Source organism: Vibrio aestuarianus, assembly GCF_012395185.1.
Taxonomy (GTDB): Bacteria; Pseudomonadota; Gammaproteobacteria; order Enterobacterales; family Vibrionaceae; genus Vibrio; species Vibrio aestuarianus.
Window position 1 is genome coordinate 1 of the sequence record NZ_JAAZTU010000007.1, and the last position, 115,343, is coordinate 115,343.

Annotated in this window: 93 protein-coding genes, 1 other RNA gene and 1 other annotated feature (1 of these 95 running past the window's edge); of the genes, 28 read left to right on the forward strand and 66 right to left on the reverse strand. The window is 44.0% G+C overall.

The genetic code is table 11. The features are described from left to right. Positions 1–167: 167 nt before the first annotated feature. Positions 168–545, forward strand: a complete 378-nt coding sequence (grcA, locus tag HGG78_RS04465) for an autonomous glycyl radical cofactor GrcA (protein ID WP_053310811.1) — start codon at positions 168–170, stop codon at positions 543–545. Positions 546–682: 137 nt separating this feature from the next. Here the strand turns inward: grcA and thrC are convergent, their stop codons facing one another. From thrC to thrL, 4 genes are all read right to left on the reverse strand, one after another. Further along, positions 683–1,966 carry a threonine synthase gene (thrC, locus tag HGG78_RS04470; RefSeq protein ID WP_053310810.1) on the reverse strand — a complete coding sequence of 428 codons (1,284 nt, stop codon included), beginning with the start codon at positions 1,964–1,966 and terminating at the stop codon, positions 683–685. Further along, the gene (thrB, locus tag HGG78_RS18855; RefSeq protein ID WP_053310996.1) at positions 1,963–2,919 is read right to left on the reverse strand and encodes a homoserine kinase; all 957 of its coding nucleotides are present in this window, start codon (positions 2,917–2,919) and stop codon (positions 1,963–1,965) included. The genes thrC and thrB overlap by 4 nt, the downstream gene beginning before the upstream one ends. 18 nt (positions 2,920–2,937) lie before the next feature. Further along, positions 2,938–5,397, reverse strand: a complete 2,460-nt coding sequence (gene thrA, locus HGG78_RS04475; RefSeq protein WP_176244802.1) for a bifunctional aspartate kinase/homoserine dehydrogenase I — start codon at positions 5,395–5,397, stop codon at positions 2,938–2,940. Positions 5,398–5,426: 29 nt separating this feature from the next. Beyond that, positions 5,427–5,544, reverse strand: a sequence feature (Thr leader region). Further along, positions 5,482–5,559, reverse strand: a complete 78-nt coding sequence (gene thrL, locus HGG78_RS04480) for a thr operon leader peptide (protein ID WP_080996368.1) — start codon at positions 5,557–5,559, stop codon at positions 5,482–5,484. It overlaps the preceding feature by 63 nt. Positions 5,560–5,844: 285 nt before the next feature. On the opposite strand from thrL, the gene HGG78_RS04485 reads away from it, so the two are divergent. Continuing rightward, positions 5,845–6,309: a hypothetical protein gene (locus HGG78_RS04485; RefSeq protein ID WP_053310808.1), complete on the forward strand. Its 465-nt coding sequence runs from the start codon at positions 5,845–5,847 to the stop codon at positions 6,307–6,309. Here HGG78_RS04485 and HGG78_RS04490 read toward each other — a convergent pair. Beyond that, positions 6,306–6,791, reverse strand: a complete 486-nt coding sequence (locus tag HGG78_RS04490; RefSeq protein ID WP_172532247.1) for a putative 4-hydroxy-4-methyl-2-oxoglutarate aldolase — start codon at positions 6,789–6,791, stop codon at positions 6,306–6,308. The two genes, HGG78_RS04485 and HGG78_RS04490, sit on opposite strands and share 4 nt — an antisense overlap. Before the next feature lie 711 nt (positions 6,792–7,502). On the opposite strand from HGG78_RS04490, the gene arcA reads away from it, so the two are divergent. Continuing rightward, complete coding sequence (arcA, locus tag HGG78_RS04495) at positions 7,503–8,219, forward strand: two-component system response regulator ArcA (RefSeq protein WP_053310806.1); 717 nt, start codon at positions 7,503–7,505, stop codon at positions 8,217–8,219. Between the two features lie 69 nt (positions 8,220–8,288). Here arcA and HGG78_RS04500 read toward each other — a convergent pair whose 3' ends face one another. From HGG78_RS04500 to mnmL, 3 genes are all read right to left on the reverse strand, one after another. Next, the gene (locus HGG78_RS04500) at positions 8,289–8,744 is read right to left on the reverse strand and encodes a hypothetical protein (protein WP_053310805.1); all 456 of its coding nucleotides are present in this window, start codon (positions 8,742–8,744) and stop codon (positions 8,289–8,291) included. Positions 8,745–8,748: 4 nt separating this feature from the next. Further along, a complete protein-coding gene (arcB, locus tag HGG78_RS04505) occupies positions 8,749–11,088 on the reverse strand; it encodes an aerobic respiration two-component sensor histidine kinase ArcB (RefSeq protein ID WP_171979513.1) in 2,340 nt (779 codons plus the stop codon). A 97-nt stretch (positions 11,089–11,185) separates the two neighbouring features. After that, positions 11,186–12,121, reverse strand: coding sequence for a tRNA modification radical SAM protein MnmL/YtqA (gene mnmL, locus HGG78_RS04510; protein WP_171979514.1), 936 nt, complete (start codon positions 12,119–12,121; stop codon positions 11,186–11,188). A 539-nt stretch (positions 12,122–12,660) separates the two neighbouring features. Between mnmL and gltB (HGG78_RS04515) the strand changes: the two genes are divergently transcribed. From gltB (HGG78_RS04515) to HGG78_RS04560, 10 genes are all read left to right on the forward strand, one after another. After that, a complete protein-coding gene (gene gltB / locus HGG78_RS04515) occupies positions 12,661–17,208 on the forward strand; it encodes a glutamate synthase large subunit (RefSeq protein WP_053310802.1) in 4,548 nt (1,515 codons plus the stop codon). Continuing rightward, positions 17,208–18,677, forward strand: a complete 1,470-nt coding sequence (locus HGG78_RS04520; RefSeq protein ID WP_172532198.1) for a glutamate synthase subunit beta — start codon at positions 17,208–17,210, stop codon at positions 18,675–18,677. Before gltB (HGG78_RS04515) ends, HGG78_RS04520 begins: the two co-directional genes overlap by 1 nt. 408 nt (positions 18,678–19,085) lie before the next feature. Beyond that, complete coding sequence (gltB, locus tag HGG78_RS04525; RefSeq protein WP_172532199.1) at positions 19,086–23,549, forward strand: glutamate synthase large subunit; 4,464 nt, start codon at positions 19,086–19,088, stop codon at positions 23,547–23,549. Between the two features lie 18 nt (positions 23,550–23,567). Then, positions 23,568–24,980, forward strand: coding sequence for an FAD-dependent oxidoreductase (locus HGG78_RS04530; protein WP_053310799.1), 1,413 nt, complete (start codon positions 23,568–23,570; stop codon positions 24,978–24,980). A 128-nt stretch (positions 24,981–25,108) separates the two neighbouring features. Further along, positions 25,109–25,534 carry a DUF1499 domain-containing protein gene (locus HGG78_RS04535; RefSeq protein WP_080996360.1) on the forward strand — a complete coding sequence of 142 codons (426 nt, stop codon included), beginning with the start codon at positions 25,109–25,111 and terminating at the stop codon, positions 25,532–25,534. Positions 25,535–25,614: 80 nt separating this feature from the next. Then, positions 25,615–26,310 (forward strand): 5'-methylthioadenosine/S-adenosylhomocysteine nucleosidase, encoded by a 696-nt coding sequence (gene mtnN, locus HGG78_RS04540; RefSeq protein ID WP_172532200.1) that lies wholly within the window; start codon positions 25,615–25,617, stop codon positions 26,308–26,310. Positions 26,311–26,327: 17 nt separating this feature from the next. Then, positions 26,328–27,281 carry a cobalamin biosynthesis family protein gene (locus HGG78_RS04545; RefSeq protein ID WP_172532201.1) on the forward strand — a complete coding sequence of 318 codons (954 nt, stop codon included), beginning with the start codon at positions 26,328–26,330 and terminating at the stop codon, positions 27,279–27,281. Between the two features lies 1 nt (position 27,282). Then, positions 27,283–28,107 (forward strand): vitamin B12 ABC transporter substrate-binding protein BtuF, encoded by an 825-nt coding sequence (btuF, locus tag HGG78_RS04550; RefSeq protein ID WP_420911165.1) that lies wholly within the window; start codon positions 27,283–27,285, stop codon positions 28,105–28,107. A 73-nt stretch (positions 28,108–28,180) separates the two neighbouring features. Beyond that, positions 28,181–28,801, forward strand: a complete 621-nt coding sequence (locus tag HGG78_RS04555; protein ID WP_053310795.1) for a TRIC cation channel family protein — start codon at positions 28,181–28,183, stop codon at positions 28,799–28,801. A gap of 57 nt (positions 28,802–28,858) precedes the next feature. Continuing rightward, positions 28,859–29,725, forward strand: coding sequence for a LysR family transcriptional regulator (locus tag HGG78_RS04560; RefSeq protein ID WP_172532202.1), 867 nt, complete (start codon positions 28,859–28,861; stop codon positions 29,723–29,725). Here the strand turns inward: HGG78_RS04560 and HGG78_RS04565 are convergent. From HGG78_RS04565 to secA, 6 genes are all read right to left on the reverse strand, one after another. Beyond that, positions 29,655–30,434: a TSUP family transporter gene (locus HGG78_RS04565; protein WP_172532203.1), complete on the reverse strand. Its 780-nt coding sequence runs from the start codon at positions 30,432–30,434 to the stop codon at positions 29,655–29,657. The genes HGG78_RS04560 and HGG78_RS04565 overlap by 71 nt on opposite strands. 268 nt (positions 30,435–30,702) lie before the next feature. Next, positions 30,703–33,933, reverse strand: coding sequence for a carbamoyl-phosphate synthase large subunit (gene carB, locus HGG78_RS04570; RefSeq protein ID WP_053310792.1), 3,231 nt, complete (start codon positions 33,931–33,933; stop codon positions 30,703–30,705). Between the two features lie 17 nt (positions 33,934–33,950). Further along, complete coding sequence (gene carA / locus HGG78_RS04575) at positions 33,951–35,090, reverse strand: glutamine-hydrolyzing carbamoyl-phosphate synthase small subunit (RefSeq protein WP_172532204.1); 1,140 nt, start codon at positions 35,088–35,090, stop codon at positions 33,951–33,953. 483 nt (positions 35,091–35,573) lie between these two features. Next, a complete protein-coding gene (gene dapB, locus HGG78_RS04580) occupies positions 35,574–36,398 on the reverse strand; it encodes a 4-hydroxy-tetrahydrodipicolinate reductase (RefSeq protein WP_172532205.1) in 825 nt (274 codons plus the stop codon). Between the two features lie 124 nt (positions 36,399–36,522). Further along, entirely contained in the window at positions 36,523–36,921 is a 399-nt protein-coding gene (gene mutT / locus HGG78_RS04585) for an 8-oxo-dGTP diphosphatase MutT (RefSeq protein WP_172532206.1), read from the reverse strand. Between the two features lie 257 nt (positions 36,922–37,178). Next, positions 37,179–39,911: a preprotein translocase subunit SecA gene (gene secA / locus HGG78_RS04590; RefSeq protein WP_172532207.1), complete on the reverse strand. Its 2,733-nt coding sequence runs from the start codon at positions 39,909–39,911 to the stop codon at positions 37,179–37,181. Between the two features lie 324 nt (positions 39,912–40,235). Between secA and HGG78_RS04595 the strand changes: the two genes are divergently transcribed. Then, the gene (locus HGG78_RS04595) at positions 40,236–40,700 is read left to right on the forward strand and encodes a DUF721 domain-containing protein (protein ID WP_172532208.1); all 465 of its coding nucleotides are present in this window, start codon (positions 40,236–40,238) and stop codon (positions 40,698–40,700) included. A gap of 56 nt (positions 40,701–40,756) precedes the next feature. On the opposite strand, the gene lpxC is transcribed toward HGG78_RS04595, so the two are convergent. From lpxC to rsmI, 16 genes are all read right to left on the reverse strand, one after another. Beyond that, a complete protein-coding gene (gene lpxC, locus HGG78_RS04600; protein ID WP_053310786.1) occupies positions 40,757–41,674 on the reverse strand; it encodes a UDP-3-O-acyl-N-acetylglucosamine deacetylase in 918 nt (305 codons plus the stop codon). Positions 41,675–41,771: 97 nt separating this feature from the next. After that, on the reverse strand, positions 41,772–42,995 hold the full coding sequence (gene ftsZ / locus HGG78_RS04605) for a cell division protein FtsZ (protein WP_053310785.1): 1,224 nt from the start codon (positions 42,993–42,995) through the stop codon (positions 41,772–41,774). Positions 42,996–43,025: 30 nt separating this feature from the next. Beyond that, positions 43,026–44,288: a cell division protein FtsA gene (gene ftsA, locus HGG78_RS04610; RefSeq protein ID WP_053310784.1), complete on the reverse strand. Its 1,263-nt coding sequence runs from the start codon at positions 44,286–44,288 to the stop codon at positions 43,026–43,028. Then, positions 44,281–45,063 carry a cell division protein FtsQ/DivIB gene (locus HGG78_RS04615; protein ID WP_172532209.1) on the reverse strand — a complete coding sequence of 261 codons (783 nt, stop codon included), beginning with the start codon at positions 45,061–45,063 and terminating at the stop codon, positions 44,281–44,283. The genes ftsA and HGG78_RS04615 overlap by 8 nt, the downstream gene beginning before the upstream one ends. A gap of 183 nt (positions 45,064–45,246) precedes the next feature. Next, positions 45,247–46,707, reverse strand: a complete 1,461-nt coding sequence (murC, locus tag HGG78_RS04620) for a UDP-N-acetylmuramate--L-alanine ligase (RefSeq protein WP_053310782.1) — start codon at positions 46,705–46,707, stop codon at positions 45,247–45,249. 12 nt (positions 46,708–46,719) lie between these two features. Then, the gene (gene murG / locus HGG78_RS04625) at positions 46,720–47,781 is read right to left on the reverse strand and encodes an undecaprenyldiphospho-muramoylpentapeptide beta-N-acetylglucosaminyltransferase (RefSeq protein WP_053310781.1); all 1,062 of its coding nucleotides are present in this window, start codon (positions 47,779–47,781) and stop codon (positions 46,720–46,722) included. Further along, the gene (gene ftsW, locus HGG78_RS04630) at positions 47,768–48,952 is read right to left on the reverse strand and encodes a cell division protein FtsW (protein ID WP_053310994.1); all 1,185 of its coding nucleotides are present in this window, start codon (positions 48,950–48,952) and stop codon (positions 47,768–47,770) included. The genes murG and ftsW overlap by 14 nt, the downstream gene beginning before the upstream one ends. A 30-nt stretch (positions 48,953–48,982) precedes the next feature. After that, positions 48,983–50,314, reverse strand: a complete 1,332-nt coding sequence (gene murD / locus HGG78_RS04635) for a UDP-N-acetylmuramoyl-L-alanine--D-glutamate ligase (RefSeq protein ID WP_422108877.1) — start codon at positions 50,312–50,314, stop codon at positions 48,983–48,985. Between the two features lie 23 nt (positions 50,315–50,337). Then, a complete protein-coding gene (gene mraY / locus HGG78_RS04640) occupies positions 50,338–51,420 on the reverse strand; it encodes a phospho-N-acetylmuramoyl-pentapeptide-transferase (protein ID WP_172532211.1) in 1,083 nt (360 codons plus the stop codon). Then, entirely contained in the window at positions 51,417–52,778 is a 1,362-nt protein-coding gene (murF, locus tag HGG78_RS04645) for a UDP-N-acetylmuramoyl-tripeptide--D-alanyl-D-alanine ligase (protein ID WP_172532212.1), read from the reverse strand. The genes mraY and murF overlap by 4 nt, the downstream gene beginning before the upstream one ends. Then, entirely contained in the window at positions 52,775–54,262 is a 1,488-nt protein-coding gene (gene murE, locus HGG78_RS04650; RefSeq protein ID WP_172532213.1) for a UDP-N-acetylmuramoyl-L-alanyl-D-glutamate--2,6-diaminopimelate ligase, read from the reverse strand. The genes murF and murE overlap by 4 nt, the downstream gene beginning before the upstream one ends. Before the next feature lie 15 nt (positions 54,263–54,277). Beyond that, positions 54,278–56,008, reverse strand: coding sequence for a penicillin-binding transpeptidase domain-containing protein (locus tag HGG78_RS04655; RefSeq protein WP_172532214.1), 1,731 nt, complete (start codon positions 56,006–56,008; stop codon positions 54,278–54,280). Further along, entirely contained in the window at positions 56,005–56,322 is a 318-nt protein-coding gene (ftsL, locus tag HGG78_RS04660) for a cell division protein FtsL (RefSeq protein WP_172532215.1), read from the reverse strand. The genes HGG78_RS04655 and ftsL overlap by 4 nt, the downstream gene beginning before the upstream one ends. 3 nt (positions 56,323–56,325) lie before the next feature. Next, positions 56,326–57,276 carry a 16S rRNA (cytosine(1402)-N(4))-methyltransferase RsmH gene (gene rsmH / locus HGG78_RS04665; RefSeq protein ID WP_172532216.1) on the reverse strand — a complete coding sequence of 317 codons (951 nt, stop codon included), beginning with the start codon at positions 57,274–57,276 and terminating at the stop codon, positions 56,326–56,328. 251 nt (positions 57,277–57,527) lie between these two features. After that, an RNA gene (gene rnpB / locus HGG78_RS04670) (RNase P RNA component class A) lies at positions 57,528–57,931 on the reverse strand. A gap of 107 nt (positions 57,932–58,038) precedes the next feature. Continuing rightward, positions 58,039–58,905: a 16S rRNA (cytidine(1402)-2'-O)-methyltransferase gene (rsmI, locus tag HGG78_RS04675; protein WP_053310773.1), complete on the reverse strand. Its 867-nt coding sequence runs from the start codon at positions 58,903–58,905 to the stop codon at positions 58,039–58,041. Positions 58,906–58,974: 69 nt separating this feature from the next. Between rsmI and HGG78_RS04680 the strand changes: the two genes are divergently transcribed. The 4 genes from HGG78_RS04680 to HGG78_RS04695 are packed head-to-tail and all read left to right on the forward strand — an operon-like array spanning position 58,975 to position 62,302. Then, entirely contained in the window at positions 58,975–60,780 is a 1,806-nt protein-coding gene (locus tag HGG78_RS04680; protein ID WP_172532249.1) for a penicillin-binding protein activator, read from the forward strand. Continuing rightward, positions 60,725–61,135: a YraN family protein gene (locus tag HGG78_RS04685; protein WP_168521082.1), complete on the forward strand. Its 411-nt coding sequence runs from the start codon at positions 60,725–60,727 to the stop codon at positions 61,133–61,135. The genes HGG78_RS04680 and HGG78_RS04685 overlap by 56 nt, the downstream gene beginning before the upstream one ends. Before the next feature lie 3 nt (positions 61,136–61,138). Further along, positions 61,139–61,729: a phosphoheptose isomerase gene (locus HGG78_RS04690; RefSeq protein ID WP_053310771.1), complete on the forward strand. Its 591-nt coding sequence runs from the start codon at positions 61,139–61,141 to the stop codon at positions 61,727–61,729. Positions 61,730–61,732: 3 nt separating this feature from the next. Beyond that, positions 61,733–62,302, forward strand: a complete 570-nt coding sequence (locus tag HGG78_RS04695; protein ID WP_168786542.1) for a BON domain-containing protein — start codon at positions 61,733–61,735, stop codon at positions 62,300–62,302. An 80-nt stretch (positions 62,303–62,382) separates the two neighbouring features. On the opposite strand, the gene sspB is transcribed toward HGG78_RS04695, so the two are convergent. The 8 genes from sspB to zapE all read right to left on the reverse strand — a co-directional run bounded on the left by sspB (position 62,383) and on the right by zapE (position 68,705). After that, positions 62,383–62,856, reverse strand: coding sequence for a ClpXP protease specificity-enhancing factor (sspB, locus tag HGG78_RS04700; RefSeq protein WP_172532217.1), 474 nt, complete (start codon positions 62,854–62,856; stop codon positions 62,383–62,385). A 9-nt stretch (positions 62,857–62,865) separates the two neighbouring features. After that, entirely contained in the window at positions 62,866–63,501 is a 636-nt protein-coding gene (gene sspA / locus HGG78_RS04705) for a stringent starvation protein SspA (RefSeq protein ID WP_053310768.1), read from the reverse strand. A gap of 99 nt (positions 63,502–63,600) precedes the next feature. Then, entirely contained in the window at positions 63,601–64,338 is a 738-nt protein-coding gene (locus tag HGG78_RS04710; protein WP_053310767.1) for a cytochrome c1, read from the reverse strand. Then, a complete protein-coding gene (locus HGG78_RS04715) occupies positions 64,335–65,600 on the reverse strand; it encodes a cytochrome b (RefSeq protein WP_053310766.1) in 1,266 nt (421 codons plus the stop codon). The genes HGG78_RS04710 and HGG78_RS04715 overlap by 4 nt, the downstream gene beginning before the upstream one ends. 2 nt (positions 65,601–65,602) lie before the next feature. Then, positions 65,603–66,196, reverse strand: coding sequence for a ubiquinol-cytochrome c reductase iron-sulfur subunit (gene petA / locus HGG78_RS04720; RefSeq protein WP_053310765.1), 594 nt, complete (start codon positions 66,194–66,196; stop codon positions 65,603–65,605). A gap of 334 nt (positions 66,197–66,530) precedes the next feature. After that, positions 66,531–66,923, reverse strand: coding sequence for a 30S ribosomal protein S9 (rpsI, locus tag HGG78_RS04725; protein WP_010318040.1), 393 nt, complete (start codon positions 66,921–66,923; stop codon positions 66,531–66,533). Between the two features lie 15 nt (positions 66,924–66,938). Then, positions 66,939–67,367 carry a 50S ribosomal protein L13 gene (gene rplM, locus HGG78_RS04730; protein ID WP_053310764.1) on the reverse strand — a complete coding sequence of 143 codons (429 nt, stop codon included), beginning with the start codon at positions 67,365–67,367 and terminating at the stop codon, positions 66,939–66,941. 234 nt (positions 67,368–67,601) lie between these two features. Then, positions 67,602–68,705: a cell division protein ZapE gene (gene zapE, locus HGG78_RS04735; protein ID WP_168521076.1), complete on the reverse strand. Its 1,104-nt coding sequence runs from the start codon at positions 68,703–68,705 to the stop codon at positions 67,602–67,604. A 144-nt stretch (positions 68,706–68,849) separates the two neighbouring features. On the opposite strand from zapE, the gene zapG reads away from it, so the two are divergent. From zapG to degS, 3 genes are all read left to right on the forward strand, one after another. Further along, the gene (zapG, locus tag HGG78_RS04740; protein ID WP_053310762.1) at positions 68,850–69,293 is read left to right on the forward strand and encodes a Z-ring associated protein ZapG; all 444 of its coding nucleotides are present in this window, start codon (positions 68,850–68,852) and stop codon (positions 69,291–69,293) included. Positions 69,294–69,409: 116 nt separating this feature from the next. Further along, a complete protein-coding gene (locus HGG78_RS04745; protein ID WP_172532250.1) occupies positions 69,410–70,774 on the forward strand; it encodes a DegQ family serine endoprotease in 1,365 nt (454 codons plus the stop codon). Positions 70,775–70,915: 141 nt separating this feature from the next. Then, positions 70,916–71,980, forward strand: a complete 1,065-nt coding sequence (degS, locus tag HGG78_RS04750) for an outer membrane-stress sensor serine endopeptidase DegS (RefSeq protein WP_172532218.1) — start codon at positions 70,916–70,918, stop codon at positions 71,978–71,980. 94 nt (positions 71,981–72,074) lie between these two features. Here degS and parC read toward each other — a convergent pair whose 3' ends face one another. From parC to nudF, 6 genes are all read right to left on the reverse strand, one after another. Next, positions 72,075–74,351 (reverse strand): DNA topoisomerase IV subunit A, encoded by a 2,277-nt coding sequence (gene parC, locus HGG78_RS04755; protein ID WP_053310759.1) that lies wholly within the window; start codon positions 74,349–74,351, stop codon positions 72,075–72,077. A 3-nt stretch (positions 74,352–74,354) separates the two neighbouring features. Then, complete coding sequence (parE, locus tag HGG78_RS04760; RefSeq protein ID WP_053310758.1) at positions 74,355–76,235, reverse strand: DNA topoisomerase IV subunit B; 1,881 nt, start codon at positions 76,233–76,235, stop codon at positions 74,355–74,357. A gap of 212 nt (positions 76,236–76,447) precedes the next feature. Continuing rightward, on the reverse strand, positions 76,448–77,032 hold the full coding sequence (gene yqiA / locus HGG78_RS04765; protein ID WP_053310757.1) for an esterase YqiA: 585 nt from the start codon (positions 77,030–77,032) through the stop codon (positions 76,448–76,450). 1 nt (position 77,033) lies between these two features. Next, positions 77,034–77,855 (reverse strand): 3',5'-cyclic-AMP phosphodiesterase, encoded by an 822-nt coding sequence (cpdA, locus tag HGG78_RS04770; RefSeq protein WP_172532219.1) that lies wholly within the window; start codon positions 77,853–77,855, stop codon positions 77,034–77,036. Between the two features lie 70 nt (positions 77,856–77,925). Beyond that, a complete protein-coding gene (locus tag HGG78_RS04775; RefSeq protein WP_053310755.1) occupies positions 77,926–78,375 on the reverse strand; it encodes a DUF1249 family protein in 450 nt (149 codons plus the stop codon). Continuing rightward, positions 78,363–78,992, reverse strand: a complete 630-nt coding sequence (gene nudF / locus HGG78_RS04780; RefSeq protein ID WP_053310754.1) for an ADP-ribose diphosphatase — start codon at positions 78,990–78,992, stop codon at positions 78,363–78,365. Before nudF ends, HGG78_RS04775 begins: the two co-directional genes overlap by 13 nt. A gap of 235 nt (positions 78,993–79,227) precedes the next feature. Between nudF and tolC the strand changes: the two genes are divergently transcribed. After that, the gene (gene tolC, locus HGG78_RS04785) at positions 79,228–80,541 is read left to right on the forward strand and encodes an outer membrane channel protein TolC (RefSeq protein WP_172532220.1); all 1,314 of its coding nucleotides are present in this window, start codon (positions 79,228–79,230) and stop codon (positions 80,539–80,541) included. Between the two features lie 112 nt (positions 80,542–80,653). On the opposite strand, the gene hldE is transcribed toward tolC, so the two are convergent. From hldE to HGG78_RS04800, 3 genes are all read right to left on the reverse strand, one after another. Further along, positions 80,654–82,084, reverse strand: coding sequence for a bifunctional D-glycero-beta-D-manno-heptose-7-phosphate kinase/D-glycero-beta-D-manno-heptose 1-phosphate adenylyltransferase HldE (hldE, locus tag HGG78_RS04790; RefSeq protein ID WP_171979732.1), 1,431 nt, complete (start codon positions 82,082–82,084; stop codon positions 80,654–80,656). Positions 82,085–82,147: 63 nt separating this feature from the next. Further along, a complete protein-coding gene (glnE, locus tag HGG78_RS04795) occupies positions 82,148–85,027 on the reverse strand; it encodes a bifunctional [glutamate--ammonia ligase]-adenylyl-L-tyrosine phosphorylase/[glutamate--ammonia-ligase] adenylyltransferase (RefSeq protein WP_172532221.1) in 2,880 nt (959 codons plus the stop codon). A gap of 161 nt (positions 85,028–85,188) precedes the next feature. Then, a complete protein-coding gene (locus HGG78_RS04800; RefSeq protein WP_172532222.1) occupies positions 85,189–86,445 on the reverse strand; it encodes a methyl-accepting chemotaxis protein in 1,257 nt (418 codons plus the stop codon). Positions 86,446–86,534: 89 nt separating this feature from the next. Between HGG78_RS04800 and HGG78_RS04805 the strand changes: the two genes are divergently transcribed. Beyond that, positions 86,535–87,326: a potassium channel family protein gene (locus tag HGG78_RS04805; protein WP_172532223.1), complete on the forward strand. Its 792-nt coding sequence runs from the start codon at positions 86,535–86,537 to the stop codon at positions 87,324–87,326. A gap of 30 nt (positions 87,327–87,356) precedes the next feature. On the opposite strand, the gene HGG78_RS04810 is transcribed toward HGG78_RS04805, so the two are convergent. Beyond that, positions 87,357–88,880: a CYTH and CHAD domain-containing protein gene (locus HGG78_RS04810; protein WP_053310748.1), complete on the reverse strand. Its 1,524-nt coding sequence runs from the start codon at positions 88,878–88,880 to the stop codon at positions 87,357–87,359. Between the two features lie 204 nt (positions 88,881–89,084). On the opposite strand from HGG78_RS04810, the gene HGG78_RS04815 reads away from it, so the two are divergent. The 3 genes from HGG78_RS04815 to HGG78_RS04825 all read left to right on the forward strand — a co-directional run bounded on the left by HGG78_RS04815 (position 89,085) and on the right by HGG78_RS04825 (position 91,935). Further along, entirely contained in the window at positions 89,085–89,765 is a 681-nt protein-coding gene (locus HGG78_RS04815) for a TIGR00153 family protein (RefSeq protein WP_053310747.1), read from the forward strand. Positions 89,766–89,907: 142 nt separating this feature from the next. After that, a complete protein-coding gene (locus HGG78_RS04820; RefSeq protein ID WP_053310746.1) occupies positions 89,908–91,167 on the forward strand; it encodes an inorganic phosphate transporter in 1,260 nt (419 codons plus the stop codon). A gap of 159 nt (positions 91,168–91,326) precedes the next feature. After that, on the forward strand, positions 91,327–91,935 hold the full coding sequence (locus HGG78_RS04825; protein WP_053310745.1) for a TIGR04211 family SH3 domain-containing protein: 609 nt from the start codon (positions 91,327–91,329) through the stop codon (positions 91,933–91,935). A 41-nt stretch (positions 91,936–91,976) separates the two neighbouring features. Here HGG78_RS04825 and HGG78_RS04830 read toward each other — a convergent pair whose 3' ends face one another. Further along, positions 91,977–92,756 (reverse strand): general secretion pathway protein GspB, encoded by a 780-nt coding sequence (locus HGG78_RS04830; protein WP_172532224.1) that lies wholly within the window; start codon positions 92,754–92,756, stop codon positions 91,977–91,979. Further along, complete coding sequence (locus tag HGG78_RS04835) at positions 92,756–94,354, reverse strand: ExeA family protein (RefSeq protein ID WP_172532225.1); 1,599 nt, start codon at positions 94,352–94,354, stop codon at positions 92,756–92,758. Before HGG78_RS04835 ends, HGG78_RS04830 begins: the two co-directional genes overlap by 1 nt. Positions 94,355–94,442: 88 nt before the next feature. Between HGG78_RS04835 and HGG78_RS04840 the strand changes: the two genes are divergently transcribed. Then, positions 94,443–95,669, forward strand: a complete 1,227-nt coding sequence (locus HGG78_RS04840) for a multifunctional CCA addition/repair protein (RefSeq protein WP_172532226.1) — start codon at positions 94,443–94,445, stop codon at positions 95,667–95,669. A gap of 90 nt (positions 95,670–95,759) precedes the next feature. On the opposite strand, the gene eno is transcribed toward HGG78_RS04840, so the two are convergent. The 5 genes from eno to rlmD all read right to left on the reverse strand — a co-directional run bounded on the left by eno (position 95,760) and on the right by rlmD (position 103,491). Continuing rightward, on the reverse strand, positions 95,760–97,061 hold the full coding sequence (gene eno, locus HGG78_RS04845; protein ID WP_053310742.1) for a phosphopyruvate hydratase: 1,302 nt from the start codon (positions 97,059–97,061) through the stop codon (positions 95,760–95,762). Positions 97,062–97,140: 79 nt separating this feature from the next. Further along, positions 97,141–98,781: a CTP synthase gene (locus HGG78_RS04850; RefSeq protein ID WP_053310741.1), complete on the reverse strand. Its 1,641-nt coding sequence runs from the start codon at positions 98,779–98,781 to the stop codon at positions 97,141–97,143. A gap of 203 nt (positions 98,782–98,984) precedes the next feature. Further along, positions 98,985–99,794 carry a nucleoside triphosphate pyrophosphohydrolase gene (gene mazG, locus HGG78_RS04855; RefSeq protein ID WP_172532227.1) on the reverse strand — a complete coding sequence of 270 codons (810 nt, stop codon included), beginning with the start codon at positions 99,792–99,794 and terminating at the stop codon, positions 98,985–98,987. Positions 99,795–99,882: 88 nt separating this feature from the next. Further along, positions 99,883–102,105, reverse strand: a complete 2,223-nt coding sequence (gene relA / locus HGG78_RS04860) for a GTP diphosphokinase (protein ID WP_172532228.1) — start codon at positions 102,103–102,105, stop codon at positions 99,883–99,885. Positions 102,106–102,168: 63 nt separating this feature from the next. Beyond that, positions 102,169–103,491 (reverse strand): 23S rRNA (uracil(1939)-C(5))-methyltransferase RlmD, encoded by a 1,323-nt coding sequence (gene rlmD / locus HGG78_RS04865; protein ID WP_172532229.1) that lies wholly within the window; start codon positions 103,489–103,491, stop codon positions 102,169–102,171. 185 nt (positions 103,492–103,676) lie between these two features. Between rlmD and barA the strand changes: the two genes are divergently transcribed. After that, positions 103,677–106,454: a two-component sensor histidine kinase BarA gene (gene barA, locus HGG78_RS04870; protein ID WP_172532230.1), complete on the forward strand. Its 2,778-nt coding sequence runs from the start codon at positions 103,677–103,679 to the stop codon at positions 106,452–106,454. A 75-nt stretch (positions 106,455–106,529) separates the two neighbouring features. Here barA and acpS read toward each other — a convergent pair whose 3' ends face one another. From acpS to rpoE, 11 genes are all read right to left on the reverse strand, one after another. After that, positions 106,530–106,910, reverse strand: a complete 381-nt coding sequence (gene acpS, locus HGG78_RS04875; protein ID WP_171979743.1) for a holo-ACP synthase — start codon at positions 106,908–106,910, stop codon at positions 106,530–106,532. A gap of 9 nt (positions 106,911–106,919) precedes the next feature. After that, on the reverse strand, positions 106,920–107,651 hold the full coding sequence (gene pdxJ, locus HGG78_RS04880) for a pyridoxine 5'-phosphate synthase (protein WP_053310735.1): 732 nt from the start codon (positions 107,649–107,651) through the stop codon (positions 106,920–106,922). Beyond that, complete coding sequence (recO, locus tag HGG78_RS04885) at positions 107,648–108,376, reverse strand: DNA repair protein RecO (protein ID WP_053310734.1); 729 nt, start codon at positions 108,374–108,376, stop codon at positions 107,648–107,650. Before recO ends, pdxJ begins: the two co-directional genes overlap by 4 nt. Before the next feature lie 50 nt (positions 108,377–108,426). Further along, positions 108,427–109,398, reverse strand: coding sequence for a GTPase Era (gene era / locus HGG78_RS04890; protein ID WP_053310733.1), 972 nt, complete (start codon positions 109,396–109,398; stop codon positions 108,427–108,429). Next, positions 109,391–110,068 (reverse strand): ribonuclease III, encoded by a 678-nt coding sequence (gene rnc / locus HGG78_RS04895; protein WP_053310732.1) that lies wholly within the window; start codon positions 110,066–110,068, stop codon positions 109,391–109,393. Before rnc ends, era begins: the two co-directional genes overlap by 8 nt. A 36-nt stretch (positions 110,069–110,104) precedes the next feature. Further along, the gene (gene lepB / locus HGG78_RS04900; RefSeq protein WP_053310731.1) at positions 110,105–111,001 is read right to left on the reverse strand and encodes a signal peptidase I; all 897 of its coding nucleotides are present in this window, start codon (positions 110,999–111,001) and stop codon (positions 110,105–110,107) included. 92 nt (positions 111,002–111,093) lie between these two features. Further along, complete coding sequence (gene lepA / locus HGG78_RS04905; protein ID WP_053310991.1) at positions 111,094–112,887, reverse strand: translation elongation factor 4; 1,794 nt, start codon at positions 112,885–112,887, stop codon at positions 111,094–111,096. Between the two features lie 112 nt (positions 112,888–112,999). Next, positions 113,000–113,470: a SoxR reducing system RseC family protein gene (locus tag HGG78_RS04910; RefSeq protein WP_053310730.1), complete on the reverse strand. Its 471-nt coding sequence runs from the start codon at positions 113,468–113,470 to the stop codon at positions 113,000–113,002. Then, entirely contained in the window at positions 113,467–114,444 is a 978-nt protein-coding gene (gene rseB, locus HGG78_RS04915) for a sigma-E factor regulatory protein RseB (protein WP_053310729.1), read from the reverse strand. The genes HGG78_RS04910 and rseB overlap by 4 nt, the downstream gene beginning before the upstream one ends. Continuing rightward, positions 114,441–115,064 (reverse strand): sigma-E factor negative regulatory protein, encoded by a 624-nt coding sequence (locus HGG78_RS04920; RefSeq protein ID WP_172532231.1) that lies wholly within the window; start codon positions 115,062–115,064, stop codon positions 114,441–114,443. The genes rseB and HGG78_RS04920 overlap by 4 nt, the downstream gene beginning before the upstream one ends. Positions 115,065–115,098: 34 nt before the next feature. Beyond that, on the reverse strand, positions 115,099–115,343 hold the 3' portion of the coding sequence (rpoE, locus tag HGG78_RS04925; RefSeq protein WP_053310727.1) for an RNA polymerase sigma factor RpoE. It continues 328 nt past the right edge of the window; only the last 245 of its 573 coding nucleotides appear in the window; the start codon falls outside the window, past its right edge; it ends in the stop codon at positions 115,099–115,101.

Consider the following 115,343-nt stretch of genomic DNA (forward strand, 5'->3'; position numbering starts at 1 on the left):
ATATATTGATTAAAAGAAAAACATTAACCACCATAAATTTAATGTTTTTAGTTGTTTTTTGACCTAAATCAATATTAATATCATGGATATTGGCTATATAATACTGAGCTCAACAAAATTCGAAAGTTAACACCAATAACACCACTAAGGTGGACTAGGAGATAGTAATGATCCAAGGCATTCAAATTACAAAAGCAGCAAACGACAACCTACTTAATTCTATCTGGTTGCTTGATAACGAAAAGAACGAAGCTCGTTGTGTTGCAGCAAACGCAGGCTACGAAGCAAATCAAATTATCGCGGCAAGCGATCTTGGTGAATACGAAAGCCGTGAAGTGGCTATCGAAACTGCACCTCGCATCGAAGGTGGCCAACACCTGAACGTGAACGTTCTTAAGCGTGAAACGCTAGAAGATGCTGTTGCACACCCAGAAAAGTACCCACAGCTAACTATCCGTGTATCGGGTTACGCGGTACGTTTCAACTCATTAACGACTGAACAGCAACGTGATGTGATTGCTCGTACGTTTACTGAGACTCTATAATCAATAAAAAATTGATTCGTTAGATGCAAAAATGGCGCTCTATGAGCGCCATTTTTATTACTTACATCAGAGAAAAAATACAGCTAATGAATGGAACCTGATTTCCTGATTTTTACATCAGAAAATCAAGTATTGCCTTAAGGCTGGACTTTTCGGAGTACCGCTTTCAATGCATCAAAGTCGTTATCTAATTCTTCCGACAACAACTCCATTACAGCATGTTTAGCTAACGGCGCTGGTAGTTCAATATCTGTTGCTAATACCTCATCAACGACTTCTTTGAACTTGGCTGGATGCGCAGTACACAAGAACAGACCAGTTTCACCTTCTTGCAACTGTTGATCTAATAGTCGATAAGCAATTGCACCATGTGGTTCACAAAGGTAATTCAACGCATAAAGTTCGCGCACTGACTCTGCACTTTGCTCATCAGATACCGCACCTTTTCCAAGAGTATCTAACCCCCAGCCTTTGAGTCGACATAGCTCCTCAATACGCGGCCAGTTGTTTGGTTGACTAACATCCATCGCATTTGAAGTCGTTGCCACTGTTGGTTTCGGATCCCACTCGCCTGTTTCTAGGTAGCGAGGGACAGTATCATTAGCATTGGTTGCAGCGATAAAGCGTTTAATTGGCAAGCCTAATGCCTTAGCTAATAAGCCAGCCGTTAAGTTACCAAAGTTGCCACTTGGTACTGAAATAACCAAGTTTTCACGCTCTGACTTACTCATCTGCGCTGCCGCTTCAAAGTAGTAACAAATCTGTGCCATTAAGCGACTGATATTAATTGAATTAGCGGAATTAAGACCTATCTCTTGGCGCAGCTTCGCATCATCAAATGCTTGCTTCACTAGTGCCTGACAGGCATCAAAGTCACCGTTAATGGCAACAGTGTGGATATTGTTACCAAGTGTACAAAACAGTTTTTCTTGTAGCGGGCTGATCTTCCCTTTCGGATAAAGAATAACCACATTAATATCTTCCATGCCATAGAATGCATGTGCCACAGCCGCACCTGTATCGCCAGATGTAGCAGTTAAAATCGTAATTTTTCCGCCGTTAGATACTGCTGCTAAAGATTGCGCCATAAAACGGCCACCAAAATCTTTAAATGCCAGTGTTGGGCCATGGAAAAGCTCTAACGCATAAATACCATCTTTCACTGATTTGATTGGCGCTGGAAATTGGAAAGCAGCATCAACCATTGCATTTACTTGCTCTGCTGGTAACTCATCACCAATCATTGCAGATAAAATTTTAGTGCTACGAGAAACAAAATCTTCCGCTAAAAGCGCATCAATATCATCAAACTTTGGTAATTCCGATGGAAAAAACAGTCCCTGATTACGACCTAAACCTTGGCGAACAGCTTGACCAAAAGAGACTTTTTCATCATTTTCTTTTATGTTGTAGAGCTTCATAGAGAACTTCCTGTAACGGTCGAACCATTTTTGTCTAAACGACAAATATGGACGAATCCTTCTTCATTTTGTACGTAATTTTGTTCCAGCCAGCGAGCGACACGCTGCGCGACATCTTTTTCTTTGCAAATACTAAATAACGTTGGGCCACTACCAGAGATACCCGTAGCCAATGCGCCTGCCGATATCGCATATTTGCGAGCATCAGCAAAACCAGGAAGCAGTTTCTCACGATATGGTTCGGCGATCACGTCTTTGATCATTTTCGCTGCAAGTTCTGGCTGTCCAGAATGACAAGCATGGATAAACCCAGCTAAATGACGACCATGAGCAATAATGTCTTGTCGACGATATTGAGAAGGTAAAATAGCTCGTGCTTCGGCAGTAGATACTTTAATCCCCGGGTAAGCCATGACCCAATACCAATCATCAAAACAAGGCACTTCTTGGCTGATAATACCAAGTTCTTCGAGCATTAATTGCACACCACCAAGATAACACGGCGCAACATTATCATAATGCACACCACCGGAAATTTGGCCTTCCATCTCACCCATCAACGCGAGAAGCTCAGTTTCATTCAAAGGTAAATCATGAAAACGATTGAGTGCATCGAGCGCAGCCACAATTGAACATGCGCTCGATCCTAGCCCTGAACCAATCGGCATGTTTTTTTCTAGCGTCATTTCGAGTGGCTTAAGTGCAATACCTTTCTTTTCAAGCTCTCGAGCAAACACGACCCAACAATCGTACACAATATTTTCTTTTGGGTTTTCTGGCAATTTGGCGACGAAGCTACCCGCAGTTTTCAATACAAAAGGTTCGCTTCCCGCTTTGATCTGAACGCGGTCACCAAGCAAGCTTCCATCAATCGGTGACACAGCAGCACCTAACACATCAAAGCCTACACTGACATTACCGATAGAAGCCGGAGCGTAAACCACCACTCCCATATCACTTGAACTCATTGACTAAACTCCTAATTTCCAACCCAGTGTACGCATCACATCTGAAAAGACGCCTGCTGCTGTCACTTCAGTACCCGCACCATAGCCACGCAGAACGAGTGGAATTGGTTGATAATAACGACTGAAGAAGGCAAGAGCATTTTCACCATCTTTGACTTTGAACATAGGGTCATTTTCATCCACGGCGGCAATACGCACTTTACATTTCCCATCCGCGATTTCACCTAGATAACGTAGAACCTTACCTTCTTCGGCCGCTTTCGAAGATAAATCTTGGAAATACGCATCAGCTTGGGGCAAACGAGCCATGAACTCTTCAACACTTCCTGAAATATCAAAACCTGGTGGTAGAGCAAGATCAACTTGTACGTCATCTAACTCTAAAGGCATTCCCGCTTCACGAGCGAGAATCAACAGTTTGCGCGCAACATCCATACCCGACAAATCATCACGAGGATCTGGCTCTGTAAACCCTTTATCTTTAGCCAGTGTAGTGGCTTGGCTTAGTGTCATCCCTTCATCTAGCTTACCGAAAATGAAAGAAAGCGACCCAGAGAGAATACCGTTGAATTTTTCAAGCTCATCACCTGCAGCAATCAGGTTTTGTAGGTTTTCAATTACGGGTAAACCTGCGCCAACTGTTGTTTCATACATCAATTTACGACGAGAGCTACGGGCCACCTCTCGCAACTGATGGTAATAAGCCATGCTCGCTGTGTTCGCTTTCTTATTCGGAGTAACGACGTGGAAACCCGCCGCTAAAAATTCAGCATATTGATTAGCGATGACTTCACTAGAAGTACAATCGACAAGCACAGGGTTAATAATATGGTTGCGCTGCACAAGAGAAATTAACCTCGCAAGACTAAACTCTTCACTCGCCGCAGACATTCTGTCTCGCCAATGCTCAAGGGGAAGACCATCACTATCAAGTAACAAACCTTTACTATTAGCAAGGCCGCACACACGGATAATGATGCCTTTTTCGGCCAACGTTGCTTGCTGGCGGTTGATCTGGTCGACAAGTTCACCACCAACACCACCAACACCCACCACGAACACATCCAAGAAATGCTTAGAATTGAAGAGATTTTCATGACACGCTTTAATCGCTTCGGCAATTTTGTCTTCAGGGATTACTGCAGAAATGGCTCGTTCAGAAGAGCCTTGAGCAATCGCCACGATATTAACGTGAACTTCGGCTAACGAAGCAAAGAACTGCGAAGCAACACCACGAGAAGTGCGCATACCGTCGCCCACTAGCGTTACAATCGCTACATCATTCATGAACTCTACAGGCTCCAGTAAGCCATCTTTTAGCTCAAGTTCAAAAGCTTCTGACAACGCTTTTTGCGCAAGTGCTTTGTCTTGCGCCTCAATACAGAAGCTGATGCTGTACTCTGAAGAAGATTGAGTGATCAAAACAATCGAAACACCGGCTGCGGACATAGCACCAAAGACTCGGCTAGCCATACCGACCATGCCTTTCATACCTGGGCCTGAAACGTTAACCATCGTCAAATTATTAAGTGTGGTAATACCTTTTATCGCCAGCTTATCTTCGCCTGTATCTTGGCCAATTAGTGTGCCAGCACCTTGCGGATTGAAACTGTTTTTGATCAGACAAGGGATATGGAATTGCGCAATAGGGGCAATGGTTTTTGGATGCAACACGGAAGCACCAAAGTAAGAAAGCTCCATCGCTTCTTGGTAGCTCAACGACTTGAGTAAACGAGCATCATCAACTAGGCGCGGATCACAGTTATACACCCCATCCACATCAGTCCAAATCTCGCAGCAGTCGGCGCGTAAACAAGCAGCCAGCACTGCCGCTGAGTAATCAGAACCATTACGACCTAAACAGACCAATTCACCTTTTTCATTACCAGCGGTAAAACCAGGCATGATATTAACGTGATCATGTGGTAGAGGTTTCTGTTTAAAGTTTTGCGTAGAAATTTCAACATCAACCATCGCCTCAAGGTGATCACCTTGAGCAAAAAGATACTCAACAGGATCAATTAGCGATGCCGCTTGCCCTTTCGCTTCAAGTACAGCCTTCATCAGTTGGATGGAGATTCGCTCACCTTTACTGATAATACGAGCATTAACATTATCGGGGCACATACCCAACAAACTCATCCCATGCACAAACTGGCGCAATTGAGAGAGTGATGTTTTTACTTGGTTATCAAATGCACTGCCATCGACAGTGGGAACTTGTGCTTTAATGGCTGAAAATAACGCTTGAAATGATGATTCAAGCTCTGCAATTTGCAGTTCAGCCTCACCATTACGTAAAGCACTCTCAATAACCGCTACCAATTTATTGGTGGTTTTGCCTGGTGCAGACAAAACCACGGCAACTTCTTCTTGTTGCGCATTGTTAGCAATGATATCTGCTGCCCTTAAAAAACGATCAGCATCAGCTAACGATGAACCTCCAAACTTTAATACTCGCATCCCTTCCTCCAAAACATTCTAAATTGGTATAAAAAAAGGCCTGTATCTGGTGGGATACAGGCCTTTTTTGAAAAAATTTTTCGCTTAGCAGCCCGCCCCAACATGTGTAATGTCGGTAATAATAATGGTGGTGGTCATTACTACTAGGCTGTGCTGTAACATAGGAAAACTTTCTATACTCGTGTATTTGCTTGCCTCTACGTTTACCTTATTTAGCGATCATTAGTCAATTAAAATCTGTTATTTTTTAACTAACGCCACAGCGTAGTGAGTCAAAAACCAAACCCCAGCAATGAAACTTATTACATAACCAATTCGATAGCATATCTAATAAGCAAATAACTAAATGCTATATAACTCTACCTGTCATTGATGATATTTTGTGCTTTAATTAGGGTCAGTGCAGTGGATGCAGTACCCAAAAATAATAAACATAAGGAGAGATGAATGAAGTTGACGATCACACTTGCTTTGTCTTTTTTTATCTCTTTACCTAGTATGGCGAACATCTTGCCGTTACTGCCTTCAGAGCAAGTTAAGTCGCCACATCGACTATTTGTTTCAAGTGAAAATGATAGCCAAAGCTTTGACAGCTGGACAATTGATAGTGGCTATTCTTACAGCATATTTGAAGATTTGGATGTGTATGTTGGAGCAAGGATCAATAATTCCGGGAACAGTGAAAGTGGTGGCTTTCTAAGTGGCATTCGTTATCAATTAACCCCGAAGCTATCGTTAAAAAGCACCTTGCGTTCAGCAAATAGTACACCAGAAAATGATAAACGAGCTGATGCAGTCTCTGCTGAACTTTCCAGCCGACTGCAGCTCTCTGAAAATATCGACTTGCACGCCACTCTCGATTATCAAGAGTGGCAACAGGGTGTTGAGTTTGGGCTCGGATTCCGTTTTTAGTTCCAATCCAAAGCTTGAGTTGATGTTAAAACACCATTCCAATCGGCATAAATGTAATCACCAGGTTGAATCATCTGTTTGAGAATAGTCAGGGTTACATTTACTTCACCTGCTCCTTTTTTCTCAGTCTTAATCGGGCAAGCACCTAGAGCTTTAATCCCAAGGTCCATTTGCGAAAGCATACCCACATCACGCACCGCGCCATACACAATGATTCCTTCCCACTCATGTTCTATGGCCATAATCGCTAGCTGATCACCTAGCAACGCCTTATGGCAAGAACCATTACCATCAACAACCAATACTTTGCCTTTGCCATTTTGACTCAAAACATCACGAACTTTCGAGTTGTCGTGATAACAACGTACAGTAACAATTTCTCCCCAAAATGCACTTTTGAGACCAAACGTTTGTAGAGGTAAGTTTAGTAAAGTCACTTGTGACTCATATTTGTCACAAATATCTGGCGTTATATCTATCATCATTCTTCCTTGGATTATTGTTAATTATTTTGAATTCAAGCGATTGTGGATGAGGTTTGTTAAAGCTAAGAACGGAATTCACTCCCACAATGCATAACACTTTGCTCAAATAATCTAAACACGATGCAAAGCAACACTTGCATAGAATAAGCAACATTTACTACCTAAATGTCAGCAAAATACTCGATTTTCATACTAATGGATTTTATCATAGTACGTATTTCACATCTGTAAACGTTGATTTTTTACGCAATTCTCATTTTTTGACAAGAATCTATCAAGCGGGTTCCACCTTATCACAAAAGCAGGTTAAGACTTGACGTGCTTATTGTTCACACAAAATATCAAATCGAGTGATGTTCAAAACCCGTATCTCGTATTGGGGAAATATTCCGTAAGTTTACAACTGCGCAAGACTATTAATATTTGTTACATTAGAACTATTGATGTAAATCAACAAAGTGATTGGAATTAACATTCAGTCATTGTTAGCATGCTGTTAACATTATAGAATCCGCGTCAGAAACTAATAGAACAGTAGAGGGCACGGAGACCTCGATGCTAAAGATATCTATGGATGGCGGGCGACTGAAGTGAGTGTATTTTTCAAAACTTTGGTTTATGATTTAACAACAGATTACCTGTATGTTACGTTTTTTGCCTAGAATTAATTCTATTAGCACAATTTTTTCACAAGTTTAGGTACCGCCAATGCAAACCCCGCAGATCCTTATCGTTGAAGATGAGCAAGTAACTCGTAACACTCTTAAGAGTATTTTTGAAGCAGAGGGATACGCTGTTTTTGAAGCCAGTAACGGTGAAGAAATGCACCACGCACTGTCTGATAACTCAATAAACTTGGTAATTATGGACATCAACTTACCAGGTAAAAATGGCCTTCTGTTAGCTCGCGAACTTCGTGAACAAGCGAATGTTGCGCTAATGTTTCTGACTGGTCGTGACAACGAAGTCGATAAAATTCTTGGTCTAGAAATTGGCGCGGATGACTACATCACGAAGCCATTTAACCCACGAGAATTGACCATTCGTGCTCGTAACCTTTTAAGTCGATCAATGAATGCCAATACCACGCAAGAAGAAAAGCGTAGTGTTGAGAAGTACGAATTCAATGGTTGGGTTTTAGATATCAACAGCCGCTCTTTGGTTAATCCTGATGGCGAAGGTTACAAGTTACCACGTTCAGAATTCCGTGCACTTTTACACTTCTGTGAGAACCCAGGTAAAATTCAAACTCGTGCTGATCTATTGAAGAAAATGACCGGTCGTGAACTTAAGCCTCATGATCGCACTGTTGATGTGACCATCCGTCGTATCCGTAAGCATTTTGAGTCAGTATCAGGTACTCCTGAAATCATCGCTACGATTCATGGCGAAGGCTACCGCTTTTGTGGTGACCTAGAGGACTAATATCCTCTCATTATGCTGATTAAAAAAGCCCTTTAACTCACGTTAAAGGGCTTTTTGTTATCAACAAGCTTAATAGACTTTATCTATCATTACGCCACGGTCAATCAACCACTGCGCTTTTTCGCCATCACTCAACTGCAACGCGATATCGACAGCTTCATCCGTATTTGCCTCTATTTGACGTTCAAAGACGACTTCCCACTGATTCTCACTGTAAGTACGTAATTCCAGTGAATCACTATCCACAATCCAACTGCGGCTACCTTGCTGAATAACCAATGCATCAACGGTTAAATTAGCAGGTAATACCGCTGATGAATCTAATCTTAAAGTGCCATGTAAAGCTGGTGCTGCCGGCGTCTCTTCATCACTGATTGCTGGCATTTGATTCATCCATAAAGTACTTTTTAGCCCAATGGTGATATTTGATACCACCGCTAGGTTATCTTGTTGCCAATCGATTTGTGGAGAGCTACATCCAGCCAACAAGGCCATAGCGAGTGAAGCCAATGCGATTTTTTTCATAATATTACCTTTGAGCTAACCATTGTTTTAATACTTGGATATCGTGCTGATAACCATTTTTGATTTCATCAACCCAATCACCTATATTTTCCCACCACGCGGGCAAGTCTGGCGATTGCGCTTTTTGAGCTACATTTTGAATATGTTTAAGGCCTATCGAGCCTGCTGCACCTTTAATTTTGTGTGCTTCAGAGACAATTCCAGCCTGATCTTTGGCGACCATATTCGAATCAAGCACTTCGATATAACTGGGCATCATCTCTTCGAACATCTGGATACTTTCCAAAACGGGTTTTGGTCCAACGATATCAACATAGGATTCAAGCATATCAATATCCAGTAAGTGTGTGCTTACTTCACTGCTATCTTCCACCGTTTTGTCTTCAGGTTGCGGTAAGTCAGCCACTAACTCACGGTCTGTAAACTTTGCAATGATCATTTGAACGGCAGAGACAGACAACGGTTTGCTTATCGCATCATCCATGCCTTTTTGTAAGTATTCCGTTTTATTCTTCAGTACATTCGCCGTTAGTGCAACCAATGGCGGCAATTTAGAATATTTGTCTCGATAATAAGCCGCAACATCAAACCCCGTCATATCCGGCAATTGAATATCTAAAAAGACTAGGTCGTACTCTTCGGGCACAAACATTTGTAAGGCCTCTTCACCAGTCATTGCAACGGAGACCGTATGACCCAAACTTTCAAGTAGTGAGCGAGCCACGGTGACATTGAGTTCTATATCTTCAACCATAAAGATATTTAAACTTCTTTGAGGGGCAGAAATTAGTGGCTGAAAATGCGCATCTTGCGATAAAGGAACGCGAATCGACACGGTAAACGTACTTCCGAACCCTTCTTCACTACTTACTGATATATCGCCATCCATTAAATTAATTAACTGACGAGAAACTGCAAGACCGATCCCCGTTCCAACTGCATGTAGGTTGTCCTTACCAGATTTAACTTGGTAATACATTGCAAATATTTTATCAAGTTCAGCTTCAGGAATCCCAATACCGGTATCCTCAACTTCCATTACAATATGGGCAAATTGATCTTCCACATCGGCGCTTACTGTCATCACTACGCCACCTTCTTTGGTGAATTTCATCGCATTACTGATTAAATTCCATAAGACTTGGCGCAGGCGAGTGGCATCAACTTCGATCGCAACAGGTAAGTCACTGAGCCTTTCAAGATCAAACCTTAGCCCTTTCTGCTCTGCCATCAACGCAGAAATGCTTTCAATTTCCGCAACAAACTCTTCAAAATTTAACGGCGCAGGAAGCAACTCAAGTTTGCGGCGATCAAACTTATCCATGTCTATAATGTCATTAAAGATATTGCCCAACGTGATGGCACTGACGTTGATGGTTTGCATGTGCTTACGTTGTTCAGGAGTTAACGTGCTATCAAGTAGCATTCGACTTAGCCCTACAATGCCATTGAGCGGCGTGCGTAACTCATGACTGATGGTCGAAATAAAGGTGGTCTTGTCACGACTCGCCTTTTCTAAAGATTCTTGGTTACGTTTACGCTCAGTAATATCACGGCCAAAACCGACCAAGCCTAAATGACGCCCATCTTTGCTGTAAAAAGGCACTTTACGTAATTCAAAATAGTTCTTACGACCATCTGGGTATTCGAGCCACTGTTCATAAGTCAGAGCTTGGTTGTCTGCAAACACTCTTTCGTCTGTTTCGACTATCTGTTGTGCAACTTCTTTGCTGTAGACATCCCAAGGCGTAAGGCCGACCAATTGATTTTCGCGCTTACCTGTTAGCTCTTCCATAGCGCGGTTACAACCAGAAAATACACCGTTAGCATTGCGGTAATAGATTAAGTCAGGAGAGGCATCAATAAACGAACGTAATAAGGCGGTTCGCTCTGCAAGTTCAAGCTGGGTTTTTTCGCGTTGATAGACTTCATTTTCTAAATCTACCATCGCCTCTTCACGAGCTTCTTCAGCTTTGATTCTTTCCTCAATTTCTTGGTTTAGTTTGACAATATTTTGTTGCAGCTTGTAGTTCAATTCTTGGTCACGCAAACGCATATCTTTCAATTTTGAAACCAATTTGGAAAGACGCTGACGTGACTCTTCCAGTTGATCAACAACGACCGACAAAAAGTAAACCGCCCACGGCGTGATCAACAAGCCAAAGAATACCGAACGTACAATATCGATATCATCCACGTGACCGTTGAGAACTAAAGTGATTCCAACTTGCACCACAACCGCCAATGCAACCAGCGCAAGAGCAAGCAGAATGGAGAAACGAAGAATGCCCAGCTTAACCAACAGGTCGACATAATACTGGGCAAGGTTTTTCATGGGTTTCATTAAACGCTCCATGCGATAACAGTATGGCTAGTCTAACGTGTTTATCGCTAATTCGTCAGCCAAGTTAATCACAGGGATTTGCTAAAACGTCAAATATTTAACTATTTGGAAGGGAATAGATAAACGGTTTATTTAATAATGAACCTTGAGCACCATCTTTATCCAATGCTCGGCCAATTTCGGTCATCGCTAACCAGCGATTTTCACACCAAAGCGGGGCTAGTAATGTCGGCCGACGGGCGGCAGAAGAGACTCTGTGATACACCACTTCAGGCGGGGTCATACGAATCAGTTCACTCGCGATCGAAACGTATTCCTCCAAAGCTGGGGCTTCTAACTTTCCAGCACGCCAAGCTTTGGCCATAGTACTACCTTCTACAATATGTAACCCATGCAACTTAATGCCATCGGTTCCAACCGCTAGCACTCGCTGTAAGGTTTCTACATTGTCATCTCGGGTCTCCTTAGGTAACCCAACGATCAAATGCGTGCAGACTTTAATACCAAGCGCACGAGCCCGCTGAGTAATCTTGGCATAACATTCAAAATCATGACCACGATTGATACGTTTCAGCGTGTCGTTATTAGCCGTTTGTAACCCAAGTTCAAGCCAAATCTCATAGCCTTGTTGCACGTAACCAGAAAGCAGATCCAACACGGCATCTGGTACACAATCAGGACGAGTACCGACGCACAAACCCACAATATCTGCCGCTTTAAGTGCTTGTTGATACATATTTTTCAGCACCTGAACTTCAGCGTAAGTACTAGTGTAAGCCTGAAAATACGCTAAGTATTTTTTGGCGCGCTTAATTTCACCGGCCCGATCGGTCAGTTGTTGTTCAATACTCTGGATTTGAGTTTGTTCATCAACAAAAGAAGAGACGTTACAGAATGTGCACCCTCCTCGACCAATCGTACCGTCCCTATTTGGACAACTAAAGCCACCATGTAAGGTGAGCTTATGAACTTTTTCGCCGTAACGTCGCTGAAGATCTTGGCCAATAGTATTAACCAGTTGGTGCAATTGCATTGATGAAGAACCACTCATAGATAGTAATGAATATCAATTCGATTAATGTAACTAAATTACATCCTTGCAAATTAAATCCACAAAGGTTACCCCTTTCAAACACAATGCCACCTAATAAAAATCAATAAACATGCAGAAAAACAGTGTTATTTGCGTAATGTTGCGACATTGTTAAACAAAATATGCATTTTTAACGAAAAAAATGGGCGACTAAAGCGAGTTTTCGTTGGAATTCCCATAAACAAAATTGTAGGATACTTACACAACCGCCCTATTTTTTGTGATATTTATTACACAAATGAATGCGGAAAAATCGGTGATATTCAGCACTCACCTATATAAACCACTACAAAGTGGCATTAATAAATTGAATATCACTAAGGAATGTTTTTCTCGCAATATTTTTCCTGTGAGAAACGGAAAGGACTCGAACTCGCCAATCACCGGTGGGTTTAAATTGATAACAATTAAAGGACAAGTCGCATCGCTAAGTATGCCTTAGCCAACGTGCGTCTAAATTGAACTGGAAGGATGTATCTATGGTAGATAGAGAGCAGAATTCACGAGGTCTATATACTCCTGAATTGGAGCATGACGCTTGTGGTATCGGTTTTGTTGCTCACTTAAAAAACCGCAAGTCTCACGCGGTTGTGACTCAAGCACTGGACATGCTTGCTCGCATGGAACACCGCGGCGGACAAGGCTGTGACCCATGCTCGGGTGACGGTGCCGGTATTTTGCTACAAAAACCTCATGAATTTTTACTTGAAGAAGCTGTTAAACTAGGTATTAAACTGCCTTCTTTTGAAAAATACGGTGTCGGTGTAGTGCTGTTTCCTAAAGATGAGCACAAACGCGCACAATGTCGTGATATTTTAGAACGCAACGCTAAGCGTCTAGAATTAGAAGTAATTGGCTACCGTGTTCTTCCTACCGACAACTCAATGATCGGTGCCGACCCGCTTAGCACTGAACCGCAATTTGAACATGTGTTTATCTCTGGCGGCCCAAGCACCACACCAGAAGAGCTGGAACGTAAACTTTATGTATTACGCAACTACACCGTTCGTGTTTGCTTAGAAAGTATTTCAAACATTGGGGATGATTTTTACATCAACTCAATGTCATACAAAACCTTGGTTTATAAAGGTCAGCTAACGACAGAGCAAGTACCGCAGTACTTCCTTGACCTACAAAATCCAACCATGGTGACAGCGCTTGCACTAGTACACTCTCGCTTCTCTACCAATACATTCCCGAAATGGCGTTTGGCGCAACCTTTCCGTTATATTGCTCACAATGGTGAGATCAATACCGTTCGCGGAAACTTGAACTGGATGAAAGCGCGTGAAGCGATCCTTGAGTCGGATCTCTTTAGTCAAGCCGAAATTGATATGCTACTTCCTATTTGTCAGGAAGGCAGCTCAGACTCATCAAACTTCGATATGGCACTGGAACTTCTAGTGCTTTCTGGCCGCAGCTTGCCACACGCGTTAATGATGATGATCCCAGAAGCGTGGCAAGAAAATAAAAACATGGATCCAACGCGTCGTGCATTCTATCAATACCACGCAAACCTTATGGAACCATGGGATGGCCCAGCCTCTGTTTGTTTCACCGACGGAGTTCAAGTGGGTGCCACACTAGACCGAAATGGTTTACGTCCTTCTCGCTATACCGTCACTAAAGATGATTTCTTGGTCATGGCATCTGAGTCTGGTGTGGTTGAAATTGCTCCAGAAAACGTTGAATATCGTGGTCGTTTGCAGCCTGGCCGTATCTTTGTTGCCGACCTTGAACAAGGCCGTATCATCTCTGATGAAGAAGTAAAAGATACCATTGCCAGCGCCCAGCCTTATGCAAAGTGGGTTGAAGACAACCTACTGAGCTTGAATAAGTTACCAGAGGCAAGCAACCAATATAGCCAACCAACGCCAGAACGCTTAATGTCTCGTCAACAGTCATTCGGTGTCAGCTCTGAAGAAGTGAATGAAATCATTCTTCCATTGGCCAAAACGGGTTACGAGCCACTTTCTGCCATGGGCGCTGACTGGCCATTGGCGGTGTTATCACATCAATCTCAGCACCTTTCTAACTACTTCAAGCAGTTATTTGCTCAGGTAACCAACCCACCGATCGACCCGATCCGTGAGCGTATGGTGATGTCTCTAAACACCTATTTAGGTAAAGATCAAAATCTACTAACTGAAACGGCCCTTCACTGCCAAAAAGTAGAATTGGAATCTCCTGTTCTTTCTAACTCTGAACTTGAAAAATTACGTGCGATTGATAACGAGCACCTTCAAGCGAAGACATTAGATATCGTATTCCAAGCAAATGAGGATCAGGGCAAGCTAGAACGTGCTCTTAAACGTATTTGCCAATATGCTGAAGATGCTGTCATTGACGGTTATTCAATCATCTTACTGACTGACCGAGCGGTAAACTCCAACCATGCAGCTATCCCTGCTATGTTGGCAGTAGGCGCGGTTCATCACCACTTAATCCGTAAAGGTTTGCGTGCGAAGTGTGCCATTGTGGTTGAAACAGGTGATGCGCGTGAAACGCACCACTTTGCGACCTTAATTGGCTATGGTGCAAACGCGGTTAACCCTTACTTGGTTATTGAAACCATTATTGAACTGCAACGCACCAAAAAACTGGATCCAAATACATCGGCTAAAGAGCTGTTTGCTAATTACCGTAAAGGGATCAATGGCGGTCTGCTGAAAATCTTCTCTAAAATGGGTATCTCAACGCTGCAGTCTTACCACGGTGCACAGATCTTTGAAGCTCTGGGGATCAGCAAATCGGTGGTCGATAAATACTTCACTGGCACGGTTTCTCGTATTCAAGGTTTAACCATTGATGACATCGCAAAAGAAGTATTGGTTCGTCACCGTGTTGGTTACCCAACTCGTGAAGTGCCAGTGCAAGTATTGGATGTGGGTGGTGTTTATCAGTGGAAACAACGAGGTGAAAAACACCTATTTAACCCAGAAACTATCTCGCTACTGCAACAGTCGACTCGCAATAAAGATTACGAGCAGTTCAAGCAATATGCCCAAGCTGTTGATTCTCAAGGTGACAACGCTGCAACGCTGCGTAGCCAACTTGATTTTGTAAAAAATCCAGCTGGCTCTATTCCGCTTGCTGAAGTCGAGCCTGTGGAAAATATCTTAAAGCGTTTTGCAACCGGTGCGATGTCTTTTGGTTCAATCTCTTACGAAGCTCACTCAACCTTAGCGGTTGCGATGAACCGTATCGGTGCGAAATCGAACTCTGGTGAAGGTGGTGAAGACCCAACTCGTTTCGAGCGTAAAGAAAACGGTGACTGGGAACGCTCAGCCATTAAACAGGTTGCTTCTGGTCGCTTTGGTGTGACGTCTTACTACCTTACTAATGCTGATGAGCTACAAATCAAAATGGCTCAAGGTGCTAAACCAGGTGAAGGTGGACAACTTCCAGGTGATAAAGTCGACGATTGGATCGGTGCAACTCGTCACTCTACTCCTGGAGTCGGCCTGATTTCACCACCACCACACCATGATATTTACTCAATCGAAGATTTGGCTCAGCTTATCTACGACTTGAAAAACGCTAACCGTTCGGGCCGTGTCAATGTGAAGCTCGTGTCGGAAGCAGGTGTCGGTACTATTGCTTCAGGCGTAGCAAAAGCAAAAGCAGATGTGGTACTTATCGCTGGTTTTGATGGTGGTACAGGCGCATCGCCAATGTCATCAATCCGCCATACTGGTTTGCCATGGGAACTTGGTCTGGCTGAAACTCACCAGACGTTGCTTAAAAATGGTCTACGCAACCGTATTGTTGTACAAAGCGATGGCCAGATGAAGACACCTCGTGACTTAGCTGTAGCAACCTTGCTTGGTGCAGAAGAGTGGGGAATCGCAACAGCTGCACTTGTCGTTGAAGGCTGTATCATGATGCGTAAGTGTCATAAAAATACCTGTCCTGTCGGCATTGCAACTCAAAACAAAACACTACGTGAACGTTTCGATGGTCGCGTAGAAGATGTCGTTACCTTCTTCCATTATATGGCTGAGGGTCTGCGTGAAGTGATGGCTGAACTTGGCTTCCGCACCATTGATGAAATGGTTGGTCAGTCACATAAATTGAAAGTTCGCGAAGACATCAACCACTGGAAATATAAGAACCTTGACTTGTCACCGGTGCTTTATATTGAACAGCCACGCGCAGAAGATGGTATCTATTGCCAAACCAAGCAAAATCACCAACTTGAAAATGTACTGGACCGTCAGTTGATTCAAGCAGCGATTCCAGCGTTAGAGAAAGGTGAAGCGGTTAATGCGACGTTCCCTATCGTCAATACAGACCGCAGCACTGGAACAATGCTCTCGAATGAAATTTCGAAAGTGTACAAAGACCAAGGCTTACCACAACCGATGAACGTCAAGTTTAACGGCTCTGCGGGTCAATCTTTTGGGGCTTTCTTAGCTAAAGGCGTCAAATTTGAAGTAGAAGGTGATGCGAACGATTACTGGGGTAAAGGTTTATCTGGCGGTACGTTGGTGCTCTACCCTGACGCACGTTCAACAATTATTGCTGAAGATAACATCGTTGTCGGTAACGTTTGTTTCTACGGCGCGACTTCTGGTGAATCCTACATTCGCGGCTTAGCTGGTGAACGTTTCTGTGTTCGTAACTCTGGAGCGAAAGTGGTTGTTGAAGGGGTTGGTGATCACGGCTGTGAATACATGACTGGCGGCGTTGCGGTTGTGTTAGGTTCAACAGGTCGCAACTTTGCGGCTGGTATGAGTGGCGGTGTTGCATACGTTTGGAACAAAGCCGGTGACTTCGAGTCCAAACTCAACCCTGAACTGGTTGATCTGGATCCACTAGAGCAAGAAGATAAAGATCTGCTGCGTGAAATGCTGTCCAAGCATGTTCAATTCACAGGAAGTGAAGTCGCTCAGTCATTCCTCGACAATTTTGAAGCAAGTTTGACTGATATGGTCAAAGTAATGCCGCGTGATTACAAAGCAGTACTTCAAAAGCGTAAGGCTGAAGCTGAGCAAGTACAAACGGAAGAAGTGGAGGCCGTATAATGGGTAAGCCTACTGGATTTTTAGAACATGGTCGCGAGCTTCCACAGAAGCTCGACCCTTCAGTTCGTATTCAAGACAACAAAGAATTTGTTCTCAATGAAGAATTTGGCAGCAAGATTAACACTCAAGCTTCTCGCTGTATGGACTGTGGCGTGCCGTTTTGTCATAACGGCTGCCCGATCGGTAACATTATTCCTGAATTCAATGACGCGGTGTATCGCGACAGTTGGGAAGAAGCTTGGAAAATCTTAAGCTCAACCAATAACTTCCCTGAATTTACAGGACGTGTTTGCCCTGCACCTTGTGAAAGTGCTTGTGTACTTGGGATTAACCAAGATCCAATCACCATCTGTAATATCGAAAAAACCATTGTTGAGACCGCTTACCGTGAAGGCTATGCGAAGCCTAAAACGCCTCGCTCACGCACCGGGAAAACGGTTGCCATTATCGGCTCGGGTCCTGCTGGTCTAGCCGCCGCAGAGCAGCTCAACAGCGCAGGTCACTCCGTAACCGTGTTTGAACGCGATGAAAAAGTGGGAGGGTTACTGCGCTTTGGTATTCCTGATTTCAAACTCGGTATGGATATAATTGATCGCAAAATTAACCTGATGGCAGAAGCTGGGGTTGAGTTTAAAGTCAACCAGCACATTGGTGTCGATGTTAACGCACAGCAGCTACGCCAAGAGTTTGATGTCGTATTGCTCACTGGTGGTTCAACCGTGCCACGCAACCTACCAATCCCAGGTCGTGAACTCAAAGGCGTACACTTCGCCATGGAATTCCTCGGCCAAAACAACCGCCGCGCCAATAACATGGATCTTAAAACTGAAGAGATCCATGCGAAAGGCAAACACGTGGTGGTGATTGGTGGTGGTGATACTGGTTCTGACTGTGTCGGTACATCAAATCGCCATGGCGCAGCGAGCATTACCCAAGTTGAAATCATGCCAATGCCTGCAGATAAACGCCCGGCAAATATGCCTTGGCCTCAGTATCCAATGATCTTGCGTACCTCAACTTCTCATGAAGAAGGTTGTGAACGTCACTGGAACATCTTAACCAAAGAATTCATTGGTAATGAGCAAGGTCAAGTCACGGGTCTACGCCTTGCCGACATCGTTTGGCAAGATGCAGCCCCCGGTGAACGTCCAACGTTTGAAGAAGTTGCAGGCACTGAACGCGTTATTGCTTGTGATATGGCTTTCTTGGCGATGGGCTTTTTGCATCCGGAACCGCATGGAGTGCTTGCTCAGCTCGATATTAAACTTGATAAGCGCGGTAACGTTGCTACGCAAGGTTTTGCAACTAACCAAAAAGGCGTGTTCGCAGCGGGTGATATGCGTACTGGCCAATCTTTGGTTGTCCGCTGCATCAATGAAGGTCGCGAGTGCGCTCGTGAAATTGATGCCTACCTGATGGGTGGTACTAACCTCGAAGCAAAAGCAAGTTCGCTGATGCTTTCAGCCTAACGGCTCAATACTCTCCTGCGTTTATCGACGTAGGAGAGTGTCTGAATCAAACGATTCCTTCCAATTTTTACTTTTTGGCCAGCACTCCCTGCTGGCCTTTTTTGTTGTTTTTCTTATTAGATGAAATTTCAATTGTTAATAAATGGTAACAACAAAAACACTATCACATTGAATCCATTAGTTTAATTCAGACAATTACATGGTAAATCGCATTCCAACGTGATTTTTCACCAAGAACTTGACCTTATCCATAATAAGCTATAGCTTGTGAAGTCAGTGAAAATTAAATTGACCATTTTTGTTAAAATTAAAATCAAAAATGGCACATGAATACGCACTAAAAATAATAAAAATAGAATAGTTAGTCATTTACTGTCTGGATGACAGAGAAGCAAAGGGAGAATTGCAATGGCTCTATATGATCCAAGTTTGGAGAAAGACAACTGTGGATTTGGTTTGATCGCGCATATGGAAGGTCAAACTAGTCATAAATTAGTAAGAACGGCGATTGCAGCATTAGATCGCATGACTCACCGAGGCGGCATCGCAGCCGATGGTAAAACCGGTGATGGCTGTGGCTTATTGCTTCAAAAGCCAGATTCATACCTCAAACTTATCGCCGAAGAAAAAGGGTGGAAGCTCAGTAAGCAATACGCTATCGGCATGATTTTCCTCAGCCAAGACCCAACTAAAGCGCAAGCCGCGCGCGATATTATCAACCAACAATTAGCACAAGAAACGCTCACTGTTACGGGCTGGCGCACTGTGCCAACCAATAAAAGTGTTCTTGGACCTATCGCGGCAGACTCCGTCCCTGATATTCAGCAGGTCTTTATTTCAGCGCCTGCCGGCTGGCGTGAAAGAGATGTTGAACGACGCTTATACATTGCTCGCCGCCGTATTGAAAAGCAGATCACCGATGATCGCGATTTCTATATCTGCTCACTATCAACACAAGTTATTGTTTATAAAGGCTTGTGCATGCCTGCGGATCTACCACGCTTTTATCTCGATCTTGCCGACTTACGCATGGAATCTGCCATTTGCTTGTTCCACCAGCGTTTCTCAACCAATACCCAACCCCGTTGGCCGCTTGCTCAACCGTTCCGCTACTTAGCGCACAATGGTGAAATCAACACTATTGAAGGTAATCGCCAATGGGCAAGAGCCCGTGCTTATAAATTTGCTTCACCGCTATTGCCCGATCTACAAACAGCGGCTCCGTTCGTTAATGAGACAGGTTCGGACTCTTCCAGTCTCGACAATATGCTTGACCTCTTTTTAGCTGGCGGCATGGATATCTTCCGAGCAATGCGTATGTTGGTACCGCCAGCATGGCAAAACCACCCCGATATGGACCCAGATCTTCGTGCTTTCTATGACTTTAACTCAAAACACATGGAACCATGGGATGGTCCAGCTGGCATCGTCTTGTCTGATGGACGTTACGCCGCCTGTAACTTGGATCGCAACGGCCTGCGCCCTGCCCGTTATGTCATAACCAAAGATAAGCTCATTACCCTCGCCTCTGAAGTTGGCATTTGGGATTACGCCCCCGATGAAGTGGCAGAAAAAGGGCGTGTTGGACCTGGTGAACTGTTGGTAATCGATACTCGCCAAGGCAAACTTTGGCAATCCAGTGAAATCGATAATGATCTAAAAAACCGCCACCCTTATGGCGAATGGATGAAAAATAACGTCCATCGATTAACGCCATTTTCTGAACTCAGTGACGATTTGGTGGGCGAACGCAGCTTCGGTAATGACGAGCTAAAAACCTATCAAAAACAGTTTGCGATGAGCAACGAAGAGATCGATCAAGTGCTGCGCGTGCTGGGTGATGTGGGACAAGAAGCCGTAGGTTCGATGGGTGACGATACGCCGATGGCGGTACTTTCATCAAAAGAACGCTTGGTAACCGACTATTTCCGCCAGAAATTTGCACAAGTCACCAACCCACCAATCGATCCACTGCGTGAAAAGCACGTGATGTCTCTTGCCACCAGCGTCGGTCAAGAGATGAACGTCTTTTGCGAAACCGATGGCCATGCGTATCGCGTGACGTTTGACTCCCCTGTTTTACTTTATTCAGATATGCAACAACTGCTCAAGCTAAGTGATAAACACTACCGACATAGCAGATTGGATATCAATTACGATCCTCAGCAAAAAGATCTCCAACAAGCGCTGCTTGATCTCTGTAAACAAGCCGAGCAAGAGGTTCGCCAAGGCTCAGTACTGATCGTATTATCTGATAGAGAATTAACTAAAGAGACGCTACCGATCCCGGCGGCTATGGCAGTAGGCGCAGTACAAACTCGCTTAGTCGAAGCGAACTTGCGCTGTGATGCCAATATTATCGTTGAAACTGCCACCGCACGTGATCCTCATCAGTTTGCCGTCTTGCTAGGCTTTGGTGCCACAGCCGTTTATCCCTACCTCGCTTACGAAACATTAAGCAAGCTGATCGATGACGGTACCTTAGAAAAAAGCTACCGCGAAGTGATGCAAAACTATCGCTACGGTATTGATAAAGGCTTATTGAAGATCATGTCCAAAATGGGCATTTCAACCATAGCCTCTTACCGTTGTTCACAATTATTTGAAGCGGTAGGTTTGCATAGTGACGTCGTCAATTTGTGTTTCAAAGGTGTCACCACTCGCATTCAAGGCGCTCATTTTGAAGATTTTCAACAAGATCTCTACAACCTTGCGCGCAAAGCTTGGACCAAACGTAAAACGCTTGAACATGGCGGATTACTGAAATATGTACACGGTGGTGAATATCATGCTTACAACCCTGATGTGGTCGGCACATTACAACAAGCCGTAAAATCGGGGGAAACGTCCGATTACAACGCTTTTGCTCAGCAAGTCAATGCTCGCCCAGTGGCTATGTTGCGCGACCTTCTCAAGCTAAAAAAATCAGCCTCACCTTTAGCGCTAGAGCAAGTCGAACCTAGTACCGAGCTGTTTAAACGCTTCGATTCTGCCGCAATGTCCATTGGTGCATTAAGCCCAGAAGCACATGAGGCACTTGCGACAGCCATGAACCGTTTAGGTGGCTATTCCAACTCTGGCGAAGGTGGTGAAGATCCGCGTCGCTTTGGCACCGAGCGAAACTCGCGTATCAAGCAGGTTGCTTCAGGTCGCTTTGGTGTGACACCGCATTACTTAACCAATGCCGATGTCTTACAAATAAAAGTTGCCCAAGGTGCAAAACCAGGTGAAGGTGGACAACTTCCGGGGCATAAAGTCACCGCGGAAATTGCCAAACTACGTTACTCAGTGCAAGGGGTAACCCTAATTTCGCCACCACCGCACCACGATATCTATTCAATCGAAGATTTAGCGCAGCTAATTTTCGACCTTAAACAGGTAAACCCTAAAGCGCTTATTTCGGTCAAGCTCGTTTCAGAACCGGGCGTTGGCACCATCGCTACCGGTGTGGCTAAAGCCTACGCTGACCTTATCACTATTTCCGGTTATGACGGTGGCACTGCAGCAAGCCCACTCACCTCGGTTAAGTACGCAGGCAGCCCGTGGGAACTTGGTTTGGCTGAAACCCAACAAGCATTAGTAGCGAATGGCCTGCGTCATAAAATTCGTTTACAAGTGGATGGCGGATTGAAGACCGGACTTGATGTAGTCAAAGGCGCGATTCTCGGCGCAGAGAGCTTTGGGTTTGGTACTGCACCTATGGTCGCAATGGGCTGTAAATTCTTACGCATTTGCCATTTAAACAACTGTGCAACAGGTGTCGCAACGCAAGATGAAACGCTGCGTAAAGAGTATTTTAAAGGCTTACCTGAAATGGTGATGAACTACTTTATCGGCCTTGCTGATGAAGTGCGCGGATACCTAGCAGAGCTTGGCGTTGAAAAACTTACCGACTTGATTGGCCGCACGGACTTATTGGAAGTCGTCGCTGGCATGACCGCCAAACAAAGCAAGCTTGATCTATCTGGCTTGTTAGAAGCACCGGTCTCTCAACATCATCATCCGCTGTATTGGACTGAACCAAACACACCGTTTGATAAAGCTCAACTTAACCAACAGATCGTTGACGATGCGCTAAGCGCGCTCGAATCTCAACAATCGATCAACTTGTATTACAATGTGCGAAATACAGACCGCTCTATCGGGGCACGCTTATCGGGGGAAATCGCTAAACGTTACGGAAACCAAGGTGTGGCGGCTTCACCGATAAAAATTCACCTTGACGGTACCGCTGGCCAATCTTTCGGTGTATGGAATGCTGGTGGCGTTGAACTATATCTGACTGGTGATGCAAACGACTATGTTGGTAAAGGCATGGCCGGGGGCAAGTTAGTGATCAAGCCGCACCTTGGCACAACCTTTAATTGCCACGAAGCTACCATTGTCGGCAACACTTGCTTATATGGCGCAACCGGTGGAAAACTGTTTGCCGCTGGTAAAGCGGGGGAACGCTTTGGCGTGCGTAACTCTGGCACCATCACCGTCATCGAAGGTGCTGGTGATAACGCTTGTGAGTACATGACTGGCGGCATTGTTGCCATTCTTGGTGCGACAGGAGTGAACTTCGGCGCTGGTATGACCGGCGGATTTGCTTACGTGATGGACGAAAACGGTGATTTCCAAGGTCGAGTTAACAGTGAATCTGTCGAAGCCGTTTCATTGCAAGATTTATACATCCACCAAGAGCATTTACGTGGTTTAATCGCTGAGCATTTGGAAGAAACCGGTTCAGTTCATGCCGAACATATTCTCGCAAACTTTGATGAATGGATACCAAAGTTCTATCTCGTTAAACCACAAGCTGCCGATCTCAGCACACTACTAGGCCATCAAAGCCGTAGTGCCGCAGAGCTGCGCGTTCAAGCACAATAATTGGAAGGAGCCAGATTTATGAGCCAGAACGTATACCAATTTATTGATGTGAGTCGAGTTGACCCGGCGAAGAAACCGATCACTATTCGTAAAATTGAATTTGTCGAGATCTACGAACCATTCACTAAGCAGCAAGCAACCGCCCAAGCTGACCGCTGTTTAGATTGTGGTAACCCGTACTGTGAGTGGAAATGCCCAGTACATAACTATATTCCACAGTGGTTAAAACTCGCCAATGAAGGGCGAATTATTGAAGCGGCAGAGCTTTCTCATCAAACCAACAGCTTGCCAGAAGTGTGTGGCCGAGTATGCCCTCAAGATCGTTTATGTGAAGGTTCTTGTACACTCAACAATGACTTTGGCGCAGTAACGATTGGTAATATTGAAAAATACATTACCGATAAAGCCTTTGAAATGGGCTGGAAACCTGACATGTCAAATGTCGAGTGGACAGATAAAAAAGTCGCGATTATTGGTGCAGGACCAGCCGGTTTGGCAGCGGCGGATGTTTTAGTGCGCAATGGAGTCAAACCCGTTGTGTTCGATCGATATCCAGAGATCGGCGGCTTGCTCACCTTCGGTATTCCATCTTTTAAATTGGAAAAAGGCGTAATGGAAAATCGCCGTCGCATCTTTAGTGAAATGGGCGTTGAATTCCAACTCAATGTTGAAGTAGGCAAAGATATTGAGCTGCAAAGCTTAGTTGATGATTACGACGCGGTATTTCTTGGCGTTGGCACTTATCAAAATATGCGCGCAGGCCTTGCCAACGAAGAAGCCGAAGGCGTTTACGATGCTCTCCCCTTTTTAGTGTCTAATACATATAAAGTGATGGGACTGGAATCCGAGCAACCTTTCATTGATATGGCCCATAAAAAAGTCGTCGTTTTAGGCGGTGGTGATACGGCTATGGACTGTGTTCGAACCTCAATTCGCCAAAATGCGGATCAAGTCATTTGTGCTTATCGCCGAGATGAAGAGAACATGCCAGGCTCTCGCCGTGAAGTAAAAAATGCGAAAGAAGAAGGCGTTGAATTTATGTTCAACCTTCAACCGCTGGGCATTGAAACTAATGCCACTGGTCAAGTGACCGGGGTAAAAGTGGTTAAAACAGCTTTAGGAGCAGCTGATGAAGCAGGACGTTGTCGCCCAGAACCAGTAGCAGGTAGTGAACACGTACTCGCTGCCGATGCGGTAATCATGGCTTTTGGCTTCCAACCTCATGCTATGCCTTGGCTTGAACCATTTGGTGTTGATCTTGATCAGTGGGGAAGAATTAAAGCGCCTTCAGTGCAGTCCTTCCAATACCAAACTAGCAATGAAAAAATCTTCGCTGGTGGTGATGCGGTTCGCGGCTCTGATTTAGTCGTCACCGCCATTGATGAAGGCCGTAAAGCTGCTGAAGGAATACTTGATTACTTAGAGCTTTAAGTCTTAACTACTAAAAACCCAATACAAAAAAGCACAATCAACAATTATACCGTTTCAAGTAAATAAAGGATTCACACAAAAGTGAATCCTTTTGCTTAACCTATAAAATAAATACCATAGGGAAAAAGATGCGTTTACTATTTAGTCTATTACTGTTTTCAACATTAACAGCATGCAGTCAAGGAGTTACCACCATGACCGACCGCACAGCAACACCTTGCGGCGATAAACCCAATTGTGTATCCACTCAAGATGATCGCAATGCTTTCTCGGTTTCGCCCTTCATCCTCAAAGCTGGCGTTTCTTTAGATCAAATTGAAGCTGTTGCCCTTTCTATTCCACGTTCTAAAACCGCAAGCAAAGAAGATAACTATCTACGCATTGAATATACTAGCCGTATAATGCGCTTTGTTGATGATCTTGAATTAAAAATTGATAAGCGACGATTAATCGTTCGTTCTGAATCACGCATTGGCTATTCGGATATGGGCGTTAACCGCAAGCGAGTTGAACTACTCAGAGAAAACTTAACCAAAGCCGGACTACTCGAATAAAAAGTACCTTATCGCTCTAGTGGAAAGTTTCATGTTAAACTTCAGCCAATTTTTATTATTAACCGAATAAGAGAATCCTCATGAAAATCGGCATCATTGGCGCGATGGAACAAGAAGTCGCGATTTTAAAAAACGCAATTAACAATGTGCAACAAGTAAGTAAAGCTGGTTGCACTTACTTTATCGGTCAAATCCATGGGGTGGATGTCGTACTTCTTCAATCTGGAATTGGTAAAGTAGCGGCAGCTATTGGCACAACGATTTTACTTGAAGAATACCAACCAGATGTTGTGATTAATACCGGCTCTGCGGGTGGCTTTGATGCGAGCTTAACAATGGGTGATGTGGTTATTTCTAGCGAAGTTCGCCACCACGATGCAGATGTCACTGCTTTTGGCTATGAGATGGGCCAAATGGCTGGGCAACCTGCCGCTTTTAAAGCCGATGAAACGCTGATGAACATTGCTGAAAAAGCACTGACCCAAATGGAAGATAAACACGCGGTGCGTGGTCTTATTTGTACCGGTGATGCTTTTGTCTGTACTGCTGAACGCCAAGCCTTTATCCGCCAGCACTTCCCAAGCGTCATCGCAGTAGAAATGGAAGCATCAGCAGTCGCACAAACCTGTCATCAGTTCAATGTTCCTTTTGTAGTAGTTCGCGCGATTTCTGACGTTGCGGATAAAGAATCACCAATGTCATTTGATGAGTTCTTGCCACTTGCATCGCAAAGCTCCTCTGAAATGGTGATCAAAATGGTTGAGCTTCTTAAGTAAGCCAAGCGACGATCATCATGGAAGAGATGTTGAAGCCGTTTTATGCCAATGGTTCGCTCCTCGTTATGTGGGGAGCGATTGTATTTCATCTCATTTTGCCCATCCCTCGTAACGCGCACCCAGTAACTTTATGGCACAAATTTGCTGAAATACTCGCCGATAAAGTCAATACCAATAACAGTTACTCGCAAAGTGTAATCTCCGGTACGCTAGCCTTGCTGCTGATGTGCTTGCCAGCACTGGCCATTCTGATTGCCCTCAAACCTCTGGTTTGGCAACCTCAACTTTTTGATTTAGCGATTCTTCTGTTGGCTTTTGATTGGCGCAGCCAAGAACAACTTGCGAGCCAACTGATTAACGCTTTAGCCAAAGAAGATAAAAAACTAGCACGACGCTTACTCGCACCTTTTGTTAATAGAACGACAGAAAGTTTATCACCGCTAGGATTAGGAAAAGCGGGGGCAGAGACGATCATCATGGGCTATGGCCGCAATGTTATCGGTGTTCTATTTTGGTATGCATGCTTAGGCGCAACTGGAGCATTAATGTATCGCCTAGTGGCTGAACTCGCGAGAGCATGGTCGCCTTCTCGCCAAAGATTTCACCCATTTGGTTTACCGGTAATACGCTTGCTCGCTATTCTAGATTTCATTCCTTTGCGCTTATTTAGTGTGTTGATCGTCATCGGTGATAAAGCATTGACCACGTTTACGGCCATGATACAGCAAAGTAAAGTCTGGCCTTTGCCGGGTCCAGGATGGCTATTAACCGCCGTCGGCAACAAATTAGAATTGTCACTTGGTGGGCCAGCCATTTACGGTGAGAAAAAAGCTATCCGAGTTAAAATTGGGGGGCGCGTCGCACCTGCTGCTATTCATTTATCTCAATTACAAAAACTGCTCGCGTGGCGAATTTTTGCTTGGCTGGTGCTAGAAAGCGCTCTACTCCTCATGATTAATCAAGGGCTATAAATTGCGCATATTGACCTTCCTTTGTCTTCTATTCGTTGGGATTATCAACCCAGTTCAAGCTCAAGTAGAACGCATTATCAGCTTAGCACCTCACGCGACAGAGCTAGCTTTTGCCGCTGGCCTTGGTGATAAACTGGTTGCTGTTAGTGAATACAGCGACTATCCACCTCAAGCGAAAAAATTAGAAAAAGTAGCAAATTATCAAGGTATTAATTTAGAACGCATTCTAAAACTACAACCAGATTTAGTGATCGTTTGGCCTTCTGGCAACCCCGCTAAAGAGATAGCAAAACTAAAACAGCTAGGGCTAACCATTTACTCAACAGAAACCAAAACCTTAGAAGATATCGCCACTAATATCGAGCAACTCAGTCAATATGCCGATAATCCACAAATCGGGAAAAATGCGGCGCACAACTTTCGACAATCCTTAGCGATATTCAAACAGCGCTACCATTCCGGTACTAAAGTTCGTTATTTTTATCAACTCAGTGAGAAACCGATCATCACACTGGCGCAAGACAGCTGGCCTAGCGAAGTATTTCGTTTCTGCGGTGGTGAGAATATTTTTGCCGATAGTCCATCGCCCTATCCTCAAGTGGGCATTGAACAAGTATTACTCGCTAACCCCGACGCTATATTTACTTCTGAACAGGCGATCAAAAACGGTCATATGTGGTCAAAATGGCAGCAACAATTATTCGCCGTTCAGCATGACTTTGTTTGGTCTTTAACTTCAGATTGGTTAAATAGGCCAACGCCTCGCACATTGAATGCAATTGAAGAAGTATGTGATCACTTCGCACACATCCGGCAAAAACGCTAGCACTAACACGCTAAAATCTCGTACAATTCGAGCCCGAATTCTGTTCCATTAACTATAAAGAGAACCTAGTAAAATGGACTCCGTGTTGCTCTACTTGATTGATTTATTTGGTACGGCTATCTTTGCCATTTCAGGGGTATTACTTGCTGGCCGACTAAAAATGGATCCCTTTGGTGTCGTTGTATTAGCCAGTGTTACCGCCATTGGTGGCGGCACCATCCGTGATATGGCGCTCGGGGCTACTCCCGTTTTTTGGATAAAAGACACCACTTACCTTTGGGTTATTTTTATCACCTGCGTACTCACCATGTTGTTAGTTCGTCGACCCAAGCGAGTTGCTTGGTGGATATTACCTGTCTGTGATGCCATTGGTTTGGCGGTCTTTGTTGGGATCGGTGTAGAAAAAGCAATGCTTTATCAAGATTCAGCCATCGTTGCTGTCATCATGGGAGTCATTACTGGTTGTGGTGGTGGCATTATTCGCGATGTATTAGCTCGCGAAATCCCGATGGTATTACGCAGTGAAGTATACGCCACAGCATGTATTATTGGCGGCCTATTTCATACGACCGCACTAGCAATGGGCTATGATAATTCAAGCGCTTTTATCGCTGGAGTGCTTTCAACGCTCATCATTCGATTAGGTGCAATTCGTTGGCATTTGTCACTGCCCACATTTGCACTTAATAAGTAACCTCAGCTCGAAATAATAGTGTAGAGTAGGCTCACCTATTCCCAATGCTCTTTAATTATGCTGCTTGAAGGTATCGAAACCTTGCTTATGTTAAGCAAAGAAAAAACCATGAGCCGAACTGGCAGTTTGCTCTATATTAGCCAATCTGCGGTGAGTAAGCGTATTGCTAATTTAGAAAAGAGACTCGGGAAGAAACTTATTGAGCCTGATGGGCGGCAGATAAAACTGACCACCGACGCACTGGCTCTAGTTGAGAGTATTGGTCCAAGCTTCAATGAGTTATGTGGTTTAATCTTCGATCAGCAAGCACTGACTGATGATACCTTAATCAAACTCGACTGTTCAGAAACCTTGGTCGCTGGTTACCTAAATGTGGCAATGGGCCACTATCTACAGCAAGATAAATTCATAACTATCACGACCAACCACACACCGAGAATTGTGCAACATGTGCAATCAGGAAAAGCAACACTTGGGTTCTGTGCAGGTTACTTACCAGCTAATCATGGATTAATGGCTTTCCACCTAGCCGATGAACCCTTTTATATCGTCAGCCAAACGCCACTAACGAGCTTACCAACACAATTAGTCACTAATGATTTGTCAAACCCTGCAAATACTTATCAGCTTGATATACTAGCCAAATTGTCAATCACGCCCTTGATGGAAATGGACTCATACACGGCTTCAGCACAATTAGCATTAGGGGGAATGACGCCAGCACTAGTCCCCTTGTCCGTAATTAAAACACTCAATATCAAGCCACAATATTGTTTTGATTTCGACCAATTACAGGCGCTTGTCCGCCCCATCCATATTTGTTTGCGTAGCAGTAGTTATCGCTCACCAAGGATTAAAAAATTGATTGAAACCATTGCGGATGCTGTTGCCAAAGAAGTTTCGCTGCCATCAGCATTGACATAACAATAACCAACGGACGAATCCATTTCTGCCCTTTTGTGACGACCACTTTAGCTCCCATTCTCGCACCGATAAAACCACCGACAGCCATCACCAAACCAATTTCCCAAATAGGTAATCCCGCAATCAAGAAGAATAGTAATGCCGCGACGTTAGAGGTGAAGTTAAGTAGCTTAGTTCTTGCCGTTGCTTCAACTAAGGAAAAGTGACCAAGCACAACAAAACAAACCGTGAAAATAGAACCAGTGCCGGGGCCAAAAAAACCATCATAAAAGCCCACACCACCACCGATAAAAAAAGCAAAAAGACCTTCTGATAGTCGGGGATTACCCTGGACCGCTTTCGTTTGTGGAGCCAACAAAAAATACAGCGAAATGCTAATAAGAAGAATAGGAATTAAACTGGTTAGTAAATTGGCATCAATATGCTGAACCAACTCTGCACCACAAGCTGAACCAATAAAAGTGCAAGCTATTGCAAGTTTCATCTCTTTCAGGCTTACCATGCCATTACGCACGAAATACCAAGTCGCTGAAAAACTACCAAAGGAGCTTTGTAGTTTATTGGTTGCAAGAGCTTGAGCTGGAGGCACACCCGCTGCCAATAAAGCAGGTAGCGTTAATAACCCACCACCTCCCGCCATTGCATCAATGAAACCAGCAGCGCTGGCAACCAAAAAAAGTAGTCCTAAAACCTCAATTGAAATATCCATTTAATCCATAATCGCTGCGTTATTTTGCTCACGCTAACACTGAATAATCATTGCTAAAAGAGAAACTCACGCCTTCAATTCATTCCAAATATTCATCAATTAAATTAATACTCACAATGTACTAAACAACCTAACTAAAGTGATATGCCCTTCCTACTTGAAGTTGTTTGGGGGAGTTCTCGTAAACAAAAAAAGCCCGCTTAATTTAGCGGGCAATGAGGTTGTCATGTAGCTCTGAGAACTACTGATTTATTATTTTTTAGCTAGCTTAAGCTAAGTTAGCTTTAACTTGTGCGTGCAACTCTTGAACTGATGTCACTGACGATTTTGCATCTGCCGTATGAGACATACAAGTTGCAAAAGCAGCGTTCAAAGTTGTGGTGTAGTTCACTTTCTCAGCCAATGCGCCACGACGTAGAACTTTAGAGTCTTCAATCGCTTGGCGACCCGCGGCGGTATTGATGATATAGGTGTATTCATTATTCTTGATTCGGTCAAGAATATGAGGGCGACCTTCATGAACCTTGTTGACTAAGCGTGGGTTAATACCAGCTTCGCCCAAAATGACCGCAGTACCATGAGTTGCATCGAGTTGGTAACCCAATTTAACCAGCTTAGAAGCCAAATCAACTACTCGTTGTTTGTCACCTTCACGAACCGATAGCAATGCGCGACCACCTTCAGGGTAAACATTCCCACAACCAAGCTCTGCTTTAGCGTATGCTTCAGCAAACGTTGCACCAACACCCATCACTTCACCTGTTGAGCGCATTTCTGGGCCTAACAGTGGGTCAACACCTGGGAATTTATTAAACGGTAGTACCACTTCTTTTACCGAGTAGTAAGGTGGGATAATCTCTTTGGTGAAGCCTTGCGACTCTAGAGATTGGCCAGCCATTACACGCGCTGCAATTTTTGCCAGTGGAGCGCCCGTTGCTTTTGAAACAAACGGTACAGTACGAGCAGCACGAGGGTTAACTTCAATTAAGTAAACTTCGTTATCTTTAACCGCAAACTGTGTATTCATTAGGCCACGAACACCCAATTCAAACGCCAGTTTTTCAACTTGCTCGCGCATCACATCTTGGATTTCTTGGCTTAACGTGTAAGCCGGAAGAGAACATGCTGAGTCACCAGAGTGAACACCCGCTTGTTCGATGTGCTCCATGATACCGCCAATCACAACGCGCTCACCATCACAGATAGCATCGATATCGACTTCCACTGCATCATCTAGGAAACGGTCAAGCAGTACTGGTGATTCATTCGAAACGCTAACCGCTTCGTTGAAGTAGCGACGTAAATCTTGTTCGTCATAGACGATTTCCATCGCACGACCACCGAGAACATAAGAGGGGCGAACCACGAGAGGGAAACCGATATCTTTCGATTTTTCAATCGCTTGCTCCATAGTCGTTACGGTTGCGTTTTCTGGCTGAAGCAAACCTAAACGGTCAACAGCTTGTTGAAAACGCTCACGGTCTTCTGCGCGGTCAATAGCGTCAGGGCTTGTACCAATGATAGGCACACCAGCAGCTTCAAGTGCGCGAGCCAATTTCAATGGTGTTTGACCACCGTATTGCACAATCACGCCTTTTGGTTTTTCTACGCGTACGATAGAAAGTACATCTTCTAATGTTACTGGTTCAAAGTAGAGACGATCCGATGTGTCGTAATCCGTTGAAACCGTTTCAGGGTTACAGTTAACCATAATGGTTTCATAACCGTCTTCACGCAGTGCAAGAGAAGCATGCACACAGCAGTAGTCAAATTCAATACCTTGGCCGATACGGTTAGGACCACCACCAAGTACCATAATTTTGTCTTTATCTGTTGGCTGCGCTTCACACTCTTCATCATAAGAAGAATACATATAAGCCGTGTCAGAGGAGAATTCTGCCGCACAAGTATCCACACGTTTGTAAACTGGATGAATATCATGTTGGTCACGCATACGACGAATTTCGCTTTCCGAAACACCAAGTAAGGTTGAAAGACGCGCGTCAGAGAAGCCTTTGCGTTTCATTTTGCGCAGAACATCAGCGTTCAAGCCCGCAAAACCACCTGCTTTAACCTCTTGTTCCATCTTGACTAATTCTTCGATTTGCACAAGGAACCAACGGTCGATGTTGGTTAGGTTAAATACACCATCGACTGACAAACCAGCGCGGAATGCATCAGCAATGTACCAAATACGTTCTGCGCCCGCTTCTTTTAGCTCATGACGAATAGTAGTCAGCGCATCTGGTGCGTCTAGATCAACCATTTCATCTAAACCGTTTACACCGATTTCTAAACCACGCAATGCTTTTTGTAATGACTCTTGTTGGTTACGACCAATGGCCATAACCTCACCCACCGACTTCATCTGTGTCGTCAAGCGGTCATTAGCACCAGCGAATTTCTCGAAGTTAAAACGAGGGATCTTGGTAACAACGTAGTCAATCGTTGGTTCAAACGAAGCCGGAGTCGCGCCACCTGTGATGTCGTTCATTAGCTCATCTAAGGTAAAACCAACCGCCAGTTTCGCTGCGACTTTAGCAATAGGGAAACCTGTTGCTTTAGACGCTAGAGCAGAAGAGCGAGATACACGCGGGTTCATTTCGATGATGACCATACGGCCATCTTTCGGATTGATACCAAACTGTACGTTTGAACCGCCCGTTTCAACGCCGATTTCACGCAATACTGCTAGCGATGCATTACGCATCAATTGATATTCTTTGTCGGTTAGCGTTTGCGCCGGTGCCACTGTGATTGAGTCACCCGTATGGATGCCCATTGGGTCAAAGTTTTCAATCGCACAAACAATGATACAGTTGTCCGCTTTATCGCGAACGACTTCCATTTCATATTCTTTCCAACCAATCAAAGACTCATCAATAAGGAGTTCATTGGTTGGAGAAAGATCAAGACCACGACGACAAATTTCTTCGAACTCTTCTTTGTTATACGCAATACCACCACCGGTACCACCCATAGTAAAAGATGGACGAATGATACAAGGGAAGCCGACCATTTCTTGAACGCGATAAGCTTCTTCCATCGTTTTTGCTGTATCGGCACGAGGACAGGCTAAACCGATAGATTTCATTGCCTTATCAAAACGTGAACGGTCTTCTGCTTTATCAATCGCATCAGCCGTTGCGCCAATCATTTCAACACCGAACTCAGCAAGCACACCGTGCTTTTCTAAATCAAGTGCACAGTTAAGCGCCGTTTGACCGCCCATAGTTGGCAATACAGCATCTGGACGTTCTTTTTCAATAATCTTGCGTACCACTTCCCAATGAATTGGCTCGATGTAAGTTGCATCGGCCATCTCTGGGTCAGTCATAATAGTGGCAGGGTTTGAGTTAACCAAAATAACTCGATAACCCTCTTCGCGCAGCGCTTTACAGGCTTGAGCGCCTGAGTAGTCAAATTCACATGCCTGACCGATAACAATCGGGCCAGCACCTAGAATTAGAATACTTTTAATGTCAGTACGTTTTGGCATTGTCTACTACTCCGAAATTAAGCGCTGTGTTTTTTGATTAGTTCGATAAAGTGATCGAAAAGCGGGGCTGCATCATGTGGGCCAGGACTTGCTTCAGGGTGACCTTGAAAGCTAAATGCTGGTTTATCCGTGCGATGAATGCCTTGTAATGAGCCATCAAAGAGTGATTTATGTGTCGCTCGAAGGTTTTCAGGCAACGTCGCTTCGTCCGCAGCAAAACCGTGGTTTTGTGATGTAATCATCACCACATTGCGATCTAAATCTTTGACTGGGTGGTTCGCTCCATGATGGCCGAACTTCATTTTTACTGTTTTTGCACCAGAAGCTAATGCCAAAATTTGGTGTCCTAGACAGATACCAAATACCGGTAATTCTTTATCTAAGAACACTTTGGTTGCTTCAATCGCATAAGTACATGGTTCTGGGTCACCAGGACCATTTGATAAAAAGACACCATCTGGTTTCAGTGCTAGAACTTCTTCAGCCGAAGTTTGAGCTGGTACAACCGTTAAGCGGCAGCCTCGGTCAACCAACATGCGTAAGATGTTGCGCTTTGCTCCGAAATCATAGGCAACAACGTGATATGGCAATTCGCTGTCATCTTTCGCTTCTGGAAGTCCGCCCTCAAGCGTCCACGAACCTTGTTTCCATTGATACGCTTCTTTTGTTGTAACCTCTTTCGCAAGATCCATTCCTTTTAAGCCTGGGAACTCTTTCGCTTTGGTTAGCGCCAATGCCTGATCTAAGCTATCGCCAGCCATAATGCAGCCATTCTGTGCACCTTTCTCACGCAAAATACGAGTTAGCTTACGCGTATCGATATCAGCAATGCCGACAATATTTTGTGATTTGAGGTAATCAGAAAGGGATTTTTCATTACGGAAGTTAGAAGCAATAAGAGGAAGATCGCGAATCACAAGGCCTTGTGCATGAATGGAGGAAGATTCTTCGTCTTCGGAATTGGTTCCGGTATTGCCTATGTGAGGATAAGTGAGAGTAACGATTTGTTGAGAATAAGAAGGATCAGTGAGGATTTCTTGGTACCCCGTCATCGAGGTATTAAAAACAACTTCACCGACAGATGTTCCATCCGCTCCAATGGATACACCGTGGAACACCGTCCCATCTTCTAGGACTAACAGTGCTGATTTACTCAAGACAACCTCCAGGAATAAAAATGCAAAAAAAATAAATTAAACTGCAAATCTGCCTTCCTTTTCGCCATAAGATAGCGCTATAGGGTGATTTAGACAAATTGGCGGTATTCTAAAGATCGCTGTGATTCCTGTCAACATTTGATAACAAATAAAACTTACATTTAAAGCCTTACATCATAAAAGAGCCATCAAACCATTAAAAATGCACATTTAGCTCATCAAAACAGAAAAATGGCTTCAATAAACACCTCAATCTCAATTGTAAACCTAATTTAAAAGCAAGCCATTCAAAACAGATAGACGCAAACGTTACTTAAAGCAACAAATGGCAAGCTTTTGGAGACTTAAGAACAAAAACAACTCAAGACAAGAGAAAATACACATTAAAGTGCAAGTTAAAGAAGATATAGAGGAAGATAATTGAAGAGAAACATTGGCAAGAAAAACAGATGCGCTAGTATTTACTAGCGCATAATTATGTAATTAAAGATCGTTCAAACCTAATACATCAGTCATACTATAAAAGCCGGCCGGTTTATCATTCAGCCAAACGGCAGCTTTAACGGCACCATTGGCAAATGTCATACGATCTGTCGCTTTGTGAGTAATTTCAACACGCTCACCAATATCGGCAAACATTGCTGTATGCTCACCAACAATGTCACCAGCGCGAATTGTGGCGAAGCCAATTTCATCTTTGCTTCGTTCCCCAGTAATGCCTTCACGAGCATACACCGCCACATCATTTAATTTATTCCCCATCGCACCTGCAATTGCTTCCCCCATCCCGATTGCGGTTCCAGAAGGTGCATCCACTTTATGGCGATGGTGAGCTTCGATAATCTCAATATCACAGTAATCACCCATTACTCTGGCAGCCTTTTCAAGCAACTTAAACACGAGGTTTACGCCAACACTGTAGTTGGGAGCCATCACTATTGATATCTCTTGTGCTGCAGACTCGATGATCGCTTTTTCAGCTTCAGAAAAACCCGTCGTACCAATCACCAATTTTTTACCGTGTTTTTTGCACAGTTCAATATTTGCCAATGTACTTACGGGAGCAGTAAAGTCGATAATTACATCAAAGTGATCAATCGCATTTTGTAGATTATCGACTAAAGCGATATCAAATCGGCCTTCACCACATAATTCACCGATATCAACACCGACCAGCGACGATTCCGGACGTTCAGACCCCGCCCCCACTTGAGCATTTGGATTTTGATAAGTGGCTTTAACTAGGTTGCGGCCCATTCTGCCCGCAGCTCCTGCAATCGCAATTCTCACCATTGCGTTTTTCTCCATTGTTACGCTATCAACCTAAACTGATAGCGTTTTATACATTCAGGGTGTTTCTTTAAACTATCAACAATTAATCACGGTGGCTAGGGTGTGTTGACCATTGGATGATAAATTTTGTTCAAGATACTCAAGCAAACTCTTTTACTACTCGCTCCAATATCGGTCGGTTCGCCTCAGGAAAGGCGTAATCAACCAGTTGTGCAACCGGCACCCATTTCCCTTGCTGACCTTCTTTTCCATAGGGTTGATGGTTAAATTGAGTTACACATATAAAATCAAACTTTAGTGCTTTATCTGCATAGTCAAACTCTAAGTATTGATAAGGTGATTGTTCGGTAACATCGATACCGATCTCCTCATTAAGCTCACGAGTGATCGCTTGCTCTACCGTTTCACCGACCTCCAGCTTGCCTCCTGGAAATTCCCAGTAGCCACCTTTGTGTGAATGAGCCGGGCGTTTTGTGATGTAAACTTCTGACTTATCGGCATTAAAAATAATAGCGGCAACAATATGCACACGTTTCATATCAACTCCAATTTAGCGTTAACCTTATATCAATCACAGTAAGTAAGTGATCAGAAATAGCGTAGGAAAAAAGCTTGAGAACAAGGCGAAATTTTCGATAAGTAGTTATTCTACAATCAAAAACTCTAACGCAGTTATCGAGATTTTTAACAAGCTAGGGTGATCCGTTATTTGCTACGATTGGTATTACAGCAGGTTAAAGAATATTTAGTTAAAAAAAGAGCCGCTTAAGCGACTCTTTACTCAATAGATAGTGATTAACCTATTTGCCCATGGCACTGCTTGTATTTTTTACCACTACCACAAGGGCAAGGTTCATTACGGCCTACTTTGCGCTCTTCGCGCACCATAGGTTGGTGAGCATGCTCATCCGTTTCATCACTGCCTTCTGCTAATGGATTCTCAGCATTTTGATGTTGAAACTGTTGGCGACGCGCTGCTTCTTCAGCTTGCGCTTGACGCTGAGCTTCCATACGTTCAACTTCTTCTTGCTGCTGCACACGTACTTTCGACAAAATAGTGATCACATCAATTTTCAAAGAGTCCAACATATCTTCAAACAGTTCAAATGACTCACGCTTGTACTCTTGTTTCGGGTTCTTTTGTGCATAACCGCGTAAATGAATCCCTTGACGCAAGTGATCCATTGCCGCCAAGTGCTCTTTCCACAAGGTATCGAGTGTTTGTAGCATAACGGATTTTTCGAAATTACGAAGAACTGACGCACCAACGGTTTCTTCTTTAGCACGATAAACAATAACGGCTTCTTCAAGAATTCGCTCGCGTAGCGCTTCTTCATACAATTTGTCGTCGGCATCAAGCCAAGCTTGAATTGGAAGCGTTAAGTCAAAATCGTTTTTCAAACGATCTTCTAATCCTGCGATATCCCACATATCTTCTAAAGATTGAGGTGGAATGTATTCACTGATCACTGAAGCAAAGACATCTTGGCGGTTTAACGCAATCATGTCGCTGATATCGTCAGCATCCATCAGTTCATCACGCAGCTCGTAAACCACTTTACGTTGGTCATTGGCAACATCATCGTATTCAAGAAGCTGTTTACGAATATCAAAGTTACGACCTTCAACTTTGCGTTGAGCTTTTTCAATCGAGCGCGATAGCATTTTACTTTCAATCGCTTCACCTTCATCCATACCACTTTGGATGAGGCTTGCCATACGATCTGAAGTAAAAATTCTCAGTAGAGAGTCTTCCATTGAAAGGTAGAAACGCGATGAACCAGCATCCCCTTGTCGACCCGAACGACCACGTAGCTGGTTATCAATACGGCGAGATTCATGACGCTCAGTACCGATGATATGTAAACCACCCGAAGCTAATACTTGATCATGGACGATTTTCCACTCTGCTTTAATAGCATCAATTTGTTCTTGTGTTGGGTTATCCAACTGCTCAATTTGAGCCTGCCAACTACCACCCAGCACAATATCCGTACCACGACCGGCCATGTTTGTGGCAATAGTCACTGCACTTGGCGTACCAGCTTGCGCTACGATTTCCGCTTCTTTCTCGTGGAATTTAGCGTTCAGCACGTTATGTTTAACTTTGGCTTTTTTCAGAGCATTAGAGAGCAGTTCTGATTTTTCAATCGAAACGGTACCCACCAAGGTTGGCTGGCCTTTTTCGACGCGCTCTTTGATGTCTTCAATGATCGCTGCAAATTTCTCAGCTTCAGTACGATAAACCACATCGGGCATATCATTACGAACCATAGGTTTATTGGTCGGGATAACCACCGTTTCTAAACCATAAATCGATTGGAATTCGAATGCTTCAGTATCCGCAGTGCCTGTCATGCCAGACAATTTGTTATACAAACGGAAGAAGTTCTGGAAGGTAATCGAGGCGAGAGTTTGGTTCTCGTTTTGGATTTTAACGCCTTCTTTGGCTTCTACTGCTTGGTGTAAACCTTCAGACCAACGACGGCCCGGCATTGTACGACCAGTATGCTCATCAACAATGACCACTTCACCATCTTCATTGACGATATAGTCGACATTTTTTTCAAATAACACATGGGCACGCAGCGCGGCATTGACGTGATGCAGCAAACTGATATTAGTTGGTGAGTAAAGTGTATCGCCCTCTTCCATCAAACCATTTTTAACCATCAATTCTTCAACGAATTCTTGGCCAGTTTCGGTTAGATGCACCTGTTTAGATTTTTCATCAACGGTGTAGTGACCATCACCACGATATTCTTCGGAATCTTCTTTATCCTGCTTTTGTAGTAACGGGATAAGCGTGTTAATACGGATATAAAGCTCAGAGCTGTCTTCTGCAGGACCTGAAATAATCAGCGGTGTACGAGCTTCATCAATAAGAATCGAGTCCACTTCATCGACAACAGCAAAGAAGCGCTCACGTTGTACACGGTCTTCTTTACGAAATGCCATGTTGTCACGCAGATAATCGAAACCAAATTCATTATTGGTTCCGTAAAGAATATCCGCTTGGTAAGCGACTTTTTTTTCTTGAGGTGGCATGTTCGGCACATTAATGCCAACTGTCATGCCAAGAAATTCAAATAACGGACGGTTGGTTTCTGCATCACGTTTGGCTAAGTAATCATTGACCGTTACGATATGCACACCTTTACTTGGCAATGCATTTAGATAAGCAGGTAAAGTTGCGGTTAATGTTTTACCTTCACCCGTACGCATTTCTGCGATTTGGCCAGCATTCAATACCATGCCACCAATTAACTGAACGTCGAAATGGCGCATACCATATACACGCTTAGAAGCTTCACGTACTGTGGCAAATGCCTCAGGAAGCAATTGGTCTAGGGTTTCACCCTGTTCCAAGCGCTGACGAAACTCAACCGTTTTAGCTTTTAATTCTTCATCGGTCAGTGTTTCAAAAGTCGGTTCGTAGCTGTTGATCTCTTTTACAATTTTTCTAAGGCGGCGCAGTGTTCGGTCATTGCGACTGCCAATTACCTTTGTCAGTAGCTTAGTTATCATGTGTTAGGAATCTCTCTTTCTTAGATCGCTTTCGATCTACTCTTAATGCCGTCAGTCTCTACCAGTTTTGAACTAAGGATACTGAGATAAATCATGTATCACAGACATTGTGGCGGTAAGGTATATTTTCAAGGCATTAAATGATTATGTGGCGCATAGTTTAAGGATTTTTTGTCACAACAACCAATATCAAAACTATTTGTTTGAAGCGCACATAATTTTTATTGAGTTTTGAACAGTACTTGAACAACAAAATGGCGTTGTTGCTATACACTTCCAGCCCATGGCCATAGAATGAAAGAGTTGTATTAAGAGGTAGAGACTATGCGCGATCATCGCCCCACTTTAACAAAAGAGCTGATCAGCGATTCATCACTGCGTAAAATTCAAGAACATGCCAGCGAGATCATTGCCTTAAATAAAGTATTGCAAACTTTATTACCTAAAGGCACTGCAGATCATGTACGTGCGGCAAATGTACGTGGTGGACATCTGATTGTGGAAGTGGCGAGTGCAGCAATTAAAATGAAATTGGAATATGACCGCCTACACTTGCTTAATCAATTACGCTCTCAAGGTTTTGCAAAGTTAGTCAGCATTGAGCTAAAGATTAATCCTGGGTTATATCGTAATCGAGGAAAAAAAGATGAAAAAGAGGTCATTGCCAGACCACCACTTTCTGAAAATGCAGCTCAAGTGTTGTTGATGGTTGCTGACCATGCACCACCAAAAATCAAAAAACGTTTAGAAAATATCGCTAAGTTGGCTAAACAAAAAAATAATAAGTAGAAACAATGGATACAAAAAAGCCAGACATCTGTCTGGCTTTTTATTGATTCGTTCTATTACGCAAGAACCATATTTGGTTCCGCGAAAGCTACTGGAGAGCCAACTTCTTCTTCGAAAGTCGCCCATTCCCATGCTTCTTGGTCAGCCAGAACGGCGCGCAATAATTGGTTATTGAGACCATGACCTGATTTATAGGCACGGAATTCACCAATGATCGCATGACCACACATATAAAGGTCACCGATAGCATCAAGTACTTTATGCGTAACGAATTCATTCGCAAAACGAAGACCTTCTTCATTAAGGATTCGGTACTCATCCAACACGATCGCGCAATCAAAACTACCACCTAAACAAAGGTTTTGTGATTGCAAATATTCGATATCACGCATAAAGCCAAAAGTACGGGCTCTTGAAATCTCTTTCACAAAACCTTGTGAAGAAAAATCAAACACCATGCGTTGTTCATCAGAATCAATCGCTGGGTGTTGGAATTCAATTTCAAAATCCATTCTGAAGCCGTTGTGAGGCACTAACTCTGCCCACTTATCTCCGTCTTCAAATCGCACAGGCTTTTTAATACGAATAAAACGCTTCGGTGCACTTAATGTTTCAATACCAGCTTGCTGCAACAAGTACACAAATGGACTTGCACTGCCATCCATGATCGGAATTTCAGGCGCATCAACTTCGATAATGACGTTATCAATACCCATGCCTGCAAGCGCCGCATTTAGGTGCTCAACAGTAGAAATACGGATACCTTGATCATTAACCAATGCTGTACACAACATAGTGTCACGAACAGACTCGGGATCAGCAGGAAAATCAACAGGAGGATTTACGTCAGTACGGCGGTAAATAATTCCCGTATTTGCAGCGGCAGGTCGAAGCGTTAATGTGACTTTACGACCAGAGTGAAGGCCCACCCCAGTTGTTTTCACTATTTCTTTCAGAGTACGTTGTCTGATCATCTACTTGCCTCTATGTCAGTGCTACAAAACACGGTCAGTTAAGTACCGACCGCGAATGCTACCATAATTTTGAACAGTGTCAAATTATGTCTAATTTTTAATCAGCCTGACGACGTAAAAATGCTGGGATATCTAGGTACCCACTTTCTTTCTCTGCTTTTGGTGCTGTGCTTTGTCCTGCACCAGAAGAAGATGAAACCGTTGACGACGATGCTGATTGCGGTTTTACCTCAACTTTTTCTTGCAAAGGCTGTGCCGCTTTTTCTTCAACTTTGGCCGCTGGTTGCTGAGCCATTTGTTGCGTCTGAACCGTTGGTGCCACTTTCGCTTTACCGCCAGCCACAAGCGTAATATCTGGTTTTTTCTCAGTACCAATACCAGTTGCGACAACGGTCACGCGAATTTCATCCGCCATATCAGGATCTAATGATGTGCCTATAACAACCGTAGCGTTATCAGAAGCGAATGCTTTAACAGTATTACCCACTGTTTCGAATTCATCTAGGCGCATATCCAAACCAGCAGTAATGTTAACAAGCACACCACGAGCACCAGCAAGGTCAATATCTTCCAAAAGAGGGCTAGAAATTGCCATCTCTGCCGCTTCTTCTGCGCGGTCTTCACCTTTTGCCACTCCGCTACCCATCATGGCATGACCCATTTCAGACATCACTGTGCGTACATCAGCAAAGTCGACGTTAATCATACCAGGGCGAGTAATTAGCTCAGCAATACCTTGGACGGCATTTTTAAGTACGTCGTTCGCGCTAGCAAAAGCTTCAAGTAAGGTGATGCCACGACCTAATACTTTAAGTAGCTTTTCATTGGGAATGGTAATCAGAGAATCAACATGCTTAGATAACTCTTCAATTCCTTGCTCAGCAAAAGCTAAGCGTTTTTTCCCTTCAAAGCTAAAAGGTTTAGTCACAACAGCAACCGTAAGAATACCAAGTTCTTTTGCTACTTCTGCAATAACAGGAGCTGCACCAGTACCGGTACCACCGCCCATACCAGCTGCGATAAACACCATATCGGCACCAGTCAGAACTTCTTTAATTCTTTCTCGGTCTTCAAGAGCTGCATCACGTCCAACTTGCGGATTCGCACCAGCACCCAAACCTTTAGTGATATCACCACCAATTTGAATGACACTGCTTACGCTTGTTTTACGAAGTGCTTGCGCATCGGTATTGACACTGATGAATTCCACGCCTTCGATGGACTCACGCACCATGTGTTCAACAGCGTTACCGCCACCACCACCAACTCCAACGACTTTAATTACAGCATCGTCAGACATTTCCATCATCGGTTCAAACATGTGTTATCTCCGTTTTCCCTGCAACTCAGGTTAAAACTCTTTTTGTATCCAGTTACGCAAACGACCAATTAAGCCCGACATTGATTGGCGTTTAGGTTCGCTGTATTCAGTGTCATCATTAATTTGACTATCTTTTGCGTAATGAAGTAAACCAACTGCCGTAGAATGATACGGCTCTTTTACGTAATCAGTGAGGCCACTAACCTCTAGAGGTTTGCCTACTCGAACTTGGTTGCGGAAAACACGTTCCGCACATTCTACCAACCCTTCAATTTGTGCAGCACCACCAGTTAAAACCACACCAGCAGCTAAATGATGTTTTATACCATTTTTACGCAAATTATCTTGGACGGTATCGATAGTTTGGTTAACTAACCCCATTAATTCAGTGTAGCGGGGCTCTATCACTTCCGACAAGGTTTGCCTTTGCAAACTTCTTGACGGTCTGCCACCAACACTCGGGACGTTAACCGTATCATCCTTGCTCACCAGCTCACTCAGCGCACAGCCATATTTAACTTTAATTTCTTCAGCATCACTGACTGGCGTGCCAAAAGCAAAAGCAATATCACTGGTTACTGCGTTTCCTGCGTATGAAAACACTTCAGTATGTCGCAAGGCTCCACCTGTCCAGATGGCAATATCCATAGTCCCTGCGCCAATATCGACCACGCAAACACCAAGTTCTCGTTCATCTTCAGTGATCACAGCATTACTTGCCGCTAAACCGGAATAAACAAGTTGCTCAACTTTCAAGCCACAACGTTCTACCGCTTTAATAATATTTCTCGCCATATCATTGTGGCAAGAAATAAGATGGACGCTCACTTCCATGCGTACACCAGATAAACCAAGCGGGTTTTTAATCCCCTCTTGGTAATCAATCGTAAATTCTTGAGGAATCACGTGCAATATTCTTTGCTCTTCCCCAATTTTTATAGACTTTGCCGTATGAATCGCTCGATCCATGTCTTCTTGAGAAACTTCTTCATCAGAAATAGTTCCCATGCCTTTTTCAATACGGCTCGCAATATGTTTCCCTGATAAAGATAAAAACACAGTGCTAATTTGGCATTCGGCCATTAATTCAGCTTGATCAACCGCTCTTTGGACAGATTTAACCACCGATTCAAGATCGTTAACTCCGCCTTTATCCATCCCGCGAGATGGGCTCGTTCCAGCGCCAATAATATTAATTTGACCGTCAGGCAGTATTTCACCGACTAGAGCTGATACGGTTGCAGTGCCTATATCAAGACCAACAATAATGTTGTCATCAGCGGTCTTAGTCATCTGTACTCTCTTGTGCTAACGCTTGTTCAGGGAACCAGCCTACAGCGGCTCCCGTATCATACCTGAGGTCGATATAGCTGACTTGGTCAGCTTTTCTACCTAAATTCTTATACAGAGAAACAAAACGAGCGATACGCTCATCTAATGACTCTTTACCTAGCTCTAAACGAATACCATTATCTAAAATGATTTGCCAAGCTCGGCGTTCATTAAGAACCAGTGAAGATATATTTAACCCTAATGATTGAAATTTAGGGTTCGTTTTATTCCATACATCCAAGACTTCTTGGTTACTTCCTTCGGGGCCATAAAGCTTAACTCTATCGCCTTTAAGTTGACCAATATCACCATTGAATACAGTGCCCTGCTCGTCTAATAAGGAATTACCATTCCAGATCGCCGTTGCTTGATATTCAGTTAAAAACACCTTAACGGTATCAGGCCATTGCTTGCGGATTGAGGCATGGGCGACCCAAGGGATTGCCTTAACACTCGACTGCAGCACATCAATATCTTGTGACATGAAAGTACCGATATGATCTAACTTAGCAAGAGCACGCTGAACATCTAGTGAAGATACGTATTGCAACTCACCTTGTAAGACAATTTTTGATAGCGGTAATCGCTGGCCATCCCACATCCAACTTAATGTTGAATAGATAAGAGAACCAATCAACAACACCACCACTAGAAAAAAAACACCGCCCAATGCATGTTGTTTCACTAGTGATGAACGGGATACACGCTGGCTTTCATTGAATATACTGATTAACAAAGCCTGATGTTCCTGTTTTCAAATCGCAATCTCATGCCCTATTTAGTTAGCAATAGAGGTAAAAAGCACTGACTTTAACCTTCGGATTATACTGAGGTAGCTAAAAGTATCAAACATTGAAAGCAAGAAATCTGGACTTGATACCATCTTAGTCAATATTGATACACCAATAAGCTGTATAAATTAAAGTTTCTGCATTTTATTGATATTTAGCTCAAGTGTAGCTAGCTGTTTAGCTACTTTGCCGACATCGCCAGCCCCTTGAGTCAATACCAAGTCACCATCTTGCAATACATTAGCGAGAACCGATGGTAAGGTTTTGCTGTCAGGTACAAAAATTGGGTCAATTTTGCCTCGACTACGGATAGTTCGACATAATGAGCGACCATCAGCGCCTGCTATTGGTTTTTCACCTGCAGAGTAAACATCCAACATCAGCAACACATCGACCTGCTCAAGGACATTGGCAAAATCATCGTATAAATCTCGGGTACGACTATAGCGATGCGGTTGGAAGATCATCACTAAGCGCTTATCTTGCCAACCACTGCGCGCAGCCTTAATGGTAACGTCTACTTCCGTTGGGTGATGGCCATAATCATCAACTAACATCGCGCAACCATTACCGGTTTCAAATTCGCCCAAATGATCAAATCGACGACCAGTACCTTCGGTGTTCGCCATGGCGGTTAAAATCGCACCATCACTGATATCATCTTCGGTTGCAACCGCAATAGCTGCAGCCGCATTCAAGGCGTTGTGTCGACCTGGTATATTAAGGGTGATATCAAGATTGGCCTTGCCTTTACGCACTACCGTAAACTTACCTTGTTGACCTTTTTGATGATAGTTTTCAATGCGCACATCTGCATCTTCAGAAAAACCGTACGTAATAACTTGACGACTAATTCTAGGGATAAGTTCACGAACGACCGGATCATCGATACACACAATAGCCTGGCCATAAAACGGTAAGTTGTGTAGAAAATCGATAAAGGTTTGCTTCAGTGTCTCGAAATCACCACCATAAGTGTCCATATGGTCCGCTTCAATGTTAGTAACAATGCTCACCATTGGTTGTAAATGCAAAAATGAAGCATCACTCTCATCAGCCTCAGCAATTAAAATACGGCTAGAGCCTAAACGTGCATTAGTACCTGCACTTTTCACCAACCCACCATTAACAAATGTTGGATCAAGCCCAGCTTCAGAATAAATTTGAGTCACTAATGCTGTGGTCGTGGTTTTACCATGCGTCCCCGCCACGGCAATGCCATGACGAAAACGCATTAGCTCAGCAAGCATTTCAGCTCGACGTACAATCGGAATACGCAATTCTCGAGCGGCTTTAAGCTCCGGATTTTGCTCATTGATCGCTGTTGAAACCACAACAACGCTCGCCTGTTCAATATTACTCGCTTGGTGGCCGAAAAAAATCGTCGCGCCTTTACTCTCTAATCGTTCCGTCACTGGGTTAGACGCCATGTCAGAACCGGTAATTTGATAACCTTCGTTAAGTAGTACTTCAGCAATACCACTCATGCCAGCACCGCCAATACCAACAAAATGGATACACTTAACACGGCGCATCTCTGGCACCATAGCGCGGATTTGAGCTAAATCTTGAGTATGTTTAATGGTCATGAAAAGGTCTCGTTATTGGGTAAGTGCAATGATGGCGTCTGCGACGACTTTATCAGCATTAAGCTGTGCAGCTGCGCGTGCTTGTATCGCCATAGCCAATAATTGGTTGCGATCTAACTCGGCAATTTGAGCAGTAAGGCCATCAATAGTTAGTTGAGGCTGCTCGATCATTTTTGCTGCACCACAAGCCACTAGGTGATCAGCATTGAGTGCTTGTTGTCTATCTTTATGCATGAATGGAATAAAAATAGCGCCAACACCGGCTGCAGATACTTCAGAAACAGTTAATGCCCCAGAACGACAGACTAGCAGGTCAGCCCATTCATAGGCACCAGCAACGTCATCAATAAACTCGGTGACATGAGCATTGTTGACTTGCAGTTCACGATAAACTTGCTCAACGGCTTGTTGATTATTCTTGCCGGCTTGGTGACATATTTGATAGCCATCACCAAGCTTAGCCATTACTTCGGGCATTGAGCGATTGAGTATCTGTGCGCCTTGACTACCACCCATCACTAAAATTCGAATCGGCTCATCTCTATTTAAAAAACGCGTTTCAGGGGCAGGAAGGTTTGCCACATCTTCTCTTACTGGGTTACCGACAACTTCGGCATTAGCAAAAGCACCAGGAAAGGCTTGAAAAACTCGTTTGGCAATTTTAGACAGCCATTGGTTGGTTAAACCGGCCACCGCGTTTTGTTCGTGTAGTACAACAGGAATCCCTAGTGACCATGCAGCAACACCGCCAGGGCCACTGACATATCCACCCATTCCAAGTACTGCATCCGGTTGCCATTTTTTGATGTAACTACGCGCCTGAAAAATCGCATTGATGATTTGAAAAGGTGCTTTTAGTAAACGCAGTACACCTTGCCCACGTAACCCTTTCACTTTGATAAAATCAATTTCAATACCATGCTTAGGTACGAGATCCGCTTCCATACGATCTGCTGTACCTAACCAACGAATTTCCCAACCTTGCTGTTGAAGTTGTTTGGCTACAGCCAGTCCGGGGAATACATGCCCTCCCGTTCCACCAGCCATCACCATTAAACGTTTATTGTTTGTCATTGGATTCTTTATCTGTAGAGACTAAATTGTGATCTTTAAGTCGACATTCGTGATCGATTCTAAGCAAGATTGCGACGGCAACCGACATAATAATTAAACTTGAACCACCATAACTGATCAAAGGTAGAGTTAATCCTTTAGTAGGTACCATACCTGCAGCAGCACCGACATTAACTAGGGTTTGGAAAGCAAACCAAATACCGATACCAAAGGCTAAATAGCCACCAAATTGCTGATCATGCTCAAAAGCTTTCTTACCAATAAGCACCGCTTTTAATACCAAGCTGAAAATCAGTAATAGCACCAAAACGACGCCAACAAAGCCAAGCTCTTCAGCCAGTACCGCAAAAACGAAGTCAGTGTGTGCTTCTGGTAGATACTCAAGTTTTTGAATGGAGTTACCAAGCCCTTGACCAAACCATTCTCCACGGCCGAATGCCATCAAAGATTGCGTTAGCTGATAACCACTGCCGAATGGGTCTTCCCATGGGTCCAAAAAAGAGGTGACGCGACGAATACGGTAAGGCTCTGCGGCAATCAACCCGATCACCGCCATAACCCCCGCCACCATTAACGCAATGAACTGCGATAATTTGGCACCAGCAATAAACAACATACCGAATAAGGTCACCAACATGACGACAACGGTACCTAAATCTGGCTGGCCAAGTAACAAAGCGGCTAACGTACCAAACACCATGATTGGTTTCATAAATCCACCAAAAAAGGTCTGCCTTACCTCATCATGTTTACGAACCAAGTACCCGGACATGAAAATAAACAATGATAATTTGGCGACCTCGGCAGGCTGTAGATTGAATAGCCCAAGTGGTATCCAACGAGATGCTCCGTTAACCGATTTCCCCGCGAGCAACACCACGATAAGCAGCAAAAAAGAGAGGCCAAGCAGGACAGAACTGTATTGCATCCAACGTTTCATCGGTATTTGTAACACAACCGAAGAGGTTAAAAGTGCCAATATGAGGAAAATGGCATGCCGAAACATAAAGTGAAAAGGTTGCTCGGTAAGACGTGAACTAATTGGAAAAGACGCGGACGTGACCATTACAAGGCCAGTTAACATTAAGCCTAAAGCAATCCACACCAACTGACGGTCGAACAAAGCTTCAGGAGAACTGCTCCTGAACCAATGGCGAGTCGTCGTGAACATGGTTGAAAAAGCCAAAATGCAAGTCCTTACTTACGCATAACGCTGAGCAAGAGCAGCAAACGCATCACCTCTTGCCATGAAGTTTTTGAATTGATCAAAGCTTGCGCATGCTGGAGACAGCATCACCATATCACCATGGCATAGCTGAGGTTTAATCGTGGTCACAATATCTTGCATTGAGTCATAAAACTTTGCCGAAGGATGTAGCGGCATAAACTGTTGCCCATCAACTCCAAAGCAACAAAGTTGAACATTTAACGTTTCTAGTATTGGCGCTAACGGTGAAAAATCTGCGCCTTTCCCAACCCCACCCACGAGTAGATACAGGCATCCAGAGCAGTCCAAGCCTGACAAAGCGGCAAGCGTACTGGCCACATTCGTTGCTTTAGAGTCATTGACCCATTTAACGCCGTGATTATCAGCGACCACTTGACAGCGATGTGTCAACCCATTGTAAGATTTCAACGCTGCGAGCGCATTAGCATAATCAACACCCGCCAAATCAAGCAAAGCCATCACCGTCAGCACGTTAGCTATATTATGACGACCAACTAAACTCAGCTCATTACTGGCTAACACAGGCTGCCCATTGGCAATAAGAAACTCTTGCCCATCAATAACCCTAGTGCAGTAATCGGCATTTTGATTCACCGAAAAACGAACGATATTACCCGAGAAATTTTCAGGTTCAGTGGCGCTATCATCCCGATTAACTACTGCTGCTTGCGCATGTTTAAAAATGCGTAGTTTCGCATCACGATACGTCTCCATACCCTCATAGCGATCCATATGATCTTCAGTCAGGTTCAGAAATGCAGCGGACACTAGCTTGAGGTTGGATGTGGTCTCTAGTTGAAAGCTCGACAGTTCCAGCACATAAAGGTCTGCCTCTTCTTGCAGCAGATCTAAAGCCGGTACTCCGATATTACCGCCAACAGCAACTTTAACTCCAGCCGCTTTGGCCAGTACTCCAGTCAAGTCAGTCACGGTACTCTTACCATTTGAACCAGTGATAGCAATGACCGGTTTATCTACCTGCCAAGCGAAAAGTTCAATATCGCCAATCACAGGAATATTGGCTGCGATGGCTTGCTGGATCTCTGGAGTCGCCAAGGCAATCCCTGGGTTTGCAACAATTAAGTCTGCCTCTAGTAACCATGATAGATTCCAACTGCCATGATGTAGAGCAACCTCAGAAGTTAGTTGATCTTGGCTTGGTGGATTATCTCGAGTATCGATCACTTTAATCGATAATGAACGGTCTAAATGACGCAGATAATTAACGACAGAGAGCCCGGTCATACCGAGCCCAACTACCACAACATTTTTAATACCTTGCCAACGATCCATCTTTCCATCCATTTAACGCTGTCGACGAAGAGTTATTAACGCACTTTAAGTGTCGCTAAACCGACTAAAACCAATACGATAGAGATAATCCAAAAACGCACGATCACTCTAGGTTCTGGCCAGCCTTTCAGTTCATAGTGATGGTGGATAGGTGCCATACGGAAAATTCGTTGTCCACGTAATTTGTAAGAACCGACCTGCAAAATCACCGATAATGTTTCTATAACAAAAACACCACCCATGATCACCAACACAAATTCTTGTCGAACTAATACGGCAATTGTTCCAAGCGCACCGCCTAAGGCGAGTGAACCAACATCTCCCATGAACACTTGTGCAGGATAAGTGTTAAACCATAGAAAACCTAAACCGGCGCCGACAATCGCGGTGCAAACCACTACAAGCTCTGACGTGTAAGGGATATAAGGAATATGCAAATAATTGGCAAAGTTAACGTTACCAGTTGCCCAAGCAATAACCCCAAAACCTGCCGCGACCAGTACGGTTGGCATAATAGCCAAACCATCTAAGCCATCGGTTAAGTTAACAGCGTTGCTGGTTCCAACAATCACAAAATAAGTGAGTACAATATAGAGCAAGCCAAGTTGTGGCATTACGTCTTTAAAAAATGGCACCACCAGTTGAGTTGCTGCGGTATCACTGCCATGAGCATACAAGGCAAAGGCAACCACTAAAGCAATCGCAGACTGCCAAAAATACTTCCAACGTGCGATCAATCCATCGGTATTTTTTCGCACTACTTTGCGGTAATCATCGACAAATCCAACCGCGCCATAGCCAAGCAACACCGCTAACACCGCCCAAATATAAGGGTTGGATAGATCGGTCCACAACAGCACGGTAATAACAATGGAGGCAAGGATCATAACACCGCCCATAGTTGGTGTGCCGCGCTTGCTGAAATGGGATTCAGGGCCGTCATTTCGTACCACTTGACCAATTTGCAGCAGTTGCAAACGCTTAATTAAGCGAGGTCCCATCCATAACGACAAACCAAGCGCCGTTAAGATACTGACAATGGCCCGAAACGAGAGATATTCGAACAAACGAAAAAATGAGAAGTATGGCTGGAGCAGCTCCGCAAGCCAAATAATCATGAGTATTTCTCCTTAAGAGCAGCCGCGACTTTACCCATACCAGCACTATTTGCGCCTTTCACTAATAAGATATGAGAGTCTTGATCTGATTGTGATAACTGCTGCTCGATATAAGCAATCATGTCCGCATGGCTTTCAAAATGGCGGCCATGACATACCTCACTGATCACTTTTGTATCGTGACCATAAGTAAGGACATTTTCAAACTGGAATGGGGCAGCATGTTCACCGACTTGACGGTGAAGTGCAAGGCTTTCCTCGCCTAACTCCGCCATATTACCTAAAATTAACCAACGCTTTGCAGAAAAACTGCTAAGTAGGTCAATAGCCGCTTTCATCGCTGGCACGCTAGCGTTATAGCTATCATCAATCAGTTTGATATTCGATGTTAGCTGCGATACATCCACCCGCCCTTGCACTTTGGCTAAATGCGCCAAACCATGCTGCACTTCACTTAACGTAGCACCCAACTCTAAGGCTAAGGCCGCAGCTGAGAGAGCGTTAGATACATTGTGTTGACCCACAATACCCAATTGAATATCAATATGGCCAACGGGCGTAACCATTTCAAAGCAAGCTTCGCTATTTGCATTTAGTCGAATATCTTTCGCCCAGAAGTCCGCTTGCTGATTGGCAACAGAAAAAGTTTTTACTGTTTTATCGGCCAACACAGAATGCCAGAATTCATTCCCTTGGCTATCCAAATTAACAATCGCCGTCGCACCCGGAGCAAGACCTTGATAGATTTCGCCTTTTGCCTGTTTAACGCCATCAATTGAACCAAAACCTTCTAAATGGGCAGCAGCTACATTATTCACCACAGCCGCGAGCGGCTTTACTAATGATGTCGTGTAAGCAATCTCACCAATATGATTGGCGCCTAACTCAATGACGGCATAATCATCTTCTGGCGTTGAACGTAATAAGGTCAGTGGCACACCAATATCATTGTTGAAATTGCCCGCAGTAAAAAGAACCCGCCCTTTGCCTGACATGATGCTCGCCACCATCTCTTTGACGGTGGTCTTGCCGCAACTACCCGTAATTGCAACCGTCGGCGTATTACAACTGTCATGCACCCAAGCAGCAAGTTGGCCTAATGCTAATTTAGTGTCAGCAGCCAACAATTGAGGAATAGCTACGTTCAACTCACGCTGCACCAATAAAGCACCAGCACCGCCATCGACAGCTTGTGTAGCAAAATCGTGTGCATCAAATTTTTCGCCCACTAAAGCGATAAATAACGCACCTTGGTCAATTTTTCTTGTATCGGTAGAAATCGATGAAATCAGCTTATTTTCGCCAATAAGCTGAGCATCTAATACTGAAGTTAACTGTTGTAGGGAAACTTCGATCATGCGCCTATCTCCAGTAAAGTTTGGGCTGATTCTCGATCTGAGTAGTGGATGGTTTCATTGGCCATCACTTGATAATCTTCATGCCCTTTACCTGCTAACAGAATGATATCCTGCTGATTAGCATTCGTAAGAGCAAACCTAACCGCAGCATATCGGCTATGTTCAACGTGCGCGTGTTGTGGATTCTTCAACCCAGCCAACATGTCTTGCACAATTTGCGCAGGATCTTCACTACGAGGGTTATCATCGGTCAAAATAACGCGGTCAGCACAACGCTCAGCGATTTCCGCCATCATTGGTCGCTTGCCTTTATCTCGGTCACCACCACAGCCAAAGATGGCCCAAAGTTGACCTTGGCAATGCACTCGCAATGCACTCAATGCTTTTTCTAACGCATCAGGCGTATGAGCGTAATCGACAACAATTTTAGCTTTTTGAGGCGCTTGGAATAACTCCATTCGTCCAATAACCGGAGTCAACAACGGGGCACTATCTACCAGTGCTTGCTTATCAAAACCTAAACTGAGCAAGGTTGCAAAAGCTAACATCACATTACAAGCGTTGAATTCACCAATTAATGGCACTGAGAATTGACCTTGCCCATACAAACCATCAAACGCCAACTCAATTCCATTGTCGCTGTAATGAATATGCGTTACCCATAACGCTTTGTTGGCACAAGGCGCAGCATGCAAAGAAACCGCAATCGCGTCGCTAAGTGTTTCAAGCCATTGAGCTCCAACAGGATCATCAGCATTAATGATCGCCAGTTGACATTGATGTTGAGTAAAGAGAGACAGCTTCGCTTTAGCGTATTCTTCCATCGTGCCATGGTAATCCAAGTGATCACGGCTAAGGTTTGAAAATACACCGACGGCAAATTTCAGATCTTTTACTCGACCTTGAACCAAGCCATGAGAAGAGACTTCCAACGCGGTGTAATGCGCTCCTTGCTGAGCCAATTGGTAGATTTTCGACTGCACTTCAATGGCATTACCCGTGGTATTGGCCGCAGGTTGTAAGTGTTCAAGAAAACCATTACCCGTGGTGCCCATTACCGCAGCTTTATTGCCGAGCAAGTCAATCCATTGCGCGATCAACTGAGTAATGGTGGTTTTTCCATTAGTGCCCGTCACACCAATCAAGGTATTGCTTGAATGAGTAAATAGACGCCCAGCTAATTGCGATAGATGCTGATTTAAATCAGAAAGGTAAAGAACCGGGACACCGTCAACCACCTCGATAGTCGCGTGCTGGTGTTGCACGCAGGCTTGTGCCAACACGAGATTCGCACCATTGCCAATGGCTTTAGTAATAAACTGACGACCATCACTAGCGTGACCCATAATAGCGACAAAGGTATCACCCGAAACGATTTTGCGACTGTCTAGCTCTAAGTGATTCACCGTCAGCGTTGAAATAGAGTGACCGTTAAGGTCAATCCAAGGCGAAATGAGATCTTGTAAACACATACTCGGCGTCATTGTGCTTCTCTCTTATTATTTTTGGAATCGATTTTCATCAGGAGCAACATTGAGAATTTGCAGTGCTCCTTTCATTATTTCAGCAAATACAGGGCCGGCAACCGAACCACCGTAATATTGATCACCTTGTGGTTCATTCACCATCACCACTAATGACACCCGTGGGTCACTAACCGGCGCAACACCTGCGGTATAGGCGAAATATTCATCGCCATAGCCACCGGAAATGGCTTTACGAGATGTACCCGTTTTGGCTGCAATCCTGTATCCAGGAACGGCTGCTTGTGTCGCGGTTCCACCGGGTTGAGTTACCATTTCCAGCATCGCTAATACTTTTTTAGCATTGTCGTGATCAACCACTTGGTGAGATAAATCTTGCTGGTTATTTTCAATAATGTGGATCGGTTGATATTTGCCGTAATTGCCTAACGTGGCGTAAGCATGAGCAAGCTGAATTGGCGTAATGGATAAGCCGTAACCAAACGCTAAGGTCGCGATTTCAAATTTTGACCAACGACGACGGTTCGGAAATATGCCTGCCGTTTCACCCACTAAATTCAGGCCAGAGACTTCACCTAACCCGACTGAATTATACATGCCAAGCAGTGCTTCTAACGGCATATCCAAAGCCAGTTTAGTGACCCCCACGTTACTCGACTTTTTCAAAATGGTCGCTAAGTTTGCTTTACCCACCTTTGAAGTGTCGCGAACTCGGCTACCACCAATTTGCAAAATACCATCACCAGTATCGATGATGGTATTTTCATCCGCGGTTCCGTTTTCTAATGCGGCTAATACCACGAACGGTTTGACGGTTGAGCCTGGCTCAAAAGCATCGGTAATGACGCGGTTACGCATCTTAAAGCTTTGCAAATCAGAACGATTATTCGGGTTGTAGGAAGGCGCATTAACCATCGCCAATACCGCCCCAGTTTTCACATCCAATAGAACCGCAGATGCAGAAGTCGCACGATAATCCGCTACCGCCTGTTTCACTGCGCGAAAAGCAATCGCTTGTAAACGTTGATCGATTGTCAATTCAAGTGGTTTGCCTTCTTCACGCTCTTCAAGCGAAATATTTTCTACCACGCGACCATAACGGTCTTTACGAATAACTTGCTTGCCCGCTTCGCCGGTTAACCATTTATCATAACTGCGCTCAACGCCTTCTAAGCCATGCCCGTCAATACCGGTTACACCAATTAAATGCGCACTGACTTCACCTGCAGGATAGTAACGACGTGATTCGGCCTTTAAGCCCACTCCTGCCAGCTTTAATTCTCGAATGTATTTCGCCATTGCCGGACTAACTTGACGCTGTAAATAGATAAAACGACGCGACTGATTACTTTCAATTTTTTTCAGTAATTCATCACGCTTAATACCCAACACATCCGCTAGCGCATACCAACGATCACGCTCAACAAGCCCACCAGCTTTAAAAATAGCAACAGGATCTGCCCATACCGCTTCAACTGGTACGCTGACAGCCAATGGCTCACCATTACGATCAGAAATAATGCCACGCGCTGATTGTAACGTTTTAGCACGAACCGAACGCATATCCCCTTCGCGGATCAAATTATCAGGTTCAATCACTTGAATGAATGCCACTCGACCAACAAGCAAAGCAAACGCGCAGAAAACAAAAAATAAAATCAGGTAAAATCGCCATTGGATTAAAATGGGAGAGGCTTGTTTTTCTTGACGTGGTGCAGGTTGAGCCTTGGTTTTACTTTTCTTCATTTGAGCGTAATCACCACTTCTTTATCCGAGTCAGGGCGCTTCATCTCTAGATCTTGTTTAGCTAGGCTTTGTACTCGACTATGCTCAGCCAAGGCCGTTTCCTCAATGATCAAATTACGCCACTCGCTATCAAGTAGCTCCCTTTCGACCAGAGCCTGATCTTTTTCTGAAATCGCTTGTCTCGAATGATGAGTGATAAAAACCACTCCCATCGCACTGCTAAAAATCAGAGCAAGCAAAATAAGCGGCACTCGACCAACCGTTAATAGGTCAAGTGCAATCAATTTTGCTAGGTTGGGATTCGACTTAGGCATGAATTACAATTTTTCTGCGACTCGAAGTACAGAACTACGTGAGCGCGGGTTGAGTTCGACTTCTTCTTTTGTCGGCATGATGGCTTTACCCACATTTTTCAAGTTTGCAGAACCCAATGCCTGAATTTGCACCTCAGTCAATGGAAGCCCATGCGGCACTTCTGGGCCCTTGCTCTCTTTACGAATAAAACGCTTCACCATGCGATCTTCTAATGAATGGAAACTGATCACCGATAAACGACCTTGAGGAGCTAAAATTTTGGCCGCGCCTTTTAATGCCGTATCGATTTCTTCCAATTCGCTATTGATATAGATACGAAAAGCTTGGAATGAACGAGTCGCAGGGTGTTTTTTCTCTTTAAAGCTTTTTGGTGCTGCATCAGAAATTAACTTAGCCAATTGACCAGTTCGTGTCAGCGGCTCTTTTTCTTCATCTTCACGGTGCGCAACAATTGTTTTCGCAATACGACGAGCATGTTTATCTTCACCAAACTCACGAATAACCCACGTAATGTCGTCCAAATCAGCTTGTGCAAGCCATTGAGAGACAGGAATACCTGACGTTGGGTCCATACGCATATCTAATGGGCCATCTTTCATGAAGCTAAAACCACGTTCAGCATCATCAAGTTGTGGTGAGGAAACGCCTAAATCAAGCAATACTCCATCAACTTTACCCACTAAATCATAGCGCTCCGCGTACTCTGCGATACCAGAAAATGGCCCGTGAATAATGGTAAAGCGCGGATCATTAATTTTACCAGCTTCAGCAATGGCTTGTGGATCACGGTCAATACTGTATAGACGACCGTTTTCACCCAATTTAGACAGAATGGTGCGACTGTGACCACCGCGTCCAAAAGTACCATCAATGTATATGCCATCAGGTTTAATGGCGAGGCCATCAATGGATTCGTTAAGTAGTACAGAAATATGTTGGAAAGGTTCAGTCATCGTTGTCTCATCAAGCTAAAGCTGGAATATAGCAATCTACTAACAGGTAAATTCTGCTAACGCGTAATTTTACTCAGCGCAAGTTATTTACGAAAACGCATGATATCAGTGTACTGATTTCACGCGCTATCGCTACCACTTGCGCTAGGAATCACGTGATATTGCGCTAAGTTTATTGCTTACGAAATAATTTTCGTCAATAAAAAGCAAAAAACCCATCATAACCACAAGTGTTATGATGGGTCTCGTATAGGTGGAGTTGACGTATAAGCCGGGTTCTGTTCCGCTTGCGCGGCAGTAGCCATTCGTCTAGGCCAGCAATCGCTCACTGGCTCAAGCAACCTACCCGCTTCCTTACGCGAGCAACGCAACGTGGAAGCCTATTTGGTCTTGCTCCGGGTGGAGTTTACCTTGCTACGAACTGTTGCCAGACGCACGGTGCGCTCTTACCGCACCCTTTCACCCTTACCTGTTCCCATTCCGAAGAAATTGGGCCATCGGCGGTCTTCTCTCTGCTGCACTTGTCGTAGGCTTGCGCCCCCCAGGCGTTACCTGGCACCCTGCTCTATGGAGCCCGGACTTTCCTCCCCTCCATCAGTCTCCCCAGCACAAGGCTAAGGGACATCAATGAAGCAGCGACTACCCAGTCAACTCCGAGGGCGGATTGTATAGAGAAAGGTATGCAGTGTCTAGGCTGAAACGATTTAAGCCATTAATTTGAGTTTAAGTGTTCAAATATTCATCATCGACGTGTAATAAACGTTATGACTGAAAATTCTCAAGCCCCCATTTATACAGAGCGTTCTTTTTCAAGTTATAAATTTCAGCCGTCAAAGCTGCTGCTTTCTTTAAAGGCAACTCTTTGCTCAAAATGGTTAGCGTTCTTAGTGCCTCATCGGGCAATTCGTCGTTCGCATTTTCTCGGTGACCATGGATAAGCAGCACCATTTCACCACGTTTACGGTTTTCATCTTCGTTGATCCACGGGATCAATTCCCCTAACGGTAACCCTTGGATCGTTTCAAATGTTTTGGTTAGCTCTCGCGCTATCACCACTTCACGCTCTGGGCCTAAAATATCCAACATATCTTGTAAAGATTCAGTGATTCGATGCGGTGATTCATAGAAAATACAAGTGCGCTCTGCTTTCGCTATCTCTAAAAACTTGTCTTTACGGCCTTTACTTTTCGGTGGTAAGAAACCTTCAAAACTAAAGCGGTCAGAAGGCAAACCAGAAGCGCTCAATGCTGTTATTACCGCACATGCACCGGGCAATGGCACAACTCTAACACCTGCTTGACGACATTGATTGACAAGATGGTATCCTGGGTCACTGATAAGTGGCGTTCCCGCATCCGAAACCAATGCGATAGATTGCCCCGATAATAATTTATCGACTAACACTTGTGCTTTTTGTTGTTCGTTGTGATCATGCAGGGCAAAGGTTTTAGTTGGGATATTGAAGTGAGCGAGAAGTCTGCCTGTATGGCGTGTGTCTTCCGCAGCGATAACATCAACACTTGAAAGTACCTCGATGGCACGCTGGGTAATATCGCCCAAATTGCCAATTGGCGTAGGAACAATGTAGAGAGTTGGGATCTCTGCTGGCAAGGTTTTGCTATCTGTCATTTGTTTACCATCACTTCAACGATTAATATAGAGACAATTTTACACGGAATAACGAAAGAACTCATGGCTATGAAGAACCATCCGAGACTCAGTGTACCACGCTTACTCACTCCCGTTGCATTAGCAATGGCTTTGGCGGCTTGTTCGTCTAATCCTTCAGCACCGACTTCTGTGGATATCACTCAAGATCCAATGCAGTCAGCGCAAAGCTACTTGATGCAAGCTGATAGCAGCCAAGATTCACTGCAAAATGATTTGTTGATCATGGCACTTAAAGCCACCATCAACGAAAATAATAATGAGCAGGCTCAACTTTTAATCAAGCGTATATCAAAGCAGTCGTTGTCCGAAGCGCAGCAAGCAGAATGGCAATTAGCACGAGCACAACTATTCATTAATGATGAACAATTAGAGCAAGCTCTGTCGCAACTTAATTTCCAAGCATGGTGGAAACTAACACCAGAGACCTGGGCACAATATCACCAAACACGTGCCGATATTTTTACCGCCCTTGGGCGTCCTTTTGATTCCAGCCGCGAACTGGTCGCTCTCGCAGACTATGTTGATAATGCTCAGCAAGAAGCGATAGCCGATCAGATCTGGCTTAATCTCAATCATTACAACACCAATACCATCACAACACTCACTACCGATGTGAGTGAAAATATCCTAGATGGTTGGTTGCAACTTGCTGTATATATGAAAACATTGAACGGCAATATTCCGCAATTAAAGAACACGTTAGAACAATGGTTGGCAGAAAATAGTACGCATCCAGCAGCAATTTACACTCCTAAGGCCATTCAAGATATTTTGTCTTTAGAGATCATAAAACCAACCAACACCGCATTATTACTGCCGCTATCGGGTAAGTTTGCTAAGCAAGCACAACTGATCCGCGATGGCTTTATTATGGCGATGATGAATGACAAAGATCGTGATACCAACGCCACGTTAACTGTGATTGATACCCATGCTGAAGATGCGGCAGATATTGATGCTCAACTGATTGAAAAGAATATCGACTTTGTCGTAGGGCCATTGATTAAAGCCAATATTGAAAATCTGCATAAATTGCAGCAAGCACGTTTAGCATCCATTCCAACACTTGCATTGAATATACCGGATCAAGTGGAAGAAGGCGTAAATACATGCTATCTAGCTCTATCACCAGAACAAGAAGTGGAACAAGCCGCTAAATACCTCTTTAGTCAAGGCTATCAATACCCACTTATTCTGGCGCCTCAAGGTAATTATGGGCAACGCGTAATCGAGGCATTCAATAGCGAGTGGCGCAAATACAGTAAAAACAAAGTAGCGGTCAATCTATTTGGTGATAAGCGACAACTGCAACGTAATATCAATACCGTTTTTGGGTTGCAAGATAGCCAACAAAACATTGCACAAATGGATGCGCTGGTGGGGATTGACCTAGAAAGTCAACCTCGTAGCCGTCGTGACATTGATTCTGTGTATATCGTTGCTAACAGTGCTGAACTTACTTTAATCAAGCCATTTATCGAGGTGGCAATTAACCCAGATGCAACGCCACCGAAGTTATTTTCTAATTCCCGTAGTAACAGTGGCAGCAAACAATATGAAGATCTAAGTGGTGTCACTTACAGTGACATTCCATTACTGATCCATCCAAATCCTCAGCTAGATAGCCAAATGAATCAATTGTGGCCAAAAAATTCTAACACCGAGCGACGCCTACAGGCGCTAGGAATGGACGCTTATCAATTAATGGTAGAATTACCGCAAATGAAAGTGGTCGAAGGATATAGCATTCAAGGAAAGACCGGCACACTGAGCATCAATGACCAATGCATTGTGCAAAGAGAAATCAGTTGGGCTGAGCGTAGTGCTCTTTAGCCGTCGAGCATTAGGCCAACACTATGAAACCACAGCAAAGCAATATTTGCAGCGCTGTGGTTTGAGTTTTATAGAACAAAACTTCACGACCAAAACGGGTGAAATTGACCTTATTATGCGCGAAAAAGAGACGATCATATTCGTCGAAGTGAAGTATCGAAAGAACCAGAACCACGGACATGCCGCTGAAATGGTGACTGCAGCAAAAATGACCAAGTTAGTAAAAACAGCAAACTTATGGTTGCTCAAACATGGGCTCTCGCCTTATGACACAGATTTTCGGTTCGATGTGATAGCGATTCATCATAATGATCAGCATATCGAGTGGATTAAAAACGCAATTACTCAAGGATAATCGATGCTAGACAGCATTAAAGATAGTTTTACAGAAAGCATTCAAATTCAAATTGCGGCAGCGGAAGCACTACCGGATGCCATTACCCATGCAGCGCAAGCAATGGTGGCGACACTGCTCAATGGTCATAAAATTTTATGCTGTGGTAACGGAGGCTCTTCTGCAAACGCGCAACTTTTTGCCTCGTGTTTACTCAACCGTTTTGAAACCGAACGTCCAAGCTTACCTGCTATCGCTTTAACGGCTGATAATACTACGCTGACCGCTGTCGCCAATGACTACCACTACCAAGAAATATTTTCTAAACAGGTTCGCGCATTTGGACAACCTGGTGATATTTTGTTGGCAATATCCACCAGTGGTAACAGCAAAAACATCATCAAGGCGATGGAAGCCGCCGTTACACGAGACATGACTATCATTGCACTAACTGGTAAGGATGGTGGTGAAATGGCAGGACTATTAGGCGAAAATGATGTCGAAATTCGTATTCCATCGCAACGTACAGCTCGCATTCACGAAGTTCATATGGTCACTCTACACTGTTTGTGTGATTTAATTGATCAAGTGCTCTTCCCTGCTCACGAGGAATAGACAATGAAAACATTAAAATTTTCACTCATGCTACTACTGAGCTTTGCTGTATCTGGTTGTGCTGGCGTTATTATTGCTGGCGCAGCAACAACAGCAAATATAGTAACCGACCCACGTACCACTCAAGAAATTTGGAATGATAACAATATCGAATTTGAAGTCGCAGGCATTGCCAATAAAGCGCCATTCAAGGGAAAAACTCGCATCACTGCAAGTTCGTATCAAGGTACGGTTATATTGATGGGGCAATCAGAGACATCTGAGTTACTGAGTGATTTTGAGAAGAAAGCGCGTGAAACAAAAGGCGTTAAAGTCATTCACAACCAAGTTCGGATAAAAGCGCCTTTGTCGCTTGGGGAAATCAGTAACGATAGTTGGATCACCACCAAAGTAAAATCTTCCTTATTGGCAAATTCTGAATTGAACACCATCAAAATTAAAGTAATCACAGAAAACAGAGAAGTATTTTTGCTCGGTTACGTATCGGCAGAACACGCTGAGCTTGCCACAGACATTGCCCGAAATATCTCTGGGGTAAAACAAGTAATAAAGGCTTTTCAATACAGTGAATAACCCGCATTTAAAGCAAATATTAGGATGAAAAAAAGCAGCGAAAATCGCTGCTTTTTTGTATTGATAACCTAGAAATTAGCTTACTTAATAACACGAAGACTAGGCTTGCCTCTTGGACGAGAAGCTTCTTCGGTTGTCATTGATTCACCTGAATCAGAAATAACGTCAAACGTTAACCCTTCATCTTCAGAAACATCTGACATACCAGACTCAATAGCATTTATGTACGCATCTTCTGGTTCAAACATGGTCCCTGCACCGTTTTCACGAGCATAAATTGCTTGTACCGCATACAAAGGAACAATTACCGAATGTGGTCGTCCACCGAAGCGAGCATTAAAGGTAATCGCATCATTACCCAGCTCAAGGTTACCAATCGCTCTTGGTGCTAGATTTAGGATGATTTGTCCATCTTGTACAAATTCCATAGGAACACGTACACCATCAAGGGTTGCATCAACAACCACATGAGGAGTCAGCTCATTTTCTAGCAACCAATCATAGAATGCGCGTAGCATGTATGGTCGGCGAGGGGTCATTTGGGCGATATCCATCAAACTACCTTAACGAACCAAACGCATCTCACGTTCAGCTTCCGTCAACGAAGCCAAGAATGAATCACGTTCAAATACACGATTCATGTAGATTTTCAGCTCTTTAGAACCAGGACCGATCAACTCAATACCTAATTCAGGTAAACGCCACAATAAAGGTGCGAGATAACAGTCAATTAAGCTGAACTCTTCGCTCATGAAGTATTCATATTCAGCAAATACAGGACCAAGAGTTAGTAGATCATTGCGCAACTTATTACGTGCAGCTTCTGACTCTTCAGCATTGCCTTTAACTACTTTCTCAGCAAGTGAGTACCAGTTTCTCTCGATACGGTAGATCATCAAACGGCTATTACCACGAGCAACCGGGTAAACAGGCATCAATGGTGGATGAGGAAAACGCTCATCTAAATATTCCATGATGATCTTTGAGTCATAAAGCGCGAGCTCACGATCAACAAGAGTTGGTACTGTCTTATATGGGTTTAGCTCGATAAGCTCAGCAGGTAAATTAGCTTCATCCACTAATTCAACCTCAACACTGACACCTTTTTCCGCTAGAACAATACGAACCTGATGACTATACATATCAGATGCACTCGAAAATAGCGTCATCACAGAACGTTTATTGGCAGCTACAGCCATGGAGCCCTCCAGCACACTTACAGAAATAAAAACAATGGAGGCTAAGCCTCCATTGATGATTCAATAAAAATCAGAAATTAGCGCCGCATAATAGCACAATTAGTGCACATCGCGCCAATATTCTTTCTTAAGCATTACAACGACAATGGTAAATAGCACTAAGAATGCCATTACCCACCAACCAAGTGATTGACGCTCTAACTTAACGGGCTCCGCTGAATAGTCCAAGAAATTAACCAGATCACGAACCGCCTGATCATACTCGCTTTGGCTCAGTTCACCTGTACCATCAGACTGAGTCCCGACAACCACTTCAACTTCTTCACCATCAACTTGGTGCGTCCCGTAGACTGGCTGAGGTATGCCTTGCAGTTCTTCAAGCACATGTGGCATACCCACGCTTGGGAACACAATATTGTTCACACCAAATGGACGGCTAGGATCAGCATAGAAAGAACGAAGATAAGTGTATAACCAATCTGTTCCACGAACTCGAGCAACCAAGGTCAAATCAGGTGGTGCAGCACCAAACCATTTTGCCGCAGATTTATCAGGTATCGCATTCTCCATCAGTTGGCCAATTTTCGCATTCGGATCAAAGATTAAACTTTCCTTCATCAGATCCGCTGGAATACCCAAATCTGTTGCCACTCGCTCATAACGCTGGTATTGCGTCGAGTGACAACCAAAGCAGTAATTCATAAACAGCTTGGCACCATTTTGCAGCGATGCTTGGTCGGTTAAGTCATTATTTGCTTTATCAAGATGTACGTTAGCTCCTGCAGCCAAAGCTAGAGATGGCAGCATTGCAAACAAAATTACAATCCACTTTTTCATTTAAATGTCACCCTCTCTGGTAATGGTTTCGTTGCTTCATTTTTACTGTAGAAGAACAACAGAACGAAGAACATGAAGTAACCAACGCTAAATATACGTGCAAGCAATGTATAAGTTGCTGTCGCAGGCAACGCACCTAAAACACCTAACGCAATAAAGCAGATAGTGAACTGAATAATGTTGATTAAGTGGATCTTACTACGATAGCGGTAAGAGCGAACTTTACAACGATCAAGCCAAGGCAATAGGAAAAGCACAACAATAGAAGCGCCCATGGCAACCACACCAATTAGCTTATCTGGTACTGCACGCAAAATGGCATAGAACGGGGTGAAGTACCATACAGGGGCAATATGTGCCGGTGTTTTTAGCGGGTTAGCAGCCTCAAAGTTTGGCGGCTCAAGGAAATAACCACCCATTTCTGGGTTAAAGAACAGTACATAGCAGAAAAGGAATAAGAAGCCTGCGACACCAATAAGATCTTTCACCGTGCCGTAAGGATGGAAAGGCACTGAGTCAATGATGTCGTATTTCTTCGTATAGTATTCATGGAATTTAAATTGTGTTTGGTAACCATCGCCCATTTTGCCTTTTGGCAACTTGGTTTCAATACCATCAGGGTTATTTGACCCCACCTCATGAAGAGCAAGAATATGCAAGACAATCAATAGTAGTAGCACGATAGGCAACGCAATAACGTGTAATGCGAAGAAACGGTTCAGCGTTGCACCAGAGATAACATAGTCACCACGGATCCACAATGTTAGGTCATCACCAATAACAGGGATGGCACCAAACAAAGAAATGATGACCTGAGCCCCCCAATACGACATTTGACCCCATGGCAGTAGATACCCCATGAAAGCTTCAGCCATCAGTACAAGGAAAATCAGCATGCCAAAGATCCACAATAATTCACGAGGCTTTTGGTAAGAACCATAAATTAAGCCACGGAACATGTGCAGATAAACCACCACGAAGAATGCAGAAGCACCAGTAGAGTGCATATAACGCAGTAACCAACCGTATTCGACATCACGCATGATGTATTCAACAGAAGCAAAAGCACCTTCACCCGACGGCACATAGTTCATGGTCAACCAAACACCAGTAACCAACTGGTTAACCAGCACCAACATGGCTAATGAACCAAACAAATACCAAAAATTGAAGTTTTTCGGCATTGGGTATTCAGAAAGGTGTTTTTTATACGCGTTCATTGCAGGTAAACGCTTTTCTACCCAATCAAGTAAGACTTGCATTATTAGGCCTCCCCTGTTTCGTCAATACCAATGACAATACGAGTATCGCTGAGGTACATATATTTAGGGATAACGAGGTTTAATGGCGCTGGAACGCCTTGAAAAACCCGGCCAGCCATATCAAATTTAGAACCATGACAAGGACAGAAGAAACCTGATTTCACGCCTTGAACTTGTTCACTAAAAGAGTCAGGTAAATAGCTTGGTGAACAACCAAGGTGGGTACAAATACCAACAGCAACAAAATACTCAGGCTTTATTGAGCGGTAAGCATTTTGAGCATAATCTGGTTGTTGTTGCTCTCCCGATTGAGGATCTCGAAGTTGATTTTCAATCTCTTTCAACCCATCAACAACAGATTGAGATCGACGAACAACCCATACAGGCTTGCCACGCCACTCGACACGGACCATTTGCCCTTCTTCAAGCTTTCCGATTTCAACTTCAACAGGGGCACCCGCGGCTTTTGCTCTTGCACTTGGGTTCCAAGATTTAATAAAAGGAACGGCGACAGCAGCTGCACCTAAACCACCAACAACAGCTGTTGTTGCGGTTAAGAAACGTCTGCGGCCGTTATTTAAAGGCGCATTGCTCATCCAAACATTCTCCCATTTGCTCCTTGTGGATTATTGTTATTCCGCTTATAAGAGCATGGCTAACAAAATACGAATCTAGTTGTATTTATTTGATGGCAAATGATAAATAAAACCCTACTTTTTGACAAGATAAAGCTACTTTTTTGTAACATTCGTGAAGTAAATCGCACGTGACGTCACAAAAGGGGCATTAAAGATTAATAACTAAATGATGTGATTAGAGAAGTGAATTTTTGTTTACGCTAAAAAAACAAAAAAGCTCGGTATAAATACCGAGCTTTTTGAATCGCAATTCCCAGTAAAACTGGAAGCGTATATCTTCTGATATAAAAGATTAACGCTTAGAGAATTGTGGTTTACGACGTGCTTTACGTAGACCAACTTTCTTACGTTCAACGCAACGAGCGTCGCGAGTAACGTAGCCAGCTGCACGTAGAACAGGACGTAGTGATTCATCGTATTCCATTAGAGCGCGAGTGATACCGTGACGGATAGCACCTGCTTGACCAGAAATACCACCACCTTTAACAGTGATGTATAGATCTAGTTTCTCTGTTAGTTCAACTAGCTCAAGAGGTTGTTTAACAACCATACGAGAAGTTGGACGACCAAAGTAAACATCAAGGCTACGCTTGTTGATTACGATGTTGCCGCTGCCTGGTTTAATAAAAACGCGTGCAGCTGAGCTTTTGCGACGGCCAGTGCCGTAGTATTGATTCTCTGCCATTTTCGAAATCCCCAATTAGATGTCTAGTACTTTTGGTTGTTGAGCAGCATGGTTGTGCTCAGCGCCAGCGTAAACTTTCAGCTTACGGTACATAGCACGGCCTAGAGGACCACGTGGTAGCATACCTTTAACCGCTAGCTCAATCGCCATTTCAGGCTTACGAACAATCAACTTATCAAAAGTGATTGATTTTAAGCCGCCTGGAAATTCAGTGTGACGGTAGTAAGTTTTAGCTGCTGCTTTGTTACCAGTTACAGTAACTTTCTCAGCGTTAACAACGATGATGTAATCACCAGTGTCTACGTGAGGAGTGTATTCAGCTTTATGTTTGCCACGTAGGCGAGATGCAATTTCACTTGCTAGACGGCCAAGGGTTTTACCCTCTGCGTCTACGATATACCAGTCGCGTTTTACAGTTTCTGGTTTAGCAACGAAAGTTTTCATGCTAATAATAACCCGTTAAATAAAATTTACACTAAAAGGAGCATATTGCTCCCACTGTCTAAGAGTCCAGTCATCACCCCTTCGAGCGCTTGGTGCTCTCGGTCTTATGTTTCAAAGAAACTGACCTGCAGTAACGGTGGGTCGCAGGATTATAGAGAAGTCAGTTGAAAAAATCACCCCTTTTTGAACAAAATCACGATTTTTATTTCAACTTAAGTGTAAGTGCAAAATCCGCTACGCAAGGTGCGGTTTAGCTAAATACTCATGGCTTTGCATTTCAATAAGACGTGATTGACAACGTTTAAACTCAAATTCGAGTAATCCACCAAGATAAAGGTTTTTTAAGTCAACCTCTGCGGAAATAATCAACTTCACTTGACGCTCATAAAATTCATCAACCAAGGCAATAAATCGTCTTGTAGCATCATCAATGGTGCTATCCATCTGTTTTACATTCGCTAAAAGAACAGTGTGATAAATTTTCGATAGTTCTATATAGTCATTTTGACTGCGAGCACTTTGACAAAGTTGCTCAAAAGTGGCGTGAAGTACGCCATCACTCGCTTTAACTACGGATAAAACACGGTGGTTTATTTCGATTTGATTAATAACAGCCTTCCCCTCACCAGTCAGCTGTGAATAGTAAGTCTGCAAATTGTTATCCGCTTTAGCATCTAAAGGGAAATGGTAGATCTCAGCTTGTTTTAAAGTCCTCAAGCGATAATCGATACCACTATCTACATTAAGCACTAGACAGTTGGATTCAATTAAATGAATCGCAGGTAAAAAGCGAGCTCGCTGTAAACCATTACGATATAAATCATGCGGAGGAATATTGGACGTAGCGACCAAAACCATCCCTCTTTTAAACAGAGCCTGAAAAAGTGTGCCGAGTATCATTGCGTCGGTGATATCAGAAACAAAAAACTCATCAAAACAGATAATTTCAACTTCAGACTTAAATTTGTCAGCCACTTTATCAAGAGGCTCTTCAACACCGTCTAGCAGCTTTAGTTCATCATGAACACGGTGCATGAAACGGTGAAAGTGAACACGCATTTTCTTAGTAGTTGGCAATGACTCAAAAAACGTATCCATCAGATAAGTTTTACCCCTTCCAACACCGCCCCAAAAATACAAACCTTTTGGCGGTATGACTTGAGGTGCTTTACGACCTAACAACTTTTGAAATGCTGAAAATGTCACCACTGGTTGGTTAAGATAATCTTGTAACTGGTGATACAGTAAATCTAAAGCATCGACGGCTTGCGCTTGCGCGTCATCGTGCTGAAAACCAAACTTTTCTATATCTTGTCTGTATTTCTGTTTAGGTGTCATAACCGCCTACTGCATCGAATGAAATGGGTACTGATATTTGGCGTATTTCGCTTTATCGACTAGAAGAGTCATAGTAACATGTCCAAACGACATGTGTAACCAACAGGTAAAAAACATGTTAAATAACAACAATAAGGAGCTGTTATGCCTTGGATATATGCCGTTGTAGGCTTACTGGTAGGGGCGGTGCTAGGAGTGATTATTTCTCGACTCACTACGCCTCAGTATAAGAATCAAAAGTCTCTACAAAAAGAATTAGATAACGCGAAATTTAACCTAGAACAACAAAAGCAAGAGCTGTCTGACCATTTTGCGCAAACAGCAGAAATGTTAGACACGTTAGGCAAGGATTACACAAAACTGTATCAGCATATGGCGAAAACCTCTGCCGATCTTTTACCCAACATGCCAGAACAAGATAATCCGTTTATCAAAAAAATTGCCCAACATAATGAGTCAGACAAAGTTGATAGCAGTATTTTAGAGCAAGCACCTAAAGATTACGCCAATGGCGCAACGGGGCTTTTTAACACCCCTGAAAAAGAAATCATTCGATCTGCAGACGTCGTTAAGGTGAATGCTTCTTAATTGTCTATCATGAACTTTATAAAGGTTTTTGAGTCATAATCCTCACGAAGAGTGTTGAAGTTTAATATTTAGTACAAATATTAAACTTCGAAGGCATTAATCCAAAGGAGCTCATGATGAAAAAACCTTTACTCGTCCTAACAGCACTGTCTTTAAGTTTAAGTTCAATCATCACCCCACTGCCAGCTATTGCTGCACTTCCCTTCTCCGTAGATGGCGAGCAACTCCCTAGCTTGGCACCAATGCTAGAACGTGTGACCCCCGCCGTGGTCAGTATTTCTGTTGAAGGAACGCAGGTATCTCAGCAGCGAATTCCAGAACAGTTCAAATTTTTCTTTGGCCCTGATTTTCCAATCGATCAACTTCAAGAACGACCGTTTAGAGGGTTAGGTTCTGGCGTGGTCACCGATGCCGATAAAGGCTATGTCGTCACTAACTACCACGTAATTAATGGGGCCGATAAAATATTAGTCACTCTTCATGATGGTCGAGAATACGATGCAGAGCTGGTTGGTGGCGACAAAATGTCCGATATCGCTTTGCTTAAATTAGAAAAAGCGAAAAACTTAACGCAAATTAAAATTGCAGATTCCGATCAATTACGTGTTGGAGATTTCACTGTCGCTATCGGCAATCCATTTGGTCTTGGACAAACCGTTACCTCCGGTATTGTGTCAGCACTTGGCCGTAGTGGTTTGAATATTGAAAATTTTGAAAACTTTATCCAAACCGACGCAGCAATTAACAGCGGTAATTCCGGGGGTGCTCTGGTCAACCTCAATGGTGAATTGATTGGTATCAATACTGCTATTTTAGGGCCTAATGGCGGCAACGTCGGGATCGGCTTTGCTATCCCATCAAATATGATGAAAAACCTCACAGAGCAAATTCTAGAATTTGGTGAAGTAAAACGTGGCATGCTTGGTGTCCAAGGTGGAGAAATCACCTCTGAACTTGCTGATGCTTTAGGTTATGAGTCAAGCAAAGGAGCGTTTGTCAGTCAGGTGATTGAAGGTAGCGCCGCAGACAACGCAGGGCTAAGAGCAGGTGATGTCATTACTACCCTTAATGGAAAGAAAATTGACACATTCAGTGAATTAAGAGCAAAAGTGGCAACCTTAGGCGCTGGTAAAGAAATCACTTTAGGCGTGATGCGCGACGGTAAATCTGAGACATTTAAAGTCACATTGGGTGAAAACAACACCAAAACCAAAGCTGAGCAACTGCATGAAGGCTTAACTGGGGCGGAGTTAACCAATACAACAGACGGTGATCCTATCGCTGGAGTGAAAGTCACCAATATAGAAAAGGGATCGGCCGCAGAAGCCTATCAATTACAGAAAGGTGACATCATTATTGGCGTCAATCGTAAGCGAGTAAAAAACCTAGCAGACTTGCGAGCTCTGTTAGAGAAGAAATCAAGTGTGCTTGCACTGAATATTCAACGTGGAGATAGAACAATTTATTTGGTTGTTCGTTAACACATATCATTAGGTACATTTGTTCAGTGGGGCAGCATATTGAATGCTGCCCTTTCCTTATTTAAGCAGGTAGTGCTATTCTTCCCCTTTCAGACTCAGAAAAATATCCTGAGTAAATCATAAGTTTTATTTGGGGAAAGTATGCTTAGTTTTCTAGCCCGTTCCGTTGGAATTGGATTAATTACCGGAGTGATTCTATTACTGGCTATTCCTTCCCTACGCTCAAATATTCTAACCACACCGAATAATGCCGAACCTGCCGATATCGGTTCACTGCAACTATCCTTCAATCAAGCTGTTCGTCGTGCAGCACCGGCCGTGGTCAATATCTACAACCAGAAATATACAGAAAATGGCTCGAAAAAGTTATCAATTCAAGGCTTAGGCTCTGGTGTTATTGTTAGCGAGAAAGGCTATATCATCACCAATTATCACGTGGTGGCGCAGGCCGATCAAATTGTCGCCGCGCTGCAAGACGGTCGAATTGCAGCTGCGCAGTTAGTCGGTAAAGATCGTCGAACAGATATTGCCATTTTACGAATTGAAGGAACAAACTTACCTGTAATTCCGCTTAACTCAGACTATTCAGCTAAGGTTGGTGATATCGTTTTAGCCATCGGTAACCCTTATAATCTAGGGCAAACCACCACTTTTGGCATCATTTCAGCGACTGGACGCTCTTCTATCAGTGCCGATGGTCGACAAGCCTTCATTCAAACGGATGCGGCAATTAATGAAGGGAACTCTGGTGGGGCATTAGTTAATACGCAAGGTGAACTGGTAGGGATTAATACAGCATCGTTCCAACAGGCAACGAATATGGAAACCTATGGGATCTCCTTCGCCATTCCATACAAGCTTGCTAATACCATCATGGAAAAAATCATCGCTGATGGACGTGTTATCCGCGGTTACATCGGTGTTGATGGACAAGACATTACACCAGTCACTTCACGGCTGCTTGGCAGTGAACATATGGGCGGCATTGTCGTACTAGGCATAGATCCTAATGGCCCGGCGGCGGAAGCTGGATTTGCAGAGCGTGATATTATTCTAAAAATTGATGGTAAGAAAATTAATGGCCGGCAAAATGTTATGGATATCGTAACCGATCTGCGACCAGGCAGAACCGTTGAAATATTAATTCTTCGCAAGGGTGAGGAAGTTACCTTGCCAGTGACGATTGCCGAAGATTTACGTGAATAGATTTAATAGTTAAAAACAATCATCACCGCCTAGAGTGGTGATTTATAAATGATTAACAAAAAGCCCCGACATTCGGGGCTTTTTGTTGGTTCAATTACTCTTCTTCAGCTAAGGATGTCGCAGGTTCTGCTTCAATCTCAATACTGGTGACGCGCTGTAAACCTCGTGGTAATAAGCCACCTCTGCGTCCTCGTTCACCACGGAAGTTATCTAAATCGCTCGCTTTCAATCCAAGCTTACGTTTGCCCGCATAAAGTGTAATGGAAACACCTTGTGGTAAAGACATTAAGTGAGAAACAAACTCTTCACGATCTTTCGACTTCGCCGCAGGAATATTGATGATCTTATTCCCTTTACCTTTGCTTAACTGAGGCAAATCTTTGATAGGGAAAAGGAGCATTCGCCCTTGGTTAGTAATCGCTAGAATCTCATCCGCATCAAGGTTACCAATCGCTTGTGGTGGCATGATTTCTGAATTTTCAGGCAAGTTGACCAAAGCTTTACCGCTGCGGTTCTTCGACAGTAACTCACTACCTTTGCATACAAACCCATAACCAGCATCAGAGCCGACTAGCCACAACTGGTCATCTTCACCCATCACAACTTGGCGAATTGACGATCCCTCGGTGATATTTAAGCGCCCAGTAATCGGTTCACCTTGGCTACGTGCAGATGGCAAAGAATGTGACTCTAACGAATAACTTCGCCCATCACTACCTAAGAACACCGCCTGCTGGTTACTCTTACCACAGGCATGAGCAAGGTATTGATCACCCGATTTATAGTTTAAACCTTGGCAATCGACATCATGCCCTTTGGCGTGACGCACCCAGCCTTTTTCTGAAAGCACAACAGTAATCGCTTCACTTGGTACCAGATCACGCTCTGTTAATGCTTTAGCTTCAGCACGCTCAACTAATGGAGAACGACGATCATCACCGTACTTATCAGCGTCTGCTTTAATCTCTTTTTTCAATAGCGTATTCAGACGACGTTCTGAGCCTAATAGTTGCTCTAGTTTTTCACGCTCTTTTTCTAGCTCATCTTGCTCAGCTCGAATTTTGAACTCTTCTAATTTAGCAAGATTACGCAGTTTAATATCCAGAATCGCATCAGCTTGAATTTCTGAAATATTAAAACGACTCATTAAAACAGGTCGTGGTTCATCTTCGGTTCGAATAATTTCGATGACTTCATCGATATTCAAATACGCCGCTAACAAACCTTCTAAAATGTGCAAGCGAGCCATCACTTTATCAAGACGATATTGCAAACGACGACGTACCGTTGTGCGACGAAATTCAATCCATTCCGACAGTACTTGTACTAAGCCTTTCACTTGCGGACGGTTGTCTAAGCCGATCATATTCAAGTTAACGCGAAAGCTTTTCTCTAAATCAGTCGATGCGAATAGATGACTCATTAATAAATCACAATCGACACGATTTGAACGTGGCACGATTACGATACGGGTCGGATTTTCATGATCCGATTCGTCACGTAAATCTTCAACCATCGGCAGCTTTTTCGCACGCATTTGATTGGCAATTTGCTCTAGTAACTTAGCGCCAGATACTTGATGAGGTAGCGCTGTAATGACGATATCAGCACCTTCTTTGTGCCAAACCGCACGCATTTTCACACTACCGCGACCAGAGCGATAAATTTTCTCGAGATCGGCCTTCGGTGAAATGATTTCAGCTTCCGTTGGATAATCTGGACCTTGAACATACTGCATCACATCAGGCAGATCAGCACCAGGGTGATCAATTAAGTGGATAGTGGCCTCGGCAATTTCACGTACGTTATGTGGCGGAATATCCGTTGCCATACCGACTGCAATACCAGTTACCCCATTGAGCAGAATATGAGGCAGGCGTGCTGGTAGCATTTGTGGCTCTTTCATAGTGCCATCAAAGTTAGGCTGCCAATCCACATTACCCTGACCAAGCTCTCCGAGTAATACCTCAGCAAACTTAGACAATTTCGCTTCGGTATAACGCATTGCCGCGAATGATTTCGGGTCATCTGGTGCCCCCCAGTTCCCTTGACCGTCCACTAATGGGTAGCGATAAGAGAAAGGTTGCGCCATCAATACCATAGCTTCATAACATGCTGAGTCGCCATGTGGGTGGTATTTACCCAACACGTCACCAACAGTACGGGCTGATTTCTTATATTTTGCCGCAGCAGAGAGACCAAGCTCTGACATGGCATAAATAATACGTCGTTGAACCGGTTTTAAACCATCACCAATATACGGTAATGCACGGTCCATAATGACGTACATCGAATAGTTAAGATAAGCGTCTTCGGTAAACTTGCGCAGCGGCAGTTGTTCAACGCCATCATAGGTTATTTCTGTTGACATCTATTACACCTCAGCCATATCGCCATAACGTTGCAGCCACGCACGGCGATCATCCGCTCGCTTCTTACCCAGCAACATATCCATCATTTCATCAGTTGCGGCAGCATCATCAATCGTCAATTGAACCAAACGACGCGTATTCGGATCCATCGTCGTTTCGCGTAGCTGAAGCGGGTTCATCTCACCCAGACCTTTGAATCGTTGCACGTTGATTTTTGCTTTTTTCTTACTTAGACGCTCTAAAATGCCATCTTTTTCAGCATCATCTAAGGCATAAAACACTTCTTTACCACAGTCGATACGATACAAAGGTGGCATAGCCACAAAGATATGCCCCGCTTGTACAAGTGCTTTAAAATGCTTGGTGAATAAGGCGCACAATAATGTCGCGATGTGTAGTCCATCAGAATCTGCATCGGCAAGAATACACACTTTGCCGTAACGTAAACCATCTAGGTCATCGTTATCTGGGTCAATTCCTAACGCCACGGATATGTCGTGAACTTCTTGGGAAGCAAGAACTTGATCAGCAGAGACTTCCCATGTGTTCAATATTTTACCGCGCAACGGCATTACCGCTTGGAATTCACGGTCACGAGCTTGCTTGGCAGAACCTCCTGCCGAGTCTCCTTCGACGAAGAATATTTCGGTGCGGCTAAGATCTTGTACTGAACAATCGGTCAATTTACCCGGCAAAGCAGGCCCTGACGCTATTTTCTTACGTACCACTTTCTTACTGGCGCGCATGCGGCGATGAGCATTTGCAATACAGACTTCAGCCAATTGCTCGGCCAATTGAGGTTTTTCATTTAACCATAAGCTGAAAGAGTCTTTAAGCACGCCAGAAACAAATGCAGCGGTTTGACGTGAAGAGAGACGCTCTTTGGTTTGGCCGGCAAACTGCGGGTCTTGCATCTTAACCGACAGCACATAAGAACAGCGGTCAAAGACATCTTCACCCGTTAATTTAACGCCACGTGGCAACAAGTTGCGAAACTCGCAGAATTCGCGCATTGCATCGAGCAAACCTTGACGTAAACCATTAACGTGCGTACCACCTTGAGCGGTTGGGATCAGGTTGACATAGCTTTCGGTGATCATCTCACCGCCTTCTGGTAGCCATATCACCGCCCAGTTTGCCGCTTCAGTATCAGCAACAAACTCACCAGTAAATGGCTCTTCAGGCAATAAGGTGTAACCCTTGACGCCTTCGGCGAGGTAATCTTTTAACCCATCTTCGTAGTACCAACGATATTCGTTGTTGTTCACTTTGTCGCTAAAGGTAATCTCCAGACCAGGACAAAGCACTGCTTTGGCACGCAAGTTGTTGATTAGGCGAGTCACCGAAAAATTGGGGGAATCAAAGTAGCTGGTATCTGGCCAAAAGTGGACGCTAGTCCCTTTATTGCGACGCCCACAAGTACCGGTTACGGTCAACTCTTCAACTTTATTGCCATGTTCGAATGCCATTTCATACACTTGTCCATCACGGCGAACGCTGACTTCGACTCGTTTAGACAAGGCGTTCACGACAGATATGCCAACGCCATGCAGACCACCAGAGAACTGGTAGTTTTTATTGGAAAACTTACCACCTGCATGCAATTTACAGAAAATAAGCTCTACGCCTGAAATTTTCTCTTCAGGGTGAATATCAACAGGCATACCACGCCCATCATCAATCACCTCTAGTGATTGGTCAGCGTGGAGAATAACTTGCACCTTGGAGGCATGTCCGGCTAGCGCTTCATCGACACTGTTATCGATAACTTCTTGGCCCAAATGGTTCGGGCGCGCTGTATCCGTATACATCCCTGGTCGGCGACGTACTGGTTCTAAGCCATTAAGAACCTCAATGGCTCCAGCATTATATTGTTCAGTCATAATACGGAATGCTTTTATAGATAAATGATTCGTTACTTTTTCAGCAGTCTATTAATTGTGTGATTTTGGTTAATTAGTGACAACAACGCTGAATCTTTCAGCGTTACAAACTGCAAAAGTATAGGTGGAACATAGTCTGGAAGAGGCTTGCTTATGTCAAGTGAGATGAGTAAGTAACAGGTAAAATTATGACTCCTCCCTCAATGAAGCTCTCAGAGTTTGAGGAAATCGATGATTTGTTGTGGGTAGCGCTCAAAATTAACAAAGCTATGATCTCCCCCCAATTCAACAGTCTGTTTCGAACCAACCAGTTTATTAACGGCTTGGCGGTAATCCAAAACCTCATCGCCCATTTGCTGTAGCAACCACAATGAGTTGACATTATTAATCGAAACTTCTAGCGCCTTAAGCTCTTCAATGTGCTTAGCTTGCAACACATAACGCTCTTGAGTGTATGGATTAACTTGCTCTCCCAGAAAGTCAGCCAACAACTCATAGGGCTTAATAGCTGGGTTTATCAGCACAGCTCTAAAATCAAATAGGTGGTTCAACCAAATAGACAGATAGCCGCCAAGTGAGCTACCAACTAGGGCAATTTGATAATGCTCTTGATATTGTTCAACGATATCAAGTAGGTGCTCTGCAGCTTGGGCAGGAAAAGAAGGAAGCTTAGGCACAACCACTTTGATGTCTGGGCGATGCTCATTGCAATAATTAAGCATCACTTGTGCTTTATGCGATAACGGTGAACTGTTAAAACCATGGATGTAAAGAAGCATCGGCTGACGTTTTGTCATATTAGTATCCATTGGCATTAAAATCGGGTTGAAATACACCGTTGGCCAAACGCTTTACTTGAGTCTTGATTTGACCATCAGACAGTAGCTCTATTTCTCGCCATCCTGGTGAAGTGCGATCTAAGGCAAAATCATCCGAATTAGGCTTAAATTGAATGCAAGTGGACGGCGTAGCCATGACTCTAACACCGTGGTGCAGTTTATCCATGTTTTGATGAACATGACCACACACAACCGCTTTCACATTGTGATGCTGGGTAACCACATTCCAAAATGCATCACTGTCTTTCAAAGTATGCTGATCAAGCCAAGCACTACCAACCAATAACGGATGATGATGAAGCAAAACTAAGGTATGCCGTTGTGGGTATGCTGATAATTGTTCATCCAGCAGTGCGAGTTGTTGATCACTCAATCGGCCATGGGGGACGCCCACTACCTGAGAGTCAAGCAAGATCATTTGCCAATGCTTACCGAGTAAAACATGTTCTGGCTGCTGGATTTGCGCGCAAGGAAATACGCTTCCCATATTGGGTTTAAAATCGTGATTACCAGGCAACCAAAAACACGTTTTATCTAACGCAGCAATGCCATCAGCAAAACGCAGGTAAGATTCTGCACTGTGGTCTTGAGAAATATCTCCAGTCGCCACAACTGCATCATAAACCACGTTTTGCGCGCAGATCTCCGCAACGACAGCATTAAAGCTATCGACGGTATTGACGCTTAGCAAACTGCCATCTTCCGGAGCAAAAAGATGCGTATCGGTGATTTGTAGCAGTTTTATGCTGTCTGTATTGTCTAAAGTGGGCGACACGTTCAAAATCTATTAATCCAAATTGAATGACTAATGGTTTAGTTTTTACGAATATTGTTAGTCTATGCGAATACTATCAGTTCTTAGGAATACTAATAGGTGCACGGCTGATACCGTGCTTCAAGCAAAAGGTTAGCCAATCTCCCAAGAAACGATTGAGCTGTGCTTTCTCATCTTTTTGAAGCATTTTGCGATTGGGATAATCATAACGCGCTTGCACTTGATTTAACTGCTCACTTGAGCAAACTTCCGACATACGCGCATCATGGTAAAGCCTGACAGACATTGATGGCAATGGAAACACCGAAACGTCATCACTCTGACAAATCTCCACTAAAGTTGTGTACTTTGTGACCTCTAGCACTTGTAATTGATATGTCATTTTCGCAGCTTGATAGCAGCGCAAATCACCGACGCTCGGCTGCTGGGGCAACAAAGCGTTAAGCTTAGCGTAATTGGTTTCGTACACGCGCATTAACTCTGGTAAATCAACGTGATACGTTTTTTTCAATGCTAACTCTGCCATAGTGATTGTAAATGCTGATAATTAAGCTCTAACCATTGCAATGCAATTATTGAGGCACCGTTCTCAATTTGTCCGCTTTTCACCAATTGGTAAGCTTCATCACGGCTCATAACATGCACTTTAATGTCTTCACCTTCATAGTCTAACCCATGCACACCTTGCGCTTTAGTCGTATCCACTTCGCCGACAAACACATCTAACCTTTCAGAACAGCCTCCTGCTGATGGATAATAAGAGGTGATTTTTTCGATTCGGCCAACTTCCACTCCCGCTTCTTCTAGCGACTCTCGGCGCACCACTTGTTCGGCACTTTCATCGGTATCAATAATGCCAGCGACAATCTCTAACTGCCAAGGCTGTGCATGTTCTAGTGCACCGACACGGATCTGCTCAATGATCACCACTTCATCTCGAGTGGGATCATAAGCAAGCATCGCCGCGGCATGGCCTCTTTCGAACATTTCTCTTTCGATAGGTGCACTCCACCCCCCTTCAAACAGCTTGTGCTTAAAACGGTATTTCACCATTCGGAAGAAACCTTGAAATAGTGATTCTTTTGAGAGCACTTCCACATCCGCAGGTGAAAAATTGATGTGCTGCTTATCAGACTGTTGCATTTGAAACCTCACTCGGTGAATCTCATAGTTTAATCATGGAATTCATCGACTACCAAGGATATTGCTCAACTTTTTATATAAAAATTGTATTTTTATTTAAGTTAAACGCAAAATTTATTGCACAAGTGGACAGTTATATGTAAAAAAGTGCAAAGTTTCGAGTGAATTACCACCAATTTAAGTTAAACTCTTGGTAAATAACCTTCTTACATAATTAAGGCAGGGAATAGGACTAATGAAAAAACTGCTTCCTCTATTCATCAGCGCGGCATTAGGCAGCCTGAGTACTTCAGTATGGGCAGACACTCTGGCTGATATCTATAATCAAGCAAAAGAGAATGACCCGCAATTATTGAGTGCAGCAGCTCGTCGTGATGCCGCTTTTGAAGCGATTACTTCTAGCCGCAGTAGCTTATTACCACAAATCAACTTAACTGCGGGTTACAACATTAACCGTAGTAATATTGATCCTCGGGAAAGTGATAAGTTAACCGCTGGCATCAATTTCTCCCAAGAGCTTTACAATCGTTCTAGCTGGATAACCTTGGATACAGCGGAGAAAAGCGCTCGTCAGGCTGACTCAACCTATGCAGCAACACAGCAGAGCCTTATCTTGCGCGTTGCTCAATCTTACTTTGAAGTGCTGCGCGCCCAGGATAACCTTGAGTTTGTCCGTGCTGAAAAAGCCGCTGTCGCTCGCCAGTTAGAACAAACCAAACAACGCTTTGAAGTTGGTCTTTCCGCGATTACTGATGTACATGATGCACAAGCTCAGTACGATGCTGTATTAGCCGACGAAGTTTTAGCTGAAAACAGCTTAGTTAACAGCTATGAAGCATTGCGTGAAATAACAGGGCAAGAGCACACCAATTTAAATGTGTTAGACACAGATCGTTTTTCAGCCAGCAAAACAGCGACTTCAATGAATACGCTGTTGGAAGAAGCACAGCAGAAAAACCTCAACCTCTTAACCGCTCGTATTGCTCAAGACGTTGCTAAAGATAACATTTCACTCGCCAGCTCAGGGCATTTACCATCACTGACATTAGATGCTGGCTATAACTATGGTGATGAAAGTAACGACCATAACGCAAGTTCGAATCTTGATGCTTATAATGACTTCAATATTGGTGTGAACTTGGTTGTCCCTCTGTACACCGGTGGCAATATCAGCTCTCAAACCAAGCAAGCTGAATTTGCATACGTTGCAGCAAGCCAAGATCTTGAGAAAACTTACCGTAGCGTTGTCAAAGATGTTCGTGCTTATAACAACAATATCAGTGCATCGATTGGCGCATTACGTGCTTATGAACAATCAGTCATTTCAGCGAAATCAGCATTAGAAGCAACAGAGGCCGGTTTTGACGTAGGTACTCGCACTATCGTTGATGTACTGGACTCAACGCGTCGACTATACGATGCGAACAAAAGCTTATCTAATGCTCGCTACGACTACCTGCTAAGCGTCCTTCAACTGCGCCAAGCGGTGGGTACTCTTAGTGAACAAGATATCTTAGATATTAACGCTGGCCTAAAAGCCGCTGGTTAATTCAAAGCTTAACTAGGTAAGAAAAGCCGCTGATTTTCAGCGGCTTTTTTGTAGTTTACGTGTTTTTATGGCGCAGTTGAAAACGGAACTATAGCAACAGAGCCACTAAAGATTAGCCTCGGCCACCTTTAATCGCTTCAATAATTTCAGTGGTTGAACAACCATCTTCAAAGTTGAGTACTTTAACACTACCACCTGCTGCGATAACTTCTTTACCACCAGCGATATCTTCAGGTTTGTAATCACCGCCCTTCACCAATAAATCAGGCAAGACTTCAGCAATTAAACGTTGAGGCGTATCTTCGCTAAATGGTACGACCCAATCAACCGCACCTAACGCAGCCAGTACCGCCATGCGGCGATCAGTTGGATTAACAGGACGACCAGGGCCTTTGAGACGTTTCACTGACTCATCAGTGTTGACTGCAACAATCAAGCGATCACCTAATTGCCCCGCATGGTTAAGATAAGAAACATGACCAGCATGCAAAATATCAAAACAGCCATTAGTCATGACGACCTTTTCACCTTTGGCTTGCGCTTTTTTGACCGCTTCAATCAGTGCTTGCTCACCAATTACGCCGTAGTCGGTGTCTTTACTACCATGAACAGCTTCAGCAAGTTCAATGGTTGATACGGTTGAAGTCCCCAATTTGCCGACAACGACACCAGCTGCAGCATTGGCTAACGCACACGCTTCATCCAGTGGTTTACCTGCAGAAACGGAAGCGGCTAAAACAGAAATGACGGTATCACCAGCCCCCGTTACGTCATACACTTCTTTGGCTAAAGTTGGCAGATGGAAAGGCTTTTGACCACGTCTTAGCAGAGTCATGCCATGTTCACTGCGAGTCACCAACAATGCCTCAAGGTCAAACTCTTCGATCAAAGCGAGGCCTTTATCGACCAATTCTTGATCCGATTTTACTTTACCCACGACATGCTCAAATTCAGCCATGTTAGGAGTCAATAAAGTAGCACCACGATAGCGTTCGAAGTCAGCACCTTTAGGGTCAATGAATACTGGTACCTTAGCAGCACGAGCTTTTTGAATCAGTTGCTGTACGTGCTCTAGCGCGCCTTTTGCGTAATCAGACAAAATGACCGCTTTCACGTGCGGTAACGCTTGATCCATACGAGATAAGATCAACTGTGGATCGGTATTTTCAAATTTGTCTTCAAAGTCTAAACGGATCAATTGTTGACCACGGCTTAATACACGCAGCTTGGTAATAGTTGGGTAATTTGGCAACGCAACAAAATCGCATTTCACTTTCAATGCAGTTAGTGTTTCGGTCAATACTCTTGCTGGTTCATCTATTCCTGTCAAACCTACGATATGCGCGTGGCCACCAAGCGAAGCAATATTCATTGCCACGTTCGCCGCTCCACCTGGGCGCTCTTCGTTATTCTCTACTTTTACTACAGGAACCGGAGCTTCTGGTGAAATGCGCCCAGTAGGGCCATACCAGTAGCGATCGAGCATTACATCGCCAATAATAAGTACACCTGCATCGCTGTAGTCAGGTAGGATTGGTTTCATTGTGGATCTCCAATTTTCGTTATTATGCTGAGTGTAACACAGCTAATAGAGCGCCTAAAACTCTCAACCTAACCACTGATTCCAAACCTCAGTGACCAGTTTCCTTTCTTCAGTAAACTTACTTTCGTCCACATCGGCATCTAAGTTGAGTAAATTGCGATGATGGATTTGGTTGCGCATCGATGTATAAGCCTTCGTCAGTGCTACCGCCTGCTGCTCTTCCATTACACCTTGCACCAGTAAAGATTCAAAAATACGCACATTATCCGACCAATAGGTTAATTTTGGCTTGTCATAACTAAAACGTAAAATGAGATATTGAGCTAAAAATTCTATATCGGTAATCCCACCAATGTCTTGCTTAAGCATAAAACGTCCGGCTTTTTTGCCACCCAAATGCTCACGCATTTTAAGTCGCATCTCGACAACGTCTCGTTTAAGCTTAGTTTCTTCTCTTGGTAGGGATAAGATTTCATGACGCGTTTGATTAAAAGCGTGTTGTAAGGGTTCGTCGCCATAAATGACTCTCGCCCGCACCAGAGCCTGATGCTCCCATGTCCAAGCATCATTGCGCTGATACTCATCAAATGCCTGAGCAGGGCTCACCAGTAACCCGGAGACTCCCGAAGGACGTAAACGTGTATCAACCTCATAGAGAATACCTGATGCGGTGCGTATAGAAAAAATATGGATGATGCGTTGTGCTAAGCGTAAGTAAAACTGACGTCCATCGATCTCTTTTTGGCCATCAGTATACGAATCGATAGGGCAATCGTGCATAAATACGATGTCGAGATCTGAGTTATAACCTAGCTCCCATCCCCCCACTTTGCCATAACCAATCACAGCAAACCCTTTTCCATCACGGTCTTTTAAATGCCTAGGTTGTCCATATTTGGCACTGACTTGCAACCAAGCCTGGTGAATGACCGCTTCTACAATGGCTTCGGCAAGATAGGTTAAGTGGTCACTCACTTTCATGACAGGCAAAGCACCTGCAATATCAGCAGCGGCAATACGTAAAATGCAAATCTGTTTAAACTGGCGCAGCGCTTCCATTTGCTGTTCCATATCATCTTCAGGAATACGTGCTAAAAAATCGCGCAATTCGGTTTTGTAAGCCGAAAGTGAAATGGGATTATACAGATGCTGAGGGTCTATCAGCTCATCTAGCAAAATAGGATAACGACTCAATTGTTCAGAGATCATTGGGCTGGCGGTACACAAACGGACCAGTTGGGTCAGAGCGGCGGGATGTTCATCAAGCAACTCTAGATAAGTCGTTCGCGTGACGATTTTATACATCAAATGCAACACGCGTGATAAACCAAACTCGGCATCTGGATGTTGGAAAATAGCCTGAAAAACCTTAGGCATTAAACGATTGAGTACATCACGCCCACGAGGGCCTAGCGTTTTTTTCGCTAAATCGTCTTTAAACTGAATCAATACCTTCGCAATATCAGATGACTGAGCGCAAGCAAGATCTTGCTGAAGAATGCTATCGATAACCTCCGGCTTATGCGCCATATCCCACAGTTCATGGAAATGCTTGGCTATCGTATTCTCTTCTTCCTCTTCATCATCGCCAATCAAGGCTGCAAAAACTTGGTGGACATTAGCCATGTGCTGTTGAGTGTGAGTCAGTAATACCTGCCAACTTGCACACTGCATTGCGGTCGCTAAACGAAGTTGGTCAATATCATTATCGGGCAAAGTTTGAGTCTGTTTATCAGCCATCGCTTGCAATAAATTTTCTAAACGACGCAAGAAATGGTAAGCCTTGCGTAGATGTCCAACCTCTTCTGGCTGTAACAAGGCTAGCTCTTCAATAGCGGTTAACGTTTCGAGTAATCCACGTTGTCGCAGGCTCGGTTCACGACCTCCACGGATCAATTGGAAAACCTGAGCAATAAATTCAATTTCCCGAATACCACCAGCGCCTAATTTAATATTGTTTTGCAACCCACGGCGGCGTACTTCGCTGCTGATCATCGATTTCATACGGCGCAATGATTGGATTGCACTAAAATCAATGTAGCGTCGAAAAACAAATGGGCGCAGCATTTGGCGCAGCTCTTGATACTGCGGGTACATTTCACGCCCCATTACCCGAGCTTTAATCATGGCATAACGCTCCCAGTCACGCCCTTGCTCTTGGTAGTAATCTTCCAGAGCGGCATAGCTCATCACCAGAGGACCACTCTCACCAAACGGACGCAGACGCATATCAACTCGGTAACAGAAGCCATCAAAAGTGTGCTGATCCAGTGCTTTAATGATTCTCTGACCTAAACGAGTAAAGAACTGAGCATTGGCGATGCTACGACGCGCACCTTGAGTTTCACCATTTTCTGGGTAAGTAAAAATGAGGTCGATATCTGAAGAAAAGTTAAGCTCACCGCCACCCAATTTCCCCATACCAATAATCAACATTGGTTGGGCCTCACCATCGGCATTAGTGGGGGTTCCCCATTCTGAGCAGCACACTTGATACTGCCATTGATAAGTTTCAAAGATCAGCGCTTCAGCCAAAGCCGATAGGTGCTCTAAACTCTCTTCTAGCGGCCAAGAGGCGGTAAAATCACGCCATGCAATATAGACCATTTCTCGATTACGGAATTGGCGTAATCTGCGATGAAAACTCATTTCATCGTTACAGGCTGCCAGTTGCTTGGCCAGCTCACTACGGTAGCCATCAAAACGTGACTTATTTTGGTGTGATAATGATTCTGTTTGTGCCGCATCTTCTAGCATATGAGGTAATTGCTGACACAGCACCTCATCACGCTGCAGTGCTTCTCCAATAAATTGACTCAACCCCAGTACGTAAATTAGTTCAGATTTGAGTGATTCAGGCCACTGCTCAATACAAGGTTGTTGTTCTAGAAGCAGCTGATAAGCAGCTTGAGCGGAAGAGTTAAGTACAGAAGGCAATCGCATGAGGCATCCTTGTATTTTGATATCAATGCTTAAGCACTAGCATCAGTTAATATTTTGCGACGAATTTTTGTTGAGACGATATTTATACCAAACTTGCTGCAATAAAAAACGCCCAACAACAAGAATTGTGGGCGTTGATTCAAGGTTATTACAGTATCGGTTTACACTTTGAAGAGGGTAATTTTACGATCAAGCTCTTCAGCATTGCTTTGCATGATTTCCGAGGTTTCGAGCAATTCTCCCACCACGGTTACCGACGCTTCAACCAGCTCACGAACATTGGTCAAGTTTTGGTCCATCTCTTGAGCCACACTCGTTTGCTGACCTGCAGCCGTCGCTATTTGAATATTCATGTCATTAATGCGTCGCACTTGGTTGACAATACCATCTAATTCACTACCGGCATTAGTCACTAGTTCAACCCCTTCAGCGGCTTCTACTACGCTTTTTTCCATCAGATCAACTGCTGAATTTGCGCTACTTTGTAATTGCGAAATCATCTCTTGAATTTCAATGGTTGCCTGTTGAGTACGCTGAGCTAGGTTCCTAACCTCATCCGCAACAACCGCAAAACCACGCCCAGCTTCACCTGCGCGCGCTGCTTCAATCGCGGCATTCAATGCCAATAAGTTGGTTTGCTCTGAAATACTTTGAATGGTTCCAACCACACTGCCAATGGCGACAACACGTTCCTCAACTTGGTTGACCGCTTGCGCTGACGCTGAGATATCTTGCGACAACTCACTCATCTTGGTGATGGTACCTTTAACGAAACGCTGCCCTGTCTGCGCCTGCCCTGATGCCTCTTCGGTTAAAGATGACGCCGTTTGCGCGTGTTCAGCAACCGTTTGTACCGTAGAAGTCATTTCACTCATGGCGGTAGCCAGTTGATCAATTTCGTTAAATTCTTCTTGTGCCGACTCTTTCGTTTCTGACATGCTGATTGTCATAACTTCCGTTAAAGCGGCTAATTCTTGGGAGGATTCAATCTGCACTCTGATCACATCTTGCAGTTGACGACGGGTTTTATCGAGTTCGCGAGCCACATCACCGTATTCATCTTTACACTCCATATTAATCGGAGTGGAAAGATCACGGCTTGCCATCAGTTTGATTGAATCACTCAAATATTGAGTTTGACGCAACATGATCTTGGCTGCCGCTAAAAGCAACACAACAAAAATAATGATGATTAACGCCGTTTGCCAAATAACTTGTGTAATATAAGCATCATAGTGTTGTTGGGCAATATCGAGATTCTGGGTTACGGCTAGTAGTGATTGGTAAAAAGTGTGCGCATCCCAAAGCTGTTTGGCGATAATTAATACTGTACTGAACACCATCAGCATCACCATTTTAGGAACAAGGCGAATATCGGTAATCACTCGCTCCCATGGTTTAAACGCCATCGTAGCCATTGTTAGTTCTCCACTAAGTCTTAGACATTGAAATTGTTTATAATTTTGCTCACTCTGAAAAGAGATGCGCTATTTATTTTGAGCTTCGTATGAAAGAAGATAATACCAAAGATGAAACAAATCCGATGAATTTATTGTCACTGATCTTGTCAGTGATGGCGCTATTTGTGATCTCAGGCTTATTGTTTGTCCCAATTGATCATAACACCCATCAGGTCCTTATCGGCCTAGATTTGTTGATCTGTAGTATTTTTATGCTGCAACTGATTGTTGATTTGATCCGTTCCACAGATCGAGTGCAATATATGAAAGTACATTGGATCGACTTTGTCGCAAGCATTCCAATTATTGAACAGTTACGCTACGCGCGTATTTTCCATATTTTGCGCGTACTGCTCGTTATCCGTTCAGGAAAAAGCATTCTCAAACAATTAATGGCAAATCGAAGAGAAACTACCCTAGCCTCTATTTTATTATTAATGGTAGTACTGCTGACTATTGGGTCAAGTTTTATGCTTTTCCTTGAAGGTAAAGCACCGGATTCCAATATCCACTCAGGAGGAGATGCACTTTGGTGGGCGTTAGTGACGATTTCAACCGTCGGTTATGGTGATCATTATCCCGTGACAGATGGGGGAAAAGTGTTGGCCGCAACGATCATTATGTCTGGCGTTGGACTCTTCGGTATGATTTCAGGTTTGATTACTTCATTAATTACCTCACCAGATAAACATCAAACTCGCCGCTCAGAAAATAAAGAAAAACTGCTGATCCAATTAGTTGAACAACAAAAACAGATCCTAGTTCGGATCGATCAAATTGAAACACAACTGTTAGAACAGAAAACTGAACATGATGAAAACAAAAAAGAGACACCGTAGCATCTCTTTTTAAAGGATTAAAAGTCCAGATTAACGGTGACTACGCCAATAAGGCTCAGCTTCAATACCAATGTTACGGGTTTGCTCCATCGCATGGACAATTGAGTTTTCTTGACGAACCAACCAACGTTTCAATTGATCTTGTTCATCATCTTGCAGTTTATCGACCAGACTTTCTAATGGTTTGAGCATCAATAAATCATCAATACCTTGTAATAAATCCGCCCAAGGCAAACGAAAATTCTGACGCTCTTCGGCATCATACAAACTTGCAAACCCAACACCGGTATATAAATTGCGCATTAAACGATATTGCTGATCAATATACTCTTGAGGGTTCAGTTCAACTTTGGGAGGGAATACCTCCATTAACTCAGCCCACGTTCGATCCAACTGCTTCACTGAAAAGGCTCGTATATTACCCGCCATTTTGTCTCTTGCTTTATCATCCAGAAATGGCTGCCATCCACGGCTAAGAATCCAACGACTAAGATCAAGCAGTAAACCTGTGTAACGCGCCGAATTGAGTAACTTGAGCACATCATCACGGCTTGGCAATGCTTCTTGTTGCTCTTTTAATTCTGCGATTAAAAATTTGCGTGCATCAAGCTTACGTAACGCATGGCCTTTATCCTCAAGTAAGTCAGCTAAATAGTCATACGTTTTTAACCAAGATAACTCTTTCTCTAACCACTTCAATTCTTGACGCAAAATCGCACTAGCTCGACGCGGCACAATCCCACCATAAACAGTGAGTGTTTGACGTAAAAAGCTAATCGCATGTTTAATTTCGTGCAGTGCTGGAACCGAATCTCGTTCAGTATAAATCTGCTCATGATTGTGCCAATGAGACAAACCATGCTCTAAAGAATGGATAAAGCAAGATTCAACACTATCACAGCTGTCAGTGTTAACCAAAGCCAATGGTTTTACTTCATCGCCAAGGTAGGCTGAAAATAGACGATAACCTCTTGCCGCTTTGCTCAAATTACCAAGGCGCATACCACCATGTTCACAAAATTGGCGTGCAAGTGTAAACAGAGCGTCGGTTTGTCCCGACTTGAGCTCAAGCTCCACTTCACAAATCGGTTCTTGCTGATCACCAGCGACAACAAAACCTTGATCGAAAGCAACTTCGACCTGGCTACCATCAGCCATGCCGATCAACCACTGTTCGCGGGTGAAATTCGTTGAGAATAAGGGGATCAATTCTGATTGAAGCGCTTCAACACTTTTACCCGTTGGCCATATATCTTCGGGATGTAGGGCCAGTTTAGGTTCATCACTATTGTGCTCTGCGTTATATTCTGGTCTTTGGTGTAAGCCCGCTACGACTCGCCCGGCTGTTTTCACGGTTTGAACATACACATCATCAAAACGGCGAATACGAAGCCCAGTATCATGCTGACGTAGCCAATTATCAGGCGTATCAAAGTAAATGTTACCCAACTCTCGACAACTGTGCTGAAGTACTTTGAGTTCAGAAATTTTGTATCGTAAAATTTCCGAAAATTGTGGAGAAACAAAAAACTTCAGTTCTATCTCGGTTTCCATAACTAACCCTTTCAAAGCAGATGGTGAAAGAATATTGCCTAATGCACAGTGGGGCAAGTGACAAATATCACCAGAATGATGATCTAAAACAGTTTAAATGAGAGATTGAATGGGTTAACATGCGCGCCTTTATAGCCATCGCTCAACATTTCACCAAGAATGGTGTATGTTCTTTTAAGGTTATATTTTTTAGGTTGAATGACCATGCCAGTAAATACAATTATGGGGTTATTTGCAAAGTCCCCTATAAAGCCTTTGCAACGCCACGTGGTATGTGTGAATGAATGCTGTTCACATCTAGTCAACTTCTTTGAAGTCGCTTCAAAGGGTGATTGGGAAAAAGCAGCTGAAATTCGTGCTCAAATTTCTCATCTAGAGAAAGAAGCAGACGTACTTAAGCGTGAAATTCGTCTTAAACTGCCTCGCGGTTTATTTATGCCTGTTGATCGTACCGACATGTTGGAACTATTAACTCAGCAAGATAAACTCGCAAACCTTGCCAAAGATATTTCAGGCCGTGTTTACGGTCGTCAATTAATCATCCCAGAGCCTCTTCAAGAAAACTTCATTGCTTACGTAAAACGTTGCTTAGACGCAGCGGGCCAAGCACAGAAAGTGATCAATGAGCTCGATGAGTTATTGGAAACTGGATTTAAAGGTCGTGAAGTTACGTTAGTAGCTGAAATGATCAATCAACTGGATGTGATTGAAGATGACACTGACACGATGCAGGTTCAACTACGCCAACAATTGATGGCGATTGAATCAAAAATGAATCCGATCGACGTCATGTTCTTGTATAAAATTCTAGAGTGGGTGGGTGGCATTGCCGATCAAGCACAGCGCGTAGGCGCTCGTCTTGAAGTTATGCTTTCTCGTTCTTAAATCAATAAGTTAACCAAATAACGAAGAGCACTATTTGATACCATCAATTAAGCGTTGATTATTATTCATCGCTGATGGTTTTTTGCGTCATTAAAACGTAAACAATATTGCTCCGCTTGTTATCAAACAACTAGGTATTACGATGGATATCCTTGCGAACTACGGCACTGTCCTGATTATTGTTGCAGCCGCTTTCGGTTTTCTGATGGCTATTGGTATTGGTGCAAATGACGTTGCGAATGCAATGGGCACCTCTGTAGGCTCGAAAGCACTTACCGTAAAACAAGCCATCCTTATTGCGATGATCTTTGAATTTGCGGGCGCATATCTCGCTGGTGGTGAAGTAACCGACACTATCCGTAAAGGTGTTATCGAAACATCTCTATTTGCACACCAACCTGATGTTCTTGTCTATGGCATGATGTCTGCGCTACTTGCCGCAGGCACATGGTTATTGTTGGCTTCTTACATGGGCTGGCCTGTTTCGACTACTCACTCAATTATCGGTGCAATCATCGGTTTTGCGTGCGTATCAGTCGGTACAGAAGCCGTCGATTGGGGCAGTGTACAAGGCATTGTAGGGAGCTGGATTGTGACTCCCGTCATTTCTGGTTTCTTTGCGTACTTGATTTTCGTCAGTGCACAGCGACTGATTTTTGATACTGAAAATCCGTTGATGAATGCGAAACGCTTTGTGCCAATTTATATGTTTATCACCACCATGGTTATCGCTTTAGTAACCATCAAGAAAGGCCTGAAACACGTTGGCTTACATCTAAGTGGCGGTGAAGCTTGGATGTGGTCAGCCATTGTTTCTGGTTTGGTTATGCTAGGCGGCTACCTATACATTAAAAAGAAATTTGCCAACCGCGAAGAAGACCATGGCTTTGCTGGCGTTGAAAGTATCTTCAGTGTGTTGATGGTCATTACCGCATGTGCGATGGCTTTTGCTCACGGCTCAAACGATGTAGCAAACGCAATTGGTCCACTATCTGCCGTTGTTTCCACTATCGAACATATGGGTGAAATTACAACCAAAAGTACAATTGCATGGTGGATTCTTCCACTCGGTGGCTTTGGTATTGTAGTCGGCCTGGCAACATTAGGTCACAAAGTAATGGCAACTGTAGGTACCGGAATTACTGAACTTACACCTAGTCGTGGTTTTGCAGCCCAGCTAGCAACCGCTTCTACGGTGGTATTGGCTTCAGGTACTGGCCTTCCAATCTCCACTACACAGACACTCGTCGGTGCGGTTTTGGGTGTTGGTTTTGCTCGTGGTATCGCAGCGCTTAACTTGGGCGTTGTGCGTAATATTGTTGCTTCTTGGATCGTAACATTACCAGCAGGTGCACTGCTTGCAGTTGTGTTCTTCTATGCAATCCAAGCCGTATTCGGCTAACTAAGCGCGTCAATATATTGTAAATACAATGTCATTATTGACTCAAACGCACAGAAAGGGAGGCTTAGCCTCCCTTCTTTGTTGCACCAACTAACGAAACTTCTTAATATTTGCCAAAAGCATTTTTTGATACCTCATCTGATTGTTAAAGGACTTATCGTGAAAAAACTGATCTGCATGGTTCTATTCACCATGTTGGCTGCGCCAACTTTTGCGCAAGACCGCTATATTGCGGACAAACTCTTTACTTACATGCATTCAGGGCCGAGCAACCAGTTCCGAATTCTTGGCAGCATTGATGCCGGTGATAAAGTAAAATTGCTTGATGTAAACAAAGAGTCAGGTTACAGCCAAATTGTCGATGAGAAAGGTCGTACCGGTTGGGTTGAAAGCCGTTTCGTTACTCGCCAAGAAAGCATGGCAATGCGTCTTCCTAAACTGGAAAGCGAACTTGCAGAAGTCAAAGGTAAATTGGCTAATGCACAAAAAAATGCAGACAGTGAAAAAGCAGGTCTTGTTGATTCACTCGAGGTTCGTAATCAACAAATTGCTGAACTAGAACAAAACTACAGTGACATCAGTAAACAGCTCACTGCTGCTCAAACAGAAACTCGTGAGCTTCGTGCAAGGCTCGATACTCAAAAAGAAGACTTACTGCTTAAATATTTCACTTATGGTGGTGGTGTTGCCGGTATTGGTCTTTTGCTTGGCTTAATTTTGCCACACATTATTCCGCGTCGTAAAAAGCACCCTTCTGGCTGGGCTTAATCGATTCGATGTAAAAATGGTCACTCTTCAGTGACCATTTTTTATCCCTGCCAATCATACAATGCGGGAATTTCAATCCGTTGGTTGCTAAATAGTATGACGGTTGATTGAGGCTCTATCGCAACCAAATTAACATCACTAGTCACCACATCCCCTTCAACCCTCTCGACGCCATTAATCTTGACCCAGCGCTTATCTGCACGGCTAGAATAAACATGTGTCTGAAAGTTCAATGCAGGCAAACGCCCGGCAAACTCATCGGCGTGCTCTGTTAATAACACATTTGCACCAGATGACTTTGATGTGGGTTGCTGCCCCTTGTCTTGTAAGGCAAGTTCAACTCTTTGCACCAACAGTGGTGATAACTGACTGAGATCCACATCCCCAAGACCAAATTCGGATTTTTCACTACTTGAAACTGCTGCCGAACTGTTCTGTGAAACTATGGTTAGATCTACAGCCTTCTGCTCGCTCTGATTAGAAAGCAGAACGCTATCCGACGGTTGTGAGGTCAAACGAGGAATCGCTTTCAGCTCGGCAAAATCAGGATAGTCCAATAACTGGTAGGGCGCACTTTCGGTCACCACACTGGGACCATTTTGAACAAGTTGATCAATTTCATGTAATCGAGCCTGATAACTTTGATACAACAAGTAGCCAAGACAAGCGAGCGTTGGCATACACAATAGCAGCAAGTTTTTCAGCGACACTAATTTATGTGGTCGAGTCGCCATTTTCGGAGAAGTCGAGGTAAACACTACAGGTGCATTTTGCTGATGACTGATTTCTGATTGTTCCAATGCTTTAAGAACTTGCGACACTATATTTTCTCCTCTGTCATCATTAACGTCGGCGCATCTTGCTGAGTCAGTAGTTCAAGCTGCCTTAAAGTACGGCTACCGGCAATGCCATCGACATCCATATTCTGCCAACGTTGGAAAAGCTCTACCTTACGCTTTAATGAACCATTAAACTGAACTGACTCAGAAACTGGCTCACCCAACACCTGAGATAGTTTTTGATTCAGTATTTGCACATCTCTCCCCTGCATACCTAGCTTCAGCGTGCGAGTTAATTGACGCTGCCAAATATAGCGATATTCTCCAGACCACAAATCGAGAAGCTGCGCTCTATCTATTTGAACTCTCTTATCCGCTAAAATGAGCTGCACTTGGTCAGCCACCAGACCGTATAACACCGCATAGCCAGTTGCCTGACCGATATTCAACGTCAGTACAACCGGTAGGCCAATTTTTTCAATATCATCAAGGTTACCGAGCTCTCGTTGACAACGGAAAAGGCTCTCGATTTCGTTACTGCAAAAGCTATCAACTAAAGCAGCTTGGTATCCCCAAACCTTATACAAATCACTAACCGCGTCCTCTAGCTGGCTTGAAGCCCGTACATCACTTTCTAACTGAGGGCTAGTGACCTGCATAGTGATCGGCTTGGGTAATGCAGGCAATGGAATCTGTTGAGCGATAACACGATCAATTAAATGTGGGCTAAACCAGCCGGCTGCGATAGCAATTAACGCTCCAGCAGCAATAACGGTTAAGTTTAGATAGGGTTTCTTGGTCGCAATGCTTTGAGGAGGTTGATAAACCGATGACTGAAATTTCATAATATCTTGGCAAGCAGAACGGACGATATCGAAAGAGATTTCGCGCACTCCCTGCTGGTAAGCCAATTTTAAGCACGCATCACAGACTAAATTGATAAGCCTAGGGATACCGTGAGTTTGCGCGGCAATCCATTTGCTACTCTTGAGATTAAACAGCTCCGGATTACCACCGGCTAATTTCAGGCGAAAATGAATATAGTGCGCGGTTTCTTCTTCATTTAATGGCAGTAAGTGGTAACGCCCAGTGATACGTTGTGCCAACTGGCGTAGTTGCGGTAATTGCAGTTTTTGCTGCAATTCAGGCTGTCCAATCAGCAACACTTTGAGTAATTTTCGACTGTCTGTCTCAAGGTTAGTCAATAGCCGTAGTTGCTCTAGCACATCCGCCGCGAGATGCTGTGCTTCATCAATCACAAGCAGTGTATTCACACCTTGTGCATGGTTGTTTAGCAGAAATTGATAAATAGCCTGGCTTAACTGTTTTAAACTCGCAGGCTGCTGATATTGAATCGCAAACTCATCACATATCGCTTCGAGCAACTCAATATCTGAAAATGTCGGATTTAAAATAAACCCAGCCCGCGTCTTGTCATCTAGAGCCGCCAACATGGCGCGAGCCACCGTCGTTTTTCCCGTGCCCACTTCACCAGTTAATAACGCAAAGCCTCCACCTTCACCCAGCCCTGCCTGTAAATGCTGTATCGCTTCACGATGACGCTGACTCAAAAACAGGTAACGAGAGCTCGGCACAATTGAAAACGGGTGCTCATTGAAAGCAAAATATTCCTTATACATTCTCTCGTCTCTATCATTTCAGTGTTAGGAAAAGTACCATTGCTAACATCAATCGCCAATGGCATTTCTGTATATTCGAGGTAATCCGGTGCAAGTATACTTAGTTGGGGGCGCGCTGCGCGATCAGTTACTCAATATTAATGTCTATGACCAAGATTGGGTCGTGGTTGGCGCTAGCCCAGAGCAAATGTTGGAGGCTGGCTTCACTCCCGTTGGTAAAGATTTTCCTGTATTTCTGCATCCCAAAACCAAACAGGAACATGCTCTGGCACGAACAGAGCGTAAAACCGGCTCTGGATATACTGGTTTTGCCTGCTATTACGCACCAGATGTTAGCCTCGAAGAAGATCTTATGAGGCGTGATTTGACCATCAATGCCATGGCGCAAGATCCACATGGGCACATTATCGACCCTTATGGTGGGCAGCGCGATCTTCAATTACGTATTTTGCGCCATGTATCCGACGCGTTTGTTGAAGATCCTTTGCGGGTTTTACGCGTTGCTCGTTTTGCAGCCAAGTTGAGCCATTTGGGTTTTACCATCGCCGATGAAACCAAGCAATTGATGCAAACCATTTCGCTATCAGGGGAACTGGCACATTTAACTCCAGAGCGCGTCTGGCAAGAATGGCACAAGTCCCTCTCCACACACAATCCCGAAATCTTTCTTTCTGTTTTGCATGAATGTGGGGCATTAAAAGTGATTCTACCAGAGTTAGATCGTCTATTTGGTGTCCCACAGCCGGAAAAATGGCACCCTGAAATTGATAGTGGTATTCACACGCTGTTAGTGGCCGCACAAGCGGCTAGGCTCTCGTCTTCTCTTACAATCCGTTTCGCAGCCCAAGTCCACGACTTAGGTAAAGGTGTAACGCCAGAAAGTGAATGGCCAAGCCATAAAATGCACTGTCATACTGGGGTGAAAATAATTAAAAAACTGTGCGAACGCATACGTGTTCCAAATGAATTCAAAGAATTAGCACTATTAGTGTGTGAGCAGCACTCAAATATACACAGAGCGGCCGAGCTGAAAGCAAGCACCAAGCTCAAAATATTCGATAAACTCGATGTATGGCGTAAACCAGAGCGTTTGAACGACGTATTACTCTGTTGCCAAGCCGATCACGCTGGGCGATTAGGGTGTGAGAATACCCCCTATCCTCAAAAAGCAATCTTTGAGGCGGCATATCAAGCGGCTCAATCAGTCGTGGTGAAAGATATCGTTGCCAGCGGGTTACAAGGAAAAGCGATCAGAGAAGAGATGGAAAAAAGACGTATCGCCGCTATTGCAGCTTTGAATGCAAGCAAAGCTTAGTGTAAACGAAATAGCCCAGCACAAAAAAACGCCCTGCAATGCAGGGCGTTCTCTAAAGTAGTAAAGCTAAGTTAATTTCCACAAGGGGAATTAAGCTTGACCTTTCACTTCTTTAAGACCGTTGAAAGGAGCGCGCTCACCTAGAGCTTCCTCGATACGGATTAGTTGGTTGTACTTAGCAACACGGTCAGAACGGCTCATAGAACCAGTCTTGATTTGACCTGCAGCTGTACCTACCGCTAGGTCAGCGATAGTTGCATCTTCAGTTTCGCCAGAGCGGTGAGAGATTACTGCTGTGTAACCTGCGTCTTTAGCCATCTTGATTGCAGCTAGAGTCTCAGTTAGAGAACCGATTTGGTTGAACTTGATAAGGATAGAGTTAGCTACGCCTTTCTCGATACCTTGAGCAAGAATCTTAGTGTTAGTAACGAATAGATCGTCACCTACTAGTTGAAGTTTGTCACCTAGTAGTTCAGTTTGGTGCTTGAAGCCATCCCAATCTGATTCGTCAAGACCGTCTTCGATAGATACGATTGGGTATTGGTTAGCTAGGTCAGCTAGGTAGTGGTTGAACTCTTCAGAAGTGAAGATTTTACCTTCGCCTTTCATGTTGTAGTTGCCAGCTTCTTTGTCGTAGAACTCAGATGCAGCACAGTCCATCGCTAGAGTAACGTCTTTACCTAGTACGTAACCTGCAGATTCTACCGCTTCTTTGATTGCAGCTAGTGCAGCAGCGTTAGATTCTAGGTTAGGAGCGAAACCACCTTCATCACCAACTGCAGTGCTTAGGCCTTTAGCTTTAAGAACTTTAGCTAGGTTGTGGAATACTTCTGCACCGATACGTAGAGCTTCTTTAAGAGTCTTAGCGCCAACTGGTTGGATCATGAACTCTTGAATATCTACGTTGTTGTCTGCGTGCTCACCACCGTTGATGATGTTCATCATTGGTAGAGGCATAGAGAATTGACCAGCAGTACCGTTTAGCTCAGCAATGTGCTCATATAGAGGCATGCCTTTAGCTGCAGCTGCAGCTTTAGCGTTTGCTAGAGAAACAGCAAGAATTGCGTTAGCACCGAAGTTAGATTTGTTCTCAGTACCATCTAGGTCGATCATCACTTGGTCGATAGCCGCTTGATCTTTAGCATCTTTACCAACTAGAGCGTCAGCGATTGGGCCGTTTACAGCAGCAATAGCTTTAAGAACACCTTTACCTAGGAAACGTGATTTGTCACCGTCACGTAGCTCAAGAGCTTCGCGAGAACCTGTAGATGCGCCAGATGGAGCAGCAGCCATACCTACGAAACCGCCTTCTAGGTGAACTTCAGCTTCTACTGTTGGGTTACCACGTGAGTCGATGATTTCGCGACCTAGAACTTTAACGATCTTAGACATTAATGTTTCCTCTCGTTGAATTTAAATGTCAAAACTATAAAGGGCAGCAGCACAACAATTGCAACTGCCCATATCCTTGTTACTTCTCTGATTCACCGCGTTGGAACTCACCTGCTGCTTTAATAAAGCCTGCAAATAGTGGGTGACCATCACGAGGGGTTGATGTGAATTCTGGGTGGAACTGAGCTGCTACAAACCATGGGTGAGCAGGGTTCTCTATCACTTCAACCAATTTCTTGTCAGCAGACAGACCTGATACTTTTAGGCCAGCTTTCTCGATCTGCGGACGAAGATTATTGTTGACTTCATAACGGTGACGGTGGCGTTCATGAATTGTCGCACTCCCGTAAAGCTCGTACGCTTTGGTGCCTTTTTCTAGGTGGCAAAGCTGCGAACCTAAACGCATAGTACCACCAAGATCAGATTTTTCAGTACGTTCTTCTACGTTACCTTCACCATCTACCCATTCGGTAATTAAGCCTACCACAGGGTATTTTGTTTCTTTGTTAAATTCTGTTGAATGTGCACCTTTTAGGCCCGCAACATTACGCGCGAATTCAATTAGCGCTACTTGCATACCAAGACAAATACCTAAGTAAGGTACTTTATTTTCACGTGCATACTGTGCGGCAAGGATTTTGCCTTCAATACCACGGTCACCGAAACCACCAGGAACTAAAATAGCATCCAAGTCAGCGAGCACTTCCGTACCTTTCGTCTCAACATCTTGCGAATCAATATATTTGATTTTAACACTTAGACGATTCTTCAGGCCTGCATGTTTCAATGCTTCGTTAACTGATTTATAGGCATCTGGTAATTCAATGTACTTACCAACCATACCGATAACGACTTCAGCAGTAGGATTCGCTTCTTCGTAAATCACTTGTTCCCATTCTGCAAGGTTCGCTTCTGGCGCGTTAATACCAAAACGGTTACAAACAATATCATCAAGACCTTGAGCTTTGATCAACTGAGGGATTTTGTAGATTGAATCCACATCCTTCATTGAGATAACTGCTTTTTCTGGCACGTTACAGAACAGGGCAATTTTCTTACGCTCGTTCGCTGGGATCATACGATCGCTACGGCAAACCAGAATATCAGGTTGAATACCAATAGAAAGCAGTTCTTTCACTGAGTGTTGTGTTGGTTTAGTTTTCACTTCACCAGCAGCAGCAAGATAAGGCACTAAAGTAAGGTGCATGAACATTGCGTGTTCGCGGCCAACTTCAATCGCTAGCTGACGAATAGCTTCCATGAACGGTAGTGATTCGATATCACCTACTGTACCGCCAACCTCAACGATAGCCACATCGTGACCTTCGGAGCCTGCGATAACGCGGTCTTTGATAGCGTTAGTAATATGAGGGATAACCTGAATCGTTGCACCTAGGTAATCACCACGGCGCTCTTTACGCAATACATCGGCATAAACACGACCAGCAGTAAAGTTATTGCGCTTAGTCATTTTGGTACGAATGAAACGTTCGTAGTGACCAAGGTCAAGGTCAGTTTCAGCGCCATCTTCCGTGACAAACACTTCACCATGTTGAGTTGGGCTCATTGTGCCCGGGTCAACGTTGATGTAAGGGTCAAGCTTCATCATAGTCACTTTAAGACCACGAGCTTCTAAAATCGCCGCAAGAGATGCTGCCGCAATACCTTTACCTAGAGAGGATACAACCCCGCCAGTAACAAAAATGTAATTTGTCGTCATGTTTAACCTGAAATTGGTTGAATGAGGGAAATGGATTTCTTCTGGACGGGATGAAAATATACCAGAAGCCCTTATCCGCTACAACGTGAAATCTATCACACTGTTGTTTTTTATTTTTTGCTTCAAATCAAAGTGCACCACTCGATATGACTTATTGCACCACGCAAAAGCAGAAAATTAGCCTCAAAAAGCCAACATAGCCTTCAAGATTTATTTTTTGCTGTTTCTAATCTTTTCACTTCATTCCACATCGCATCTAACTCATCCAATGAAAAGTCCGTTAGCTGTTTTTCATTTTCTGCCACCATAGCTTCAATCGCTTGAAATCGGCGAGAAAACTTGCGATTTGCTTTATTCAACGCCACTTCTGGGTCGGTTTTTAAATGCCTAGCCAAATTAACCGTAGCGAATAGCAAATCCCCCATTTCATCTTCCACTCGTGCAAAGTCAGGATTGACTTGCAAAGCTTCTTCCATGACCTCGTCGATTTCCTCATGAACCTTATCAACAACAGGCCCAAGTGAATTCCAATCAAAACCGTATTTGGCACACTTTTTTTGGATTTTTGTAGCACGTAAAAGTGAAGGGAATGATTGTGGTATTGAGTCTAGAATACTTTGTTGTTTTTTGCCTGCTTGTGCTTTCTCTTTGGCTTTTTCTGCTTCCCAGTTGGCGTTTATTTGGGCTTCATTCTCAAACTTAGTATCAGAAAAAACATGCGGATGGCGGCGCGTTAGCTTTTCATTGACCGCAGCAACGACTTCTGAAAAATCAAACAAACCTTGTTCTTTGGCCATTTGGCTATAAAAAATCACTTGGAAAAGTAAGTCACCTAATTCTTCTTTTAGGTTTGGCCAGTCTTGATTATGAATGGCATCGACCACTTCGTAGGTTTCTTCAATAGTATAAGGAACCACGCTTTCAAAAGTTTGCTTATTATCCCAAGGGCAACCATTTTCTGGGTCACGCAATTGCGCCATGATCTGTTCAAGTTGTTCAATTGGATGACTCATTTTTTGTCCTTAACATCAATTTTTAAAGAAAAAGGTGAGCAGCTAAAGCCACTCACCTTTTAATCGCATTTTGTATTCACTAATTAAATCAGCCAAGACGCTTCACTAACATCACATCTTTCAACTGCTCAAGTCGTTGAATCACTCGTGATAATACTTCAATATTATTGAGTTCAAGATCAAAGTCCATGATCAACAATTGGCGCTTGTAATCCACTCGGCTTTTCATACTCGGCACTTTGATTTTTTCGTTGGCTAACAAGGTGGTAATGTCTTTGATTAGTCCACTACGTTCCATTGCCTCAATGCGCAGCGTTAGAATGTACAAACCAACAGAACCCCCGCCCCATACGGTATCAATGATACGCTCTGGAGCATGATGACTAAGTTCTTCGAGCTGCTCACAATCACTGCGATGCACTGAAATACCTCGCCCTTGAGTAATGTAACCCTTGATGAGATCACCAGGAATGGGTTGGCAGCAACGCGCTAAATGGGTCATTAAGTTGTCAACCCCTTCCACTACAACTGCATCTTTATGTGGCCTGCTTTGTTGTGGTGTTCGAGCTTCTGACTCTTGAAGCTTTTCGAGCGCCTGTCGATCTTCTTGTTCAGCCGTTGGCTTATTGACTAAGGCATTAATGTGATTAACGATTTGGTTAATGCGTAAATCACCGCTACCAATACCGACAAATAGCTCATCCGGTGTATTTACGTTAAAGCGTTTTAGAGCGTATTTTTCGGCATCTTTTAATGTCGCGCCAATTTTAGCTAATTCATCGTCGAGAATTTCACGCCCAGCTTCTAGGTTCTTTTCACGACTCTGCTTACGGAACCATGCGTTAATCTTCGCGCGCGCACGACCAGAATGAACAAAACCTGTCGATGGGTTTAGCCAATCACGCGATGGGTTGGGCTCTTTCTGTGTGATAATTTCAACTTGATCACCCATTGATAATTTATGGGTAAAAGGCACGATACGTCCAGCCACTTTAGCCCCGATACAACGGTGCCCAACTTCAGAGTGAATATGGTAAGCAAAGTCGAGTGGTGTCGCGCCCATTGGCAAATCGACGACATCACCACGAGGGGTAAACGCGTATACGCGGTCATCAAATACTTGGCTTCGAAGTTCATCTAACATTTCGCCAGAATCAGACATCTCTTCTTGCCAATCCAGTAGCTTACGTAACCACGTGATTTTCTCGTCATAGCCACTTCGGGCGTTTGATGCACCTTCTTTGTATTTCCAGTGCGCAGCAACCCCAAGTTCAGATTCTTCGTGCATCTGCTTGGTTCGAATTTGGATCTCGATGGTTTTGCCTTCCGGCCCTAAAATCACAGTATGGATGGATTGATAACCGTTGGGTTTAGGGTTAGCGACATAGTCATCAAACTCGCTAGGAAGATGTTTATATTTAGTATGTACAACCCCTAATGCGGCATAGCAGTCTTGCAGTTTATCAGCAATAATCCGTACGGCACGCACATCAAATAGCTCATCAAAAGCGAGGTTTTTCTTCTGCATTTTTCGCCAGATACTGTAGATGTGCTTAGGACGACCACTCACTTCAGCATTGATATTACATACTTTCATTTCAGAGCGTAAATCATCGACAAAATCGCGAATGTAATGTTCCCGGACAATACGCCGTTCTGACAGTTGTTTTGCTATCTGTTTGTAGGTCTCTGACTGCTGATAACGAAACGCGTAATCTTCAATTTCCCATTTAAGTTGACCAATACCTAAACGGTTAGCTAACGGCGCGTAAATATTAGCGCACTCTTTAGCGGCAAGGCGACGCACTTCATCTGGCTCATCTTTCACTTCACGTAAATTACAAATACGTTCAGCCAGTTTAATCACCACGCTGCGAAAATCATCAACCATCGCCAGTAACATACGACGTACATTGTCGACTTGTTCTGATGCTTCACTACCTTGCATCGTCACGTTAAGCTGACCAATCGCGGCCATTTCTTCCACGCCATCAATCAGTTTAACGACCTCTTTGCCGTAGGTTTCTTCTAGCACTTCACGCTCAACAATACCGCTGGTCGCAATAGGAAACAGTTGGGCGGCAACCAAGGTGGCTCGGTCCATAGAAAGCGTGACCAGTATTTCGATCATCTCTCTGCCACGCCAAAGCAATAGGGTCGATTTTGAGTGACCAGCCAATAAGGTTTCGCATTGGCGGTATACTTCCGTCAGTTTAGCGGAGGTATTTTTCTCTTGCTTTAAGCTCGTAATCCATTTTTCTAGCTCAAACTGTTCGTCTGGATTTAAGTGTGCGCTTCGAACCGCAACCATCTAATTCGTCCTAGTTTTATAGTTTGTGTTATTCGACTAACCGTCTAAGGATTAGTTCTCTCTTTATCGATTTTTTACAAATAGCGCCATAGATTCTAAATGACTCGTATGCGGAAACATATCCAACATGCCTAATTTTGCTAATTTATAACCTTGGCTTATCAAGCTTTGACTATCTCGAGCAAGCGTCGCTGGGTTACAAGAGACATAAACGACACTTTTTGCGCCTAAACGAGAAAGTTGATCAACAATACCAACTGCTCCTGCACGTGCTGGGTCGAGCAGTACTTTAGCAAATTTTTCCTTTGCCCACTCTTGGCTCGACAAATCTTGTTCCAAATTTGCTTGGTAGAACGCGATATTGTTTATATTGTTGTGCGTTGCATTCTGTTGTGCTTGTGTGACCATCTCGTCAACGCCTTCGACACCAACCACAAATTGTGCACGCTTAGCTATCGGCAAACTAAAATTACCCAAACCGCAGAATAAATCGAGTACCCGATCCTCTGGAGAAATCTGTAACCAGTCCATCGCTTGCTCAACCATTTTCTGGTTCACGTACCGATTGACCTGAATGAAGTTCGACGGCAAAAATGGAATTATCACCCCCCCCTCACTGTAAGTGGCTTCTTTTCCTGAGAGAATTTCAAGTTGCTCACTTTGCGGGACAACGTACAGCGTTGCCTGATGCTGCGCGGCGAATTCAAGTAAGGCTTGTTTATCTTCTGGAGCTAATGCTTTGAGGTGCCTTAGCACAATAACTGCACCTTGTTCACCTAACACCAGTTCTACATGGCCGAGCTGTTCTTGCTGTTTAAACGTGGTTAATAACGCCTTTAAAGGGGCAAGTAACTGGTTTAACTGCGGCTCTAATACCGAGCAGTCTGTGATGTTAACAATCTGCTTGCTCTGTTTTTTTCGAAAACCAAATAGCAGCTGCTGCTGTTTTTTATCCCACAGTAAACTGATACGTGCCCGACGACGATAACCTTTATCGGGGCCTGAAACCGGCTCAGACAATGTCAACGTTTGGCCTGCAAATTTGGTCATTAATTGACTGAGCGTTTGCTGTTTATGCTCGATTTGAGCCTCATGGGTCAGATGTTGTAGATCGCAGCCGCCACATTGTGAGTAATGCGGACAAAACGCATCAATACGCTGCTCACTTGGCTTTAACACTTTGATCAATTGGCCACGAGAAAATTTACTTTTACTCTCACTAAGCTGTATAAGCACTTGTTCGCCCGGCAGAGCACCATCGATAAAGATCGGTTTCTTTTGCTGATAAGCAATGCCTGCCCCTTGGTGATCAAGCCGCTCAATCAATACCGTTTGATGTTTGGTCTCTAGTTGCGTTTTCTTTTTCGGTTGGAAAAAACGTGCCATGCTTTATGCCTACGTAAGATTTAATCGGTGTTTTTCTGCCCTAGCGTCACTATTTAGTGCGGGGATGATTGTCGAATTTACTCGACTTGATTAAGCTAACCGCTAATTAAACGATTTTCGTACTAGCTTCGCTTGTCAAACTGCGGGCTATTTTCCCATATCCACACCACGATGTTTAGACAATAATGACCAGATATGGCTTACGCGCGCGCGTTATTACCTTAACCCTAGCTCCAACCTTGATTATCGGCTTATTGCTGAGTGCTTTTTTTTCCTTTAATCGCTACCACGATCTTGAAAATCAGGTGATTAATGCAGGGGCGAGCATCATTGAACCCTTAGCGATTGCTAGCGAAGAGGCGTTAAAGAATCAAAGCCGTGAATCAGTACGACGTATTATCAGTTATGCACACCGCAAAAATTCGAAGTTAGTTCGCAGTATTGCTGTATTTGACGCCAACCACGAATTATTTGTAACGTCTAACTTTCACCCCAATTTTGAAAGCCTGACTTACCCAAAAGATAAACCGATACCGATCCTTAGTAGCTCACACCTGACCGAGAATACGCTAATTTTACGTACTCCCATCCTCGAAGAAAGTCGTCTAATTGAAGGTGGGGGCTCTGAAGCCACTACGCCAGCGTTAGGTTATATTGCGATAGAGTTGGATCTTTCATCTTTGCGCTTACAGCAGTATCAAGAAATTTTTTCAGCCTTTTTGGTGCTAGCGCTTGGGTTAGGGTTATCAGGAGCCTTTGCATTTCGACTATTGCACGACGTCACACGTCCTATTACCCATATGAAAAATATGGTGGACAGAATTCGCCGTGGTCATTTGGATGTGCGCATTGAAGGTAAAATGCACGGCGAATTGGATTCGCTCAAAAAAGGCATCAATGCGATGGCAGTTTCGCTATCGGAATATCATGTTGAGATGCAACACAGCATTGATCAAGCGACCTCTGACTTACGTGAAACCTTAGAACAATTAGAGATTCAAAACGTCGAACTCGATATTGCTAAAAAACGCGCCCAAGAAGCAGCACGCGTGAAATCAGAGTTTCTTGCCAATATGTCACATGAACTGCGCACCCCACTTAACGGTGTGATCGGTTTTACCCGTCAAATGCTGAAAACACAGCTCAGCAACAGTCAAATGGATTACCTCCAAACCATCGAAAAATCAGCAAACAACTTATTGAATATCATCAATGACATCTTAGATTTCTCTAAGCTTGAAGCAGGTAAATTGGCATTAGAAAACATTCCATTTGAGTTCCAAGAAAGCCTCGAAGAAGTGGTGAATTTGCAAGCCACCAGCGCTCATGAAAAAGGGCTGGAAATCACGCTTAAAGTTGACCAAAAAATCCCAGCAGGATTAGTTGGCGACCCACTACGAATTCAGCAAGTACTGACCAATCTTGTGGGCAACTCGATTAAATTTACTGAACGCGGCAATATCGATATTAGTGTCGAAATGCGCTCGCAGCGCGATGATGTGGTAGAGCTACAGTTCATGGTTCGCGATACGGGGATCGGCATTTCCGAGCGACAACAAGCCCAACTATTTCAAGCATTTAGTCAAGCCGACGCTAGTATTTCGCGTCGCTATGGTGGCACAGGCTTGGGACTGGTTATTACTCAGAAACTGGTCAGCCAAATGGGGGGAGAAATCAGCTTAACCAGTCGCCTACACCAAGGTTCAACCTTCTGGTTTACTCTGAGGTTGCACATCACCGAAATGCCAATGAGTGATTGGCTGGACCCTCAGATACTCAGCAGTAAACAATTGTTACTAATTGAACCCAATATGCAAGCAGCCTCGATTACACAGCAGATGTTGGTTCAGGCGGGGCTACATGTTACTTATCGTTCAGTGATACCTGAAGAGTCAGAACATTTTGATTATGTGCTACTTAATTTAGCGCCGAGTAAAGAAACTGACATTAAGTTGGTTGAACAATGGGTCAACAACGCCGTTAATATGGCAGATAATGTCATTATTGGTACGCCAAGTACTGAGCTTGCGCTATCCGATCATCTGATGCAGCAATATCCAGTACAGTGCATCACCAAGCCGCTATCGCGGAAAAAACTGCTGCAAATATTGATTGCCCACCAACCCGCCATTCAAGAGGTACCTGAATCACCTAGCGAGTTTGATAAACTACCACTGAAAGTCATGGCGGTTGATGATAACCCAGCCAACCTAAAATTGATCATGGCACTGCTGCAAGAGCGCGTAGAAACCATTGTTTCTTGTACCAATGGCCAAGATGCCATCGAACAGGCGAAAGATCATAAGTTCGATATTATTTTGATGGACATCCAAATGCCGCATATGGATGGCGTTACCGCATGCCAGGAAATCAAAAAGACCCAGCTTAATGCTCAAACCCCCGTTATCGCTGTTACCGCTCATGCCATGGTTGGGGAGCGAGATCGTCTCTTGAAAGCTGGTATGGACGATTACCTAACCAAACCTATCGAAGAACATATTTTGCAGCAGGTATTGGTTCACTGGAATCCGCACACGACTAGCCATGAAGTTGAAAAGCTAGAGCTCACTGAGCACTTGGAACCGATAATAGAGGCTCAAGAAGTCGCACATGCCGACACCATCATCATTGACTGGCAAACGGCCCTCAAACAGTCAGCCAACAAGGAAGACTTAGCAAAAGATCTACTGAAAATGTTGGTAGAGTCGATCCCTGAAATTAATCAAGTCGTTGCAATGGCATTAGAAGATGATGAATATTCAACGCAAGATCTGCTCCATCATGTACACAAACTGCATGGTAGCTGCTCGTACAGTGGCGTTCCGCGCTTGAAAAAAGTGTGTGCCACTATTGAGCAAGCTCTACGAGCAGGACAATTGATCAGTGATATTGAGCCAGAGCTATTTGAGCTGCAAGATGAGATGGAAAAAGTAGTCGTAACGGCAAAACCTTATCTGGTTTAGCCATTAAACCTGAACAATAAGAATAGGTTGGAGTTGCGCCATAGATGCCGCAACTCCAATGAGCATAACTACTAACTACGATTCGAATATCACCGTTGCGACCGCATAGTGACGTTCATCCGATATCGTTAAGTGGATATGTTGCACACCAGCAACTTCAGCCAATTGCGCCGCCTTGCCAGAGAGCGTCAGCAGTGGTTTACCATTTTGATCATTGCTAATTGTGAAGTCTTGAAAACTGACGCCATGTGCGATACCAGTACCCAATGCTTTCGATGCTGCTTCTTTGGCTGCAAAGCGCTTAGCAAGATAGCGGCCCTTTTGCTTCAATGAAGTAAATACAGCGAGCTCTTGCGGTGTCAAAATACGCTCGGCAAAAGCATCACCACTGCGTGATAATGCTTTTTCTATACGTTCGATTTCTGCGATATCACTACCCAGACCAACAATAGCCACTCGTTAACCTTATTTACGCGCCGCTTGCATGATTGCTCTCATGTCAGCAACAGCTTTATCTAAACCGTCAAACACGGCGCGACCAATGATAGAGTGGCCAATATTCAATTCATAGATTTCAGGCAATGCCGCGATAGCCGCTACGTTATGGTAAGTCAAACCATGACCAGCGTTAACGGTGATGCCAAGGTCACTGGCATAACTTGCCGCTGCTGCAATTTTCTTCAACTCATCTTGTTGATCAGTTTCCGTTTCAGCGTCAGCGTAATGACCAGTATGCAGCTCGATAAATGGTGCACCGCATGCTTTAGCGGCGTCAATTTGTTCACGGTCAGCATCAATAAAGAGCGAGACTTTAATCCCTGCCTCCGTCAGCTTTTCGGTTGCAGCTTTGACTTTTTCAAGCTGACCAAGAACGTCCAAACCACCTTCAGTGGTCAGTTCTTCACGCTTTTCAGGCACTAAACAAACAAATTCAGGCTGTGTTTTTAGAGCAATATCGACCATTTCATCAGTCACGGCCATTTCAAGGTTCATACGAGTTTGCAGCGTTTCACGCAAAATACGAACATCGCGATCTTTAATATGGCGTCGGTCTTCACGCAAATGGATTGTGATGCCATCAGCACCCGCGCGTTCAGCGATTTCAGCAGCGTGAACTGGGTCTGGATATTTGGTACCACGTGCATTACGTAAAGTTGCGATATGATCGATATTAACGCCTAAATAAATTGCGCTCATTTTCCTATACTCCGTACTTTGGAAAAACTGGTCATTGGCAGGAAAAGTTCCCTGCTCTTTAAAGGTTTACCGCCAAGATACGGCTTTAAGGCTATACGTGTAAAGCGTTTTGCCGCTTGAAGTTGCTCTTTGGTCACGAAGCGACGTTCACTAATTGCGATCAACTCATTCCCCATAAAGGTTAAGTTATCTCGGCGCACTGACGCAATAAAGCCTTTCTGTTCGCGATAACGATACGTCATCTCTGGGTCAATCGCTTCGCCTGTTCCTGCGCAATGTAAAAAATCGACGCCATAGCCCATTGCTGCGAGCAGGGCGAGTTCAAAACGTCTCAGGGCCGGCTCTGGATTATCACATTGAGCAAGTTCGGTAAGGGCATGCAAGTAGTCATGAAACAGACCGGGAGCAGGCACTTCTTGTGCTAACACTCGCCCAATCAATTCATTCACGTACATCGCAGAGTAGAGAGTAATGCCATAAAGAGGTAACCCTAAACTGATTGGTTCTGCTTGGCGAAGGGTTTTCATCGAGCTATTGCCCGACCATTTGAGTAATAAGGGAGTAAAAGGCTGTAAAGCACCTTTGAGATTCGAACGTTTGCTGCGCGCGCCTTTAGACATCAAAGTAACACGACCATACTCCTCGCTAAAAACATCAAGGATCAAACTCGACTCGCTATAAGGACGTCGATGGAGGACAAAACAACGTTGTAAACCTTCAGACATAAAGTAACTCAGAGATGAGCAGCACTATGACTACTCATCTCTAATATGGGTTATAGATCGTCAATATAACCTAGGCTACGAAGGGCGCGTTCATCATCTGCCCACCCTGACTTCACTTTCACCCAAGTTTCGAGGTAAACCTTGCGACCAAACAGCTCTTCCATATCTAAACGGGCTTCGCGACCGATGGTTTTAATTTTCTCACCACCTTTACCAATCACCATTTTCTTCTGACCGCTGCGTTCGACTAGGATCAAAGCATTGATATGAAAGCCATCCGTTTCAGGGTTGTAATCGAAACGTTCAATTTCAACCGTAACAGAATAAGGTAGCTCTTCACCGGTAAAGCGCATCAATTTTTCACGTACAATTTCAGATGCCATAAAACGCTGAGAACGGTCAGTCACATACTCTTCAGGGAAATGGTGTGTCGCTTTCGGCAAATGCTCACGCACGTGTTTACGTAATACATCGACATTTTTACCGTGTTTAGCGGCAATCGGTACGATATCGACAAACTCCATTTTCTTAGATAGTTCAGACATGTGCAGCATAACGTCATTACGATCTTTCACGTTATCAACTTTATTCACACACAGAACAACAGGGAAATTAGCGTTACGTAGTTTGTTAAGCACCATTTCATCATCAGCAGTCCACTGAGTGCCATCGACAAGAAACAGCACCAAGTTTACATCACTTAAAGAACTGCTCGCCGCTCGGTTCATTAAGCGGTTGATGGCACGTTTTTCTTCAATGTGTAGCCCTGGAGTGTCGACATAAATCGCTTGGTATTGACCGTCAGTTTCCACGCCCATAATACGATGGCGAGTAGTTTGCGGCTTGCGCGATGTGATCGAAATTTTTTGCCCAAGCAGGTTATTTAGCAACGTTGATTTACCAACATTAGGACGGCCAACAATGGCGACAAAACCACAGTGTTGATCATCGGGTGCCGTTGCTTCATTAGCGCTAGTATTTGATGCAAAGTATGCATCTAAGTCGAATTCGTTATCAGCCATTTGTTAGTTGCTCTAGTGCAATTTCAGCAGCCGCTTGTTCAGCTTTGCGACGGCTAGTGCCTTTACCAATTACAGGGGTTCCTACTCCTGCGACATCACACGACACCGTAAACTCTTGGTTGTGTGCTTCACCTTTAATATTAGTCACTGTATAGATTGGCAGCTGTTTTCTTCTGCCTTGCAGAAACTCTTGAAGGCGAGTTTTTGGATCTTTTTGTGAAACGCCGGGCTCGATGGCATCTAAACGATCTTGATACCAACTCAAAATAATACCGCGTATCACTTCAACATCGCTGTCTAAGTAAATAGCACCAATGATGGCTTCTACGGCATCAGCAAGGATTGAATCACGACGAAAACCGCCACTTTTCAACTCACCTGGACCTAATTTTAAGTAATCTCCTAGGCAAAATTCTCGACCTAGTTCCGCCAGAGTATGACCACGAACTAACGTAGCGCGCATACGACTCATATCCCCTTCATTCACTTTAGGGAAACGATGGTATAGCTCATCGGCGATGACAAAACTTAAAATTGAATCGCCCAGAAACTCAAGACGTTCATTGTGCTTACCATTTGCACTGCGATGTGTCAGTGCTAAGGAAATAAACTCGGGATCATTAAATTGATAGCCGAGTTTAGTTTCTAATTTGCTAATTGGAGAATTCATGCTCTCTCGATGTAATGATGGCTAGCCAAGGCTAGCCTAGTTAATACCACCAATGCGGTTAAAACGCACACCAGTTGGAATCCATGAAGGTAAAACGCTATCGGCATCACGCTCAAATTCGAAGCTGATCCAAATAGCAACGGCTTTACCGACTAAGTTTGCTTCTGGGACAAAACCCCAGTAGCGACTATCAGCACTGTTGTCACGGTTATCACCCATCACAAAATACTGACCTTGTGGAACAACCCACTCGTTAACACCATGACGAGGTTGATACGCATCAACGCGATCACGACGCAATGGATTGATCAAAATCTGGTGTTCAACCTGGCCTAGCTTTTCATTCACTTGGATTAAGGGAATGCCATTTTGGTTGAATTCACTCTCTTCAACATTGGACAGTTTGACCTGTTTACATTCTGTTGAACCTTGAGCTTGGATACAAACTTCCTTGTTACTACTATAGCGAACCGTATCGCCTGGCATACCCACTACACGCTTGATGTAGTCAATACTTGGCTGTGGTGGATATTTAAAAACTACAATATCTCCACGCTCAGGCTTACCCGTTTCAACCAATTGAGTACGCCATACCGGGTCTTTCAAACCATAAGCATATTTCTCAACCAGGATAAAATCACCAACCAATAATGTTGGCATCATCGAACCTGATGGAATTTGAAACGGTTCATAGATAAAAGAACGCAGCACCAGCACCAAAGCAATCACAGGGAAAATAGAGACACTATTTTCTACCCACCATGGTTGAGCGGCGACTTTAGCCGTCACACTGGCATCTAATCCGTTGGTTTGCGCTTCAATACCGGCCACTTTGTGCTGGCGTTTCTTTGCCCAAACCAACTTTTCTAGCACCCAGACCACTCCGGTCACTAAGGTCACGATCACCAAGATGAGTGAGAATGTATTTGCCATGGACTTCCCTTATCTAAAAATACGAAAGTGAAAGAGCCGAAACTCTTTCACTTATGATTACTGCATGATGAACGGTACATTCAACGCAATGATTAATCTTTACCAACATGAAGAATCGCAAGGAACGCTTCTTGTGGTAACTCTACGTTACCAATTTGCTTCATGCGTTTCTTACCTTCTTTCTGTTTCTTCAACAGTTTCTTCTTACGACTCACATCACCACCGTAACATTTTGCTAGTACGTTTTTACGTAGCTGTTTGACGGTTGAACGAGCAATAATATGGTTGCCAATCGCGGCTTGAATCGCAATATCAAACATTTGGCGAGGGATGAATTCTTTCATCTTCTCAACAACTTGACGACCACGTGTTTGCGAGTTGTCTTTATGCGTGATGATAGCCAAAGCATCCACTTTGTCACCATTAAGCAAAATATCAACACGAACCATGCTTGATGCTTCAAAACGTTGGAAACCGTAATCCAATGATGCGTAACCACGTGATGTCGACTTCAAACGGTCAAAGAAATCGAGTACCACTTCAGCCATAGGAACGTCGTAAGTCAGTGCTACTTGGTTGCCGTGGTAAACCATATCAACCTGCACACCACGCTTTTCAATACACAAGGTAATCACATTACCTAGGTATTCAGAAGGTACCAGAATGTTACAACGAGCAATTGGCTCACGAATTTCTTCAATGTCATTAACCGCTGGCAATTTAGCAGGGCTATCAACATAAAGTACCGTACCGTCAGTTTTTTCAACTTCATACACTACCGTTGGTGCGGTGGTGATAAGATCAAGGTCGTATTCACGCTCTAGACGTTCTTGAATAATCTCCATATGGAGCATACCCAAGAAGCCACAACGGAAACCAAAACCTAGTGCTGCCGAGCTTTCTGGCTCATAAAACAGTGACGCATCGTTAAGACTAAGTTTACCTAATGCATCGCGGAAATTTTCATAATCATCAGAAGAAACCGGGAAAAGACCAGCATAAACCTGAGGTTTCACCTTTTTAAATCCTGGTAATGCTTTTTCACATGGTGTTTTTGCTGAAGTCAACGTATCGCCAACTGGCGCACCAAGGATGTCTTTAATACCACAAACAACCCAGCCCACTTCACCAGTATTTAATTCAGTTTGGTCGACTTGTTTTGGCGTAAAAATCCCCAAACGATCAACACCCCAAATTTGCCCGGTACTCATCACTTTAATCTTGTCATTCTTCTTCAATACGCCGTTTTTCACGCGTACAAGAGAAACCACACCTAAGTAGTTATCAAACCAAGAGTCAATGATCAAAGCTTGCAGTGGCGCATCAGGATCACCTTCTGGCGCCGGAATACCAGAAACGATCTTTTCGAGTACATCATCAACCCCAAGACCAGTTTTAGCCGAACAACGGACAGCATCAATCGCATCAATACCAACGATATCTTCAATCTCTTCCGCTACACGCTCTGGTTCTGCGGCTGGCAAATCGATTTTGTTAAGGATAGGAACAACTTCCAGTTCCATTTCAATCGCAGTGTAACAGTTAGCCAAGGTTTGAGCTTCAACACCTTGACCTGCATCCACTACTAATAATGCACCTTCACAGGCGGCAAGAGAACGGGAAACTTCATAAGAGAAGTCAACGTGTCCAGGAGTATCGATAAAGTTGAGCTGGTATGTCTCGCCATCTTTTGCTTGGTAGTCGAGCGTCACACTCTGCGCTTTGATGGTGATGCCACGCTCACGTTCAAGATCCATAGAATCGAGGACTTGAGCTGCCATTTCACGATTACTCAATCCACCACAAACTTGGATTAAACGGTCAGAGAGGGTCGACTTACCATGGTCGATGTGGGCGATAATCGAAAAGTTACGAATGTGCTTCATAGGTTTGGGATGACTAAACTCTTGCAAAAAGGAACATAAGAACGCGACATCAAGTGGCGTTTCCATAAAGTTGGCAGATTCTACCCAATTTCGATAGGGATCGCATCATAAATTAGGCAATGGGCTCACCGAGGACTCGAACCAAAACCACCTCAAGCTGTGAACGTTTTTCAAGAACGGTGGAGAATCGTTTGGCAATGATGATCCCAACGGCGATAAAAAGTGCCGCGCTCATAATCACCAAACCTTCGCCACCATTAAACATAGGGGCAATAACAGCATCACCGAGCCAAGCTCCAAGCATCATCATAAATAACGGCACTAGGTAAACCAAAGCCGCCGATTGAAGTAAGCTTTTTTCAGGAAAACCAATTTCAATCACCTGGCCAGGCTTGACTGTTTTGTCCGTATTGAGTTGCCAGTGCAGTGTTTTGTTGCCCACAGCTTTAGAAACAATCCCCGTCCCACAACTTTTTGATGAAGAACAACTGCTGCAACTGGTCTGCTGTTCACAACTGAGTTCAACATGAAACCCTTGTTGCTTTAATTGAACAGAAGTCACTGTCGCCAACGCCGTCATCATGGTGCCGTCACCTCATTGGTTTTGTTCATCGCTTTAAACGTAATTGACTGAGCAATACGCTTGGCGGTTTCTGGTGGAATATCACCCACCACCGAGATCTCATTATTGCCTTTCACAAAACTATGTAAAGTACGGCGACCTTGGCGAACCAATTGACCTTTTAACGAATGATTGTCGCTATCTGAAATGTACACAGAGAAACTGAACAAACCATCGCTAAACATTTGGCTTTCAACTAAACGTTCAGTAATGGCCATACGGTAACGGTTCAGTTCTTTGGGCTCGAAACCATCAGGGGTCCAACCTACATTCCAAAAACTTTCGTTAAGGTTACCCTTTGGTAAAGACAATACTTCTGGAAGTTTGACGGCATTGAGCCCCTCCATCGCATCGGCGAGTTTGTCGCTGATCGCATAAGATATGGTGCGATATTGCTCTAATACTTCACCATCTCTATCAACTAAATCTGCTCGTAGTGGCAAATGACTGGCTTCATCAACCCATAAAACATAGGAATAACGCAGCCCATCTTTAGGCACAATACGCACAACCTGACAGGCAGTACCCGCTTCACGAGCACGACCGACTTTAACAAAGTCGTAATATTGGCTTAATGCGCCAACATCGCTATCGAGCATAGGAATCGTCGGTGCAACCATAGAGCTAGACTCGATGGTGAACGGATCTACGCCTGGCTCAATGTAACTGACTTCATCACCACGACGAATCACTTCTCTGACCGGCCCACTGAGATAGACGAGATGAGCAAATTGTTGGTCACTTTTACTCGCATGACGATACAGTAAAGGTTCGATACTGCTTTTCTTAATAAGAATGTAAGACAGCTCATAATTTAAGTGCTGACTGGCTTCGTTCATTTGAAGCAACAAAGCCTCTGCAGGTTGGTCATCTGCAAAGGCTAATGTAGAGTTCAAACTGAACAGCGCCAACGCACTGATCAGGTATTTATTCATTCAGCTACCGATTGATGTACATCGTTGTGCAAGCTAGCACTTTCGCTATTTAAGCGAAGTTGCAGCTCGTAATCTTGTAATAGCGCGTTAACGCGGCGGCGTTGCTCTTGCATATTAGTATCATTGTTGTGTCGCTCGACAGAATCACGAGTCAAGCTAACCGGTTCAACACTACCAGTGAACGGTACTGTTTGTAATACAGGTAATTGATCACCTTGAGTAGCGGTTGGATCACTACCACTGTATTGCTGCACACCCAAAACAACCACAAGCGAGACACAAGCAGCCACAGCGACTTGTCCAAACTGAGAAAGCCATGCTGGTAATTGTCGACGGGCTTGCGATGGCGTAGGTTGAGACTCACGATTTCCATGCTGAATTTCAACAACAGAGGCCGAATGTAAACGACTGTGCGTAGGCTCACTTTCCAATGCTAATGCCACACTTTCTGCAATATTCCATTCAGCTCGCACTGGGGCATCACCACGCATCACATCACCAATTACATGGTAATTTTTCCACGTTTGTAAACTTTCTTGGTCAAGCTCTAATTCTTGGATTAGTGCCTTATCGACCATTTCCCCATCCATGAGTGCTGAAAGTTTTTCTTTGTCAGCCATTATTTATTCACCATATTCATTACTGGTTTGAGCGCTATAAAAGAGGTTTTATCTTCTTTTCTACCGCTTCACGAGCACGGAAGATACGCGAACGCACCGTTCCTACAGGACAATCCATAACTTCTGCGATTTCCTCGTAACTTAAGCCTTCAAGCTCACGCAACGTCATCGCCGTTTTTAAATCTTCAGGTAACGCTTCTATCGCACTGAACACTACCTGTTGCAATTCTTTGGACAACGTAATGTTCTCAGGGTTCGATATTTCTTTTAGCGCATTAC

Coding starts and splice junctions, on each gene's coding strand:
- era (WP_053310733.1), bottom strand. CDS start 109,398: ATGGCTGATAACGAATTCGACTTAGATGCATACTTTGCATCAAATACT.
- HGG78_RS04655 (WP_172532214.1), bottom strand. CDS start 56,008: ATGAAGAAAAGTAAAACCAAGGCTCAACCTGCACCACGTCAAGAAAAA.
- lpxC (WP_053310786.1), bottom strand. CDS start 41,674: ATGATCAGACAACGTACTCTGAAAGAAATAGTGAAAACAACTGGGGTG.
- dapB (WP_172532205.1), bottom strand. CDS start 36,398: ATGGAGAAAAACGCAATGGTGAGAATTGCGATTGCAGGAGCTGCGGGC.
- HGG78_RS04810 (WP_053310748.1), bottom strand. CDS start 88,880: ATGGAAACCGAGATAGAACTGAAGTTTTTTGTTTCTCCACAATTTTCG.
- HGG78_RS04695 (WP_168786542.1), top strand. CDS start 61,733: ATGAAAACATTAAAATTTTCACTCATGCTACTACTGAGCTTTGCTGTA.
- mnmL (WP_171979514.1), bottom strand. CDS start 12,121: ATGCAATTGCACCAACTGGTTAATACTATTGGCCAAGATCTTCAGCGA.
- HGG78_RS04835 (WP_172532225.1), bottom strand. CDS start 94,354: ATGTATAAGGAATATTTTGCTTTCAATGAGCACCCGTTTTCAATTGTG.
- HGG78_RS04685 (WP_168521082.1), top strand. CDS start 60,725: ATGACCAATGCATTGTGCAAAGAGAAATCAGTTGGGCTGAGCGTAGTG.
- gltB (WP_172532199.1), top strand. CDS start 19,086: ATGGCTCTATATGATCCAAGTTTGGAGAAAGACAACTGTGGATTTGGT.
- rseB (WP_053310729.1), bottom strand. CDS start 114,444: ATGAATAAATACCTGATCAGTGCGTTGGCGCTGTTCAGTTTGAACTCT.
- lepA (WP_053310991.1), bottom strand. CDS start 112,887: ATGAAGCACATTCGTAACTTTTCGATTATCGCCCACATCGACCATGGT.
- HGG78_RS04690 (WP_053310771.1), top strand. CDS start 61,139: ATGCTAGACAGCATTAAAGATAGTTTTACAGAAAGCATTCAAATTCAA.
- HGG78_RS04595 (WP_172532208.1), top strand. CDS start 40,236: ATGCGCGATCATCGCCCCACTTTAACAAAAGAGCTGATCAGCGATTCA.
- rpsI (WP_010318040.1), bottom strand. CDS start 66,923: ATGGCAGAGAATCAATACTACGGCACTGGCCGTCGCAAAAGCTCAGCT.
- hldE (WP_171979732.1), bottom strand. CDS start 82,084: ATGAAACCAATCCTACCTGACTACAGCGATGCAGGTGTACTTATTATT.
- HGG78_RS04485 (WP_053310808.1), top strand. CDS start 5,845: ATGAAGTTGACGATCACACTTGCTTTGTCTTTTTTTATCTCTTTACCT.
- HGG78_RS04815 (WP_053310747.1), top strand. CDS start 89,085: ATGCCAGTAAATACAATTATGGGGTTATTTGCAAAGTCCCCTATAAAG.
- parC (WP_053310759.1), bottom strand. CDS start 74,351: ATGTCAACAGAAATAACCTATGATGGCGTTGAACAACTGCCGCTGCGC.
- arcB (WP_171979513.1), bottom strand. CDS start 11,088: ATGAAACCCATGAAAAACCTTGCCCAGTATTATGTCGACCTGTTGGTT.
- murC (WP_053310782.1), bottom strand. CDS start 46,707: ATGACCATTAAACATACTCAAGATTTAGCTCAAATCCGCGCTATGGTG.
- HGG78_RS04555 (WP_053310795.1), top strand. CDS start 28,181: ATGGACTCCGTGTTGCTCTACTTGATTGATTTATTTGGTACGGCTATC.
- HGG78_RS04745 (WP_172532250.1), top strand. CDS start 69,410: ATGAAAAAACCTTTACTCGTCCTAACAGCACTGTCTTTAAGTTTAAGT.
- lepB (WP_053310731.1), bottom strand. CDS start 111,001: ATGGCAAATACATTCTCACTCATCTTGGTGATCGTGACCTTAGTGACC.
- HGG78_RS04530 (WP_053310799.1), top strand. CDS start 23,568: ATGAGCCAGAACGTATACCAATTTATTGATGTGAGTCGAGTTGACCCG.
- zapG (WP_053310762.1), top strand. CDS start 68,850: ATGCCTTGGATATATGCCGTTGTAGGCTTACTGGTAGGGGCGGTGCTA.
- nudF (WP_053310754.1), bottom strand. CDS start 78,992: ATGCAACAGTCTGATAAGCAGCACATCAATTTTTCACCTGCGGATGTG.
- murG (WP_053310781.1), bottom strand. CDS start 47,781: ATGACAAACAATAAACGTTTAATGGTGATGGCTGGTGGAACGGGAGGG.
- grcA (WP_053310811.1), top strand. CDS start 168: ATGATCCAAGGCATTCAAATTACAAAAGCAGCAAACGACAACCTACTT.
- ftsA (WP_053310784.1), bottom strand. CDS start 44,288: ATGACTAAGACCGCTGATGACAACATTATTGTTGGTCTTGATATAGGC.
- recO (WP_053310734.1), bottom strand. CDS start 108,376: ATGTCTGAAGGTTTACAACGTTGTTTTGTCCTCCATCGACGTCCTTAT.
- mtnN (WP_172532200.1), top strand. CDS start 25,615: ATGAAAATCGGCATCATTGGCGCGATGGAACAAGAAGTCGCGATTTTA.
- thrB (WP_053310996.1), bottom strand. CDS start 2,919: ATGGGAGTGGTGGTTTACGCTCCGGCTTCTATCGGTAATGTCAGTGTA.
- zapE (WP_168521076.1), bottom strand. CDS start 68,705: ATGACACCTAAACAGAAATACAGACAAGATATAGAAAAGTTTGGTTTT.
- rnc (WP_053310732.1), bottom strand. CDS start 110,068: ATGAATTCTCCAATTAGCAAATTAGAAACTAAACTCGGCTATCAATTT.
- HGG78_RS04820 (WP_053310746.1), top strand. CDS start 89,908: ATGGATATCCTTGCGAACTACGGCACTGTCCTGATTATTGTTGCAGCC.
- HGG78_RS04490 (WP_172532247.1), bottom strand. CDS start 6,791: ATGATAGATATAACGCCAGATATTTGTGACAAATATGAGTCACAAGTG.
- tolC (WP_172532220.1), top strand. CDS start 79,228: ATGAAAAAACTGCTTCCTCTATTCATCAGCGCGGCATTAGGCAGCCTG.
- rsmI (WP_053310773.1), bottom strand. CDS start 58,905: ATGACAGATAGCAAAACCTTGCCAGCAGAGATCCCAACTCTCTACATT.
- relA (WP_172532228.1), bottom strand. CDS start 102,105: ATGGTTGCGGTTCGAAGCGCACACTTAAATCCAGACGAACAGTTTGAG.
- HGG78_RS04715 (WP_053310766.1), bottom strand. CDS start 65,600: ATGCAAGTCTTACTTGATTGGGTAGAAAAGCGTTTACCTGCAATGAAC.
- thrC (WP_053310810.1), bottom strand. CDS start 1,966: ATGAAGCTCTACAACATAAAAGAAAATGATGAAAAAGTCTCTTTTGGT.
- thrA (WP_176244802.1), bottom strand. CDS start 5,397: ATGCGAGTATTAAAGTTTGGAGGTTCATCGTTAGCTGATGCTGATCGT.
- barA (WP_172532230.1), top strand. CDS start 103,677: ATGACCAGATATGGCTTACGCGCGCGCGTTATTACCTTAACCCTAGCT.
- degS (WP_172532218.1), top strand. CDS start 70,916: ATGCTTAGTTTTCTAGCCCGTTCCGTTGGAATTGGATTAATTACCGGA.
- rplM (WP_053310764.1), bottom strand. CDS start 67,367: ATGAAAACTTTCGTTGCTAAACCAGAAACTGTAAAACGCGACTGGTAT.
- yqiA (WP_053310757.1), bottom strand. CDS start 77,032: ATGACAAAACGTCAGCCGATGCTTCTTTACATCCATGGTTTTAACAGT.
- HGG78_RS04920 (WP_172532231.1), bottom strand. CDS start 115,064: ATGGCTGACAAAGAAAAACTTTCAGCACTCATGGATGGGGAAATGGTC.
- murE (WP_172532213.1), bottom strand. CDS start 54,262: ATGACGCCGAGTATGTGTTTACAAGATCTCATTTCGCCTTGGATTGAC.
- secA (WP_172532207.1), bottom strand. CDS start 39,911: ATGATAACTAAGCTACTGACAAAGGTAATTGGCAGTCGCAATGACCGA.
- petA (WP_053310765.1), bottom strand. CDS start 66,196: ATGAGCAATGCGCCTTTAAATAACGGCCGCAGACGTTTCTTAACCGCA.
- parE (WP_053310758.1), bottom strand. CDS start 76,235: ATGACTGAACAATATAATGCTGGAGCCATTGAGGTTCTTAATGGCTTA.
- HGG78_RS04800 (WP_172532222.1), bottom strand. CDS start 86,445: ATGGCTACGATGGCGTTTAAACCATGGGAGCGAGTGATTACCGATATT.
- ftsZ (WP_053310785.1), bottom strand. CDS start 42,995: ATGTTTGAACCGATGATGGAAATGTCTGACGATGCTGTAATTAAAGTC.
- HGG78_RS04560 (WP_172532202.1), top strand. CDS start 28,859: ATGCTGCTTGAAGGTATCGAAACCTTGCTTATGTTAAGCAAAGAAAAA.
- murD (WP_422108877.1), bottom strand. CDS start 50,314: ATGGATGGAAAGATGGATCGTTGGCAAGGTATTAAAAATGTTGTGGTA.
- rlmD (WP_172532229.1), bottom strand. CDS start 103,491: ATGGCACGTTTTTTCCAACCGAAAAAGAAAACGCAACTAGAGACCAAA.
- gltB (WP_053310802.1), top strand. CDS start 12,661: ATGGTAGATAGAGAGCAGAATTCACGAGGTCTATATACTCCTGAATTG.
- HGG78_RS04805 (WP_172532223.1), top strand. CDS start 86,535: ATGAAAGAAGATAATACCAAAGATGAAACAAATCCGATGAATTTATTG.
- pdxJ (WP_053310735.1), bottom strand. CDS start 107,651: ATGAGCGCAATTTATTTAGGCGTTAATATCGATCATATCGCAACTTTA.
- thrL (WP_080996368.1), bottom strand. CDS start 5,559: ATGTTACAGCACAGCCTAGTAGTAATGACCACCACCATTATTATTACC.
- HGG78_RS04680 (WP_172532249.1), top strand. CDS start 58,975: ATGAAGAACCATCCGAGACTCAGTGTACCACGCTTACTCACTCCCGTT.
- mutT (WP_172532206.1), bottom strand. CDS start 36,921: ATGAAACGTGTGCATATTGTTGCCGCTATTATTTTTAATGCCGATAAG.
- HGG78_RS04910 (WP_053310730.1), bottom strand. CDS start 113,470: ATGATGACGGCGTTGGCGACAGTGACTTCTGTTCAATTAAAGCAACAA.
- HGG78_RS04500 (WP_053310805.1), bottom strand. CDS start 8,744: ATGAAAAAAATCGCATTGGCTTCACTCGCTATGGCCTTGTTGGCTGGA.
- ftsW (WP_053310994.1), bottom strand. CDS start 48,952: ATGTTCACGACGACTCGCCATTGGTTCAGGAGCAGTTCTCCTGAAGCT.
- rsmH (WP_172532216.1), bottom strand. CDS start 57,276: ATGACTGAACCTTTCCAACATATTTCTGTACTACTTAACGAATCCATT.
- glnE (WP_172532221.1), bottom strand. CDS start 85,027: ATGCGATTGCCTTCTGTACTTAACTCTTCCGCTCAAGCTGCTTATCAG.
- HGG78_RS04850 (WP_053310741.1), bottom strand. CDS start 98,781: ATGACGACAAATTACATTTTTGTTACTGGCGGGGTTGTATCCTCTCTA.
- arcA (WP_053310806.1), top strand. CDS start 7,503: ATGCAAACCCCGCAGATCCTTATCGTTGAAGATGAGCAAGTAACTCGT.
- murF (WP_172532212.1), bottom strand. CDS start 52,778: ATGATCGAAGTTTCCCTACAACAGTTAACTTCAGTATTAGATGCTCAG.
- HGG78_RS04775 (WP_053310755.1), bottom strand. CDS start 78,375: ATGGCAGAGTTAGCATTGAAAAAAACGTATCACGTTGATTTACCAGAG.
- HGG78_RS04565 (WP_172532203.1), bottom strand. CDS start 30,434: ATGGATATTTCAATTGAGGTTTTAGGACTACTTTTTTTGGTTGCCAGC.
- HGG78_RS04520 (WP_172532198.1), top strand. CDS start 17,208: ATGGGTAAGCCTACTGGATTTTTAGAACATGGTCGCGAGCTTCCACAG.
- HGG78_RS04710 (WP_053310767.1), bottom strand. CDS start 64,338: ATGAAAAAGTGGATTGTAATTTTGTTTGCAATGCTGCCATCTCTAGCT.
- sspA (WP_053310768.1), bottom strand. CDS start 63,501: ATGGCTGTAGCTGCCAATAAACGTTCTGTGATGACGCTATTTTCGAGT.
- HGG78_RS04545 (WP_172532201.1), top strand. CDS start 26,328: ATGGAAGAGATGTTGAAGCCGTTTTATGCCAATGGTTCGCTCCTCGTT.
- mraY (WP_172532211.1), bottom strand. CDS start 51,420: ATGATTATTTGGCTTGCGGAGCTGCTCCAGCCATACTTCTCATTTTTT.
- HGG78_RS04535 (WP_080996360.1), top strand. CDS start 25,109: ATGCGTTTACTATTTAGTCTATTACTGTTTTCAACATTAACAGCATGC.
- sspB (WP_172532217.1), bottom strand. CDS start 62,856: ATGGATATCGCCCAAATGACCCCTCGCCGACCATACATGCTACGCGCA.
- eno (WP_053310742.1), bottom strand. CDS start 97,061: ATGTCTAAGATCGTTAAAGTTCTAGGTCGCGAAATCATCGACTCACGT.
- carB (WP_053310792.1), bottom strand. CDS start 33,933: ATGCCAAAACGTACTGACATTAAAAGTATTCTAATTCTAGGTGCTGGC.
- mazG (WP_172532227.1), bottom strand. CDS start 99,794: ATGAGTCATCCAATTGAACAACTTGAACAGATCATGGCGCAATTGCGT.
- ftsL (WP_172532215.1), bottom strand. CDS start 56,322: ATGCCTAAGTCGAATCCCAACCTAGCAAAATTGATTGCACTTGACCTA.